The sequence below is a fragment of the Cellulophaga omnivescoria genome (assembly GCF_001999725.1).
In the GTDB taxonomy this organism is placed as follows: Bacteria; Bacteroidota; Bacteroidia; order Flavobacteriales; family Flavobacteriaceae; genus Cellulophaga; species Cellulophaga omnivescoria.
The window spans coordinates 1-115,343 of sequence record NZ_MDDP01000004.1; the positions used below are offsets into that span (position 1 = coordinate 1).

General features: G+C 30.9%; 110 protein-coding genes and 2 pseudogenes (1 of these 112 running past the window's edge). 62 read left to right on the forward strand and 50 right to left on the reverse strand.

Features of this window, described 5'->3' with window-relative positions:
* Window positions 1-230 precede the first annotated feature (230 nt).
* Complete coding sequence (locus BFJ87_RS02365) at window positions 231-1,673, forward strand: T9SS type A sorting domain-containing protein (RefSeq protein WP_171974456.1); 1,443 nt, start codon at window positions 231-233, stop codon at window positions 1,671-1,673.
* A gap of 54 nt (window positions 1,674-1,727) precedes the next feature.
* On the opposite strand, the gene BFJ87_RS02370 is transcribed toward BFJ87_RS02365, so the two are convergent.
* From BFJ87_RS02370 to BFJ87_RS02380, 3 genes are all read right to left on the reverse strand, one after another.
* Window positions 1,728-2,195 (reverse strand): hypothetical protein, encoded by a 468-nt coding sequence (locus tag BFJ87_RS02370; RefSeq protein ID WP_139344201.1) that lies wholly within the window; start codon window positions 2,193-2,195, stop codon window positions 1,728-1,730.
* A gap of 66 nt (window positions 2,196-2,261) precedes the next feature.
* Complete coding sequence (locus BFJ87_RS02375; protein ID WP_077399386.1) at window positions 2,262-2,738, reverse strand: Hsp20/alpha crystallin family protein; 477 nt, start codon at window positions 2,736-2,738, stop codon at window positions 2,262-2,264.
* A gap of 124 nt (window positions 2,739-2,862) precedes the next feature.
* Complete coding sequence (locus BFJ87_RS02380; RefSeq protein ID WP_077399389.1) at window positions 2,863-3,756, reverse strand: AraC family transcriptional regulator; 894 nt, start codon at window positions 3,754-3,756, stop codon at window positions 2,863-2,865.
* A gap of 169 nt (window positions 3,757-3,925) precedes the next feature.
* Here BFJ87_RS02380 and nfsB point away from each other — a divergent pair, with 169 nt between their 5' ends.
* The 11 genes from nfsB to BFJ87_RS02435 all read left to right on the forward strand — a co-directional run bounded on the left by nfsB (window position 3,926) and on the right by BFJ87_RS02435 (window position 14,428).
* On the forward strand, window positions 3,926-4,585 hold the full coding sequence (nfsB, locus tag BFJ87_RS02385; protein ID WP_077399392.1) for an oxygen-insensitive NAD(P)H nitroreductase: 660 nt from the start codon (window positions 3,926-3,928) through the stop codon (window positions 4,583-4,585).
* A gap of 18 nt (window positions 4,586-4,603) precedes the next feature.
* Window positions 4,604-5,617 carry a zinc-binding alcohol dehydrogenase family protein gene (locus BFJ87_RS02390; RefSeq protein ID WP_077399395.1) on the forward strand — a complete coding sequence of 338 codons (1,014 nt, stop codon included), beginning with the start codon at window positions 4,604-4,606 and terminating at the stop codon, window positions 5,615-5,617.
* A 21-nt stretch (window positions 5,618-5,638) separates the two neighbouring features.
* On the forward strand, window positions 5,639-6,478 hold the full coding sequence (locus tag BFJ87_RS02395; protein ID WP_077399398.1) for a DUF4437 domain-containing protein: 840 nt from the start codon (window positions 5,639-5,641) through the stop codon (window positions 6,476-6,478).
* 119 nt (window positions 6,479-6,597) lie between these two features.
* Window positions 6,598-7,464: an AraC family transcriptional regulator gene (locus BFJ87_RS02400; RefSeq protein ID WP_077399401.1), complete on the forward strand. Its 867-nt coding sequence runs from the start codon at window positions 6,598-6,600 to the stop codon at window positions 7,462-7,464.
* Between the two features lie 122 nt (window positions 7,465-7,586).
* Window positions 7,587-8,432, forward strand: coding sequence for an enoyl-CoA hydratase/isomerase family protein (locus tag BFJ87_RS02405; protein WP_077399404.1), 846 nt, complete (start codon window positions 7,587-7,589; stop codon window positions 8,430-8,432).
* A gap of 39 nt (window positions 8,433-8,471) precedes the next feature.
* Entirely contained in the window at window positions 8,472-9,455 is a 984-nt protein-coding gene (locus BFJ87_RS02410) for a zinc-dependent alcohol dehydrogenase family protein (protein WP_077399407.1), read from the forward strand.
* 205 nt (window positions 9,456-9,660) lie between these two features.
* A complete protein-coding gene (locus tag BFJ87_RS02415; protein ID WP_077399410.1) occupies window positions 9,661-10,623 on the forward strand; it encodes a 2OG-Fe(II) oxygenase in 963 nt (320 codons plus the stop codon).
* 94 nt (window positions 10,624-10,717) lie between these two features.
* Complete coding sequence (locus tag BFJ87_RS02420; RefSeq protein WP_077399413.1) at window positions 10,718-11,500, forward strand: SDR family NAD(P)-dependent oxidoreductase; 783 nt, start codon at window positions 10,718-10,720, stop codon at window positions 11,498-11,500.
* Between the two features lie 97 nt (window positions 11,501-11,597).
* On the forward strand, window positions 11,598-12,191 hold the full coding sequence (gene kefF / locus BFJ87_RS02425; RefSeq protein WP_077399416.1) for a glutathione-regulated potassium-efflux system oxidoreductase KefF: 594 nt from the start codon (window positions 11,598-11,600) through the stop codon (window positions 12,189-12,191).
* Window positions 12,192-12,194: 3 nt separating this feature from the next.
* Window positions 12,195-14,093: a monovalent cation:proton antiporter-2 (CPA2) family protein gene (locus BFJ87_RS02430; RefSeq protein WP_077399418.1), complete on the forward strand. Its 1,899-nt coding sequence runs from the start codon at window positions 12,195-12,197 to the stop codon at window positions 14,091-14,093.
* A 2-nt stretch (window positions 14,094-14,095) separates the two neighbouring features.
* Window positions 14,096-14,428, forward strand: a complete 333-nt coding sequence (locus BFJ87_RS02435; protein WP_077399421.1) for a TfoX/Sxy family protein — start codon at window positions 14,096-14,098, stop codon at window positions 14,426-14,428.
* 55 nt (window positions 14,429-14,483) lie between these two features.
* On the opposite strand, the gene BFJ87_RS02440 is transcribed toward BFJ87_RS02435, so the two are convergent.
* On the reverse strand, window positions 14,484-15,962 hold the full coding sequence (locus BFJ87_RS02440; RefSeq protein ID WP_245799574.1) for a glycoside hydrolase family protein: 1,479 nt from the start codon (window positions 15,960-15,962) through the stop codon (window positions 14,484-14,486).
* Between the two features lie 300 nt (window positions 15,963-16,262).
* Here BFJ87_RS02440 and BFJ87_RS02445 point away from each other — a divergent pair, with 300 nt between their 5' ends.
* Complete coding sequence (locus tag BFJ87_RS02445) at window positions 16,263-17,357, forward strand: alkene reductase (protein WP_077399427.1); 1,095 nt, start codon at window positions 16,263-16,265, stop codon at window positions 17,355-17,357.
* A 369-nt stretch (window positions 17,358-17,726) separates the two neighbouring features.
* Here the strand turns inward: BFJ87_RS02445 and BFJ87_RS02450 are convergent, their stop codons facing one another.
* Window positions 17,727-18,452, reverse strand: coding sequence for an NUDIX hydrolase (locus tag BFJ87_RS02450; protein ID WP_077399430.1), 726 nt, complete (start codon window positions 18,450-18,452; stop codon window positions 17,727-17,729).
* Window positions 18,453-18,713: 261 nt separating this feature from the next.
* On the opposite strand from BFJ87_RS02450, the gene BFJ87_RS02455 reads away from it, so the two are divergent.
* The 8 genes from BFJ87_RS02455 (at window position 18,714) to BFJ87_RS02490 (ending at window position 26,806) form a co-directional block, all read left to right on the forward strand.
* Complete coding sequence (locus BFJ87_RS02455) at window positions 18,714-19,544, forward strand: hypothetical protein (protein WP_245799575.1); 831 nt, start codon at window positions 18,714-18,716, stop codon at window positions 19,542-19,544.
* A gap of 21 nt (window positions 19,545-19,565) precedes the next feature.
* The gene (locus BFJ87_RS02460) at window positions 19,566-20,630 is read left to right on the forward strand and encodes a substrate-binding domain-containing protein (protein ID WP_077399436.1); all 1,065 of its coding nucleotides are present in this window, start codon (window positions 19,566-19,568) and stop codon (window positions 20,628-20,630) included.
* Window position 20,631: 1 nt separating this feature from the next.
* On the forward strand, window positions 20,632-22,155 hold the full coding sequence (locus tag BFJ87_RS02465) for a sugar ABC transporter ATP-binding protein (protein ID WP_077399439.1): 1,524 nt from the start codon (window positions 20,632-20,634) through the stop codon (window positions 22,153-22,155).
* 18 nt (window positions 22,156-22,173) lie between these two features.
* On the forward strand, window positions 22,174-23,142 hold the full coding sequence (locus tag BFJ87_RS02470) for an ABC transporter permease (RefSeq protein WP_077399443.1): 969 nt from the start codon (window positions 22,174-22,176) through the stop codon (window positions 23,140-23,142).
* Between the two features lie 10 nt (window positions 23,143-23,152).
* The gene (locus BFJ87_RS02475; RefSeq protein WP_077399446.1) at window positions 23,153-24,649 is read left to right on the forward strand and encodes a mannitol dehydrogenase family protein; all 1,497 of its coding nucleotides are present in this window, start codon (window positions 23,153-23,155) and stop codon (window positions 24,647-24,649) included.
* Window positions 24,650-25,534: a carbohydrate kinase family protein gene (locus BFJ87_RS02480; RefSeq protein ID WP_077399449.1), complete on the forward strand. Its 885-nt coding sequence runs from the start codon at window positions 24,650-24,652 to the stop codon at window positions 25,532-25,534.
* A gap of 149 nt (window positions 25,535-25,683) precedes the next feature.
* Window positions 25,684-26,310, forward strand: a complete 627-nt coding sequence (locus tag BFJ87_RS02485) for a TetR/AcrR family transcriptional regulator (RefSeq protein ID WP_077399452.1) — start codon at window positions 25,684-25,686, stop codon at window positions 26,308-26,310.
* Between the two features lie 10 nt (window positions 26,311-26,320).
* Window positions 26,321-26,806 (forward strand): Mpo1 family 2-hydroxy fatty acid dioxygenase, encoded by a 486-nt coding sequence (locus BFJ87_RS02490; protein ID WP_077399455.1) that lies wholly within the window; start codon window positions 26,321-26,323, stop codon window positions 26,804-26,806.
* 22 nt (window positions 26,807-26,828) lie between these two features.
* On the opposite strand, the gene BFJ87_RS02495 is transcribed toward BFJ87_RS02490, so the two are convergent.
* Genes BFJ87_RS02495 through BFJ87_RS02510 form a run of 4 tightly spaced genes read right to left on the reverse strand, consistent with a single transcriptional unit; the run spans window position 26,829 to window position 31,908 of the window.
* Window positions 26,829-28,217 carry a TolC family protein gene (locus BFJ87_RS02495; RefSeq protein ID WP_077399458.1) on the reverse strand — a complete coding sequence of 463 codons (1,389 nt, stop codon included), beginning with the start codon at window positions 28,215-28,217 and terminating at the stop codon, window positions 26,829-26,831.
* Between the two features lie 3 nt (window positions 28,218-28,220).
* Entirely contained in the window at window positions 28,221-29,567 is a 1,347-nt protein-coding gene (locus BFJ87_RS02500; protein ID WP_077399461.1) for an HlyD family secretion protein, read from the reverse strand.
* 3 nt (window positions 29,568-29,570) lie between these two features.
* Window positions 29,571-31,238 (reverse strand): peptidase domain-containing ABC transporter, encoded by a 1,668-nt coding sequence (locus BFJ87_RS02505; protein ID WP_077399464.1) that lies wholly within the window; start codon window positions 31,236-31,238, stop codon window positions 29,571-29,573.
* The gene (locus BFJ87_RS02510; protein WP_077399467.1) at window positions 31,228-31,908 is read right to left on the reverse strand and encodes a TetR/AcrR family transcriptional regulator; all 681 of its coding nucleotides are present in this window, start codon (window positions 31,906-31,908) and stop codon (window positions 31,228-31,230) included. The genes BFJ87_RS02505 and BFJ87_RS02510 overlap by 11 nt, the downstream gene beginning before the upstream one ends.
* Window positions 31,909-32,272: 364 nt before the next feature.
* On the opposite strand from BFJ87_RS02510, the gene BFJ87_RS16960 reads away from it, so the two are divergent.
* From BFJ87_RS16960 to BFJ87_RS02550, 8 genes are all read left to right on the forward strand, one after another.
* The gene (locus BFJ87_RS16960; RefSeq protein ID WP_077399470.1) at window positions 32,273-33,043 is read left to right on the forward strand and encodes a hypothetical protein; all 771 of its coding nucleotides are present in this window, start codon (window positions 32,273-32,275) and stop codon (window positions 33,041-33,043) included.
* Between the two features lie 245 nt (window positions 33,044-33,288).
* Window positions 33,289-34,626, forward strand: a complete 1,338-nt coding sequence (locus BFJ87_RS02520; protein WP_077399473.1) for a TolC family protein — start codon at window positions 33,289-33,291, stop codon at window positions 34,624-34,626.
* 10 nt (window positions 34,627-34,636) lie between these two features.
* Complete coding sequence (locus BFJ87_RS02525; protein ID WP_077399476.1) at window positions 34,637-35,842, forward strand: efflux RND transporter periplasmic adaptor subunit; 1,206 nt, start codon at window positions 34,637-34,639, stop codon at window positions 35,840-35,842.
* A gap of 5 nt (window positions 35,843-35,847) precedes the next feature.
* Entirely contained in the window at window positions 35,848-36,591 is a 744-nt protein-coding gene (locus BFJ87_RS02530; protein ID WP_077399479.1) for an ABC transporter ATP-binding protein, read from the forward strand.
* A 2-nt stretch (window positions 36,592-36,593) separates the two neighbouring features.
* On the forward strand, window positions 36,594-37,814 hold the full coding sequence (locus tag BFJ87_RS02535) for an ABC transporter permease (RefSeq protein ID WP_077399482.1): 1,221 nt from the start codon (window positions 36,594-36,596) through the stop codon (window positions 37,812-37,814).
* A 70-nt stretch (window positions 37,815-37,884) separates the two neighbouring features.
* Complete coding sequence (locus BFJ87_RS02540; RefSeq protein WP_245799576.1) at window positions 37,885-38,865, forward strand: sensor histidine kinase; 981 nt, start codon at window positions 37,885-37,887, stop codon at window positions 38,863-38,865.
* The gene (locus BFJ87_RS02545) at window positions 38,862-39,590 is read left to right on the forward strand and encodes a LytR/AlgR family response regulator transcription factor (protein ID WP_216352835.1); all 729 of its coding nucleotides are present in this window, start codon (window positions 38,862-38,864) and stop codon (window positions 39,588-39,590) included. The genes BFJ87_RS02540 and BFJ87_RS02545 overlap by 4 nt, the downstream gene beginning before the upstream one ends.
* A gap of 172 nt (window positions 39,591-39,762) precedes the next feature.
* On the forward strand, window positions 39,763-40,353 hold the full coding sequence (locus tag BFJ87_RS02550) for a DUF6515 family protein (protein ID WP_077399488.1): 591 nt from the start codon (window positions 39,763-39,765) through the stop codon (window positions 40,351-40,353).
* Between the two features lie 87 nt (window positions 40,354-40,440).
* Here BFJ87_RS02550 and BFJ87_RS02555 read toward each other — a convergent pair whose 3' ends face one another.
* Entirely contained in the window at window positions 40,441-41,184 is a 744-nt protein-coding gene (locus tag BFJ87_RS02555) for an acyl-CoA desaturase (RefSeq protein WP_077399491.1), read from the reverse strand.
* 81 nt (window positions 41,185-41,265) lie between these two features.
* Window positions 41,266-41,835, reverse strand: a complete 570-nt coding sequence (locus BFJ87_RS02560; RefSeq protein ID WP_077399494.1) for a Crp/Fnr family transcriptional regulator — start codon at window positions 41,833-41,835, stop codon at window positions 41,266-41,268.
* A 306-nt stretch (window positions 41,836-42,141) separates the two neighbouring features.
* Between BFJ87_RS02560 and BFJ87_RS02565 the strand changes: the two genes are divergently transcribed.
* The 4 genes from BFJ87_RS02565 to BFJ87_RS02580 all read left to right on the forward strand — a co-directional run bounded on the left by BFJ87_RS02565 (window position 42,142) and on the right by BFJ87_RS02580 (window position 44,278).
* Complete coding sequence (locus BFJ87_RS02565) at window positions 42,142-42,333, forward strand: cold-shock protein (protein WP_077399497.1); 192 nt, start codon at window positions 42,142-42,144, stop codon at window positions 42,331-42,333.
* Between the two features lie 145 nt (window positions 42,334-42,478).
* Window positions 42,479-42,949, forward strand: a complete 471-nt coding sequence (locus tag BFJ87_RS02570; RefSeq protein WP_077399500.1) for a nucleoside deaminase — start codon at window positions 42,479-42,481, stop codon at window positions 42,947-42,949.
* 152 nt (window positions 42,950-43,101) lie between these two features.
* Window positions 43,102-43,632, forward strand: a complete 531-nt coding sequence (locus BFJ87_RS02575) for a DUF421 domain-containing protein (RefSeq protein ID WP_077399503.1) — start codon at window positions 43,102-43,104, stop codon at window positions 43,630-43,632.
* A gap of 46 nt (window positions 43,633-43,678) precedes the next feature.
* Window positions 43,679-44,278, forward strand: coding sequence for a DUF6642 family protein (locus BFJ87_RS02580; RefSeq protein WP_077400084.1), 600 nt, complete (start codon window positions 43,679-43,681; stop codon window positions 44,276-44,278).
* Window positions 44,279-44,319: 41 nt separating this feature from the next.
* Here the strand turns inward: BFJ87_RS02580 and BFJ87_RS02585 are convergent, their stop codons facing one another.
* Window positions 44,320-45,087 (reverse strand): TIGR03915 family putative DNA repair protein, encoded by a 768-nt coding sequence (locus BFJ87_RS02585; RefSeq protein ID WP_077399506.1) that lies wholly within the window; start codon window positions 45,085-45,087, stop codon window positions 44,320-44,322.
* Between the two features lie 9 nt (window positions 45,088-45,096).
* The gene (locus BFJ87_RS02590; RefSeq protein WP_077399510.1) at window positions 45,097-46,359 is read right to left on the reverse strand and encodes a putative DNA modification/repair radical SAM protein; all 1,263 of its coding nucleotides are present in this window, start codon (window positions 46,357-46,359) and stop codon (window positions 45,097-45,099) included.
* A gap of 135 nt (window positions 46,360-46,494) precedes the next feature.
* On the opposite strand from BFJ87_RS02590, the pseudogene BFJ87_RS17010 reads away from it, so the two are divergent.
* From BFJ87_RS17010 to BFJ87_RS02615, 6 genes and pseudogenes are all read left to right on the forward strand, one after another.
* Window positions 46,495-46,671, forward strand: a pseudogene (locus tag BFJ87_RS17010) (helix-turn-helix transcriptional regulator); the annotation flags it as partial.
* 48 nt (window positions 46,672-46,719) lie between these two features.
* A pseudogene (lexA, locus tag BFJ87_RS17015) lies at window positions 46,720-47,097 on the forward strand (transcriptional repressor LexA); the annotation flags it as partial.
* 288 nt (window positions 47,098-47,385) lie between these two features.
* Window positions 47,386-49,377 (forward strand): ATP-binding protein, encoded by a 1,992-nt coding sequence (locus BFJ87_RS02600; RefSeq protein WP_077399513.1) that lies wholly within the window; start codon window positions 47,386-47,388, stop codon window positions 49,375-49,377.
* A 284-nt stretch (window positions 49,378-49,661) separates the two neighbouring features.
* Window positions 49,662-50,468, forward strand: coding sequence for a DUF3592 domain-containing protein (locus BFJ87_RS02605; RefSeq protein WP_077399517.1), 807 nt, complete (start codon window positions 49,662-49,664; stop codon window positions 50,466-50,468).
* A 179-nt stretch (window positions 50,469-50,647) separates the two neighbouring features.
* Window positions 50,648-51,040 carry a VOC family protein gene (locus BFJ87_RS02610; protein ID WP_075695591.1) on the forward strand — a complete coding sequence of 131 codons (393 nt, stop codon included), beginning with the start codon at window positions 50,648-50,650 and terminating at the stop codon, window positions 51,038-51,040.
* A gap of 115 nt (window positions 51,041-51,155) precedes the next feature.
* Window positions 51,156-51,668 carry a hypothetical protein gene (locus tag BFJ87_RS02615; RefSeq protein ID WP_077399520.1) on the forward strand — a complete coding sequence of 171 codons (513 nt, stop codon included), beginning with the start codon at window positions 51,156-51,158 and terminating at the stop codon, window positions 51,666-51,668.
* Window positions 51,669-51,769: 101 nt separating this feature from the next.
* Here the strand turns inward: BFJ87_RS02615 and BFJ87_RS02620 are convergent, their stop codons facing one another.
* Window positions 51,770-51,922 (reverse strand): YqaE/Pmp3 family membrane protein, encoded by a 153-nt coding sequence (locus BFJ87_RS02620; RefSeq protein ID WP_077399523.1) that lies wholly within the window; start codon window positions 51,920-51,922, stop codon window positions 51,770-51,772.
* 339 nt (window positions 51,923-52,261) lie between these two features.
* On the opposite strand from BFJ87_RS02620, the gene BFJ87_RS02625 reads away from it, so the two are divergent.
* The 5 genes from BFJ87_RS02625 (at window position 52,262) to BFJ87_RS02645 (ending at window position 58,205) form a co-directional block, all read left to right on the forward strand.
* On the forward strand, window positions 52,262-53,692 hold the full coding sequence (locus BFJ87_RS02625; protein ID WP_077399526.1) for a T9SS type A sorting domain-containing protein: 1,431 nt from the start codon (window positions 52,262-52,264) through the stop codon (window positions 53,690-53,692).
* A gap of 428 nt (window positions 53,693-54,120) precedes the next feature.
* On the forward strand, window positions 54,121-54,576 hold the full coding sequence (locus BFJ87_RS02630; RefSeq protein WP_077399529.1) for a hypothetical protein: 456 nt from the start codon (window positions 54,121-54,123) through the stop codon (window positions 54,574-54,576).
* A 5-nt stretch (window positions 54,577-54,581) separates the two neighbouring features.
* Window positions 54,582-54,785: a hypothetical protein gene (locus tag BFJ87_RS02635; RefSeq protein ID WP_077399531.1), complete on the forward strand. Its 204-nt coding sequence runs from the start codon at window positions 54,582-54,584 to the stop codon at window positions 54,783-54,785.
* Window positions 54,760-57,189: a DUF2813 domain-containing protein gene (locus BFJ87_RS02640; RefSeq protein ID WP_171974458.1), complete on the forward strand. Its 2,430-nt coding sequence runs from the start codon at window positions 54,760-54,762 to the stop codon at window positions 57,187-57,189. Before BFJ87_RS02635 ends, BFJ87_RS02640 begins: the two co-directional genes overlap by 26 nt.
* 35 nt (window positions 57,190-57,224) lie before the next feature.
* Window positions 57,225-58,205, forward strand: coding sequence for a hypothetical protein (locus BFJ87_RS02645; protein ID WP_077399537.1), 981 nt, complete (start codon window positions 57,225-57,227; stop codon window positions 58,203-58,205).
* A 293-nt stretch (window positions 58,206-58,498) separates the two neighbouring features.
* On the opposite strand, the gene BFJ87_RS02650 is transcribed toward BFJ87_RS02645, so the two are convergent.
* Together BFJ87_RS02650 and BFJ87_RS02655 are read right to left on the reverse strand one after the other, a co-directional pair.
* Complete coding sequence (locus tag BFJ87_RS02650) at window positions 58,499-59,845, reverse strand: vanadium-dependent haloperoxidase (RefSeq protein WP_077399540.1); 1,347 nt, start codon at window positions 59,843-59,845, stop codon at window positions 58,499-58,501.
* Between the two features lies 1 nt (window position 59,846).
* The gene (locus tag BFJ87_RS02655) at window positions 59,847-63,191 is read right to left on the reverse strand and encodes a VCBS repeat-containing protein (RefSeq protein ID WP_077399543.1); all 3,345 of its coding nucleotides are present in this window, start codon (window positions 63,189-63,191) and stop codon (window positions 59,847-59,849) included.
* Window positions 63,192-63,460: 269 nt separating this feature from the next.
* Here BFJ87_RS02655 and BFJ87_RS02660 point away from each other — a divergent pair, with 269 nt between their 5' ends.
* The 3 genes from BFJ87_RS02660 to BFJ87_RS02670 all read left to right on the forward strand — a co-directional run bounded on the left by BFJ87_RS02660 (window position 63,461) and on the right by BFJ87_RS02670 (window position 64,822).
* Entirely contained in the window at window positions 63,461-63,769 is a 309-nt protein-coding gene (locus BFJ87_RS02660) for a hypothetical protein (protein ID WP_077399546.1), read from the forward strand.
* 246 nt (window positions 63,770-64,015) lie between these two features.
* Window positions 64,016-64,321, forward strand: a complete 306-nt coding sequence (locus BFJ87_RS02665; protein WP_077399549.1) for a hypothetical protein — start codon at window positions 64,016-64,018, stop codon at window positions 64,319-64,321.
* Window positions 64,322-64,519: 198 nt separating this feature from the next.
* Window positions 64,520-64,822 carry an HPF/RaiA family ribosome-associated protein gene (locus BFJ87_RS02670; protein ID WP_077399552.1) on the forward strand — a complete coding sequence of 101 codons (303 nt, stop codon included), beginning with the start codon at window positions 64,520-64,522 and terminating at the stop codon, window positions 64,820-64,822.
* Between the two features lie 59 nt (window positions 64,823-64,881).
* Here the strand turns inward: BFJ87_RS02670 and BFJ87_RS02675 are convergent, their stop codons facing one another.
* Entirely contained in the window at window positions 64,882-66,858 is a 1,977-nt protein-coding gene (locus BFJ87_RS02675) for an alpha-ketoacid dehydrogenase subunit alpha/beta (protein WP_077399555.1), read from the reverse strand.
* Between the two features lie 127 nt (window positions 66,859-66,985).
* Between BFJ87_RS02675 and BFJ87_RS02680 the strand changes: the two genes are divergently transcribed.
* The 5 genes from BFJ87_RS02680 to BFJ87_RS02700 all read left to right on the forward strand — a co-directional run bounded on the left by BFJ87_RS02680 (window position 66,986) and on the right by BFJ87_RS02700 (window position 71,113).
* Window positions 66,986-67,936 carry an isopenicillin N synthase family dioxygenase gene (locus tag BFJ87_RS02680; protein ID WP_077399558.1) on the forward strand — a complete coding sequence of 317 codons (951 nt, stop codon included), beginning with the start codon at window positions 66,986-66,988 and terminating at the stop codon, window positions 67,934-67,936.
* A gap of 125 nt (window positions 67,937-68,061) precedes the next feature.
* The gene (locus BFJ87_RS02685; RefSeq protein WP_077399561.1) at window positions 68,062-68,391 is read left to right on the forward strand and encodes a translation initiation factor; all 330 of its coding nucleotides are present in this window, start codon (window positions 68,062-68,064) and stop codon (window positions 68,389-68,391) included.
* A gap of 69 nt (window positions 68,392-68,460) precedes the next feature.
* Window positions 68,461-69,393: a DUF1835 domain-containing protein gene (locus BFJ87_RS02690; RefSeq protein WP_077399565.1), complete on the forward strand. Its 933-nt coding sequence runs from the start codon at window positions 68,461-68,463 to the stop codon at window positions 69,391-69,393.
* Between the two features lies 1 nt (window position 69,394).
* The gene (locus BFJ87_RS02695) at window positions 69,395-70,261 is read left to right on the forward strand and encodes a nucleoside phosphorylase (RefSeq protein WP_077399568.1); all 867 of its coding nucleotides are present in this window, start codon (window positions 69,395-69,397) and stop codon (window positions 70,259-70,261) included.
* 6 nt (window positions 70,262-70,267) lie between these two features.
* Window positions 70,268-71,113: a substrate-binding domain-containing protein gene (locus BFJ87_RS02700; protein WP_077399571.1), complete on the forward strand. Its 846-nt coding sequence runs from the start codon at window positions 70,268-70,270 to the stop codon at window positions 71,111-71,113.
* Window positions 71,114-71,125: 12 nt separating this feature from the next.
* Here BFJ87_RS02700 and BFJ87_RS02705 read toward each other — a convergent pair whose 3' ends face one another.
* Window positions 71,126-71,791, reverse strand: a complete 666-nt coding sequence (locus BFJ87_RS02705; RefSeq protein ID WP_077399575.1) for a uracil-DNA glycosylase — start codon at window positions 71,789-71,791, stop codon at window positions 71,126-71,128.
* A gap of 66 nt (window positions 71,792-71,857) precedes the next feature.
* Here BFJ87_RS02705 and BFJ87_RS02710 point away from each other — a divergent pair, with 66 nt between their 5' ends.
* Together BFJ87_RS02710 and BFJ87_RS02715 are read left to right on the forward strand one after the other, a co-directional pair.
* The gene (locus tag BFJ87_RS02710; protein ID WP_077399578.1) at window positions 71,858-73,354 is read left to right on the forward strand and encodes a YfcC family protein; all 1,497 of its coding nucleotides are present in this window, start codon (window positions 71,858-71,860) and stop codon (window positions 73,352-73,354) included.
* Window positions 73,355-73,437: 83 nt separating this feature from the next.
* Complete coding sequence (locus BFJ87_RS02715; RefSeq protein ID WP_077399581.1) at window positions 73,438-74,769, forward strand: alkaline phosphatase D family protein; 1,332 nt, start codon at window positions 73,438-73,440, stop codon at window positions 74,767-74,769.
* A gap of 155 nt (window positions 74,770-74,924) precedes the next feature.
* On the opposite strand, the gene BFJ87_RS02720 is transcribed toward BFJ87_RS02715, so the two are convergent.
* The 6 genes from BFJ87_RS02720 to BFJ87_RS02745 all read right to left on the reverse strand — a co-directional run bounded on the left by BFJ87_RS02720 (window position 74,925) and on the right by BFJ87_RS02745 (window position 80,554).
* Window positions 74,925-75,536: a DEAD/DEAH box helicase gene (locus tag BFJ87_RS02720; protein WP_077399584.1), complete on the reverse strand. Its 612-nt coding sequence runs from the start codon at window positions 75,534-75,536 to the stop codon at window positions 74,925-74,927.
* Window positions 75,537-75,580: 44 nt separating this feature from the next.
* Window positions 75,581-76,051 carry an OsmC family protein gene (locus BFJ87_RS02725; protein WP_077399587.1) on the reverse strand — a complete coding sequence of 157 codons (471 nt, stop codon included), beginning with the start codon at window positions 76,049-76,051 and terminating at the stop codon, window positions 75,581-75,583.
* A 229-nt stretch (window positions 76,052-76,280) separates the two neighbouring features.
* Window positions 76,281-77,123, reverse strand: a complete 843-nt coding sequence (locus BFJ87_RS02730) for a 1,4-dihydroxy-2-naphthoyl-CoA synthase (RefSeq protein WP_171974459.1) — start codon at window positions 77,121-77,123, stop codon at window positions 76,281-76,283.
* Window positions 77,124-77,134: 11 nt separating this feature from the next.
* The gene (locus BFJ87_RS02735) at window positions 77,135-78,373 is read right to left on the reverse strand and encodes a glycosyltransferase (protein WP_077399590.1); all 1,239 of its coding nucleotides are present in this window, start codon (window positions 78,371-78,373) and stop codon (window positions 77,135-77,137) included.
* A gap of 10 nt (window positions 78,374-78,383) precedes the next feature.
* Window positions 78,384-79,895 (reverse strand): DEAD/DEAH box helicase, encoded by a 1,512-nt coding sequence (locus tag BFJ87_RS02740; protein WP_077399592.1) that lies wholly within the window; start codon window positions 79,893-79,895, stop codon window positions 78,384-78,386.
* 149 nt (window positions 79,896-80,044) lie between these two features.
* The gene (locus BFJ87_RS02745; RefSeq protein ID WP_077399595.1) at window positions 80,045-80,554 is read right to left on the reverse strand and encodes a DUF6155 family protein; all 510 of its coding nucleotides are present in this window, start codon (window positions 80,552-80,554) and stop codon (window positions 80,045-80,047) included.
* Between the two features lie 188 nt (window positions 80,555-80,742).
* Here BFJ87_RS02745 and BFJ87_RS02750 point away from each other — a divergent pair, with 188 nt between their 5' ends.
* Window positions 80,743-81,606 carry a sigma-70 family RNA polymerase sigma factor gene (locus tag BFJ87_RS02750; RefSeq protein ID WP_013622496.1) on the forward strand — a complete coding sequence of 288 codons (864 nt, stop codon included), beginning with the start codon at window positions 80,743-80,745 and terminating at the stop codon, window positions 81,604-81,606.
* Window positions 81,607-82,043: 437 nt separating this feature from the next.
* Here BFJ87_RS02750 and BFJ87_RS02755 read toward each other — a convergent pair whose 3' ends face one another.
* The 7 genes from BFJ87_RS02755 to BFJ87_RS02785 all read right to left on the reverse strand — a co-directional run bounded on the left by BFJ87_RS02755 (window position 82,044) and on the right by BFJ87_RS02785 (window position 91,760).
* Window positions 82,044-83,279, reverse strand: a complete 1,236-nt coding sequence (locus BFJ87_RS02755) for a YaiO family outer membrane beta-barrel protein (protein ID WP_077399598.1) — start codon at window positions 83,277-83,279, stop codon at window positions 82,044-82,046.
* A 30-nt stretch (window positions 83,280-83,309) separates the two neighbouring features.
* Window positions 83,310-85,637: an LTA synthase family protein gene (locus BFJ87_RS02760; RefSeq protein WP_077399601.1), complete on the reverse strand. Its 2,328-nt coding sequence runs from the start codon at window positions 85,635-85,637 to the stop codon at window positions 83,310-83,312.
* Window positions 85,638-87,068: a glycosyltransferase family 2 protein gene (locus BFJ87_RS02765; RefSeq protein WP_077399604.1), complete on the reverse strand. Its 1,431-nt coding sequence runs from the start codon at window positions 87,066-87,068 to the stop codon at window positions 85,638-85,640.
* Window positions 87,069-87,092: 24 nt separating this feature from the next.
* On the reverse strand, window positions 87,093-88,991 hold the full coding sequence (locus tag BFJ87_RS02770; RefSeq protein WP_077399607.1) for a HEAT repeat domain-containing protein: 1,899 nt from the start codon (window positions 88,989-88,991) through the stop codon (window positions 87,093-87,095).
* A 4-nt stretch (window positions 88,992-88,995) separates the two neighbouring features.
* Window positions 88,996-89,370, reverse strand: coding sequence for a response regulator transcription factor (locus BFJ87_RS02775; protein WP_077399610.1), 375 nt, complete (start codon window positions 89,368-89,370; stop codon window positions 88,996-88,998).
* A gap of 9 nt (window positions 89,371-89,379) precedes the next feature.
* Window positions 89,380-91,041: a response regulator gene (locus tag BFJ87_RS02780; RefSeq protein WP_139344203.1), complete on the reverse strand. Its 1,662-nt coding sequence runs from the start codon at window positions 91,039-91,041 to the stop codon at window positions 89,380-89,382.
* Between the two features lie 329 nt (window positions 91,042-91,370).
* Window positions 91,371-91,760 carry an acyl-CoA thioesterase gene (locus BFJ87_RS02785; protein WP_077399616.1) on the reverse strand — a complete coding sequence of 130 codons (390 nt, stop codon included), beginning with the start codon at window positions 91,758-91,760 and terminating at the stop codon, window positions 91,371-91,373.
* Between the two features lie 280 nt (window positions 91,761-92,040).
* On the opposite strand from BFJ87_RS02785, the gene BFJ87_RS02790 reads away from it, so the two are divergent.
* The gene (locus BFJ87_RS02790; protein ID WP_077399618.1) at window positions 92,041-92,448 is read left to right on the forward strand and encodes a glyoxalase; all 408 of its coding nucleotides are present in this window, start codon (window positions 92,041-92,043) and stop codon (window positions 92,446-92,448) included.
* On the opposite strand, the gene BFJ87_RS02795 is transcribed toward BFJ87_RS02790, so the two are convergent.
* The gene (locus tag BFJ87_RS02795) at window positions 92,440-93,120 is read right to left on the reverse strand and encodes a DUF2461 domain-containing protein (protein WP_077399620.1); all 681 of its coding nucleotides are present in this window, start codon (window positions 93,118-93,120) and stop codon (window positions 92,440-92,442) included. The genes BFJ87_RS02790 and BFJ87_RS02795 overlap by 9 nt on opposite strands.
* Before the next feature lie 98 nt (window positions 93,121-93,218).
* Here BFJ87_RS02795 and BFJ87_RS02800 point away from each other — a divergent pair, with 98 nt between their 5' ends.
* Together BFJ87_RS02800 and cysM are read left to right on the forward strand one after the other, a co-directional pair.
* Window positions 93,219-94,013 (forward strand): serine O-acetyltransferase, encoded by a 795-nt coding sequence (locus tag BFJ87_RS02800; RefSeq protein WP_077399623.1) that lies wholly within the window; start codon window positions 93,219-93,221, stop codon window positions 94,011-94,013.
* Window positions 94,003-94,884: a cysteine synthase CysM gene (gene cysM / locus BFJ87_RS02805; protein ID WP_077399626.1), complete on the forward strand. Its 882-nt coding sequence runs from the start codon at window positions 94,003-94,005 to the stop codon at window positions 94,882-94,884. The genes BFJ87_RS02800 and cysM overlap by 11 nt, the downstream gene beginning before the upstream one ends.
* 25 nt (window positions 94,885-94,909) lie before the next feature.
* On the opposite strand, the gene truA is transcribed toward cysM, so the two are convergent.
* Complete coding sequence (truA, locus tag BFJ87_RS02810; protein WP_077400090.1) at window positions 94,910-95,722, reverse strand: tRNA pseudouridine(38-40) synthase TruA; 813 nt, start codon at window positions 95,720-95,722, stop codon at window positions 94,910-94,912.
* Between the two features lie 69 nt (window positions 95,723-95,791).
* Between truA and BFJ87_RS02815 the strand changes: the two genes are divergently transcribed.
* Complete coding sequence (locus tag BFJ87_RS02815) at window positions 95,792-96,232, forward strand: hypothetical protein (RefSeq protein ID WP_077399629.1); 441 nt, start codon at window positions 95,792-95,794, stop codon at window positions 96,230-96,232.
* Window positions 96,233-96,423: 191 nt separating this feature from the next.
* Complete coding sequence (locus BFJ87_RS02820) at window positions 96,424-96,909, forward strand: hypothetical protein (protein ID WP_077399633.1); 486 nt, start codon at window positions 96,424-96,426, stop codon at window positions 96,907-96,909.
* An 84-nt stretch (window positions 96,910-96,993) separates the two neighbouring features.
* Here BFJ87_RS02820 and BFJ87_RS02825 read toward each other — a convergent pair whose 3' ends face one another.
* A complete protein-coding gene (locus BFJ87_RS02825; RefSeq protein ID WP_077399636.1) occupies window positions 96,994-97,875 on the reverse strand; it encodes an anti-sigma factor in 882 nt (293 codons plus the stop codon).
* Between the two features lie 217 nt (window positions 97,876-98,092).
* Here BFJ87_RS02825 and BFJ87_RS02830 point away from each other — a divergent pair, with 217 nt between their 5' ends.
* Entirely contained in the window at window positions 98,093-98,785 is a 693-nt protein-coding gene (locus BFJ87_RS02830; RefSeq protein ID WP_077399639.1) for a response regulator transcription factor, read from the forward strand.
* Between the two features lie 2 nt (window positions 98,786-98,787).
* The gene (locus BFJ87_RS02835) at window positions 98,788-100,275 is read left to right on the forward strand and encodes a sensor histidine kinase (RefSeq protein WP_077399642.1); all 1,488 of its coding nucleotides are present in this window, start codon (window positions 98,788-98,790) and stop codon (window positions 100,273-100,275) included.
* Here BFJ87_RS02835 and hisIE read toward each other — a convergent pair.
* From hisIE to lpxA, 16 genes are all read right to left on the reverse strand, one after another.
* On the reverse strand, window positions 100,272-100,868 hold the full coding sequence (gene hisIE, locus BFJ87_RS02840; RefSeq protein WP_077399645.1) for a bifunctional phosphoribosyl-AMP cyclohydrolase/phosphoribosyl-ATP diphosphatase HisIE: 597 nt from the start codon (window positions 100,866-100,868) through the stop codon (window positions 100,272-100,274). The two genes, BFJ87_RS02835 and hisIE, sit on opposite strands and share 4 nt — an antisense overlap.
* An 11-nt stretch (window positions 100,869-100,879) precedes the next feature.
* Window positions 100,880-101,635, reverse strand: coding sequence for an imidazole glycerol phosphate synthase subunit HisF (gene hisF, locus BFJ87_RS02845; protein ID WP_077399648.1), 756 nt, complete (start codon window positions 101,633-101,635; stop codon window positions 100,880-100,882).
* A gap of 69 nt (window positions 101,636-101,704) precedes the next feature.
* Window positions 101,705-102,433: a 1-(5-phosphoribosyl)-5-[(5-phosphoribosylamino)methylideneamino]imidazole-4-carboxamide isomerase gene (hisA, locus tag BFJ87_RS02850; protein WP_077399651.1), complete on the reverse strand. Its 729-nt coding sequence runs from the start codon at window positions 102,431-102,433 to the stop codon at window positions 101,705-101,707.
* Window positions 102,434-102,559: 126 nt separating this feature from the next.
* Entirely contained in the window at window positions 102,560-103,141 is a 582-nt protein-coding gene (gene hisH / locus BFJ87_RS02855; RefSeq protein ID WP_077399654.1) for an imidazole glycerol phosphate synthase subunit HisH, read from the reverse strand.
* Window positions 103,142-103,166: 25 nt separating this feature from the next.
* On the reverse strand, window positions 103,167-104,300 hold the full coding sequence (gene hisB, locus BFJ87_RS02860) for a bifunctional histidinol-phosphatase/imidazoleglycerol-phosphate dehydratase HisB (protein WP_077399656.1): 1,134 nt from the start codon (window positions 104,298-104,300) through the stop codon (window positions 103,167-103,169).
* A 44-nt stretch (window positions 104,301-104,344) separates the two neighbouring features.
* Entirely contained in the window at window positions 104,345-105,394 is a 1,050-nt protein-coding gene (hisC, locus tag BFJ87_RS02865) for a histidinol-phosphate transaminase (protein WP_077399659.1), read from the reverse strand.
* The gene (gene hisD, locus BFJ87_RS02870; protein WP_077399662.1) at window positions 105,394-106,677 is read right to left on the reverse strand and encodes a histidinol dehydrogenase; all 1,284 of its coding nucleotides are present in this window, start codon (window positions 106,675-106,677) and stop codon (window positions 105,394-105,396) included. The genes hisC and hisD overlap by 1 nt, the downstream gene beginning before the upstream one ends.
* The gene (hisG, locus tag BFJ87_RS02875) at window positions 106,677-107,534 is read right to left on the reverse strand and encodes an ATP phosphoribosyltransferase (RefSeq protein WP_077399665.1); all 858 of its coding nucleotides are present in this window, start codon (window positions 107,532-107,534) and stop codon (window positions 106,677-106,679) included. Before hisG ends, hisD begins: the two co-directional genes overlap by 1 nt.
* Window positions 107,535-107,787: 253 nt before the next feature.
* Window positions 107,788-108,603 (reverse strand): prohibitin family protein, encoded by an 816-nt coding sequence (locus BFJ87_RS02880; protein WP_077399668.1) that lies wholly within the window; start codon window positions 108,601-108,603, stop codon window positions 107,788-107,790.
* 8 nt (window positions 108,604-108,611) lie between these two features.
* Window positions 108,612-110,648, reverse strand: a complete 2,037-nt coding sequence (locus BFJ87_RS02885) for a vWA domain-containing protein (RefSeq protein WP_077399671.1) — start codon at window positions 110,646-110,648, stop codon at window positions 108,612-108,614.
* Between the two features lie 43 nt (window positions 110,649-110,691).
* Window positions 110,692-111,438: a 3-oxoacyl-[acyl-carrier-protein] reductase gene (gene fabG / locus BFJ87_RS02890; RefSeq protein WP_077399674.1), complete on the reverse strand. Its 747-nt coding sequence runs from the start codon at window positions 111,436-111,438 to the stop codon at window positions 110,692-110,694.
* 135 nt (window positions 111,439-111,573) lie between these two features.
* Entirely contained in the window at window positions 111,574-112,026 is a 453-nt protein-coding gene (locus tag BFJ87_RS02895) for a DUF1569 domain-containing protein (protein WP_077399677.1), read from the reverse strand.
* 108 nt (window positions 112,027-112,134) lie between these two features.
* Entirely contained in the window at window positions 112,135-113,007 is an 873-nt protein-coding gene (gene sucD / locus BFJ87_RS02900; RefSeq protein WP_077399679.1) for a succinate--CoA ligase subunit alpha, read from the reverse strand.
* Between the two features lie 70 nt (window positions 113,008-113,077).
* On the reverse strand, window positions 113,078-114,013 hold the full coding sequence (locus tag BFJ87_RS02905; protein WP_077399683.1) for a UDP-3-O-(3-hydroxymyristoyl)glucosamine N-acyltransferase: 936 nt from the start codon (window positions 114,011-114,013) through the stop codon (window positions 113,078-113,080).
* A gap of 46 nt (window positions 114,014-114,059) precedes the next feature.
* Window positions 114,060-114,626 (reverse strand): elongation factor P, encoded by a 567-nt coding sequence (gene efp, locus BFJ87_RS02910; RefSeq protein WP_077399686.1) that lies wholly within the window; start codon window positions 114,624-114,626, stop codon window positions 114,060-114,062.
* Between the two features lie 8 nt (window positions 114,627-114,634).
* Window positions 114,635-115,343: the 3' portion of an acyl-ACP--UDP-N-acetylglucosamine O-acyltransferase gene (gene lpxA / locus BFJ87_RS02915; RefSeq protein ID WP_013622527.1), read on the reverse strand. It continues 77 nt past the right edge of the window; the window shows 709 of its 786 coding nt (coding positions 78-786); the start codon falls outside the window, past its right edge — the gene reads right to left on this strand; the stop codon is at window positions 114,635-114,637.

Consider the following 115,343-nt stretch of genomic DNA (forward strand, 5'->3'; position numbering starts at 1 on the left):
TTATTGTTATAAACTTATTTTTAATATTTATCTAGTATTTACAGTTCATACAAAGCAAAAAGAAATATTTATAGAAGGTAAAAATTATTTGTTGAGTATTTGTCTAGTATATATTTATCATAATTTTCTTGTTAAATAGTAGTTTCGTTATAAATAATTTTAGTCTGTTTCCCCAGGATATGAATTTTTTAGAAGAAAATAATTTAATTAATATTTAAACTACATTTTTTATGAAAAAGATTAACCTACTATCAGTTATTATGTTTCTACAATTGCTATTTGTTAATGCTCAGTACGATTGGGATAACATACCTATACCCGCAAATGCCGGAGCAGGAAAAACGTGGCAATTACAAGTACAAGCCAGTGATGATTTTAACTATCAATTTTCACCAACTAACAACGTAACAGATTTTGGACCAGCTAACAATGCCAAATGGTATAATAAATTTCACAACCAACCTAATGGAACACCAAATAATTGGCCTGGACCTGGACCAACCGTATGGATGCAAAACCACGTTGCTGTTTCTGGAGGTCATTTAAATATTTGGGCATCTAGAATCCCTGGAGCAACTAAGTCTTTTGTTGGCTCTAGCGGAAATTTAATTTCTAGACCAGAAACAAGAGCTGGTTGTATAACTAACAAAACGCGTGTAAAGTTCCCTGTATTTGTAGAAGCTAGTATAAAAGTAATGAACTCTTCATTAGCTTCGGATATTTGGTTGTTAAGCCCAGATGACACACAGGAAATAGACATTATAGAATGTTATGGAGGGCCAGGAGACGACAATAGAAATGGCTTTTTTGCAAATAAAATACACCTTAGTCATCACGTATTTATTAGACCTCCAAATTTTAAAGATTACCAACCAGCAGATCTTAACAGTTGGTGGAAAAAAGATGGAGTATCACAATGGGGTGGTAGAGTAGTAAGAATTGGTGTTAATTGGGTTTCTGCTACAAGATTAGAGTATTATGTAGACGGACAAATGGTTCGTGTTTTAGATGATACTGCAGTACAAACCAGATTAGCAGATGGTACTTGGCAATATACATACCCAGCTGGTGTAACTAGTACTGGTGTTAACGGACAGTTGGTTAGAGAAAATGGATACCAGAAAATGAATATTGCTACTAGTTTAAATGATGCAAAAAACAAGTCTAATATTAGTGTTATAGATCCATTTAATTATTTAAATAACCAGAGAAGATTTACAAAAGAAATGGATATTATTATTAATGTAGAAGATCAAAGTTGGCAAGCAGAGGCTTTTAGGTCATCTACAGACGCAGAGCTAGAAAATTTTGAAAACAATAATTTACTTGTAAATTGGATTAGAGTATATAAGCCAGTAAATGCTCGTAACTTTGTGAATACAGAACTTACAAGTACAGAGATTTCTAATAATTCTGCTAGAGCTTTAACTTCTAATGAAGAAGAAAAGCAAGAGCTAGCAGTATTTCCTATTCCTGCTAAAGACGTTCTAAATATTAGTAGTAAAGACTATGTACAGGCTAAGGTTTATAATTTACAAGGACTAATTGTTTTAAGAAAAGATGTTGCAGATGGTACACTAAATGTTTCTTCTTTAGAAAATGGTATTTATGTACTAGAATTGGCCAAAGCAAATGGTGAGTCTACAAAGCAAAAAATTGTAATATCTAAATAACAATTTTCTTTATTAACTAAAAACCCAAAACATAATTTATGTTTTGGGTTTTATTTATAATTTAGTTTTTTCACTTTCTTTAGGTTCAACTTTAGAAGAATATTTTTTAAAAAATTGCTGCTGTTGTTGTAGCATTCTATTTCTAATTTTATCTAGCTGCATAAAATCTTCTCCAAAATCACTAGAGAAAAAATCATCAGTAAAAAAACTATCCATAAATATAGAGTCTATATGTTGTGGTGTTGGAAAAGAGTGTAAACTAGAGAAAAACTTTGACTTGTAACTGTGTAACAAGCTGTCTTTTTCTAGATCAGATAAGTTATTGTAACCACTGCTAGATGACCAAGAGTAAATACTGTCATACTGTATTAAATTTCCCTTGTCATCATATTGTTTATTAACCGTCCAATCTCCTAAAGGCTTTTTTTCTTCGTTTTTTGGCTTTGTTTCATTTTTATTATTCTGCCCATTGCAACTAATATTTAAAGACACTAATAAAGCCAATGCAATACATTTTTTCATCACTTTTAAAAATTTATTAGACATTAAAGACAACAGGAAGCTAATTTTAGCTCCCTGTTTTTAGTTTTAAGATATAGTTATTGTTCTTGCAGGCTTTTGTTTAGCCTCTTCTTTTTTGGGTAGTGTAATATGCAGAATACCATCAGTATATTTTGCATCTATATTATTATCATTAACAGTTTCTGGCAGCGTAAAAGTTCTTTTAAAAGATGAGTATCCAAACTCCCTACGGGTATATTGTTCGTTATTGGTTTCCTCTTCTTCTTTTATCTGTGCAGAAATAGTTAAAGAATGGTTGTCTATTTCTACCTGAAAGTTAGATTTTTTTAGACCAGGAGCAGCCATAGAAACTAAAAAAGAATCTGCTGTTTCCTTAATATTTACTTTGGGTAAAGTAATACCAGTATTAAAGTTTGATGTAAATACAGTAGGTAAATCTACATTAAACATATCGTCTATTACTCTAGACCAACTAGGAAAATTAATAGGTGAATTTGTGCTTGTTAAACCTCCGTTTTTAGGAACATTAATTAAATTGCTCATAATTACAAAAATTTTAAATTAAACAAAAAATCAAATATTTTATAGGTATGTAATTAACAACAAAAAAAATGCCAATTTTATCAACTGACATTTTAAAATAATCTTAATTTTTTATTCATTATTATTAAGCTCTTGCTGTAGTGCAAAGCCCTCTTTTTAATAACATATATTCTCCGTTATTTTTAAATTCTTTAATAGATGTACCTGCATAACGTTTAAAGGTTTTAGATAGGTGGCTAACATCCGTAAAACCTAATTCATCCGCAATTTGGGTAAGCGTAAAGTCAGAATTTAACAAGCGTATTTCTACCAATTTTAGTTTCGCCTTTATAATATACTCCCTAAGTGACATATTTACTTGTTTTTTAAAATATTCACTAACATAAGTAGGTGACATTATAAAAACATCTGCTAAATTTTCAACTTTTAAAAGTTCTGTTTTATCTATATTTTCATTTATGTAAGTCAACATCTTTGTTATTCTGTCATCAGAGTTATTTTTGGGAACTTCAAAATAAGTACTCTTTTTAATATTACGTATTAATACTTCTAAAACACTCGTCATTAAACTTGTAACCAAGTTTATAGATTCGTTCCCGTAATTCATAGATTCTTGCGTAATCATACCTATTAAGCTTTCTAAATGATTACGATCTATATCATTTTTTATAATTTCTCCTGGCAATTGGTTGTAGTTAGAAAGTATGTATGATGCTTCTTTAAACCACTCATTTCTATCAATAGTCAGTTTGTTAGCATTTTTAAAAAAAGAATCAGTAAATTTTAAAAACACAAATTTTGTAGGTTTAGTTATTGTAAATGAATGACATTTTAAAGGTGGTAATAAAAAAATACTACCTTTTTGGTAATTATGCTCATTATAATTTATGCATTGCGTACCCTCGCCGTTTTTGATTAAAACTAACTCAAAAAAATTATTTTTAACAGGTCTTTGTTTCCATTCTGTTAATTCTAATTCTTGTATTTCAAAAGGTTTGTGTGCTTCTAATACTTGCATAACAGTGTTTATTTTAGTTCAAAATTAGTTAAAATATACTTAAACAGTACAAATAGAGGTATATAAACCTTTATTTGTACATACATCACCTTTTTTTGTACCAATAAAATGCTTGGTTGCACATATATCTTTGTATTAAAATTAAACAACAGATATAAAACACATACAAATGAATTTAAAAGAAATTTTAAACTGGAGATACACAACTAAGGAATATGATGCAACCAAAAAAATATCTGATGCAGATATGGCTGAAATTAAAAACTTGTTGAGAATGAGTCCGTCAAGTGTAAATTTACAACCTTGGCACTTTATAGTTGCTGAAACTACAGAAGGTAAAGCACGTGTTGCAAAAGGAACACAAGGCTTTTTTAGTTTTAACGAACCTAAAGTAACTAATGCTTCAGCTGTAGTTTTATTCTGTGTAAAAACAGATGCAGATGATGCATATTACCAACACATTGCAGATACGGAAGACAAAGACGGAAGATTCCCAAATGACGATGTTAAAAACGGATTTTTAGGTGCTGTAAAAACATTTGCAGGAATTCATAAATACGATTTAAAAGATTTACAACACTGGATGGAAAAGCAAGTATACCTTAACATTGGTAGCTTTTTATTAGGTGTTGCAAGCTTAGGAATTGATGCTACTCCAATGGAAGGAATCGAAGTAAAAGCTTTAGATGAAGAATTCGGATTAAGAGAAAAAGGATACACGTCTTTAGTTGCTGTATCTTTAGGATATCACGCTGAGTCTGATTTCAATTCAACAGAAAAAACACCTAAATCTAGATTAGCAGAAAGCGAAATTTTCACTTTAATATAATTTCAAAACTTTTATCAGATGAAAGCAATAGGATACAAAGAAAATCTTCCGTCAACAGATGTTAATTCGCTTCAAGACATAGAGGTAGAAACGCCTAAAGCAACTGGTAAAGATATTTTAGTTGAAGTAAAAGCCATTTCGGTAAACCCTGTAGATTATAAAATTAGAGCCAATAGACCAGCTCCAGATGGAGAATGGAGTATTATTGGTTGGGATGCCACAGGTATTGTTAAGGAAGTGGGAGAAGATGTATCTCTTTTTAAAGTAGGTGATGAAGTTTGGTATGCCGGTGATTTAAACCGACAAGGTAGTAATGCCCAATATCAGTTGGTTGATGAACGTATTGTAGGTAAAAAACCTGCAAGTTTATCATTTGCAGAAGCCGCTGCCTTACCATTAACTACGCTAACGGCTTACGAAATGCTGTTTCATAGACTAGAGGTTTCTAAAGATGATACCAACAAATCTATTTTGGTTATTGGTGCTGCTGGTGGCGTGGGTTCTATTTTGGTGCAACTGACTAAAATGCTTACAAAATTGAATATTATTGGTACCGCTTCTAGAGAAGAAACAACTTCGTGGTTAAAAGAATTGGGTGCAGATACGGTAATTAATCACAGAAATAAGCTTAGCGAGGAATTTGATAAATATAACTTGCCAGCACCAGAGTATGTGGTGAGTTTAAATGCTACGGAACATCACGTAGATGAAATTGCTAAACTGATTAAACCACAAGGGAAATTCGGATTTATAGATGACCCAACATCGTTAAACGTGATGCCTTTTAAAGGCAAAGCGGTATCTACACACATTGAGTTAATGTTTACGCGCTCTATGTTCCAGACCGATGATATGATAGAACAGCATAACATTTTAAACGAAGTTTCTGAACTTATAGACAACGGAATAGTAAGAACCACTTTGGGAGAAAACTTTGGAACTATAAATGCTAAAAATCTTAGAAAAGCACACGCTTTTTTAGAGACCGGAAAAGCAAAAGGCAAAATTGTTTTAGAAGGATTTCAAGTGTAATTAATAGAAACTGAATATAAAATGAAAAATATATTAATAATTTTAACTGTAGCGGCTGTATTTGCAAGTAACAAGATAACTGCACAAACACCAACAACAGACGACATTAAGTCTGTAAATGAAGTAGTAACCGCAGACAACGTAGAATGGGGTTGGTTAAACCCTTTGCGAGGCGATAAAAGTCCGGCAGCAGGAAAACTTTGGGGAGACAGAACCAAAAACGAACCAGCGGGATTTTTAGTGAAATTCAAAAAAGGATTTTCGTCACCACCACATATTCACAATATAACTTATAGAGGTGTAGTAATTAAAGGATTGTTACATAATGATGATGAAAATGCCGAGAAACAATGGCTACCAGCAGGTTCTTATTGGCAACAACCAGCAGGAGAAGCGCATATTACCGCTGCTGACGGTCAAGAAAATATGGCGTTTTTAGACATTCAAGAAGGTCCGTATTTGGTGAAACCTACATCAGAAGCCTTTGATAATGGCGAAAGACCTGTAAATGTTGATAAAACAAACTTGGTCTGGTTAAATGCTAATGACATCCAATGGGTTGCTCAAAAGAGCAATGTGCAAACTGCTTTTTTATGGGGAAGTCACGAAAAAAATCAGCTACGTGCCGCACTTTTAAAATTGCCAGCTGGTTTTAATGGAAAGATTAAAAACTTAAGTCCTAATTTTAGAGCAGTGGTCATTTCTGGTGAAGTTAAACATCAGTTTTCTAAAAAAGATACTAAAAATAAGTTACAACCTGGTTCTTATTTTGGAGCTAAAAAAAATACAACTTCAATCATTTCTACCGCTAAAGAAACAATTCTTTACGTAAGAAGTAATGGTGAGTTTGAAGTGAAGTAATTGTATTTAATACGAATTAAGAATTTAGAGGCTGTTTTTTTAGTATATTACTTAAAAGACTGTTCCCCAATGAAAAGTCGCTTTAGGGCGACTTTTCTATTAAAAATAAAACCAACAATATGCCACGTACCATAATCGAAAATATCGTAATTCAAGAATACAAAGACCAAACCTTTTTTGAGTTTTGTAAGTATACTACCATCAGGTTTTTTGAGATTGTGTATTTTGAAAAGGGTAGTGGCACCATAAAGATTAATGGGAAAACAGTAAATTATTCGGCTAACAGCATTTTTGTTTTTGTGCCAGATGATATTTATATCGTAAATCCGGAATCGGCAACTACTACCATTGCCATTAAATTCTTGAAAAGCTTTTTTAAGGGAGATGCGCCGCAAAATGCAAATCTTCCGGTGAACGATTGGTTTCGTAAAATTGAAGGGATTCTAAACAGTGAAAGTCATCAATTGCGTGAAATGCGTTTTGAAACCGAATCGGACAAAATACACCTAATATCATTGATAAAAATGGTGGCGGCAGAAAACGATAAAAAGAAATCATACGACCTGTTTATCATTCAAAATTCACTTTCCGTAATTCTTCACCTTATTGCCCGTAACATTCAGTTTTTAAATGCTGATATGAGTGCCAAAATAGTAGAGTCTTCTAAAATTCAGCAAATCATCAACTTTATTCACGCCAATATTTACAATCCAGAATTGCTGACCACCAAAAACTTGGCAGAAGAGTTTCATATGGCGGACAATTACATTAGTGAATATTTTAAAAAACATACTGATGTATCGCTAAAAAAGTACATTCTTAACTACAAATTAAAACTCGTAGAAACCCGATTAAAATATACCGATTTGCAGTTCTCAGAAATTGCAATGGAATTAGGCTTTACAGATTCTAGTCACCTTAACAAGACTTTCCAAAGTTATAAGGGGATGACTATTGGTGCTTATAAGGCAAGTATTTCCCAATAAATTACCATTTACCTCTTTTTTTACTAAAAGCCCTGTGTTTTTTACTTATCCAAAGCTTGAGTGCCTAGGTAACTTTGTCCTGTAATACTAACAGAACAATAATTAACCAAAAACTCAATACTATGGAATACAAGAATTTTCAAACATTTACGGCAGAACAAAAAGAAGGAATTTTAACAGTGACTATCAATTTTGGTCCTGTAAACGTACAAGGGCAAGAAATGCTTGCAGATTTAAGCAGTCTTTGTTTACGATTGGAGCGCGATAGAAGCGTAAAAGTAGTGATTTTTGAATCTTCAAATCCAGATTATTGGGTATGTCATTATGATACCAACTTACTTAGAGATATGTCTATGGAAGCGGTGCCAAGAAACGAAGTACAGTTATTAGACTTACAAGCAATTTTAGAAAGATTAAGCAACGTGCCACAAGCAACTATCGCCAAAATTGAAGGTTTTGCGCGCGGTGGCGGACACGAAATGGCATTGGCACTAGATATGCGTTTTGCAGCAAGAGGTAAAGCCAAGTTTATGCAAATGGAAGTAGGTATGGGCATTTTACCTTGTGGTGGCGGAGCTTCACGTATGGCAAGACAAACAGGATTAGGAAAAGCATTAGAAATAATATTAGGTGCAAGAGATTGGGATGCAGACGAAGCTGAAAAGTTTGGAACTATTAACAAAGCATTAGATGCAGATGAAATAGGACCTTATGTAGATGCTTTGGCGGAACGTATCTCCAAATTTCCGGCAGATTCTATTGCAGCTAGTAAACGTGCAGTTTATGCATCTATAGACTTACCAATTAAAGAGGCTTTAAAGGAAGAAGCCTACCAATTATTTCAGGCGACAAGCAGAACACCAGCCATAAAAAGATTCACCTACGCAGATGAAAATGGCGCTCAGTTTGACCATAACAACCAAAAGAATTGGGAACAAATGGTAATGGATATTCAAGAAGTAAATTAATAAAACAAGAATTATAATTAAATAAAAACAGAGATTGATATGAAAGCAATGCTTATAAACAACTACGGAGAAAACGGAAATTTCGAAGTATCAGAAATTGAAAAACCAGCAGTAAAAGCAAATCACGTATTGGTAAAAATAGCGGCATCTAGTGTAAATACAATTGACACTATGATCAAAAATATGGGAACCGATTTACCATTATCACCAGCTACACCAGCCTTATTAGGTATGGATTTCTCAGGAACTGTAGAATCGGTTGGCGATGGCGTAGAAGGTTTCAAAGTAGGTGATGAAGTATACGGTTGCGCTGGCGGATTAGCCGATTTACCAGGAACCTTAACGGAATATATTGTAGCGGATAGCAACCTTGTAGCGCACAAACCAAAAGGCTTAACTATGCGCGAAACTGCAGCCTTACCATTAGTAGCTATTACAGCTTACGAAGGTTTAACAAGAGCAGGCGTAAAAGCAGGTCAGAAAGTATTGGTACACGGTGGTTCCGGTGGTGTTGGTCATTTAGCGGTGCAGTTGGCAAAGTATTTTGGAGCAGAAGTTTTTGCAACTGGCACTGGTGATAATCAAAAAGCTATTGTTGAAAAATTTGGTGCAACTTTTATCGATTTTAAAACTGAAAAAGTAGCAGATTACACAGCAAAATATACCGATGGTGGTTTTAATGTGGTTTTTGACACTGTTGGTGGTGCAAACCTGACCAATTCTATTGAAGCGGTTGCCTTAAACGGACATATTTCTACTACGGTTTCGTTGTGTGAGTTAGACTTAACCCCATTGCATTTTAAAGGAGCATCATTACACGTGGTATTTATGCTAATACCAATGTTGTACAATTTTAAAAAAGAGGAACACGGTACTATTTTAGAGCGTTTAGCTGAAATTTCTAATGAAGGACATTTAACGCCAATAGTAGATGAAAACAAGTTTTCGTTAGAAGAAGTTGGTGATGCTTACGCACATTTACAAAGCGGAAAAGCTATTGGTAAAATAGTAGTTGAGAACTAAAAACAAATAAGGATTTGCAATGTATCCTTATGGTTGATCAATAGTGTTAAATGCCTCTTTTTAGAGGCATTTTTCATTTAACACATAGCAAAACCTTGTTTTTTACTAAAACCTCCATTTTTACTACCAAAGTCAAACAGGGGTCTGTGCTTAATTTTGTTGTAGATAAAAACAATAGCAGTAGCTATACTTAAAACATATAATTATGAAAACAATAGAACATACAAATGCACTTGCTGAAGCTCGTGCTTTAGAAGTACCATCACGAGAATTATCATTAAGACGCGATCCATCTGTTTCTCAATTTTGGAATGAAAACCGTAAATTGTTAGAAGCTGCTTGGGCAGAATGGGAAATAGAAAACAAAGACGATTTACTAGTTCCTGACGAAACTTTGCTAGACCCGCGTTTACGTAAAGCCATTAAAGACGCTTGGGAAAATCCTGAAAAAGAATCTGCTGTTGCCGATTTATGGGAAGAAGTTATACCTGGTGTTTATGTAGCACAGTTTTTTGATGTAGATCGCTTAGCGGATTTTCGCAACTACTTAGAAGCTGTGGCAAACTCAAGAGTACCAAAACGTGCGCCTTACGGTATACAGTTAAACCGATATGGAATGATGCTAGACCCTCGTTCTGAAGGGCATTTGGCAGCACCTAATTTTCAGGCATTTTATAATGATATGATGGACCGTTTTATGCGTCCTATAGCGCGCTTGTTATTGGGAACTTACGATTATGACAATCAGACTTTTGGATTTTCAATACAGTACAACCCAGATAAGGATAAGGATTTACACGCACATACCGATGCTTCTGCGGCTACCTTGAATATCAACATTAACTTACCGGATGAAAAGTTTACAGGATCCGAGGTCGATTTTTATGATAAAGCTTCAGGAAAAACGGTACAAGCTATTTTTGAGCCAGGAAAAGCCATCATCCATAGAGGGAATGTGCCACACGCAACACACCCAATTACAAGCGGACAACGTAGTAATTTAGTAGTTTGGCTGTACGGTGACCGTATGCAAATACCACGTGGTAGTACTAGCAGTTACGGAAATAGTAGCAGTGACACCATTAAAGATGTTACATTGGAAAGTGTTACCCCTCGCCAACGTTGGAGTTTACCTGATGGTCCTAAGGATACTGTAGCACCATTCTAATTACAGGAAGCGTAGTTTATTATATTAGACAAAAATAAAATTATAAAACTGGCAATAGTTGTATTGCCAGTTTTCATCAACATATAAGAATAAAATGAAACATATATTAATAACAGGAAGCACAGACGGTATAGGTAAATTACTAGCCTTGCGTTTGGCTAAAGAAGGGCACTTTGTAGCCATTCACGGTAGGAGTGATGCTAAATTAGCAGCTACTTTAAAAGAAATAAAACAACAATCTCATAATGAAAATGTTATTGGCTTTTTAGCGGACTTTTCAGACTTAAGTGCGGTAAAAAAAATGGCTGAAGAAGTTGCAGAAAAAATGCCAGTAATTGATGTTTTGGTCAATAATGCAGGCGTTTTAATGACAAACGGTACTAGTGGGACTACAGATATACGGTTTGTGGTAAATTACTTTGCACCTTATGCATTAACTAATGGCATATTAGCAAATTTAAAAGCATCGGACGCACCAAGAATTGTAAATTTAAGTTCCGCCGCGCAATCAACTATAAATATACAAGCGTTAGAAGGCAAAACAGGCTTGGGCGCCAACGAAGCTTATGCGCAAAGCAAACTGGCATTAACAATGTGGAGTTTTTATTTAGCGGAACAAGAACCTTCAATTACAGTAGTGGCGGTAAATCCAGGTTCCTTATTAAATACCAAAATGGCTAAAGAAGCGTATGGACAGCATTGGTCATCAGCAGAAAAAGGGGTTGACATTCTGTACAATTTAAGTATGACAGATTTAGCAAAATCAGGTGAATATTTTGATAATGATAAAGGTTCATATGCCACAGCACACGCAGATGCTTATGACAAAAATAAAATTGAAAAATTAATTGAAGTTACAATGTCTAATTTATTGTAAAATAGTTTATTAATGTTGTTTTTAAAATGAGTTTTTGGTTGATTAAAGCAACTTGAAATTCATTTTTTTGTATCTTATTTTCAACTAAATTCGCAAGATGAAAAAAATATTAGTTTTGTTTTCTCACCCAAACTTTGAAAAGTCTAGAGCAAATTCTATTTTAATAGATAAAATTAAGGATAAAGAAGGAGTAACTTTTCATGATTTGTACGAATGCTATCCGGATTTTAATGTAGATGTAGCGGCAGAAAAAGAACTATTAAATAGTCATGATGTTATTATTTGGCATCATCCTTTGTATTGGTATAGTTGTCCGCCTTTAATGAAACAATGGATGGATATGGTTTTAGAATTTGGATGGGCTTATGGTCCAAATGGCAATGCCTTATATGGCAAAAAGTGTTTAAATGTTATTACTACTGGTGGCACAAGAGCTGTTTATTGTAAAGAAGGCACCAATAGCTTTTCTGTAAATGAATTTTTAAGACCTTTTGAGCAAACTGCAAATTTATGTGGTATGTACTATTATCCGCCATTTACGGTTATGGGAACGCACAAAATTGATGAAGAGTCATTACATAACCACGCTCATAAATACAATAATTTACTAGATTTACTTAAGCAAGACTTGGCATTAGAAGAAATTACTAAGTTTTCATTTATAAATGATATTCCACAATTAAATACATAAGTTATGACGGGTAGTATTCTTTTTGAGGCTATTGTTTTTTTACTAGGAGCAATTATATGCGTTTCTATAGCTAAGCGTTTAGGACTAAGCTCTGTGTTAGGTTATTTATTTGCTGGGGTATTAATAGGTCCTTATGTTTTGGGTTTTATAGGGCAAGAAGGAGAAGACATATTACATTTTGCAGAGTTTGGAGTTGTAATGATGTTGTTTTTAATTGGTTTAGAAATTGAGCCTAAAAACTTCTGGAAAATGAGAAAAACTATAGTAGGTATGGGCGGCTTACAAGTTGCCTGTACAATGCTCATTTCTTATTTTTTATTTTCTCTATTGGGTTTTGAATGGAAAGTAGCACTAACATTTTCAATGGCGGTGGCACTATCTTCTACTGCCATAGCGTTGCAAACTATTAAAGAAAAAGGACTATTAAACACTACGTTTGGCGCTTCATCTTTTTCCATATTGTTGTTTCAGGATATTATAGTAATTTTTATGTTGGGTGCATTGCCCTTACTTGCCAATACATCTAAAACGGCAGTAGAACAAACCTCAGACCACACAAATTTGTTGCAAAATTTACCTTTAGGGCTACAAACGCTAGCAATACTGGGTTCTGTAGTTGTTATAATTATTGCAGGGAAATATTTAATAGTTCCTATGTTGCGTAAAGTAGCCAAAACAGGAGTTAGAGAATTATTAATAGCAGCGGCCTTACTAATTGTATTTGGAATTTCTTTTTTAATGGAATTAGTAGGTCTTAGTCCAGCTTTGGGAGCTTTTTTAGGAGGAGTAGTATTATCTAACAGTGAGTTTAAACACGAGCTAGAAAGCACTTTAGAACCTTTTAAAAATTTACTATTGGGATTGTTTTTTATGGCCGTAGGCGCCTCAATAAATTTTTTAGTTATAGCAAAAAGTCCGTTTACGGTAGGAGGTATTTTATTAGCGGTTATTGTATTAAAAGCCTTGGTTTTATATGTTACAGCAACAGTTTTTAAACTAAAGTTAAATCAGAAATTGCAATTAACCTTTACGTTGTCACAAATTGGAGAATTTGCTTTTGTACTGTTATCTTTTGCATTTTCATTACATATTTTAGAACAAAACCAATTAGATATTATGTTGGTGGTTACTGCATTAACAATGACAGTTACACCAATTATTGGAATGCTTAATGAACGCCTTTTGTTGCCACGTTTAGGAACTAAAGAGTCTATAAAAAGACCAATGGACCATATTGCTAAATCTCAAAAAATAATATTGGTTGGTTTTGGACATTTTGGCAGTACAATAGGTCGCTTTTTGCGAACGCACGGTGTAGAGGCAACCATATTAGACCATGACTCTAACCGTGTAGATTTTTTACGTAAAATGGGTTTTGAAGTTTACTATGGAGACGCTACACGTACAGACTTGTTAGAATCTGCCGGAATTGCAGAAGCAAATATTTTAATATGTGCTATGGATAACCCAGATGTTATTAAAAAATTAGCAAAAACGGTAAAAGAAAATTATCCACAGGTAAAGCTTATGGTCCGCGCTAAAAATAGATATGCAGCTTATGAGTTTTTAAATATGGAAATAGATCATATTTACAGAGAATCTTTAGAAACATCATTAAAATTGGCAAGTGAAGTTCTTAGTCAAATGGGATTTAGGAGGTATACATTGCAAAGACAAATACAAAATTTTATAAAGTATGATGAAGATAGTTTAAGACGCTTGTCTAAAGAAAAGAAAATAGGGGACGATAGTTATATTTTTAAGGCTAGAAAAGAATTAGAACAGCAAGAAAAATTGCTAGAGCAAGACTTTAAAAGAGGTATTGTAGAGTTTGATAATCATTGGGATGCGGAAAAAATAAGAAAATCATTAAATAAAAATGAAATTGTAAAAAATGTATAGTTATGGCTGTTACAGAAAGTTTTTTAACCTATGTATTAGATCAATTAATATGGGATAATATTGTATCAAAAAAAATGTTTGGTGGTGTTGGTCTTTACTACAATGAGTTAATGTTTTGTTTGCTGTATGAAGATGTAGTAGCATTAAAAGTAGATGACACAAACATTAAAAAATATGAAGATATAGGAGAAAAACCTATTAAGGTATTTAAAAGTAAAACATCAATACCATCATACTACACAGTACCATCACATATTTTAGAGGATAAAAAAGAATTTACAGTTTGGGCTAAGGAAGCCTACCAAATACAATTAAACAAAAATAGCATTAGTTAAAAAAAAGCAGCCACTACAAAAGTAATAGCTGCTTAGTTTATAGCATACTTATAAATTAATTACATGAATTTATTGTACCAACTCCTTTGTTACATTTTTTAGCAGTATTGTATTTAACATGTAGTATGTGGCTACTAGGAAAACCTTGTACGTTAGATGTGCTCACATTTACATTGTAATTCCCAAGACTGTTATCTCTTTTTGTATTGTCTATAGTAACGCCTAAAGACGGACCATTAAACTCAAACCCAGATGGTCCTGGCTTACACAATTTAGACCATTCTGGGCAAGGCAAGTATGGTAAAAATGCCTGTTTTAACTTAGCGCCTGTATTTTTATAAACCACTTTTACATTTTTTACAGTTGAGTTAGCAAATTTTCCAGGTTTTATACCGTTAACTGCAGGGTTAGAGTGGTTGTACGCTTTTTCATTAAAATCATTAGCAATTCTAGCTGCCCAAGTTCTTCCGTTATTACGTTTGTATACAACTTCTACAGATCCATTACCTAATATACCTTCAATATAATTTTTATATGCTTCACCACTAGCTCTATTTTGTTTGTCAAAAAGTTCTATAAAACCGTGTTCTACACGTACCGCATAGGCACAACCAATAGCAGTAACACCATCTATAGTTACTTTACCATTTTCCATAAAGTGAGGGGAGAACATAACAGGAGTTAGCCCATTTTTATTTTCAATATTGGTAGCAAATATTTTTCTTACGCCTCCTTTTTTAGCTGTTTTCATTGCAAGGTTATCAGTTTCTAATCTTAAGGTTACACCACCTGTACAACATAAGTTGTTAAATAATATGTTATCTGCTGCATAAGCTTGTATTAAACCGTAACCAGTATGTGCATTGGTTTGGTTTATATTTTCTATTATACCATTATGTGGCCAGGCATTGCCAGCTTTATTTGTAAAGCTTATAAGTATAGATGCAAATACCGTTTTTTCATCTTTAATAGAAAAGTTAGCTATTTTAAAATTATCTACATTACCAACGTCTGCCACAATAATATTTTTAGAAGAGTTACCTCTTACATCAACATTAAATTTACCTCCTTTACCAGTAATACTAACATTTTTTATTTTGTCTTCTGTTTTACTAGCAAAGTCAAAAATTCTATGGTTTTTAGCAGGAGTTAAACCTTTTGTAGGGTAAATTGTTGATCCTTTTTCAATTTGTAGATGTACGTTAGAGCGCATTCTAACCTTATTTAAATAATATTTACCTTTTGGAAGAATGATTACACCACCAGACCCAGAAATGTCTTTTATAGCTTTGTTTAGTTTTTCTGTGTCATCATTAGCATCTTTATTATTAACATTATAGGCAGTTACTAAATTTACTTTATTACGTAATACCGCTGCAGTAGGTGGTTTGTAAAAGTTAGATGCTTGTGCGCTTACCTCTGTAAGTACTTCTGCTTGTTGGGTATTTTCTACTTCTTCAATTTCTTTAGAGCAACTAATAAGCATTGCTGCCATTGTTACTACATACACATGTTTAATTTTTAGTTTCATCATAGTAAAAATTTTAAATTAATATGATGTAATATTAAAAAGTATATTCTTACATTTGTAGATTTATTTTATTGTTAAACAACATTATTTTAACAATTTTTTATCTGTATTCATATTTTTTAAACTCAATTTTTTTGTGATTTATGCAGATTTCTTAGTTGCTAATATGTGTTTAGTGTAAATTTTAACTAAATTTCTAGTGCTAAATTTTGCGTTAAATATATCTTAATTGATGTAGGTCAATGAAATTGATAGCACACTCTTGTAAATTTGTAGTTCACCTTAATTATAAAATTAAATTATATGAGTAATCAAAATTTACTAAAACCATATACAAAAAATATAGAGCTTAAGAACAGAGTAGTAATGGCACCAATGACTCGTAGTCGTGCTACAAATAAAGAAAAGGCTGCTACAGATGAGCTGCAAGGCCTTTATTATGAGCAAAGAGTATCTGCAGGTTTACTAATTACAGAAGGTTCTCAGGTATCAAAAAAAGCAGTAGGTTATATTAATACGCCAGGTATATACTCTGCCGAGCAAGTAGAAGGCTGGAAAAAAGTAACCAAGAGAGTGCATAATAAAGGAGGGAAAATATTTATTCAGCTTTGGCACGTTGGCCGTATGTCTCATCCAGATTTTCATAACGGAGAATTACCATTAGCACCATCTGCTATTAATCCTAATGAAAAATCATATACCGAAGAGGGTTTTAAAGATACTGTTACGCCTAAAGCAATGACACTATCAGATATTAAACAAACTGTACAAGATTTTAAAAATGCTGCTTTAAATGCAGTACAAGCTGGTTTTGATGGTGTAGAGATACATTCATCTAACGGTTATTTGTTTCATCAATTTTTTACAGCAACATCTAATACCAGAACTGATGAGTACGGCGGTAGTATAGAAAATAGAGCTCGTTTTTTCTTTGAAGTGTTAGATGAAATGAAACAAGTAATTCCTCAAGAAAAAATAGGTGTACGTTTTAATCCTTCTTTAAATGGCCTATTTGGTATTACTATGGATGAAGAAACCATACCTACGTTTGAATATATTATAAAAAAATTAAATGATTATAATTTAGCGTATGTTCATCTATCAGAACCTTTTACAGATGTGTCTAATATACCATTTGCGGTTACAGAAATAGCAAAACATTTTAGACCATTGTACAAAGGAACGTTAATGATTAATTCTGGTTTTGATAAAGAATCTGGCAATAAAGTTATAGAAGAAGGTTATGCAGATTTAGTGGCCTATGGTAAACCATATATATCTAACCCAGATTTGGTAGAACGTTTTAGAGACAATGTGGCACTTGCAGAGTGGGATGAAAGTACTTTTTATGTTCCAGGAGAAAAAGGATATACAGATTATGAAAGGGCAACCAAGTAATTTATAAATATTTATAAAAAAGGGATATTACAATTAAGTAATATCCCTTTTTTAGTTTTAATCGTATTACATTAATTTATAGGCGTAAGATAGCCTAGCAGTATTAGACACGCTAAAAAAAATGGTTACAGAATTAAACAGGGTATTTACAGAAAAGCAGCCCCATTACACAGATAGTACAACATTAGCATTACTAAATACCGCATCTTTGTAGTGTAAATAAGATTTTTGATAATAGTAGTTTTTTAGATTGATTGAGATTTAACTACTTGTAGTTGGTAGTTAAATTGGTTAGTAGTTGAGTTAGTTTTAAAAAACCGGTTATTTTTAAATAGCCGGTTTTTTTATGTCTTCATATTTAATAGCTTGTTATATGCTAATTAAATAGTTCTTCTGAAACATTTTATCATAAATATCCTTACTAAACATATACAACTGTGCAGGTTTTTTAGAAACCCCAACCTGCTTTTCATCTAAAGCAATTATATATTTTTTATTAATTAGCTTTCTCCTAAAGTTTCTGTTGTCAATTTCTATACACAAAATAGACTGGTAAAGGTCTTGTACCTCATTTATAGTAAACTTATCTGGTAATAGTTTAAAAATTATAGGTTCGGATAAACACTTTTCTTTTAAATCTTCATAAGCTTCTAAAATAATTTTTTTATGGTCAAAGCCTACATCTGGTAATTTATTTACTGGAAACCATTTAGCATCAATTTTATTAAGATCTATATCATCTGTTTTTAACAAAAAGTAATAAGCAATAGTAACCGTCCGTAAATTAAACTCTTCATTTTTTATCCATATTAGGTCTTTTTCATTCATCAATCTATCTGGATCACCAAAAGCCTTAAATTGTTTTTTGTATTGGTTTTTTAAACCTGTTAATTCTTCTAAAACTCTAGTGGCTGTTTGGTCTAATGTTTCTTCTTCGTATTTATGATATCCTGTTAATACATAATCATTTACAAGTACTTTATTGTTTTTTTCTAAATACCTTTTAATAAGCAAAACATTTAAAGATTTGGTAACGGTATCAAAACCAAAAACAACACAATCTACAGATATATTTAATATTTTTTTCTGTCCCATAGTATAAATCAATCTAAAGAATATAGATAATAGTTAGGCTAATATAAGTATTTTTTATAATTAAACGTAATAATTACGTTATTGTAATTTTCCTTAAAATTTGATGATATGATAAAAATAGGGTAAAATATTACATATAAGTGTTAAATTATTATATTTTAAATACTAATAATTAGGTTTTTAAGTTATTTATTATTTACATTTGAAAAATAAACGTAAAAATGACGTTTATAATTTATTGTAGTTTATATATTATCAATTATGAAAAATAATACGCAATTCTCCTTAAAAAACAGTATTTTCTGTTTTATTATAATTTTTGTATTTGTACTACATACAGGACAGGCACAAAATGATACTTTAGTTAACTACAAACCATTTAATGTAAGTGCACATGTTAAAAATATGCACATATGGCACGGTTTTGTAGTTCATTCTGGAGCTGTATTGGCTACAAGTTTGGAATTTAATTCAAAAAACCAAAAATTTACTTTTGGGTTTTGGGGTGGAGGTAGTTTTGCTACTACAGATGTTACAAATAAAATTACTGGTGATAATGTAAGTGCCTATTACAAGGAGTTGTCTATTTATACTAAGTATCGTTTTTCGGACAAATTTTTTATTGAAGCCGTAACACACAATAACTACACAGGAGTAGAAGAAAGAGGAGACAAATTAAACTATTGGAGTTATGATAAAACTCAAGGATATAATTTTGTGGACCTTAACTTTGGTTATAATGTTACACCAAACACATTACTATACTTAGCAACAATTATAAATGGAGGTTCTGGAGATTATGAAGTTTTAAATGATGGAAGTTTACAAGAGTCATGGACACATTATTTTGAAATTAACAGTAAAATTTGGCAAGATAAAAACTCTAGTTTATCAGTATTTGCAGGAGGAGCTTGGTCTTTTATAACTGATAAAACTTTTTATACAGAAAGTAACGGTAACATTATTAATGTTGGTGCTGCATACAATAAAAATATAGATATAAGTGGATATAAATTACCTGTAGATGTAACTTTAATGTGGAATCCTGAAGCAGAAAAGGCTGTTTTACAGTTAGATATTACCTTATTTTAATAACAACTAAAAACTTAAACTATGAAAACTAAGAAATTAAAAGTAGTATTAAAAAGATTTAGGATACCACTTTTGGTATTTACTTTACTTTTAAATATGGTTGGTTGTGCAGAGGAAATTAAAACAACCAAATCATCTAATGGAAGTGAAGAAGAAACCGGAGAAATATTTAAAAGTGATATTAATTTAACCGGCAAAAAAGTGGGGTATTGTACACCATCTTTAAACGCACCATATTACCAAGCTTTATTACAAAGCATAAAATCTACCGTAGAAAAAAACGGAATGGAGTTTATTTCTGCAGATGGGCAAGATGATATAAATAAGCAAGTAGCTGCTGTAGAAGACTTAATTACTAAGGGTGTAGATGTTTTACTTTTAAACCCTAAAGATCCAGATGCTTTAGTTGGTGTTACTAAAATGGCAAAAAAAGCAGGTATACCTGTGTTTATTATAGATAGTTCTATAAGTCCGGCTGCAGAATACGTTACAACTATACAGTCTAACAACTTAGCTAATGGCGAATTGGCCGGAGAATGGTTGGTTAAAAAAATGGGAAAAACTAAAATGAATATTGCCCTACTAAGCGGTAATGCTGGTAATCCTGTTGGTAAAAAACGTAAACAAGGTTTATTACAGGGTATAACAGAAGAGCAACTAAGAACCCAAGGAAAAATAGATTTAAATGTAAAAACTCAAGCTTATACAGATTGGTCTTATGCAGGAGGTTTAAAAGCTATGGAAGATATTCTAGTGGCTCACCCAGATATTAATGTAGTTATTACAGAGTCTGATGTTTGTGTACTTGGAGCCATAAAAGCTATTGCACAAGCGGGTAAAACGGATGATATTTTAATAGTTGCCGGTGCAGATGGGCAAAAAGAAGCTATTAAATATATTATGGATACAGATTTTTATGGCTGTACAGCTATGAATAGTCCTGTGCAAATTGGTATTAACTCTGTAAAATATGCTATAGAGTATTTAAATGGAAAAAGAGATTTTGATAAAACATCTTTTACAGCTCCATTACTTATTACCAAAGAAAATGCCTCTAAATACTACAATCCTAAAGCATTATTTTAGTATGAAAAAGTCTGACAATGAGTACCGCTTAGTAATGTCCGGAATCTCTAAAAGTTTTGGTAATGTTTCTGTATTAAAAGATGTAAACCTAAAAGTAAAACACGGAGAAATTCATGCGTTATTAGGAGAAAACGGAGCAGGAAAATCTACCTTAATAAAAATACTAAGTGGTGTACACCAAAAAGATACAGGAAAAGTAGTTTTAGATGGTAATGAAATTGCACCAAAAAACACACATGACGGTCAGGTTTTAGGAATAAACGTAGTATACCAAGAACTTTCTTTGGTACAGGATTTATCTGTTGCAGAAAACATTTACTTACATAAACTGGGTGCCACCAAATTTTGGATGAACTGGAAAGAGTTAACCAATAACGCTCAAGAACTTATAGACTCTTTGGGTTTTGAAATTGATGCTTCGGCAAGAGTAAGAGACTTAAGTATAGTGCAAAAACAAGTAGTAGAAATAGCCAAAGCAATATCTGAAGATACTAAAGTTTTAGTATTAGATGAGCCAACAACTGTTTTTGATCCTACAGATATAAAAAAGTTATTTAATAATTTATTTAAACTAAAAGAAAAAGGAATTTCTCTAATATACATTTCTCACCATTTAGATGAAATATTTAAAATAGCAGACACAATTACCGTACTAAGAGACGGTGTAGATACGGGTACTTTGGTTGCAGCAGATACAGACAAAGACAGTGTAATACATTTAATGATAGGGCGAGAGCTAAAAGATTTATATCCTAAAAAGGATAGTAAAATAGGTGAAGAACCTGTTTTTGAAGTAAAAAACTTAACCGCAAAAGATACTATGGTTAACAACGTATCTTTTAGTGTTAAACCTGGAGAAATACTAGGTATTGCAGGTTTGGGAGGTAGTGGAAGAACAGAAACAGCCAAACTAATTTTTGGTGCAGACAAAAAAAAATCTGGTACTTTAATCTTAAACGGAAAAAAAATTGAAACAAATTCTCCTGTAGATGCTGCTGCGCACCAAATAGGCTTTGTATCTGAAGATAGAAAAGAAGAAGGTGTCTTTTTACCGCTATCAATAAGGCGAAATATAAGTGTAACCAATTTTAAATCTATCTCTAGTAAATTAGGTTTTATAAATATAGATAGTGAATATAAAAAGGTATTGGGTTTAATTGATAAATTAAATATAAAAACACCAAACTCCGAGGTTAATGTAAAAAACCTAAGTGGGGGCAATCAGCAAAAAGTAGCACTAGCAAAATGGTTAAGTATAGATAGTAAAGTAATTTTTATAGATGAACCAACAAGAGGTGTAGATGTTGGTGCTAAAATTGAAATTTATAAGCTAATAAATGAAGTAGCTAAAAAAGGAGTAGGTGTAGTTGTTATATCTTCAGATATGCCTGAGATTATGGGAATATCAGACCGTATTTTGGTAATGCACCAGGGTACTATTTATGGCGAACTACAAAAGCATCAATTTTCTGAAGAAAACATATTGCGCTACGCTATAGGAGAACCATTAAAACAAACTAATTAATAATATAAAACCAACATTATGGCTATCACATTAAAAGAACAATTAAGCAGCCCAGGTGGTGTTCTTAAGTTTTTAGTAAAATATAATACAGTATTCATTTTTTTATTATTGGTGTTATTTTCTGCACTAATTTCAGATGTATTTTTTACATCAGTAAACTTATCTAACTTATTAAAACAAGTATCTGGTATAGGAATTATAAGTATTGGTATGCTTATAGTAATTTTAACAGGTGGTATAGACCTTTCTGTAGGCTCTATGGTTGCCCTATTGGCAGTTACTTTTGCCATATTGGTAAACATATTTGCTCTTCCATTAGCAATTTTAATGACACTTGCTATAGGTTTTGGATTAGGTAGCATATCTGGCTATTTAGTTGCTTATCAAAAAATGGCACCCTTTGTAGCTACCTTAGCTTTAATGACCATTGCTCGTGGGTTAGGCTTTATATACTCTAAAGGTTCTCCGGTAACCTTTAAAACTTACGGCGGTTTGTATATGTCTAATTTTGCAAACAATTCTACTTTGGGTATACCTAATATTGCAATCGTCTTTTTTATTATAGTTGCTATTGCAATGGTTATGCTTAGGTATAATGTTTTTGGAAGATTAATTATTGCTATTGGTAGCAATGAAGAGGCATCAAGACTGTCTGGTATTAAAGTAAATAAATATAAATTTTTGGTATACGCAATTTCAGGAGCATTGGCTGCAACAGCAGCAATTATAGTGGCTTCTAGAACAAATTTAGGTTCCCCAAATATGGGAATGTCTTGGGAGTTAGATGCTATAGCTGCTGTGGTTATTGGTGGTGCTAGTTTAAATGGAGGTAAAGGAACAGCTATTAATACATTAATGGGTGTATTAATTTTGGGACTTATAAGTAATATTTTAAACTTACTTAATGTACCATCTTACCCACAACAAGTAGTTAAAGGAGGCATAATCATATTTGCAGTATTGTTACAGAGGTTTGAGCGAAAATAAAAAAATCATTATGGAAAATATAAAATTAAACAACAGTAATCTTTCTAAAATATCAGAAAGAGTTTTGGTTCCTAATTATGATAGAAATGACATAAAAACAGGAATTGTACACGTAGGTATTGGAGGTTTTCATAGAGCTCACCAAGCTTTGTATACAGATTTGTTACTACAAAATAACAACAATAAAGATTGGGGAATTTGTGGTGTTGCATTGTTAGATTTTGATACTAAAATTTACAATACATTAAAAGAACAAGATGGTTTGTATACACTAATTGTTAAAGAGTTAGATGGGACACATACAAAACAAGTTATTGGCTCTATTGTAGACTATTTATTTGCACCAGAAGATCCTACAAAAGTGATTGAAAAAATGGCGCATTCTGATGTAAAAATTATAACACTTACCATTACGGAAGGTGGTTATAATTATAACGAAGTGACAAAGGATTTTAATTTTGAAAATCCGCTTATAGAACACGATTTAAATAACCCACAATCTCCAAAAACAATTTATGGCTACTTAACACAAGCTTTAAAATTAAGAAAAGAAAGAGGTTTAAAAGGATGTACTATACAATCTTGCGATAACATACAAGAAAACGGACATATGATTAAAAATATGCTGTTAAGTTATGTAAAACAAGCGCAACCCAACTTAGTAAATTGGATTAAAAAAAATGTATCCTTTCCAAATGCAATGGTAGACCGCATTACACCTTCAACAACTCAGGATGATATAGATAATTTAAAAAAGTCATCAGGTATAAATGATGCTTGGCCTGTAGTTTGTGAGCCTTTTAAGCAATGGGTTATAGAAGACAATTTTATACAAGGAAGACCTGCTTGGGAAAATGTAGGTGCTCAATTTGTTACAGATGTTGTTCCTTATGAAAAAATGAAATTAAGTTTACTAAACGCTGGTCATTCTGTATTAGGGATATTAGGAGCTTTAATTGGTTATAAAACCATAGACCAGGCTGTGAACAATAAAAACATAAGTACTTTTTTACATTTATATATAAATGTAGAGGTAACACCTACATTAGGAAATTTAGAAGGCTTAGATTTAGATTTATATAAAAAAACACTGCTAGAAAGGTTTGGAAATCCTAATATTAAAGATCAAATAGAGCGTATTTGCTCGGAGAGTTCTTCAAAAATTCCAATATTTATTTTGCCAATAGTAAAAACAAATTTAAAAAGCAATGGCTCTGTAAATTTAGCTGCGTTTGTTATTGCTGCTTGGGCAATTTACAGTCTAGGAAAAAATGAAAAAGGAGAAACTTTAATTATAAAAGATGCTAATAAATTATTATTAGATGTTAAAGCAAATATAGCTTCTAAAAAACCAGCAGCATTTTTAGAATTAGATACTGTTTTTGGAAACCTAAAAAATTCTGACATATTTAAAGAGGCATACCTTAAAGCATACAATAACATTACTAATAATGGAGTAGAAAAATGTTTGGAAGAAATAAATAGTAATAGTTTAAGTCATATATAAATGAAAAAAATTGTATGTTTTGGAGAAGTCCTTTGGGATATTTTTCCTACTCATAAAAAAATTGGTGGCGCGCCTTTAAATGTAGCATTAAGATTAAAATCGTTAAATAATACTGTTGCAATTATTAGTAAAATTGGTGATGATGAAAACGGTGAATTAATCAAAAAATATATTGATGAACAAGGTGTAAATACCAAAAACCTTCAGGTAGATGATGTTTTGCAGACAGGAGAAGTAAAGGTTATGCTTAACTCTAAAGGTTCCGCTACATATGACATACAGTTTCCTAGAGCTTGGGATAGTATAACAGTAACAACCAATACAAAGGAAATTGTTAAAAGTTCTGATGCTTTTATATATGGGAGCTTAGTTGCTAGAGATACAACTTCTAGAGATACATTGTATAGCTTATTAAAGTTGGCCAAGTTTAAAATTTTTGATGTAAACTTAAGAAGTCCTTATTATACAATTGAAGTTTTAAATTATTTAATGAAAGAGGCTAATTTTATTAAATTTAATGACGATGAAATTTTTGAAATAGGAAAAGCATTAAACTCCAAAACAAATTCACTAGAACAAAATATAAAGTTTATTGCGGAGCTAACCCAAACAAAATCTATATGTGTAACAAAAGGTCGTCACGGAGCTATTTTATATTACAATAATATATTTTATTACAATAGTGGTTACCAAATAGAGGTTGTAGATACTGTAGGTGCAGGAGATTCTTTTTTAGCTACGCTAATTAATAAATTATTAAAAGAACGTAACCCACAAAATGCAATAGATTGTGCTTGTGCGGTTGGAGCGTTGGTTGCGGGTAGTGAAGGAGCAAATCCTAAAATTGATCTTGAAGATATTAAAAAGTTTATAAACCCTTACTAATAGTACACCTATTAACTAATTATTAAAAAGAGGCTTTGTGTAGATACAGAGTCTCTTTTTTTTTTTCGTTTTTTTATAATTAGTACATATATACTATTTTTATTTATAAATTAGTATATGTTTACTAATTGTAATTTACCTATTTGCTTATGAAAAATAAAATTAAGAGTAAAGCAATTACTTTATTTAATGCCCATGGTATTGCAAACGTATCTATGAAGCAAGTTGCAGATAGTTTAAAAATGAGTGCGGGTAATTTAGGTTACCATTATAAAAATAAAGCTGCATTATTAGCTGTTATTTATGCAGATATGTACGAAGAAACTTTAGATTATATTCTTCCTGAAAACACCTACATTACGTTATTTCATTTTGAAGAAATGATGCTTAAGTTTGATGATTTACAAAAACGTTACTGTTTCTTTTTTAATGATTTAGTACATATTATTAAAACCTATCCAGCAATTGCCAAAGAGTATGAAGCCTCTAACCTAGTTAGATTTAAAGACGCCAGAAAATTAATAAATTATTATATAGAAACTGAACGATTAGTGCCTGAGAATGATTTTGTAGACTATAACAAAACTATTTACACCATTTGGATGACTAGCACATTTTGGCAATCTCAAAAATTAGCAATACACACAGCTAGTTACACAACTAATAAATGCGGGGCTATAGAAATGCTGTGGAGTATTTTATTGCCATACCTAACAGCAAAAGGCTTAGAAGAATACCAGCAGCTTAGAAAATTTGTAAAATTACCAACCAACTAAATATACAACTATGAGAAAAATTGATACCCTTTTAGCAGAGTACGCAGTAAGCCATCAAACAAAACTAAATATAGCTATACACTACATTTGCGTGCCGCTTATTTTTTTTAGTTTAATTGGTTTATTAGCCAGTATACCTATCCCAAACGTTATTACAAATACATTACCAGTTTTTTTAATGCCTTATGCTCATTTAGGAACTATTGTTCTAATTTTTGGATTGTTTTATTATCTAAAATTATCTAAAACTCTATTTGCAGGAATGTTATTTTTTTCTGTTATAGTACTTTTAGCAATAAATTATGTGTCACTTTTTATAGGAATACCGCTGTGGTTAAGTATGTTAATAATTTTTGTGCTTGCTTGGGTGGGGCAATTTATAGGGCATAACCACGAGGGTAAAAAGCCATCCTTTTTAAAAGATTTACAGTTTTTAATGATTGGTCCGGCTTGGACAATGAGTCATTTATTTGATGCTCTAAATATTAAGTTTTAACGTTTAATAGTGCTAAGTGTTATTAAAGCATTGTAATAACACTTAGCAATTTAGATTTGCTTAAAAACAAATTGTATTCTGTATCTATTTCTTTAAGCTGTGTTTCTATTAGTTTTACTTCTCTATAATTTACAAGAAAAAGCGAACCTTCTCCCAGGTTAAATTTTCTTTCCTCAGTGTAAACTAGTTTTTTATAATCTTTAACCAAATCCATAACTATAGTATGTTGGTTGGTATAAGAATCAATTTCTTGCAAACCACTTTCAATTTTGTTGCTTAAGCTAACCTTGGTGGCCATAATATCAAAATCTATATCTTGTAATTTTACTTTAGTTAATTTTAAATCTGCTCTTTCTTTTCTTAAAAATAAAGGAAAACTAATAACTAAACCTGTTTTATAGTTAGCGGAATTAAAACTATCTATATTTTGATAATCTGAGCTTAAAAAATTATACTGCAAATCTATTTTTGGTAGCAAATTATTGGTTTTATACCTTTTATCTATAGTTAGTATATTTTTCTTAATTTGTAATTCTCTTAATTTAGGATGATTTTCTACTAACTCTTCAGTGGTATTAAGCAATGAACTGTTTAAAACGGTGTTTATGCTGTTAATTGTTGTAGTATCTGGCGTTATAGCATTTGTTATCTCTAATGGGACATTGTTTTGTAGCCATAAAAAGTTAGACACTTCTAGTTTAGACTTTATGTACCCAATTCTTGCTTTTTCAATATCTAATAATCTGTTTTTATAGTTAATGCTAGCTTCTAAAGTGTCTACTGCAGGTTTATCTCCAGCAAAAAAGCTCTTTTTTACATTAAGTAATCTAATTTCTGCATTTTTTAAATAAGCAGTGTAAACAAGTTTAGCCTTGTAATTTTTTAACCAATTAAAATATGCCTCTGTAGCATCAAATAAAAAGTCGTTTACTACTAATTTTTGTTTAGCAGCAGCTTGTTGGGTGTATAGTTTAGCTTGCTTTAAGGTTGCCATTCTTTTATTGGTAAGTAGGCCCTTAGCTAAAGACACAGAAACTCCAGCGCTGTATAAACCATCTTCTGGTGTATTGTATTCTGGGTTTAAGTAAACCCCTTCATTATTCTCATAATTAGCTTTAAGTTCTACACCATACCAGGTCGGAATTTTAAAAGCAGCATTCAATTTATCATAATAGTTAGTGCCTTTAAATTCTTTATTGGCATAATCTACTTCTATCTTAGGATCAAAAGCACCTCTAGATTTTAGCAACTTAGCTTCACTATCCGTAGTAATTAAGTGAGCTTGTTTAACTATTGGATGGTACTTTTTTACGTAACCTAAGTATTCTTCTAAACTTAATATACTATCTGTTTCTTGTGCCTGTAGGGTAAGGCAAAGCAAGGAACAGAATAGAATTATATAATTTCTCATTGCTTATTTTTTATCAGAAGTTGGTGTTTTTGGAGTGTAATAATTGGGCGGAAAACTATTTATTTGTCTCCATATTTCAAACCAAATAGGCACATTTTCTAGTAAGGCAATTGTTTTGGCTCCAGAGCCAACGCGTATAGCCTCTGGCCAAGGTATTTCATTTTCATTAGGCTTAAGTAAAACTCTGTATTTACCATTGGTACTAATAAAATTTTCTATAGCTACTATTTTTGCGCCATATGTACCATAAGATACGTTAGGCCAACCGCTAAATATTATTGCAGGCCACCCATCAAACTGTACCCGCACGTCTTCACCAATATGTATTAGTGGTAAATCTATTGGGTTTACAAACATTTCTACGGCCAAATCATAATTAGCAGGCATAATATGTACCAGTGGTTCACCTTCTTTAAATGTTTCTCCTATACCTGCTTTAATGGTTTTGTTAATGTAACCAGCTTGTGGTGCGGTTATAAATAGTAAACTAGTTCTTTTTTTATAATTGGCTAAGCTTGTTTCTAATTTAGATACCTGAGCTTCAGTATCTAAACCACTAGATTCTGCTGTATACAAACTGCTTTGTGCCTTGGCAATTTTGTCTGCATAGGTGGCAGCTAACGTTGAAATAGCAAGTTTACTATTAATTAAATCTTGTCTGGTACTTAATAATTTATTTTGCTGCGAGGTAAGTTTTGCGTTAATTTCTTGCAGTTTAGATTGTTTTTCTTCTACATCTTTAACTGCTTTAATTCCTTCTGCCTGTAATGCAATAGCACGTTCATACTGCGTTTTTGCAATATTGGCATTAATTTTTAAAGCTTCTAAATCTATGCTGTCACTGGTAACTTTTAGTGCGGTTTGGGCAACTTTGTTTTTTGCTTGCTCTAATTTTAAGACACGTTCTTGCTGCAAAGCTGCTATTTGGTTTTTTAAGGCATCGGTTTTGTTTTTATAGGCTATTACAGAAGATGACTTTGCGTTTAATTGGTCATTAGTTCTTTGAGCAAGGTTCTCATCAAAATAATCGCTTTTCACCTCAGAAATACGTAAAATAGTGTCTCCTTTTTTAACAAAATTACCTTCTTGTACATACCACTGTTCTACACGGCCAGGTATTTGTGATTGTAATGTTTGTGGCCGTTGGTTTGGTTTAAGCGTAGTAACATTACCTTGACTTGTAATATTTTGCGTCCACGGTAAAAACAATACTAAAACTAAAAATATACTAAATATTTTTAAAAATGTTTTAAAGCCTTTGTGGTACTCCTTGTTAAATATTTCTTTACCAGATCTGTAATTAGATAAGTCTACATATTGAGATACCTTGTTTTTAGATATATTTAGCATAGCTTATGATTTAGAAGAGATTATAACACCATTTTTTAGTGTTATTTTCTTATTACATTTTTGTTCCCAACTTTTATTATTACTAACAATAATTAAACTCCAAGGGTGAGTTTTTAGTGATAAATAGTCTATGATTAAATTTGCTTCTTGTTCTTCAAATAAATCTAAAGGATTTTCTAAAATTAGTACTTTAGGCTGTTTTACAATTGCCCTAGCTAAAACTAGCTTTTTAGTAGTGGTGTAGGCTATTTGTTTACCTTCTGGTATTAAAATAGTGTTTAAACCTAAGGTTTGTTGCTTTAAAAAGTCTATTAGGCCTAAATGCTGAAAGGTAGTGTATATTGCCTCGTCACTTATTTCTTCATTCCCAAAGGTTACATTTTCTCTTATACTTCCTTCAAAAGTAGTTTCCTCAAACAAAGACATTCCTAAATTTGCTCTGTAGTTATTAATAAATAACCCACTTATTGCAAGGTCATTTACGTGTAAATAACCGCTTGTAGGTAATACAACACCAGCCATTAGTTGTAATAATGTAGACTTACCAGAACCACTTTCTCCGGTAACTAAAACCCTATCTTTAGGATTTACAGTAAAAGAAATGTCTTTTAATATTGTTTTATTTTTATCTGGTATGGTGTAAGATATATTATTAAGTTCTAAAGTTAAATCGTCTTTTTCATTAATTGATTCTCCGGTTTGTGGCTCTATAGGCTTATCTACAATTTGCCCTAATTTCTCTATAGAAGTTAGTACATCATAAAAAGACTCTAACCCTAATATTAGTTTTTCTACAGAGTTAATTACTAGTAGAATAATAATTTCAGCAGCCACAAACTGACCAATATTCATACGCTGGTCTAGTACTAAAAATCCGCCTATAGAAAGTAAACCAGCAGTTACAATAACCTTAAATCCCACCATTTGTAAAAATTGAACTTTTAAAATAGAGAAGTGACTTTCTCTAGATTTTAAGTATTTATCTACTAAATAATCTGTTTTTTCTAAAGCTAAAGACGTTTTTCCAGATAGTTTAAAGCTAATTACAGATCTGGATATTTCTTGTAGCCAGTGAGCAACTCTATATTTATTTTTAGATTCGTTTAAACTGGTATCTAATCCTTTTTGTGAAGTGTATTTAAAAACAACGTATGCCAACAGAACCAACAATATTCCAAACAAAATAAAAAATGGGTGGTAAAAAGATAGCAAGAGTAAGGCAAAAACTATTTGCAATAGGGCAGAAGGTACATCTATTAAAATTTTTGATAAACCCTTTTGTATAGTTAAGGTATCAAAAAACCTATTTGCTAATTCTGGAAAGTGTAAATTTCTTAATTCTACCATTTTTATTTTTGGAAAACGATAACTAAGCTCAAAAGAAGCACGTGTAAAAATACGCTGTTGTATGGTTTCAATAATTCTTATTTGCATAAGTTTTAATACTCCAGAAAAAGCAACACCAATGGTAACTAATATAATTAATACTATCCAAGAAGCAGATACTTGTGCACCTTGCAACAGGTTTATAATAGTTTGTATACCAATAGGTAAACTTAGTGCTACAATCCCTTCAAAAACAGCATAGTAGCCAATTTGTAATATATCTTTACGCTCTAACTGCAATAGCCCTAAAAATCGTTTCCAAGGTGTTAAAGTTTTATTTGGCATTTGCTAATGTTTTAAAAGTTAAATCTGTATAGAAATCTGTAGGTGTTGTTTTGCTATTACAACTTGTAATAGACTTAAAATGTAGTTTTAAAAAATGCTGATGTAAAGCACCCTCTAATAAATTACTGGCAAAACTTAAGGCGTATTTATATTTAGGGTTATAATCTGTAATCATTTCTGCAATACGCTGCACTGTGCGCTTGTAAGGCGTAAAAAAACCTTCTTTATTATCTTGGTCTACACCTTTTGTGTAGTAAGATTTAGAGTTTTCATTAATAATAATGGTATATAACAACTCTTCATTAATATGGCTGTAATTATTGTCTTGTTCTGTAGTTTTAGTAACAACCTCCACAGCTTTTTTTAATTTTTCTTTGGCATTTGTAATACTGTAGGTTTCAATTACCAACTGGTATTCTATCCATCCCCAATACCAAGCGGTTAGGTACATTAATAGTTTGTGTTTGCTCTCAAAATATCTATAAATAGAACTTTCATTAGAACCAATACTATTTCCTAGTTTTTTAAATGTAAAATCTTCAAAACCAATTTCTTCTAAAAGTATAATACTGTGTTCAATAATTTTTTTACCTAATGTAGATGACTCTGGGTCTTTTAAATAAATTCCTTCTGGTATTTCTATTTTAATATTTGATAGTAATTTTTTCATAACTAAAACTATTAAATGCAAATATAATAGTATTACTATTAAAAAAGAAACTAAAGCTATTGTGGGGCATTAAATTAACGTAGTAAAATTAGCGAAACATTAGTAAAAAAAGGACTTTACGGTGTTAATTAAATATATGTTAAATGTTATATATGTTTATTTTATAACAAAAATTATATGCCTTAGAATATCGCTATTCGCATTTCAAAAATATTTTACACAACCACTAAATAAGAATAGCTAAGAAACTTATAAAATAAGGTGTTTTACAGAAAACCTAATGGTGTTTACAGATAGTTGCTTTTTTACATAGTTAGTATGCATAGATTTGAGCAAAAGTCATAATACATTAATTTATAAAAATATGAGACTAAAACTAACAACTATACTTTTTTTAATCTGCGGTCTTCTTTTGGCTCAGGATAAAGAAACGTTTACAGGTAGTGAACATAATGTAGAATATAAAGCAATTTTTGATGGTAAAGATGTGTATCTCACTTTACGTACAGAGTTTAAGGAAACTATGCTATCTATGTTGCACCGCGGGTACACAATTTATTTTGATACCAAAGGAAAGAAAAAGAAGAATGTAAGCATACAGTATCCGTTAAAAACCGAACGTCCAGGAAAAGGAGCTAGGCCAGAAAGAGATGAGCGTAAAGAAAACAGAGAGAATAGCGAGCAAAAAGGCCCAGATATTGCAAAAATGATAGAAAACTTGCCTAAAAAAGCAAATTATTCCTATTTTGATTCTTCTGAAGATTTTAATTTGGATATGAATAATTTGGGTATTGTAATGAATTACAACTATTATAATACTAAAGAAAAAGGGGCTGTTTTGGAGTATCATTTAAAAGTACCAGCATCTAAAATATCCTCAGAAACTGGCAATCTCTCTAAACTGTCTATAGGAATTGTATCTACCAAACAAGAACAAAAAAACAACCAACAAAAACCTAATATTAGTATGGGAGGTAGGCAAGGTGGCGGTGGCCAAGGCGGACCTCCTGGTGGTGGCAGATCTGGTGGTGCAGGAAGAGGAATTAGCGGAGGAAGACCACCGCAAGCAGACACAAATTCACAAGTAGAGAAAATAGATTTTTGGTTTAAATTATATCCAAAAAAGAAAAAATAAAGGAAGAAGCACTAGCCAGTATAATTTTTTAGTTTCTTTTCACTAAACCGATTACGTTGTGGTAATCGGTTTTTTTGTGTTTTGTTGTAACCTAGCGCAACCCGTTTATATTTTTAGTTTAAAAGTAAAAAAAGTGGTAGATAAAATATAGCTTTTAGTATATGCAATACCCTTAAACATCTATTATTGTTTAATAGGATATAAGATAATTTCACCTTTACAGTGTAAATTAAAAACACCTAATAATGAAACGTTATCTTATAATAGCAAGTTTACTTATTGTACAGCTCTCCTTTGCACAGGAAAATGTAAGTAAAACTACAGCAACAAAAAATGTATGGTCTTTACAAGATTGTATTGCGTACGCCCTAGAGAATAATATAACTGTAAAAGATGCATCGCTAAATAAAAGTTTGGCAGAAGTAAATTACAGCAAATCTAAGTCTAGTAGATTACCTAATTTGTTTGGTAATGCATCTCAAAGTTTTTCTAATGGTAATACCATAGATCCAATAACAAGTAATTATGTTACAGACCAAATACACAGTACAAATGTGGGTATTAATACATCAGTTACTTTATTTCAGGGAAATCAAATTACTAATGAAATAAAACAAAATAAATTATTGCTAGAGCAAAGTATTTTTGAAGAGGAAGTAGAAAAAAATAACATTGTTTTAAATATTTTAGAAACCTACTTACAAACACTTTTTAGCAAAGAAAATATTGCTATTGCAGAAAGTAATTTAGAGGTTTCAGAGAAAGAGGTTAAAAGAGCAAAAGCACGTTTAGATGCAGGTTCTATTGCCTTAACAGATTATACAGAAGCTCAAAGCCAAGCTGCTACTAACAAATACAATTTAATTACTGCTAAAAATGATTACCAACAATATATAATAGCACTAAAGCAGTTGTTAGAGTTGCCTCCATTACAAAATATTGAAATTGAAGATGTAACCAATAATTTAGATTTTATTAATCTAGAATTAAATAAAGAAGCTGTTTATACAAAAGCACTAGATATTTTACCAGAAATAGAAGCTAGCAATTTAAATATAGCAGCAAATAAAAAAGAATTAGACATTGCTAAAGGTGGTTATTTGCCAACCTTGGCATTAACCGGTAGTGTTGGCAGTGGTTATACTAGTATAAACAGCAATACTTTTTCAGATCAGTTTGATGTAAATTTTAATCAAAAACTAGGGTTAACACTAAGTATTCCAATATTTAACAGAAACCAAACTAAAGCAGCTGTACAAACAGCCACTTTAAATATAGAAAAAGCAGAAATACAAAAGCAAAACGCAGAAAAAGAACTGTATAAAAAAGTAGAAACAGCATACCAAAACGCCTTGTCTGTCCAAGAGCAAGTAATAGCTTCAGAGACATCTAAAATAGCTGCAGAAGAGTCTTTTAAACTTGCTCAAAAAAAGTATGAGTTAGGAGACTTAAGCACTACAGATTTGGTAATAAGTCAAAACACATACACCAATGCGCAACAAAATTACTTGCAAGCAAAATACTTAAATATTTTATACCATCAATTACTACAATTTTACCAAGGAAACGATATAAAACTTTAATTAAAATACAATGAAAACAAAAAACAAAATAGTAATAGCAAGCATTACAGTACTAGTAATTGCTTTGGTAGGATATTCATTTATTACTAATGAAGATAATACAATAATACAAGCACAAACAGTTACGGCAAAAAAAGCTAATGTAGCAACAATTGTTACAGCAACCGGAACTATAGAACCAATTACACAAGTAGAAGTAGGTACGCAGGTATCCGGTGTTGTAGAAAAAATATATGTAGACTATAACAGTGTTGTAACCGAAGGGCAATTAATAGCAGAATTAGACAAAACTAATTTAAATGCTGCAAAAATTCAGGCTCAGGCTGCTTATGATAATGCGGTAAGTCAAAAAAATTATACTAAAACTATTTATGACAGGCAAAAAACATTGTTTGAAAATAAAGTCATTAGTAAATCAGATTTTGATGAAGCTTCGTACAATTATGAAACAGCCAAAGGTACAGTTACACAACGTTTTTCTGATTTACAATCTGCACGCACCAATTTAGGATATGCAAATATTTATTCTCCAATAAACGGTGTTGTATTGTCTAAAGATATAGATGAAGGACAAACTGTTGCCGCAAGTTTAAGTACTCCTACTTTATTTACAATTGCACAAGATTTAAAAGAAATGCAAGTAGAAGCAGATGTAGATGAAGCAGATATAGGGCAAGTTAAAGAAGGCCAACGTGTAACTTTTACCGTAGATGCATATTTGGGAGAAACATTTAGTGGAGAAGTTACTCAGGTGCGTTTAGACCCAACTGTTACTTCAAATGTGGTTACATATACAGTTGTTATTAAGGCAGATAATCAAGATTTAAAATTAAAACCAGGTTTAACTGCAACCATATCTATTTATACATTAGAGTTAAATAATGTGTTAACCGCAGAAGCAAAAGCAATAAACTTTAAACCTACTTTAGAAGATTTAAAAGCTTATAACAAACAACATCAATTACCAGAAAATACTACAAGTAATACTACAGATAAATCTACCCTATGGGTGTTAGAGTCTAACGGTGTTATAACTCCTAAAACAGTTGTATTAGGAGCTAGTGACGGAGTTAATGTACAGTTATTAAGCGGAGTTAATGTAGGAGATAAATTAGTGTATGGTTTAAAAGGTTTTAGTAATACAGATAGCTCTAATCAACCTAAAAGTGAAAGTCCTTTTATGCCAAAAAGACCAGGATCTAATAATAAAAAATAGAAACTATGCGTAAAGAAATTATAAAAATAGAGAATTTAAAGCGACAGTTTACAATGGGATCAGAAACGGTGCATGCATTAAAAGGGATTTCATTTACTATTCATGAGGGCGAGTTTGTAACTATTATGGGGTCTAGTGGTTCTGGTAAAAGTACAATGTTAAATATTTTAGGTTGTTTAGACCAACCAACATCTGGCATATACCAAATAGATGGTGTTAGTGTAAAGGACTTAAACAGAAACCAATTAGCTACTATTAGAAACGAGAAAATTGGTTTTATTTTTCAGTCTTACAACTTATTAGCAAGAACATCTGCTATAGAAAATGTAGAATTACCATTGCTTTACAATAGTAAAGTTTCATCTGAAGAACGTAGAGAAAGAGCTGTAAAAGCATTAGAAATGGTTGGTTTAGGAGAAAGGTTGCATCATACTCCATCACAACTATCAGGAGGGCAGCAACAACGTGTAGCTATAGCAAGGTCTTTAGTAAATAACCCTGTAATGATACTTGCAGATGAGGCTACTGGTAATTTAGATACAAGAACTTCTTATGAAATTATGTCTTTATTTCAGGAATTAAATGACAAAGGTATTACAATAACATTTGTTACTCATGAACCAGACATAGCAACATTTAGCAACAGAACAATTGTGCTAAAAGATGGAGAAATTATGCAAGATTATACAAATTATAAGGTAGAATCTGCAGCAGAGCAATTAGCTAACTTACCTAAAGAAAATAATTAATTATGAGACTATTAAATTTATTTAAAATTGCAACTAAAGCAATTGTACTTAACAAAACAAGAACATTGCTTACTATGTTGGGTATTATAATAGGGGTAGCATCTGTAATTGCAATGTTGGCAATAGGTGAAGGTTCTAAAGAAAGTATACGTACAACTATTTCATCTATGGGTTCTAATATGATAACAATTAGGCCTGGAGCAGATGATAGAGGACCTGCCAGGGGAAGTGGAGGTGATGTACAAACTTTAACACTTAAAAATTATGAAACCATAAAAGAGCAATCTAATTTGTTGAGTTATATAACTCCTGTAGTTAATGGAGGCGGACAAGTTATAAACGGCTCTAATAACTGGCCTTCTAGTATTTATGGCGTTAAACCAGAATATTTAGATATTAAAGTTGTTGGGTTGCAAAGTGGTAGTATGTTTACAGAGGCCGAGGTTAATTCTGCTGCTAAAGTAGCTGTAATTGGTCAAACTGTTGTAGATAATGTTTTTCCAGATGGTCAAGATCCGGTAGGACAAATGATAAGGTTTAATAACATTCCTTTTAAAGTAATTGGCGTATTAGAAGAAAAAGGAGAGAATACTTTTGGTCAAGATCAGGATGATGTGGTAATTGCACCATTTACAACGGTACAAAAAAGAATTTTAGCAATAGATTATCTAAATCAGATAATGGCTTCTGCTGTTAGTGAAGATGATGCGTCTACAGCCGTGGAACAAGTATCAAAAATACTGCGAGAAGAACATAAATTATTAGATAATGAAGAAGATGATTTTACAGTTCGTTCTATGGAAGAATTAATTTCTACTTTTAGTTCTACTAGTGAAATGCTTACAATATTACTTGTTGCAGTGGCTAGTATATCTCTATTAATAGGCGGAATTGGCATTATGAATATTATGTATGTTTCTGTAAAAGAACGTACTAAAGAAATAGGCTTGCGTATGGCTGTTGGTGGTAAAGGTTCAGATATTTTAATGCAATTTTTAATTGAAGCTATTTTAATAAGTATAACTGGTGGTATTTTAGGAGTATTCTTAGGACTTGGAGCAACGTTTTTTATAGAAAATTTCTTAAATTGGCCTACTAGTGTGGCCTTATATTCTATAATAATTTCATTTGCAGTTTGTGCTATAACAGGTATATTTTTTGGATGGTATCCAGCAAGAAAGGCTTCTGCATTAGACCCAATAACCGCTTTACGTTACGAGTAATAAGATTATGTATAAAAATAAAACAATAACAATAGTATCACACGTGCTAGTATGGCTAACATTATTTTGTTTGCCATATTTGCTATCGTATGGACAAGAGCTAGAAATTAATAGAGTAATTGCACATTTTTGGATTCCATTACTCTTTTCTGCTATTATTTTTTACTTAAATTTTTTTGTAATAGTAGACCGTTTTTTGTTTCCTAAAAAAACATTTTTCTTCATCATTTTAAATGCTTTTCTAATTTTCTTTTTTCTTTTTTTAAAGGAAAACATAGAAGATAATTTTTTTCAGGATTTTGTAAAAAACAGAGCAGTTAATACAAATAGGGAAGGACCTCCTTTTAAAATGGTTATTTACATACAATTTTTATCATACTTAGCTCCTTTATTTTTTGCTGTAGCATTAAAGTCTACTAAACAATGGGCAAAAACAGAAGCAGAAAGAAAAGAAGCAACAAATTTTAAACTAAAAACAGAATTACAACATTTGCACTATCAATTGCAACCTCATTTCTTTTTCAATTCTTTAAATAATATTTATTCTTTAGTTGATATATCTCCTAATCAAGCAAAAAAGTCAATACATAGCCTAAGTAAGTTAATGCGGTATATGCTTTATGAAACTAATTTAGAGTTAGTTCCTTTAAGCAAAGAAATAGAATTTCTTAAAAAATATATAGATTTAATGAAGCTAAGGGTGTCCGATAAAACAATTGTTACATATAACTTTCCTGAAAATGAAACTGGTATACAAATAGCCCCATTGTTGTTTATTTCTTTAATAGAAAATGCATTTAAACATGGTGTTTCTGCAACTAAAGAAAGTAGTATAGATATAGGTATGAGTTGTACAAATGGTGTTGTTGTATTTACTGTAAAAAACAATAACTTTCCTAAAAAAACAGATGACAAAAGTGGTTCTGGAATTGGTTTAAAAAATTTAGAGAAAAGACTAACTCTTTTATACCCTAATAAGTTTAACTTTAATAGTTCTTTACAAGGAGAAAGCTTTATAGTTTCTTTAAAAATTGATACTTCTAAAAAATGAGCAATATAAAAATTACGTGTGTTATTGTAGATGATGAACCTATGGCTCTAAATTTAGTAGAGAGCTATGTAAATAAAACACCTTTTTTAAGTTTAAAAGCCAAATGTAATAGCGCTATAGAGGCCATGGAGTTTATTAAAGAACAGCCAGTAGATTTATTGTTTTTAGACATACAAATGCCAGATTTATCTGGGATAGAATTTTCTAAAATGTTACCTAAAAATACACGTGTAGTTTTTACTACCGCTTTTGACCAATATGCGCTAGAAGGTTTTAAAGTAGAAGCTTTAGATTATTTATTGAAACCTTTTGATTATGCAGAGTTTTTAGTTGCAGCTAATAAGGCAAGTACTTGGTTTTCATTAATAAAAGAAAAAAAACAATCTAATGTATCTAATCAAAAAGAGTTTCTTTTTGTAAAGTCCGAATACAAACAATTGCGCATAAAACTAGCAGATGTGTTGTATTTTGAAGGATTAAAAGATTACATAAAAATTTGGTTAAAAAATAATCCTAAACCCATTTTAACTCTTATGAGTTTAAAATCGTTAGAAGAGGAGTTGCCAGAAACTAATTTTATGCGTGTACACCGTTCTTTTATTGTTTCTTTAAAGAACATAGATGTTATAGAACGTAGTCAAATTATTATTAACGACCAACGTATAACAGTGTCTGAGCAATATAAACCACGTTTTTTGGAATTTATAACTAACAACTCACTTTAATTATTATCATTTTAACTTTAAGTTCTTCTATGTAATTTACCTATTGGTAGATACAATTAAGGCAGTTATCTATTTGCCTTTTTAAACGTATTTTTTGGTTATACTTTTAAACTATTAATAAGAAAAATGGTCTTATTAACAAGCAAAGTATAATATTAAAAATGTATTAGTTATGAAAACATTAGTTAAAAAATACATCATACCAGTAACACTTTTAGTAGCATTAACAACTCAGGTTTCTGCACAAAGAAAGCGTACTGCAAATGAAAAAACAGTAGTAAAAACAACAACCACAAGAACAACAGTAAGTAAAAGAGTGCCTAGCACTAAAGTAACTTATAAAACGCCTAAAAAGAAAATTGTTTCTGTAAGAACGGTGCCTAATAAAACTGTGGTTAAGCACAAAGGTGTTAACTATTATTACGCTAACAACAAGTTTTACACACAATCTAGAGGTAGGTATATAGCAATTGCACCCAAGGTAGGATTTAGAATTAATGTTTTACCAACAAATTATAAAAGGGTACGTTTTAACAACCGTAATTATTATAATGTGCAAGGGATATTTTATGTGCAAATAAATAACCAATATGAGGTTGTAGATCCAGAAGTAGGTACTATTGTATATGAGCTACCTAGTAATTATGAAAAGGTAACTATAGACGGACAAACTTATTTTGAATTTGCAAATGTATTGTATGAAAAAGTACAAGTAAATGGTACCAGAGCTTATGAAGTTGTAGGTATTATAGATATGGATTAAGTTGAGTTAGTTTAGTTTTTTTAAGAAAAAAGAGGATAGTTACATGCTAATTATCCTCTTTTTATATACTATATTTTATTTATAAACTTATTTCTGGGATACTTTTATAGTTCTAAGCTTAATAATACCCAAAGCGTTAAGAATTTTTATAATAACATAAGTAACATCAACCTCATACCATTTTACACCAAAATTAGCTCTACTAGCATATTTATGGTGGTTATTATGGTAGCCTTCACCCATCATTAAAAAATCAAACCTAAAAAGGTTTTTACTGGTGTTTTTCATTTTAAAATTTACGTAACCGTAAATATGACCAAACCAGTTTATAATAACACCGTGTATTGGCGCCATTAAAAACGTAACTGGTAATAAAGCCCACTGCCAAGCGGCTGTTGTAAAGTACACAAAAAATAAAATGTATAATGTAATCCAAAGTAACCTAGAGAATCTAGAGCTTGCAAAAGCATCAAAAGATTTCCACTGTGGTACATTTTTAGTAAAACGTTTGTCTACTGCAATTCGTTCTTTATTAATGTCTTGGTATACGGTTTTTGTACGCCACATCATAGAAAACAAATTATCATCATAAGCAGGGGAGTGCGGATCTTTTTCTGTGTCTGTGTACGCGTGGTGCATACGGTGCATAACACCATAACCATAAGCACTTAAATAACTAGAACCTTGAAAAATCCAGGTTAATACAAAGGTAATACGCTCTGTAGTTTTAGACATTGTAAAAACTTGGTGTGCTGCATAACGGTGTAAAAAGAACGATTGAAAAAATAAACCTCCGTACCACAACACCAAAACAAAAATGACTATTGCCATATAACTTTTTTTTGCAAAGGTAATTTGGACTTTTTCTTAAAACAATGAACCCAAATCAATAAAAAGCCAGTAAATACCAGCTTATAGGCGCTTTCTTATACGGCTTAGAGCCTGTGCTGTAATACCAATGTAAGAACTTATGTACTTAAGCGGAATTACCTTTAAAAGTTCTGGGCGTTCCTTAAATAATTTAAGGTAGCGTTCTTCTGCAGTTAGGTTAAGTAAATTTTGTTCTCTTTTAGACTTTATTAAAAATAAACGTTCTGCAGTTAATCTTCCTATAAAATTGCCAATTTGTGTTTTTGCATATACCTCTTGCAAATCTTCATAAGTTATACTTAATAATGTGGTTTTGGTAAGTGCCTGCAACTGGTATGCAGAGGGTTGCTGCGTTAAAAATGAATCATATGCACTAATAAACTGGTTGTTAAAACTAAAACCAAACGTAATTTCTTTGTCTGGGTTATCTTTTGGTATAAACAAACGCACTACACCAGTTTCTATAAAAGAAATATGTTTTTCTATTTCGTTTATTTTTAAAAAAATATCCTTTTTAGCAATTTCTCTTCGTTGTAATTTAGAGGTAAAAAATGCCCAATCTTCATTAGAAATTGTTGCAATCTGATCTAAATATGTTTTTATCTGCTCCAAACCTTGTTAACTAGTGTTTTAAGTTGGTAAAGATACGTATTACTGGTTTTTTAGCATCAAATTAATTCATATATAACGTATTCAAACTAGTCTTGTATAAATGTGTAGGCTATATGTTTATACGCTAAAACTTAACTTAATTTTATTTGTACTATTGCAGGTGCAATTCAATTAATAATCATTTTAATTAGTACTTTAATTAGTATTTATAAAATATTAATTAATAATAAGTTACAAATTAAGGTGTTGCTAACTTTATTAGGCTTACATTTGCAGAAGTTAATATCAAATTATTACAATATTATTATGAGTAAAGGAACAGTAAAGTTTTTCAACGACACAAAAGGATTCGGATTTATAACTGAAGAAGGAGTAGAGAAAGATCATTTTGTGCACATTTCAGGATTAACAGATGAAATCCGTGAAGGTGACCAAGTTGAATTTGACTTACAAGAAGGAAACAAAGGATTAAATGCAGTAAACGTAAAAGTTATCTAAATATATATTTCAAGTTTTTACAAAAGTCCATCATTAATTTGATGGACTTTTTTTATACCTAAAAATGAGTAATTGCAAGAAATATGAGTTTATTTTAAATTGATTTTTTAAAATGATTTGTATTTTGCCAAAAAATAGAAATAAAATGAGTGACGAAAAGTTTATGCAAGAAGCTGTAAATGCAGCTTTAAAAGGAATGCAAAACAATGAAGGCGGACCATTTGGTTGTGTTATAGTTAAAGACGGTAAAATTGTTGGTAAAGGAAATAATAAAGTAACTTCTACCAACGACCCAACTGCACATGCAGAAGTTACTGCTATAAGAGATGCGTGTAAAAATCTAGACTCTTTTCAGTTAGATGGGTGTATAATTTACACATCTTGTGAGCCTTGTCCTATGTGTTTAGGTGCAATTTACTGGGCAAGACCAGAAAAAGTATACTACGGTAGCAGCCAAGCAGATGCTGCTAATATTGGTTTTGATGATGAATTTATTTACAAAGAAATTCCATTACCGTACAATGAAAGAAGTATACCTTTTGAGCAGTTATCGCCTGAAATAGCGATAAAACCTTTTCAAGAATGGACTAAAAAAGAAGATAAAACAGAGTACTAATTATTAACTACTTAGTTTTAAAGCACTAATTAAACTAGATTATAACTGGTTTGGTTAGTGCTTTTTTTATAAAAACGTTTAGCGTTAACACTAAACCTAATTAAGATAATAGTAGCTAGCTAACAGCCATATTTTTGCTATAAAAAATAAATATGGAAAATTGGTTATTTGCATCGGGCGAAATTTTAGGTAAAGTTGTACTAAGTATTGTAGCAATATTTACCATTATAATAATAATTACAAGAATATCTGGCTTACGTACTTTTGCCAAAATGTCTAGTTTTGACTTTGCTTCTACAATTGCAATAGGTTCTATATTAGCGTCTATTGTTTTAAATTCTAACCAATCTATTACTAAAGGTGCAATAGCTTTAGGTGGTATTATCTTATTTCAATCTGTTTTTTCGTATTGTAAACGCAATTATGAGTGGTTTAATAACTTATTTACCAACAAACCAATGTTATTAATGGAAAACGGAGAATTTATACTTCAAAACCTTAGGAAAACCAATGTAGATCCAAAAGATATTTATGCTAAACTTAGAGAGGCTAATGTAAAAGATAAAAGCGAAATTTTAGCTGTTGTACTAGAAAGTACTGGAGATATATCTGTACTACATAAAAGTAAAGATATAGGTCTTGCAAAAGAAATTTTAACAGGTGTACAAAAACAACAAGACTAAAATATGCGTTACTTTTGTAATTAATAAGCTATATAAAAATTACAATTTGTTAGAAAAAAGGCGACAATTACCAGAACAACAAGAAGCTAATACAGACTATTTTATTTACTGCTTAGAAGGGGTAGAAGATGTAGAGTTAAATACAATTACTACAACACAAAATAAATTAGCAGAATTAACCTCACAGTACGGTGTTGCTAGTATTTACAAAACGTGCGACACTATAGAGGATTTAGAGGCTAGCTTAAATACGTTACTTTTAGATGATCATAATTTTAAAAATTATGAAATTATTTATCTTGTAATTGCTGGGGAGGCAAATAGCATTTGTTTAAATGATTATTACTATAGTTTACAGGAAATAGCAGAAATTTTTGAAGGCAGATTGCAAAACAAAATTCTACACTTTTCTAATGCTAAAGTTTTAGATTTAGATGAAGAAGAAGCACAATATTTTATAGCTATTACTGGGGCAAAAGGCGTATCTGGTTATGGCAATCCTTATAACGGTATATCTAGTGCAGAATTAGACAAAGTTTTTTTTAATTTGTTTAAAGAAGATGACAATATGTTTGATGTTGTAGAAGAACTGCACCAAAGACATTATAAAATGTGTAAACTATTAGATTTTAGGTTATACTACTAACTTAGCTGTAAAAACTACATTTTTTGTGCTAAAATAAATTACTAAATATGTTTCTCGCTTAAGTATTTCCAATATCGCTTAGGCACGTGTTGTATGTGCAGTTTCATATTTTTTCTAGATTCAATGTTTGTACTTTTAAAATAATCGTTCCATAATTGCTGAAACTCTAATTCTACCGCTGCAAATATATCTGCAGAAGTTTTAGTGGGGTCAAAACTAGCATCAAAGTCTAGCTTAATTATATCTACCTTTTCTAAATTATAATACAAACCATATTTACGTTTTAAGTCGTAAATAAGCCATTTTTGGTCTGCATAACGTTTTTCAAAATGCCTTTTTATAAGTGGTAACACATTAAAATCTGGCTCTATGTTAGCAAAATAAACACCATCTTTAGTAAGTTTAAAACGTACAAAAGCTTCCATTCTGTGTTTTTCTCGTCCAACGTTTTTAGTGAGCTTGGCAATCTCTAAAATATGTTTGTTAGTAAAGTCAGACCCAACATTTTTATGAGAAGCAAATACATATACTATTGCATTATATAAAGTATCTTCTACAATGGGTTTTTCACTTAAAAATGCATAATAAAACCGCCTAACTTCATCTGTAGACATTTTCTTTTTTAAGCCCGCCCAAACGCGGTTGGCTTTTTCTTTGCTAGTGTAAACGGTGTCATAAGTGCCAAATAAAGGTTGCAAAAATCGTTGTTCTGTAACAATTTTAACAGTTTTTAATTTTAGCTCAAAGGCGGTAAATACTGCTGTTAAAAACCCATCAAATGTACCGTCATAAATTAGTGTGGTCTCCATAACACAAGTCTATCCAAAAAGATTTAATTGGTTACTAAGCAAATCTGTGTATTTACTTTTAGAATTTTGCAATATTAAACCTTTAATTTTTTCGGCAGTTAAATCTCTAGTTTCAAATTTATTAGAAGCGCAAATTAAAAAGTACTGCGCACGATTTAATGATACACCAATTGCCTTTAAATGCTCCCAATTAAGTTGTCTGTAGCGCCTTGCTTTTAGTATTTTATATACAGATTTCATTCCTAAACCAGGAATTCTTGCCAGCATATGCTTGTCTGCTTTATTTACATCTATAGGAAACTCGTGTAAATTACGTAGTGCCCAACCCAATTTAGGATCAATATCTAAATCTAAATGTTGGTGTTGCTCGTTTAAAATCTCTTCAATGTTAAACCCGTAAAATCTTAGTAACCAGTCTGTTTGGTATAATCTATTTTCGCGTAGCATAGGAACAGGAGTACCAATTTGTGGTAAACGTGTATCATAACTAATTGGCACATAGCCAGAGTAGTATACACGTTTTAAATTAAAATTCTTGTAAAAATAGTTAGAGGTGTACATAATCTGCATATCATTTTCACCACTGGCACCAACAATCATTTGTGTACTTTGCCCACCAGGAGCATATTTTGGTGTACTTTTAATAAGCTTTTTCTCGTTTTTGTACTGTATAATTTCATTTTTAACCTTAATCATAGGTTTAATAAAATCCTCTCTATTTTTATCTGGAGCTAAAAGTTTTAAGCCTTTTTTAGTCGGAATTTCAATATTAACACTAAGTCTATCTGCGTACAAACCAGCCTCACGCATTAGCTCATCACTAGCACCCGGAATAGATTTTAAATGTATGTACCCATTAAAATTCTCCTCTAAACGCAATTTTTTAGCCACAGCAACCAAACGTTCCATAGTATAGTCTGCACTTTTAAAAATACCAGAGCTTAAAAAAAGACCTTCAATATAGTTACGTCTGTAAAAATTTATAGTTAAATCTACCACCTCTTGTACTTTAAAAGCAGCACGTTTAATATCATTGCTTTTACGTGTAACACAGTAAGCACAGTCAAAAATACAATGGTTTGTTAATAGTATTTTTAGGAGAGATACACAACGGCCATCCTCTGTGTAGGTATGGCAAATACCAGAAGCAGACGCATTACCCAATCCTTTATTGGTATTGGTTCTGTTACTGCCGCTAGAGGAGCAAGACACATCGTACTTTGCAGCATCTGCAAGGATGTTAAGTTTTTCTTGTACACGTTGAAAAGACATACCTTAAAATTTGAATTTAGACTGTAAAGATACAATGTAAACTAATAAAAAGCATATTTTGTAATTAATTTATATCTCATTTTATGATATATAAAAGTGTATTTTACTATATTTGACACTGAAAACAATGCAGTTATGAACCGTATTAAGTATGTATTAGAAGACAAAGGAATTAAGCAAACCTGGTTGGCAGAAAAACTAGGCAAAAGCTACAATATGGTAAATTCTTATGTACAAAATAGGAGACAACCTAGTTTAGAGTTACTGTATGAAATTGCACAAATTTTACAAGTAGAAGCCAGAGATTTATTAGATGGTAACCAAGCCGTATTTAATACAACTACAACAGAAACCGATACGGTAAACATACCTTTGGTAGGTTCTGTAGCTTGCGGTTTACCGATATTTGCAGAAGAGCATATAGAGGCACAAATTGCCATATCTACAAAGTTGGTAAAAACGCCTTCAGATTATTTTTTGCTAAGAGCTACAGGAGACTCTATGAACAAGAAAGGAATAAACAGTGGCGATTTACTACTAATTAAACGCCAGCATACGGCAGAAACTGGAGATTTAGTATTGGCCTTGTTAGATGATGAAGCTACCGTTAAAGAATTTAAAAACAACGGTAGCAACCTTGTTTTAAAGCCGCACTCTACAAACCCAAAACACCAACCAATTATTTTAACTACAGATTTTAAAGTACAAGGTATTGTAGCAGATGTTATTAAGGTGTAGTTAAATACATAAGTTTTTTAGTAATTTATTTTGTAAAAAGTAGGAGGTAAGTAGCATTTTCCAAAATCCGTAGTAAGTGTTACCAATAACTAATTTTGTACCATTTATAAATAAATAGTACCCAAGTATACATATCTGTAATTGTGGTAAAAAAAATAGTTTTACATTGTAGGAAAATTTAACAACCAAAACTAACCAAACTACATTAAGAGTGTTAATACACCTGTATTGGCGTAATAAACGTTAGTATTTACGTTTATGTGTAGTTGGCAGTAATACTCAAACCAAATGCAGAAAGAAGCAAAAATTACATCAAAAGGAATTAAAAAAGTTTTAAAAAACTACAATCCAGCTTCTTCATTTGCAGAATATGTTTGGAATGGTTTTGATGCAAAAGCAACTAAGATTGAGATAAACTACGACTCAAACGAATTAGGAAAAATTGACTTTATACAAGTAAAAGATAATGGTACTGGAATTGACCTTGATAATATGGGTTTCAAGTTTGACAACTTCTATGATTCGGAAAAATCTATTCAAATACAATCACCTAAACATTCTTCAATTTTACACGGTAAAAATGGAGTTGGTCGATTAACATTTTTCACTTTTTCAAATGATGCAAAATGGACAACTTATTATGAGAAAAAAGGAATTAAAGGAGGTACAATAAGTATTTCGGCTGAAAATTTAAAAGTTTACGACAAAAGTTTAATTAATTCAGATTCAAAGTTTACTGGTACAACAGTATATTTCACAAACTTACTTATTGGTATAGATTACGCTGAACAAGAGTTGACAGCCTATTTGAAAAAAGAATTTTGCTGGTTTTTAGAGTTAAATAAAGAGTATTCAATTATTATAAATGGAATACCATTAGATTATTCTGATTTAGTAGCTGACAGAGATTTTTTCGAATTAGAAAATAGCAATAGCGTATTTAAAATAAAATATGTTCAATGGACTGAATCATTAAATAAAGAACATTCTAAATTTTATTTTCAAGATTCTAATGGAAAAGAAATTTATAAAAATTTCACTACTCTAAATAAAAAAGGAGATTATTACTATCATAGTATATATATCGAAAGTGATTTCTTCTCACACTTTGATTTTAGCAAAAATGAGGAAAGCAACCAAGTAAGTTTATTTGCAAAAGCAAAATCTTCAACAGAATACAAATACTTAATTAATAAGCTTAATGAATATTTAAAAAGTAAACGTAAACCCTACTTAAGACAATATGCAGAAAGATTAGTATTAGATTACGAATTAGAAGGAATAATACCAAACTACAACAACTCTTGGGAACAAATTAGAAGTAAAGAACTTAAAGACACAATCATTGGTTTATATGAAGTTCAACCTAAAATATTTTCTAATTTAAATTTAGAACAGAAAAAGATATTCGTACAATTTATTGACTTATTACTTGATTCTAATGAAAGGGAAAATATATTCAAGATAATAGAAGGTGTTACTAAGTTAGAACCAGAAGAAAGAGAAGATTTGTCTAATATTTTACACAAGACAAGTTTAAGCAGAGTTATAAATACAATTAAGCTAATTGAGGATAGATACAAAACTTATTACCAATTAAAAGAACTTGTATTTAATGAAGAACTTGGAGCTAAAGAAATACCACATTTACAGGATTTAATTGAAAATCATTACTGGCTTTTCGGAGAAGAATATCATTTAGTTACAGCAGCTGAACCAAAGTTTGAAGAGGCTCTGAAAAGATACATATACAAAACAACGGGAGAAATAACTGACACAAAAATTGACCATATCAATAAGAATAGAGAAATGGATATTTTTGCTTGTAGACAACATCAAAAAGATTCAAAAATAGAAAACATCGTTCTTGAATTAAAACATCCAAAAATCAAATTAGGGGAAAAGGAATATTCTCAAGTAATGAAATACTTAAGTGTAATAAGGTCTAGACAAGAGTTCAATGCACCAAATATGTCTTGGAAATTTTATCTAATAGGTAATAAATTTAATACAAGCCAGTACATCGAAATGCAAATTAAGACTAATAAAAACCACGGAGAAGAATCGTTAGTTTATAATGAGGATGGGAGAATTAAAGTCTACGTTAAAACTTGGAGTCAAATTTGTACAGAATTTGAATTGAGACATAATTTTCTTGACAAGAAATTAAAATTAGAAAGAGAAAAACTTTATGAATTAAGTAAAAATGCAGACGAAATTGTTGAAAAATCGAAAAACAATTCAGCAGTTAGTCAAAAAGAAGTTGAAATTCCGAAATAAGTACTACTGAAAACAAAGTATTGTGGTAAAAAAGAAGTAAAAACTAACTAATTTTTAGCTAAAGTTCTTCTGTAAGAATCATCATATATTAGTTCTGATTTTGCAATAGCAAAGGCTTGTTTTAGTAGTTTATTATACACGGCTATATAAAAAATAGCGGTTTTGGTGGTTAAACGAAAATGATTATTGTAAACTTAAGGTGAGTTATAATCGGAAAACTTAGTGTCTAAACCACGCAAGAAACCATATACAAAGCCGTTAGTAATAAACCTAAAAACAAATAAATGGAAAACAATAAGACAAAAGGTTATTTATTAATTGCTGGAATAATTGCAATTGTTCTAATTCCTATAATCTATATTGTATCTAATAAATTAAAATCGGAAGAATTAATCCAAAAAGGTATCAAAACAGAAGCTACAGTAGTGGGTGTATCAAGGTCACGCAATTTCAAAACCAGTACTTTTAATTACAGCTTAGCATTAAAATATAAGGACGAAAACGGGAATGTATTTGAAGAAACTATACCAGTTAATTATGATAATTTTCGTGGAAAAGGAATCGGACAGAAAATCGAAATACTTTATTTACCCGAAAATCCACAAGAAATAAATTTAGTTGACTACCAGAAACTGTACAATACAGAAGAGCGAGTTTTAGGGCCAAACGATTTATTGGCTTTTTATGAAAACAATAGTCTTGAATCAGTTTACTCAGAATTGAATAAAATAAGTAACGGTTGGTTACTAGACCAAAACGATTCAACACTTTTTATAAATTCAAGAAGAAATAGTTTTATTTACGTAAGAAAAGATTCGATAGCATATTTTACTGGTGTTAAAAATGAGACAGCAGTAAAATCTAAACTTAATTTATACAAAAGAGTCAAATCGGAGGTAATAAAAAGAGCGCCAAAAAATATCAATCCTTTTCAACTGGTAGAGTTACCAAAAAATGACTTCGAAATGCCAATGCCGACAACTTTTTACGAAAAGGATGATTGGAATTTGTATTCTACAACGGTAGTTGATTATTCTAGCAAACCTTGGTTTTCACTAGTTCTCAAAAAGTCTATTGCTAACAATGGGTAAACGTAATGCGGGCTTTGGGCAAAACCGAAAGTTTTAAAGAAGGAAAAGAAAAAGCAACATAAATCCCGAGGAGTTGGAACAATCATAATATTCTACATGTGATTTATTTGCTAAATTAGTTGCTTAAACCACGCAGCTAATCTTATACAAAACCGCTGTGTGTAACCTAATAAAACACTATGGACTTTAAACGAACAGGAATAATATTGTATACTATTGAATATAAAAAATGCGTAGACTTTTATGAAAACATACTTGAATTAAACAAAATGTTTGAAACTGAAAATCTGACGTGTTTTGAATTTGGCAACTCTTATTTGATGGTAGAGTTTGACGATGAATATAACGGAACACAAACTGAATCTGAACGAATTAAGACTTGTTTACGAATGAATGTTTCTAACGTTAAAATCCTTGCGGACAAACTGATTGAAAAAAATATTGAAGTGGACTACCAAGAACACACTTGGGGAACAATTGCGAAATTTTTTGACCCAGACGGAAATTTATGTGCCTTTAAGGACAGTGAAACTTTTGAAAAACAAATTGCAGACGGAATTAAAGTGAACTAAGCAGAAGAAGAAGAGTTAACTAACACTTGTACAAGACTATTTTTATTTACTAAATTAGGAGCGTAAACACTAAAGGTTTAATAAGCAAAACCGTGGTGTATAATTAATTAAAATTATGAAAAACATTATTAAAATTGGAATTACGATTATTGGAATTCTACTCGTAATAAATTTTATTGAAAATTTAGACAGCTTAATATCTGAATATGTCAACTACTTGGAAATGAAAAAAATGGATGGTTACACATATTCAAAACAACCTAAACTACTAGATTTTATTCTTTCATTTATAGGTGTCTTCTTGAAATTAATTTTTGGATTATTTCTGATAATTAAACCATCATTATTTACAAATATATATATTCCTGATAACATTGAGTCTAATGATGAAAAATGGGCTTTAAAGTTAATACTAAGCTTTAAATATTGTTTAGCAATTTATTTAATCGTTTTTGGAATAATTGAAGTGATAGAAGTAATTGTCAGAGAATTTCAATTCACAGAAAAGGCTAGAAACAATTATGAATTTGTTAGGTATAGTTGGACTTCTGTAATACCCAAATGTTTTAGTATTATTATAGGATATATATTATATAAATCATTTAATGAAAAATTATTTTTAAAATAACGATAAACAGTAATGGATTTAAAATTTCTGTACTAATTTAATATAAAGATACACGATTTATTAGAGTATGCATTTTTATTAAAATTAAGCTGCTAACGCATTTAATCATTAACAATAAATGCGTGTATAACTCCTGGTAACCACCCAATAATTGTTAGTATAAGACTAATTAAAAATGTTTTTCCTATTCCGTGTTTCATAAATACAGCTAATGGTGGTAGTATTATATTTAGTATAATTGTTAGTATAGACATATGTAGTTGTTTTAATTATTAAGCAGTTATGTTTATTTGTTTTTATATGTATTTTATGCTAAATTATAAGTATTATGACCAAAGCTTTACCTCAATAAGTCATATTATTAACCTTATCAAGTAATAAGAATTTCTACTTTATTTCATTACTATTTTTTAGTGAAAAATAATAGTGTTGATGTGTGTTCTCTTCATAAGTAGTAAATTATCCAATGCTAATACTATTTTATCCTAGATATTAATTGAGTTATTTTGTAGTGTAATTCTTACTACATTTGATTTTTTAAATGATTATACAATCATCACTAAAAAAATATTTAGTTCTAAAAATCAAAAATTATGAAAACAAAAAAACTACAGTTAAGTTTTATTTTGGTATGTGTTTGCTTGCTAGGCTACAGTCAGCAACCTAACAGACAAACTTCTAATCCTAACGATAATTTTAAATTATTAAACGATTTTTCTGATGAATTTAATTCAGGAAATATTAATTGGAGCAAATGGAGTAAAACAGCTAATTTACCAAGTACTAAAGCCTGGAAATGGAACAACAATGCTAATGCAAAATCTGTAAACTTTAAAGGAGAAAGTGCTGTTGAGTTAACTATGCGTCAGAATGCAAATAATGTTATAGATGGTATTACTTATTTTAAAAGTGGTTGTTTACAATCTATAAAACAGTTGCCTAAAAACTTTGTAGGTTATGTAGAGGCTAGAATTTATGGTGCAGAAATTAATTCTCCAAAAGCTACTGGACTAGACAAGTACAGAGGCGTATGTCCTTCTTTTTGGTTGTACAGTAAGTTTTTTGATAGTAAGCCAATTGGAGAAGCTGTATATACAGAAATTGATGTTGTAGAACTACAACAATTTGATTTTGATCCTAATGGTCCGGCTGGGCACCAACAAGATTTAATAACAGATGCAGAATCTAATCTTCACTTAGTAAAAAAGGCAAGTTTTGGTAGAGATTGGTATAGACCAAAACAACCAAAAGCAAGAGATGCTCAATTAAATAAGTACGAGTTACCAGGCAAATTTGACCCAACCAAAGGTTGGCATACCTACGGTTGTGAAATTACACCTTCTAAATTATATTTTTATGTAGATGGTGTAAGAGTAGGGAAGGCTTTAGATAATACCTATTGGAGTGATAATCCAATGTATGTTATAGCATCATTAGGCTTAAGAGTTCCATTTGTAGAGTTTAAAGGAAATGTATTTGAGCCTGTAAACCCAGAGGTTAATGCTAGAGCAAAAAAGAATATAGATGAAATGCCAGTATCTATGCACGTAGACTATATAAGAGTTTGGAAAAAAGATGGTTCTGGAGGAACTAATAATCCTGTTGGTAACTGTTCAACAGCTCCAACTTGGAAAAAATCAGGAAATTTTACAAAAGGAGACAGAGTAAAGCTTAATAATGCAATTTATGAACTAAAAGCTGGTAATGGTAGTTGTAGACCTGGTGGTGCTTCTAGTTGTTCTAAAAATCAATGGACTAAAATTTCTGATTGTGGTACTAATAGCAGTATTATTAATACTGACTCAGGAACTGTATATCCAAATCCTGCTAATACAATAGTTAATGTTGCTGCTAATAAAGGAGATTTTATTAGAATAATTACTTCTGTAGGCACAGTTGTACGCACTGTAAAAGCTAAAAATAGTACTACAGTAATAGATATTTCTGCATTGCCAGCAGGTTTATATACTGTTACAATTACGGGTAACAACAAAAATGAAACTAAACAATTGCTTATTAATTAATTTAAATTTAATAATAAAAGGCAGAATTAAACTTAGGTTTGATTCTGTTTTTTTTTGGTTTTTAATGAAACAACGTAGGAGGGAAGTGGAACTTTTTTTATGCTACCAATTACGGATTTCCGTAATATATACGTTGTAGGAATTAGTATTTTTAGCGTGATGAAAATATGGTGTTAATAGAACACTTTTTATGCGACGACGTAGGAGGGAAGTGGAATGTGTGTGGAATGGTCTGTTAATGTAAAGAAAAGTTTAGTTTACGATTTTCCTTCACAATAATTCCTACAATATTTTGTAGGTTTAAACTTTCTCTATTAATAATTAATTGTCTTAGCAATATTGATTTATGGCTATATGCTATTAAGCACGATTATATATAAAGAATTGATTTCATAAAACAACAACCAAGTTAAAACTTAGCAGTAATAATGGTCAAAGAAGTAACAATATATTTTGATAAACCAATGGATTTTACTCCTGAAAATATAAGACCATTAAACGGTATTACAGGTTTGTATTTTATATTTAGTAAGTCTATAGATATTAACTATCCATTTGATGTTTCTAAGCTCTTGTACATAGGTATGAGTGAAAAAAAAACGAATAGCATTGGAAGTAGGCTTATTGGTCATTATGATGGTAAGTCTAAAAATGCTGGATTATCTAATTATAGAAAAGCAGAGTCATTACTTTTCACCTATATAAATTTCGAAATGTTAAGAAGTGTTTGGGAGTTCAAAATTGAAGATTTAGAAAGCTATTTTCTTCTCGATTTTGTAGATAAATATGGTGTCTATCCAATTTGTAATAATAAGACGAGTTCTGAGATTTTAAAAAATGAATTAATAACGAGCTTCCGAATTAACTGGGAGTATTTTAAATAAAAACAATGAGCAAAGATGTAAAGTCAGGACAGGAAATATTAGATGATTTCTTTGAGACTATTGAGACTATAGAAGGCGTAGATTCAAAAATATCAAAAATGGTATCAGATTTATATAAAGAAGGTACGCTTACCGAGGCTAAAATAAAAAATGAATTGCAACAACTACGAATTCAAGAAAAGAATGAAGATGAAGCTAAAGCAAATTGATATAAAAGGATTACGTGGGATAAAGGAATCTCTTTCATTGGAACTGAATGGTAAATCTGTAGTTCTTTATGGAGATAATGGCATGGGTAAAAGTAGTATCTCTGATGCAATTGAGTGGTTTTACACAAATAAAGTAGCACACCTTTCAGGTATTGAAATTGATTTAAAAGATGCTCTAAGAAATGCTTCTTTAGATGAAGATTTTGTATCTGAAGCAGCATTGAAATTTCTTAAAAAAAGCGACTTTGATACTGGTAAAATACTTTATAAAAAAAGAGGGAAGTTAGAACATGATTATACTGTCAAATCAGATGAGATACGTGATTATCTAGTTAAGTCTAAAGAAGAGAATTTATTGCTACGCTATAAAAGTTTAAATGACTTTGTGGATATTACTAAAGGCGACAAACTTAAGTATCTATCTGATATAATTGGTTTTTCCGAGGTGACTAAAAAGAAAGAAGTCCTTAGAAAGGCTTTCAATTCTATAAAAACAGAAATAAAAAATCAAAATTTCGAAGGACAAATTAATGGACAAAAAGCCATACTTATAAATAAGATTGGAGCAGCAGTGAGTCAGGAAAAGGACTTCTTTGAAATAATAAAAAAGAAAATAGCTTCACTAAAAAAGAAAATGAAAATTGAAAGCATTGAAGATATCGATGCGCTTTTAAAACACTTGAAATCTGCAACTAATGAAAAGCTATTAAAAGAAAACACCTTTTTAGAAAAAATACAAACAGGTCTAGTAATAGTCCAAAGTGAAGTGGTTTTAATAAATACTCATTTCGACACATATTATGATGAATTCCAAAAAATTGCTGCTGATGTAGAAGGTATATTCAAAATTTTTATTGGTGATCTTTTAAAATCTGGAGATAAGGTAATTAAGAAGTTTCATAAAGAAGAGAGCTGTCCATTATGCTTACAACCAAAAGATAAAGATGAGTTAAGAGCAGAGATTGCCGAACGTTTAAAAGAAATTGAAGAAGCTGAAAAGAAGTTGAAAGCATTTCAAGAAGCTCAAGAATTAATAAAAAGTATAAGCATTGAAAGAATAAAAAGACTTGAATTGCTTTTGTCAGAGCCACTTTTTGAATTTCCAGAAAATGAACAATTAAAGAAAGATTTAGAATCTATAAAAGGAAAAATTAAACTTATGGAGACAGCAAGTTTGGTGAAACCTTCTTCTGGTGATAAAATTCAAGATTCCAAAAATATTGCTTTTAATATTTCAGATTTTCTCTTTCTAGATGGTTTAGCAGCAAGAATTAAGAAATTAAAAGAGACTATAAAAAAGGATAATATTACCGAAATTTACGCAAATATATCGGCTTCTAAGGATGCATTTCTTAAAATTAAAACTTTAGAAAAAGAGAGAAAGGCACTTGAGAAACAGAGCTCTTCATTATTTATTATTTATAATGAATTTATAAAGGTTCAAAAAGAGGGCTTAGAAAATTTTATAGACTCTTTCTCATCTAAAATAAATGAATACTACCAATATATGAATCCTGATGAGCCATTTCAGGAGATTAAGATTGTTACGATGGGAGAAGAAAATGAACTTAATGGTATAACAATTGAATATAAATATAATGGAACTTGGGTTTCGCCTCCTCAAAAATACTTTAGTGAGTCACATCTTAATTGCTTCGGAATATCATTTTTTTTAGCATCAGTAGAAGCTTTTAATGATATCAATGAATTCATAGTTTTAGATGATGTAATATCTAGCTTTGACTCTAATCATAGAAAACGATTTGCCGAGTTATTATTTGAAAAATTTTCTGAGAGACAAATCATTTTGCTAACCCACGAAGAAGAATGGTTTAGAAACTTTGTTAAACCACTTGCTAAGAAAAAAGGCTGGTTAGTAAATGAAATAAAATGGACTGAAGCTAAAGGAACACATTTTGAAGAATCTCAAGGTGATATTAAATCGAGAATCGAGAAAAAACTATCAGAATCTGAAGTTGATGGATTAGGCAATCCAATCAGACAATATCTAGAATCGTTGTTAAAAGAAATTTGTATGAATCTTGATGTTAAAGTTAGTTTTAGACCAAACGAAATAAATGAAAAGAGAATGCCAGATGAATTAATTAATGAGTTAAAATCAAGAATTAAGTCTAAAAGCAAAGATTTGAAAGAACATTATCCAACTATAGAAAGAGTTGCAAACTCATCTATTTTGGGGAATTTACTTTCTCACGATAATCCATTTAATCCAAAAATTGGTGACTTAAAGGCTTTTTGGGCAGATATTCAAGATATGGAAAAGATATTCTATTGTCAAGAAGACAAATGTACAAAACCACAAGTATCATGGAGAAACGTAGATACTGTTGAAAAAAAGATAAGATGTGGAGGCTGTGGAAAGACTAAATATGATTGGAAATAGTAATTTTTTGCAAAACAATATGAAAACAAATATCAATGAGTAAAAAACTTATATCTAGAACTAAACTATTTGATAAATTCTCAAAGCAACTTCATTTACTGAAGGAAAACGGATTGATTGATATTGAGTTAAAGTATGACGAAACTTATATATGTCCTTTATGCCTTGAGCAATTCCAAAGAGTTGATTTAATTTCTGATACTAATAAAAATTTTTTAACTGAAGAAGACGCTCCTCCTGAAAAACTGGGTGGCTCCAGAATTGCTTTAACTTGTAAGGATTGTAATTCTAAAGCAGGATATCAAATCGACAACCACTTAATAAATCGAATTAGAGAAAATGACGACAGGAAATTTTATAAAGGTTCTAAACAATATGGGAACTTAGAATATAATGGAGAAAGAGTAACCGCTGAAATAACGTCAAATGGTGATGGAACTTTAACAGTACTTCATCGAACAAAAAAAAACAACCCAAATATATTAGACAAGTTTATTTATGGTATAAAAAATAAAACTATAGGTCCAATATTAAACCTTGAACCTAAAAAATATAAAATAGATTCAGAGAGAGTTAATCTAGCTTTATTAAAGACTAATTACATTATTAATTTTGCGAAATTTGGTTATATTTTTCTTTTGGATAAACATTATGATTCTATAAGAACTCAGATTGAAAATATGGATGAGGGGTATGATGGACAGATTTTTTTAAAAGACCAATTTCCAAAAAACAAAGAAGGAATATATTATGTTTTAAATCCAGGAGCAAAATCAACTTTTAGTATTTTCTCATTGAAAACAGAATATTCAGAAACCTTAATTGGAGCAATATTACCTTTACCAAATAAAACACCAGAAGAAATTCATTATTCGCTTACTGGTAATGGATACAGTATTGGTGAAAATGGAAAAATAGGAGTTTCATTAGATACTAGTAATTATGATGGAGGTGCAGATTTATTTAACGATTTAAATGAAATAAATAAAATTATTAACTGGAAAAATGCACAATAATGAATTACAGAATACGCAAATTATGAGCAAGTATGTAATTTTTTGTAAATATTGGTTTACTTATAATTTTATAACTTTTTGTGAAAATGTATTTTAGTTTTAGATAACCACTAATTATATCTACAATTTATATTATGCTAACCACGCCACATTTAGCTTTATATATATCATTAATTATGTAAAATATTGTTGAAATGCACTATTTAGCTATTTGTCATAAATTGCACTATAATTTATATTATGTAAAATAGAATCATATAAACCATACTCTATCTACTGTTTTCATATACATTTTAATTTACTAATGTTAGCTTGTTTATAATATATGTGCCAACATTTTTGCCTTGTACAACACCATTATCTATAGCTGCCCTGTAATGTATACCTCCATATAAACGGCTTATGGCAGCTTCATTTGCAGCCGTATTAAAAGATGTAAACTTTCTGCTTGGTAAACCAAATGGCAATTCGGTATCATCTGTAAAACTAAAATTATCTCCAAATAAATGTGTTAATATGGTTGCAGATGCTCCAGAAACTACAGAATGTCCGCTGGTATATTCCGGAAACGGTGGCGTTTGTAATAATGGTGTCCATTCTTTATCTATGGTATTGTTTATTAAAGTTTCTGGTCTAATTAAGTTGCTACGGTATTTTTCATCCCAGCAACTAATAAAAGCATCAAAAATACCAATAGATGTTATGGTATTTGCGTGTACAGCAGCCATAAAGTCTAGCTTTTGCTGTTTGCACGCTATTTTTGTTATTCCTATCCAATGTGCACCTGGCGTAATTTTTTTTGTGGCAATCATTAAATGGCCTTTGCTAGTAGATACATAAGGATTACAATCCCAAAACTTTGCAATTTCTACTTCTTCAGACGTATCACCATTTTTACGAATCTCGTTAGTAACGGTATACACTTCTTGCAATTCTTTATAAAAAGCACTCTCTGGATCTAAAGAAAACTCTGGATGTCTTTTAGGCTTAAATTGTGCAGCAGAATCTAAAACCATTGGTCTAATTTTGTTCCAATGTGGTTCTATACCGTCCATATAAGCTGGTGGTGTTGGTTGCCATCTACCAGGATTATCTGTAGTTACCGTATACCCTTTAAAAGACCTAGTTTCTTTATAATTGTCTTTATGCATCCAATCTTTTATTCGGTTAGCCACTTTTATAGCGTATGTTTTAGAAGCTGTAAACTCCTTTTTGTTAGTGTTTTGCCAACTTGTGTATAAACTATCTGCGAAGGTTGTAACTATCTCATCTTTAAAAATTAGCTCTTTGCTAACATCTATATAAGCTACAAGCGCAGCAACTTTTAGGTTTACATTTTTTGGTGCTTTTGGGAATGGTTGTAAGGATTGTATTTTACCAGAAAGTGAGTTGTATTTGCTGTTGTTTTGTGCAAGTATTTCATAAGCTGCAACATTTGGATACATATATATTCTGCTTGCCACTGGTGGCGAAAATATATCATGAATCATTGTTTCTGTAATTTTATCTACAGCGTTAAAATATGTATCTACAGGTACTTGTAAAGGCTTGTTTTGTTTTGTGCAAGACACTAATAAAACTAAGCTAAACAAAGCTATAATAGCAAATTTAGAATACAAACTATTTTTAAACTGGTACATTTTATTTATTAATATAAAAACTTTTAGCTACAGTATTGTTTTGTGTAGCTATAATTAAACTATTATTTGTTGCTGTTTTAGCTTCAATTATATGATTGGATTGTTCTGGCACATAAAAACCAGATGTACTATTAGGTACAACTGTAAATCCTGTTTTACTACCTTTTAAATAGATACCTTTTATGGCTCCTGTAAAACCGTATACAGTTTCTGAGGTGGTATTATTGCCAACCAAAAGTACATCTAAATATCCATCATTATCTATGTCTTTACTAAGAATTTCATTTATTGGAGCAAGCTGACAAATATTTGGTAGTTTATTAATTTTAAAGGTATTATTGCCCACGTTTTCTAAATAAACACTTGCAAATGTAGTTGCTTTTAAGGTTTCTTCTTCTAGGTTTTTTATTTCTAATAATTCTGTAAAAGACGGATTAGAAAATTCTGCATATGTGCTGTACTTTTGTTTTAAAGCAACTAGTTGTTTTACAATATCATCTCTAGTTTGTACAGGTAACAATACATTGTTTTTATCTGGATCTGTAAAATATTGTGCAACTACAGGATCTATACTACCATTTTTATCAAAATCTTGCTTGTAAACATATACAGGTTTATTTTTTTTAGGAGAAACAAAACTATTTTCTCCTTGGTTGCCAGCAATAAAATCTATATCGCCATCATTATCAAAATCACCGGCTTTAATAGTATTCCACCAACCATATACTTCTGTTGGAGTATTGCTATTGGTTAGCCAATTAGTTAAAGATTTTTCTAAAACCCCATTTTTATTAATAAAAACCGTAATAGGCATCCACTCTCCTACCACAATTAAATCTTGCCAGCCATCATTATTTACATCTTGCCAGGTTGCATCTGTAACCATACCAATACTAGTTAAAGCTTTGTTTTTTATAGGTGTAAACTTGCCCGAGTTGTTTTGTAATAAGCTACTTTTTGGCGTTTTAGGATAACTGCCTGCAACCAATCTACTACCAACAAAAATATCTATATCCCCATCTTTATCATAATCTGCAGCAGCTATACAAGACCCAATATTTGTTACGTTTGGTAAACTATTTTTTGTTAAAGAAAAAGTTCCTTTTCCATCATTAACATAAATCCTGTCTTGTAATAAATTAGAGTTGCTATCAAACTCTACTCCACCACTTGCTACATACAGGTCTAAGTCCTTATCATTATCAATATCTATAAATACAGCGGCTGCATCTTCATATATACTATCTAGCTTTTGTGTAATTTGATAAACACCATCTTTATTTTGAGTCCATATAGTAGATGGTTGGTCTTTACTACCTCCAATAAAAAGTTCGTCTCCTGTTTTTAGGTTTATATCTGCGGCAGCTATACAAGGCCCAAATTTAGAGCACTGATGCATTAATAAGTGCTGAGAAACAAAGTCATTAGTACTATTTTCTTGGTGTTTGTATGGTAAAATTGATGAGTTATTTTTTAGTAATGTAGATTTTAAAACTGGTGCAATATGGTCTGTTTTGGCATCTGTACTATTTAATTCTAAAACAGTATTTACTTTTGGTTGGTATATTTTAGTTAGTTGCTTACTTGGCCATACTATATGTAAAGAGTCTATTATAGTATCTTTTATTCCAAAATGAAGAATAGGTTCTACAGAAGACAAATACCCGCGTGTAACAGACTGGTATTGCGTTTGAATAGTGCCATTAGACCATAATTTTACCTTAGCTCCAATGGCTTTGGTATTTTGTTTGCTGCCTTTTAATTTTACTCTTAAAAACGTGGACTTAGAATTTAATTGCATTGTGTTATTTTGCAAAATAAAAGCCTTTTGGTTTATATTGTTTACAACAACGTCTATATCTCCGTCATTATCTAAATCTGCAAAAGCAGCACCATTGCTAAAAGATTTTTGTATACTACCCCATTCATCACTAACATTTTTAAATTTTAATTTATTAGTGTTTTCATAAAAATAATTAGAAATAAAAACTCCTGGTGCTTTAGAAATTAAGGCAGACAATTCCTTGTTTTTAGCTTGTTCCGACCCAAAAATTGTGCTTTGTTTAGAGTAGTTTATAAAATCTAAATCTGTAATATCTTTTACATAACCATTAGTAATATAAATATCTTTATCGCCATCATTATCAAAATCTACTAGTAAAGGAGACCAACTCCAATCTGTTGCAGCTATACCAGCATAGTTTGCTATTTCGCTAGCCTGCAGTATAGTATTGTTTAATTCACCATTATGTACTTGTAAAGTATTGCGCATAAATTGTGAACTGTAATTATTGCGCTTTGCGGTTAAAAACTTATCATAATTATGAGCACCTAACATACTTTTTTGTCTATTATAACTTTCCGGTAGCATATCTACAACCATAATATCTGGATTGCCAGAATTGTTAATATCGGCAACATCTACTCCCATACCATTAAAACTTTGTACAGCCAATAATTGTTTGTTTGCTTCTATAAAACCTTTGTGTTTTCTTGTAACAGTATCTATACCACTGTTTAAATACAACAAATCTTCAGTTAAAAAATCATTAGACACATAAATATCTGGTAAATTATCGTTATTAAAGTCTTGCACGGCAACACCTAAAGAAAACCCTTGGTGCTTTATTCCTAAACTGTCTGATACATTTGTAAATATTGGATGATTTAAACCAGCAACGGAATCATTACGTAGCAAGTAGTCTGATAAATTCTTAGAGTAATAGTGCTTAGGAACGGGTGAATTTTGAGAAAAACGAGAACTTCCATTGTGAATTATAAATACATCTAAATCACCATCTACATCATAATCTAAAAACACGGCTTGCTGACTGTTATTAGGGTCGTTTAACTGGTAAGCCTCTGCTTCTTCGGTAAAAGTTGGTAGGCCGTTTACATTTAAACCTTTATTAATAAAGAGTAAATTATCGCAATTATTGTTACAATTTGGTCCTCCTACACTTAAATAAATATCATCCCAACCATCTGCATTTATATCTACAATTGTTACTCCGGTAACCCAAACATTGGTCTTAAAATTTGCAGCTTCAGAAATATCTAAAAAACTAAGGTTCCCTTTATTTAAATATATTTTAGAAGATACTTGGTTGGCGGTAAAAACAATATCTTGTAAACCATCATTATTAAAATCACCAATACCAACTCCTCCTCCATTATAGATGTACTGAAAAGTAACAATATTTAAACTATCATTACCAGTAATTGTGTTGTTAAAATCTACTTTAGTTATTGCTGCATCTAAAGAGGTAAACCTTTTGTTGCTTGTGCGCTCATTGCATGAGCTAAAAATTAAAAGGGTAATACAAAATAGTAATACGTATTTCAAAATGGCGGCTTTAATTTATATGAAGCAAGTTATAAAAAAAAGTTTTATAGAAAAGTGAAAATATATAGAGCAAATTTTAGTAGCATAATCATTTATTATAAAATTAAAATCTCTTAAAACACCAGTAAAATATGAAGGTTAAAAATACCTCACTTTCTAAAGAAAAAAACAAGATAAAAAAAGTGAAAATATTTTCATTTTACATTCCAAAACAAGATCCAAGGATTATAACTAAAACGTAAATAGGGTTTAACCTTAAACAAAACACAATGAGAACACTAAGTATTATTTTATTTGCTTTAGCTACAGCTGTTACAACATCGTTTACAACAGCATCATTTACGGGAACCTATGATGGTTTTGAAGATGAAATGTATGTGTTTACTACTGATGAAGGACAAACTATGGAGTTTGATGAAGTTAGTCCTGAAACTTTAGAGAAATACGACTTATCTGATGAGTCTTTTCAAGGTAAAACTTTTAAAGTAACCTACCAAACTGTTACTTATACTGATGATGAAACTGAAGAAGAAGAAATTAAAAACATTTTAACTGACTTAAAATTATTAGAAGAGTAACATAACCAACAAAAAGCGTTACTAATGTGTAACGCTTTTTACTATTAATTGTAAATAATACAAGTTTTAACATATTTTCTTGAGATATTTCTAATATTCTGATTTATAGTCGATTAATAATATTAAATATGTTAAATATGTAACAATTAATAGCTAAAAATGTAATAAAAATTTTTTTTATAACATCTAAACCCATTTATGGAGCGTAGATATAACAGTTATTAACCCTAAATAAATTTGAACACTATGAAAACTTTATCAATTGTATTATTTGCTTTAGCTACGGCTGTAACAACTTTAGTATCAACAGAAAGCGTAACGGCTACGTATGACGGTTTTGAAAATGAAACTTATCAATTTTCTGACGAAGATGGAGCTACTTTAGAATTTCAAGGATTGAGTTCTGAAGCATTAGGTAAGTACGACTTAACTGATGAGTCTTTTAAAGGCAAGACATTTATAATTACCTATGAGTCTGAAACAGTTGTAGACGATGAAACTGAAGAAGAAATAACAACAAATATTATTACAGACTTAGAATTACAAGAATAATTGCTTAAACCTGTTAATTTATTAAAAGCGTAGCTATTTTAGCTACGCTTTTTTTATTATTAGTAATAATGCAAACTATTAATTTTTAATACCTTAAATTAAACTTTAAATACTAATTATTAACTTTAATATAATATTAGGTTTAAACATTTGATTTTTTAGTGTACTATATGTATCTTCAAATAAAATACTAGACCTATGAACATAAACTTTCACTACGATGGGGTTACAGCAAGTAACCGTTTAGAAATATTTGCCGCAAAAAAAATTGATAAACTTTTAAATAAGTATGACTTTATTGTGAGTGCAGACATTTTCTTTAAAAAAGAAAATACAACTTCTCCTGAAAAAGGTAAAGTAATTGGTGTTAGGTTAAGCGCACCTGGCCCTAGATTATTTTCAGAATCTAGTGAAGCCTCTTATGAAGCAGCTATTACAGCTAGTGTAGACGATTTAAGCAGACAATTAGAAAAAAGAAAAGCTAAAATGAAAACGCATTAATTGTGTGTTTCCATTTTAACTTTTTACAAGTTTAAAATTGTTTAAAAACTGTTAGTGTATTAGTACGCTAACAGTTTTTTTAATTCTTCATTAAACCTGTTTTTAGATTGATAATTATACTCTAAATCTTTAGCAAAAGGAATTGGTGTTTCTAAACTTGCTACACGCTTTACTGGTGCATCTAAACACTCAAAACAATCTTCCATTACCATTGCAGAAATATCACTTGCAATACCTCCAAATAAACTATCTTCTTGTAAAATTATAAGTCGACCTGTTTTTTTTACAGATGCATATATAGTGTCCTTATCCAAAGGAGCTAATGAGCGTAAATCTATAAGATCTGCGCTAATTTCTGGAGTGTTTTCTAAAGACTCTAAAGCCCAATGCACACCTGCCCCATAACTAACAATGGTTACAGATGTACCTTCTTTAATTAGGCTTGCTTTTCCAATTGGTAAAGTATAATAATCTTCTGGAACATCTTGGTAAACGCTCCTGTACAGTGCTTTGTGTTCAAAAAATAAAACAGGGTTTGGATCTTCAATTGCTGTTGCTAACAAACCTTTGGCATCATAAGGAAAAGCTGGGTAAACCACTTTTAAACCCGGTGTTTTTGTAAACCAGGCTTCATTTGTTTGTGAATGAAATGGCCCTGCACCTACACCACCACCACAGGGCATACGTACTACCACATCTGCGTTTTCTGCCCAACGGTAATGAGACTTGGCCAATAAATTTACAATTGGATTAAAACCACTACTAACAAAATCTGCAAATTGCATTTCTACAACAGCTTTGTGCCCGTTAATAGATAAACCCATTGCTGTAGAAACAATAGCAGATTCACAAATTGGTGTGTTACGTACCCGTTCTGTACCAAACTCGGCTACAAAACCCTCTGTAATTTTAAAAACACCACCATATTCTGCAACATCTTGTCCCATTATTACAAGATTTTCAAACTTATCCATAGCTTGTTTTAAGCCTTCAGATATAGCATCAACCAATCTAATATTTTTTATATTAGCTGCAGGCTTAATGGCTTTAAATTCAAATGGTTTATACACATCATTTAATTCGTTTTCTATGGTAGCCGTTATTGCGGGCTCCTCAAACGCAACTTGTAAATTGTCATTAATTTCCGCTTTAAAATCAGCTTTTATACTGGCTATTAAATTATCTGTTAGTACCTCGTTTTTCTTTAAAAAATCTTCATAATTTGTGATAGGGTCTTTTTTAGCCCACTCTTCTAACAAATTATCTGGCACATAAGCAGTACCACTAGCCTCTTCATGACCACGCATTCTAAAAGTTAAAAACTCTATTAAAACAGGTCTAGGGTTTTTTCTAATACTCTCACACAATTTAGTTACTTTGCCGTAAACCTCTAATATATTGTTACCATCTATTTGGTGAGACTCTATACCGTAACCAATACCTTTATCTACAAGATGTTCACAGTAATATTGTTCTTTAGTTGGTGTAGATAAGCCGTAGCCATTATTTTCTATACAAAATAAAACAGGTAATTGCCATACAGCAGCAACGTTTAAAGCTTCGTGAAAATCACCTTCACTTGTTGCACCTTCTCCTGTAAATACAGCTGTAACCTTGCCATTATCCTTTAACTTGTTTGCTAAAGCAATACCGTCTGCAACTCCTAATTGGGGTCCAAGGTGAGATATCATCCCAACAATATTATATTCTTGTGTGCCAAAGTGAAAACTACGGTCTCTACCTTTGGTAAAGCCGTTTGCTTTACCTTGCCACTGAGAAAAAAGTCTGTATAACGGAATATCTCTGGTAGTAAAAACACCCAAATTGCGATGCATTGGAAGAATATATTCATTTTTTTGTAAGGCACTTGTGACACCAACAGCAATGGCCTCCTGACCAATACCACTAAACCACTTAGAAATTTTGCCTTGTCGTAATAAAATAAGCATTTTTTCTTCAATTAAACGCGGCTTTATCATACGTTTGTACAGTAATAACTGCTCTTCTAAAGAAATTGTTTCGTTATTGAATTCCATTTAGCGGAAAATTTTATAAATTGAAAATTAAAAGTAACAAATAAGAAGAGATGTTGTTACAAAAATCAATAATTTATCAGAAAATGTTAGATTATTATTAAATTTGAATATAAAAACATAGTAAACGATGAGTTCTATTCCAAGTGTCAATTTACAGGAATTTTTATCTGACGATAATACACAAAAAGAAAAGTTTATCAAGGAAATTGGTAGTGCTTTTGAGAATATTGGCTTTGTAGCCTTAAGTGGTCACTTTTTATCTGATGAGTTAGTGGCAGATTTATATGAAGAAATTAAAGTCTTTTTTAATCAACCTCAAGAATTAAAAGATAGTTATGAAATTGAAGGTATTGGCGGTCAGCGTGGTTATACCTCTTTTGGTAAAGAACACGCCAAAGGTAAAAAAGAAGGAGATTTAAAAGAGTTTTGGCATTTTGGACAATATGTAGAAAATGATCCTAAGTTAGAAGCAGAATACCCAGACAATGTAATTGTAAAAGAACAACCAAAATTTAATGCTGTTGGTAAAGAAACATTTAAAATGTTAGAGAAAACAGCTAAATATGTGCTTAGAGCACTTGCTTTACACTTAAATTTAGAAGAAACGTATTTTGATGATTACATTAAAAACGGTAATTCTATTTTAAGACCTATACACTACCCGCCTATTAAAGATGAACCTAAAAATGCTGTACGTGCAGCAGCCCACGGAGATATAAACCTTATTACATTGTTAATGGGTGCACATGGTAAAGGGTTACAGGTTAAAAACCACAATGGAGAATGGGTAGATGCAATTGCACGCCCAGACCAACTTATGATAAATGTTGGTGATATGTTGTCTAGATTAACAAATAACAAACTAAAATCTACCATACACCAAGTTGTTAACCCACCACGCGAGCTTTGGGGAACTTCTCGTTATTCTATTCCGTTTTTTATGCACCCAGTTAGTGAAATGCCACTAAATTGCTTAGATAACTGTGTAGATGAAAACAACCCAAAGCAGTTTGAAGATATTACTGCTGGTGAATTTCTTCACGAAAGATTAATAGAATTAGGACTTATTAAGGAGTAATAATTTTTATAAGACGTAAATAAAAACAACTAAATATTGGCATTTAAAATTCCAGTATTTGGTTGTTTTTTCTTTTTTATATTGATAAAACACCTAAATAAAGCATTAAACCAATATTTAATACAATGGATTTACAAGACCAGTTAAAAAACCTTTTTCCAGATCATAAACCAACTGAAGATGTAGAAAAAAAAGCACCAAAAAGTGATATTTGGATGCAAGAAGACCCTATAATTTGTAAGTACGAGAAAAGAAAAGGAAAGCCAATAACTATACTAGAAGGATATACCGGTGCCGATGCAGATTTTAAATTATTAGCTAAAGAATTAAAGCAAAAACTTAGTGTTGGTGGTAGTTTTAAAAATGATAGTATTATTATTCAGGGTGACTATAGAGATCAGATAATGAGCATATTAAAAGAGAAAGGTTTTAACGTAAAACGCGTTGGCGGTTAAAATTGTTAATTTTTTTTTGATTATTTAGATAAAAATGTAATTTTAAGAGTTCAAATCTAGAATACTACTATGAGTTCTACCTTACACATAACCAACGGAGGAAACTTTACAGATAGATTGAAAAACTTACCTATAAAAGGAGACATTATTACTTGGAATGAGATGTTATGCGAAGGCAAAACATTAAACAATGTGGGTAGTGAGAACTTCTGGAAAACTAGGTTTGATTTTTTAAGCAAAAACTATAAAGTTACAAAAGCAAAGTTTATAGATCTTACCCTAAAGGAATACAGGTCTTTATGCAACCATAAAAAAGAAGATAAAATTATTTTATGGTTTGAGTATGACTTGTTTTGCCAAATTAATATGCTTGCTGTAGTAAGTTGGCTAAAAATGCACCGTAGATATGCAGAAATATCTATTGTTTGTAGTGGTAAAATTGAAGGAGAAACAAAACTTTTTAGCTTATCTGAGTTAACTGATGATCAACTGCTAAACCATTATGAAGAACGTACTTTTTTACGACAGGATGATATAGAGTATGCAGATTATATTTGGCAGTTATATTGTAGTGATAACCCTATACGATTAGAAAACTTAACTGATTTTGATAAATATAGATTTCCGTATCTAGAAAAAGCTATAGAATTACATTTACAACGTTTTCCATCAATTAAAAATGGTTTAAATGCTGTAGAAAATAATCTGCTAAAATTGGCATCAGACCAAAAGCCAAAAACTAAAAATGATTTTGTTAAAAATTTACTTTTAGCAGATAATAGTTATGGGTTTGGTGATATACAATATCAAAAAATAATTACTTCTTTAAAACCTTTATTTGGTTCTTTTAATCCTGTTAAATTAACAAAAAAAGGAAAAGAAATACTAGAACAACAAACAAGTTATTACTCTTGTATACAAGATAATGACATTTATTTGGGAGGTGCATTAAAATACAACTTTTTGTACAATACCAATACAGACAGAATTCTTAAATTATAATATGCAATTAAGTCCATCGGAGTTAATACTAAATGCTGACAATAGCATTTATCACCTTAATATATTACCAGAAGATATAGCTACTACCATAATTACAGTTGGTGACCCTGACAGAGTTGGTGAAGTGTCTAAATATTTTGATACTATTGAACTAAAAAAAGGAAAAAGAGAGTTTATAACGCACACCGGTACATTAAAAGGAAAACGTATTTCTGTTATATCAACAGGTATTGGTACAGATAATATAGATATTGTTTTAAACGAATTAGACGCTTTAGTAAACATAGATTTTGCTACAAGAACTATTAAAGAAAAGAAAACAACTTTAGATATTATTAGAATTGGTACATCTGGTGCAATACAAGCAGATATTCCTATAAATTCTTTTTTACTAAGTGAATATGCTATTGGTTTAGATAGCTTGTTACAATTTTATGATAGTAAACACGTACAGCATTCAGAAATTCAAGATGCTTTTGTTGCACATACAAATTGGGCAAAAGATAAATCTACGCCTTATGTGGTTACTTGTAGCGCAGAATTGGCAGATATAATATACTCAGATAAACTTGTAAAAGGTTTTACTGCTACAAATGTTGGTTTTTATGGTCCTCAAGGGAGAATTTTACGCTTAAATACTCAGGATAATCAGTTAAACAACAAAATAGCATCGTTTAAACATAATAGTTTAAAAGTTACCAATTTAGAAATGGAGACAGCTGGTATTTATGGTTTAGCAAAATTACTTGGTCATAATGCATTATCATTAAATGCTATTTTGGCTAATAGAGCTAACGGAGAGTTTTCTGTAACACCTACAGAAACCGTAGAAGAATTAATAAAATATACACTTAACAAGCTAACATAACTTTTTTTGAAAACAGTTAAAATAATTGGAGTTCCGGAGCATTTTAATTTACCTTGGCATTTAGCCATAGAAGAAAATGCATTTAAAGACCGAGGTATTAATTTAGAATGGACAGACATTCCTGAAGGTACAGGAAGAATGTGCCAAATGCTTGCTGATAATGAAACAGATATAGCTATTATACTTACAGAAGGTTTAGTAAAGAGTATTACTGCAGGTACAAAAGCTAAAATAGTACAAGAATACATTGCAACACCTTTATTATGGGGAATTCATGTTGGCGCAAATAGTAAATACCAGACTATAGATGATCTTATAAATACCAAAGCAGCAATTAGTAGGTTTGGTAGTGGTAGTCATTTAATGGCGTATGTAAATGCGCAAAATGAAGGTTGGGACACCAGCAAATTACAGTTTGAGATTATTAATAACTTAGATGGTGCTGTAGAAGGATTAACAAATGGTACTGCAGATTATTTTATGTGGGAACATTTTACCACAAAACCTTTGGTAGATAATGGAACTTTTAGGAGAGTGGCAGACTGCCCTACTCCTTGGCCTTGTTTTGTAATTGCTGCAACAGATAGTTTTATTGCAAACAATTCTGGAACACTACAACATATTTTAGAAGTTATTAATATGTATACTGAAGAATTTAAAACCATACCAAGTATAGACCGTACACTTGCAAATAGGTACGAGCAACAATTGGGAGACATACAAGAATGGTTGTCTAAAACACGTTGGAGCCAGTCACAACTAAACACAAAAACCTTAGAAAAAGTACAAGACACGTTGCTTTCTTTAGATTTAATAGATAAGAAACTAGACAGTAGTTCTATTTTACTATAATAATTAGCTCAATTACCATTCTATCTGTGCCTTTCCACTATCTTTTAGAATGGTATTTGCAGCACTAAAGTGTTTGTTACCAAACCAATATCCTCTGTTTGCACTTAATGGTGATGGATGTCCGCTTGTTAAAATATAATGTTTATTTGTATCAATTAATTTCGATTTCTTTTTGGCATAACCACCCCAAAGTAAAAAAATTACACCTTCTTTTTCTTCAGATATTCTTTTTATAATAGTATCTGTAAACGTTTCCCATCCCTTTTTTTGATGACTACCTGCTTCGTGTGCTCTAACAGTTAATGTTGCGTTTAATAACAAAACTCCCTGTTCGGCCCATCGTTCTAAATTACCACTTATAGGATATGTAATGTTTAAATCGGTCTCTAACTCTTTAAAAATATTTATTAGTGACGGCGGATGTTTAATACCGTCTTTCACAGAAAAACACAATCCGTTTGCTTGGTGTGGCCCGTGATAAGGATCCTGGCCAATAATTACCACTTTAGTGTTAGACAAAGAACAATGGTTAAAAGCTGCAAAAATTTCTTTTGTAGCAGGGTAACATATAGTTGTTTTATATTCTTTAGTTACAAAAGAACTTAATTCTTTAAAATATTCTTTTTCAAACTCTGGTAAAATAATATGACTCCAACTATCTGGTATACTTGCTTTCATTCTTTATCAAAACTAATTAATCCACTAAAATAATATTATCTTTAAACCCTTGAAAAAATATACGCATTGAAAAAATTAAAATTCCCTTCTGCACAAGCAATTTTATTAGTAATAGCAGCGCTTGTAGCTGTTTTAACTTACTTGGTCCCTGCTGGTAAGTATAATACATTAACCTATAATGAAGCAGACAATACTTTTACCATAAATAGTGGAAATGAATCTTCTACAGTATCCGCAACGCAAGAAACGTTAACTACATTGCAAATAAACATTCCGTTACAAAAATTTAAAAACGGAGATATTAGAAAGCCTATTGGTATACCGGATACATATAAAGAAATTGATGCACAGCCACAAGGTGTAGCTTCATTTTTAAAATCACCCATTAAAGGAATTATTGATGCGGCAGATATTATTTTTTTAGTATTAATTATTGGTGGTTTAATTGCTATTATGAATTTAACTGGTGCTTTTGATGCTGGAATTGCTTGGTTGGCAAAAAAATTACAAGGAAAAGAATACATTTTAATAATTTTAGTAACCTGCTTAATTGCTTTAGGCGGAACAACTTTTGGTTTAGAAGAAGAAACAATAGCCTTCTACCCTATTTTAATTCCTATATTTTTAGCGGCTAAATATGATGCATTGGTTGCATTGGCATCTATATATATTGGGTCTTGTATAGGGACTTTGGCTTCTACTATAAATCCGTTTAGTGTTATTATAGCATCTAATGCTGCTGGCATAAACTGGACCTCTGGTATAGATGGTAGAATTATTACACTGGTACTAGGTTTAATAATTTGTATTGCATACATAATTAGATATGCGCAACGTATAAAAAAAGACCCTACCAAATCTATTATTTACGACCAAAAAGCAGAAATTGAACAATTATTTGGATCAGACACTAGTAAAACTAACTTAAAGTTAACAGCAAGACTGCGTTTAATATTACTTGTATTTACCGCTTGTTTTGTTGTAATGGTTTATGGAGTATCTAGTTTAGATTGGTGGTTTGTAGAAATGACAACGGTATTTTTAGTAGGTTCTATTATTATTGGTGTTATTGCAAAAATTAAAGAAGCACAGTTTATAGATACTTTTGTAAAAGGAGCCGGAGAATTACTAGGCGTAGCTTTTATTATAGGTATTGCTAAAGGTGTAACGGTTTTAATGCAAGATGGTGCAATTGGAGATACATTATTGTACTACGCATCTAGTGTTACTAGTGGTATGGAAAAAGGAATTTTTATTAACTCGGTAATGTTAGTCTATAGCGGACTTTCATTTTTTATACCTTCTACATCTGGTATGGCTGTTTTAAGTATGCCAATTATGTCTCCATTAGCAGATACAGCTGGCATTGGCAGAGAAATAATTGTAAATGCTTACTTATATGGTATGGGATTATTTAAATTTATAAATCCTACTGGATTAATACTTGCTTCTTTAGCAATTGTAAAGGTTGGTTACAATAAATGGTTAAAATTTGTATGGCCTTTGGTTGCCATTTTAACTGTCTTTTTAATGATAGTGCTTACGGTATCTGTTTATATTTAATGTTCTAGTTTATGGACATTTAAAGTTTAATTAATAATGGTAATCTTTTTTTAATCTACATTTACTATTAATTTTTTTTAAAAATGAGAAAGTATCTGCTTTTATTTTTACTGTGTATAACTAATTTATATTCTGTTGTTTCGCAAGATTTGTTGCAATCTGGCCCTATGGTTGGCTATTCTACAATGAAAGAAGTGTTACTTTGGGTACAAACCACTAAAGCAGCAGAGGTACATTTTGTTTATTACGAGAAAGGAAATGCTAAACAAAGATTTACAACACAAAAGTATACTACAGAAGTCAATACTGGTTTTGTAGCTAAACTAATAGCAGATAAGGTTTTACCTGGTAAAAAATACGTGTATGAGCTGTTTGTAAATGGAAGAAAGATACAAAAAGATTACGCTATGGAGTTTGAGTCTCAACAACTATGGCAATGGAGAACAGACCCGCCAGAAGTTAACTTTGCTATTGGTAGCTGTAATTATGTAAATGAAGTGGAGTTTGATAGACCAGGAAAACCATATGGTAGCGATTTTGATATTTTTACAGCTATTCATAAAAAAAATCCAAACTTTATGCTTTGGTTGGGAGATAATACATACTTAAGAGAGCCAGATTGGGACTCTAGAACAGGTATATTTCATAGATACACACACACAAGGTCTTTACCAGAACTTCAGCCGTTGTTAGCTTCTACACACAATTATGCTATTTGGGACGATCATGATTATGGTCTAGATAACTCAAACAGTAGTTTTCCTTTAAAAGAAACTTCATCAGAAATTTTTAAACTATTTTGGGGTAATCCTAATTATGATGTTATTGATAAAGGTGGTATTACAGGTTCTTTTACATGGGCAGATTTAGAGTTCTTTTTATTAGATAATCGCTACTACAGAACTGCTAATACTAATTACACTACAGAAAGACAAATACTTGGTAAAACACAAATAGACTGGCTTATAAACGCCTTAACTACTAGTGATGCTCCTTTTAAGTTTGTTGTTATTGGCGGACAAGTAGTAAGTTCTGAAGCGATGTATGAAAACCACGCTACTTTCCCTAAAGAACGTAATTACTTAATTGAAAAAATACGTGAAGCAAAAATTGAAGGTGTTGTTTTTTTAGATGGAGACAGGCACCATACTGTATTAAGTCGTATGCAAGAAAATGATAACGTATATCCATTATATGACCTAACTTGTTCTTCATTAACAGCTGGCGCTAATACTAACAAAGAGCCTTTAAATGCTTACAAAATTGATGATACCATTGTTGGCCAACATAACTTTGGAATTTTAAATGTAAAAGGTCCACGTAAAGAACGTGAGCTTACTATTTCTATTTTTAATAAAGATGGTGAAGAGTTATGGACTAAAAAAATTAATGAGAAAGATTTAAAGTATAACTAAAAAGCAATTGCTTTTTGGTTATACTTTTATAGTATGTAATAGCTTCATTATAGTTCTAAAATACTTTCGTAGGTCGGACTAAAATTAAACTTCTCGTTTTTAATTAGAAAAGTGATACATTTTTATTTTTAAAAGTAACAGTTGCAAATAGAAAATTACAACTTCACAATCTGTGCAGATGCCATAAATGAGTCTTGCATACGTTGCATACGGTCATCAAACTTAGTTCCAAAAACCAAATACTGACACTTGTTTATGCTTTCTGGTGTTCTAATTACCTCAGAAAACAGTTGTGGTTTAATTAAAAACTCAGCATCGTCTACAATAAACAATTGTAGCACGTTTAAGTTTATACCGTTAGTATAAAATATTTTATTTAACCTTTTAGGAGTGGCAATTACAATGTCTACACCATCATAAATATCATCCCTTTGGTCGTCTATATTTTGCTCCTCATAAGCACAGTACGTACGTATAGACATCCTAAATGTAAACTTATCAAACTCTTGCTTAAGTTCTAATGCAGCCTGTTTATCCTTAACAAAAATTAATGCTCTTGGCGCGTCTTCAAACTCTTCACATTTTAATTTTTGCAATGTGCTAATAACCAAAGCTGTTGTTTTACCAGATCCTTTAGGAGCTAAACCAAATATACTTGCACCACCCTTAATTTTTGAGAGTACTTTAGACTGAAACGGTGTTGGTTCAGTTATTTTTAAACGTTCTAGAGCTTCTTTTAATTCTGGATGTATTTTTTTAAACGACATCTTATATTTTTTTGTAGTTGTATAGTATTTACTAAGTAACCAATTTATGAAACAGTTATATTTGGTTTGTGGTCTATTTTAAAATTACATGAATTTGCTATAAAACACATTTTATTAGCTTGTTTATGTAATTCATTTGCTTTTTCTAACATTTTAGGATCTGTAATTATAACTTTTGGTTGTAAAGTTACCCCGGTAAATTTTCCGCTTCCATCTTCAGTTTCTTCCATAGTGCCAATAGCATTATCTACATAAGAATTTACCACAATTTTATGTACAGAGCATAAATGTAAATACCATAGCATATGACAAGAGGATAAGGAAGATAAAAAAAGGTCTTCAGGATTATATTTTGTTTTATCACCTAAAAATGAGGGATCTGATGACCCTTTAATTTCACCGTATTTGTGATTTGCTGTTATTGTATGGTTTCTATTATAAGATGTATAGTTTTGGGTACCATTACCCTCATTACCCGTCCACGCTACTGTTATCTCGTAATTGTGTTTTTTCATTCTTATAACTACTTATTAGCTGCTATTTTATACCACACACCATAATTGCAAAGGTACACAACAATAACTATTAGGTTAACAACATACATTTTATTTTATTACAAACCTTGTATACTTTAGCAGTGTAATTAAAGAGTATATAATTTTTCATTTTCATATAGTGTTCTCGTAAAAAGAGTCTTGTTTTTGCCAACAAGACTCTTTTTCATTTAAAACACTTATACCTTAATTAAGGAATCCACTTATTTTCACCAAAGTTTGGCTTACGTTTTTCTAAAAAGGCATTACGACCTTCTTTAGCTTCTTCTGTCATATACGCCAATCTAGTTGCTTCACCTGCAAAAACTTGCTGCCCTACCATACCATCATCTGTTAAGTTCATTGCAAACTTTAGCATTTTTATAGATGTTGGCGATTTTTCTAGTATTTCTTGTGCCCACTCATATGCAGTATCTTCTAACTCATCGTGTGGTATAACAGCATTAACCATTCCCATTTCATAAGCATCTTGAGCAGAGTAATTACGACCTAAAAAGAAAATTTCTCTAGCTTTTTTCTGTCCAACCATTTTAGCTAAATACGCAGAACCATAACCTCCATCAAAACTAGTAACATCTGCATCTGTTTGCTTAAATATTGCGTGTTCTTTACTTGCCAAAGTTAAATCGCACACTACATGCAAACTATGGCCACCACCAACAGCCCAACCAGGAACAACGGCAATTACCACTTTGGTCATAAAACGTATTAAACGCTGAACTTCTAAAATATTTAACCTATGCATACCATCTTCACCAACATACCCTTGGTGACCTCTGGCTTTTTGGTCTCCACCACTACAAAAAGAGTATACACCATCTTTACTAGAAGGCCCTTCTGCAGATAACAAAACAACACCTATAGATGTGTCTTCTTGCGCATCATAAAATGCTTTGTACAGCTCACTTGTAGTTTTTGGTCTAAACGCATTACGTACATCTGGTCTGTTAAACGCTATACGCGCTACACCATTGCACTTTTTATACGTAATATCTTCAAACTCCTGAGCAACTTTCCACTCAATATTTTTCATTTGTATAAATTTTAGGCTTCGTTTTTCTTTTCTTTTTCTGCTATCCATTTAGATAAGTATTTTGTACTCATCATACTATGGTGCTGTAGTAAACTACCAATAAAATTGGCGTTTCTATGCTTTTTTATATCTTTTTGCAAAGTACTAATTTTATTAGATAATTTATCCTCTAATTTAGATTTAGCATAATACGTATTTAGAATTTGTTTTCCGTTTTTTTGAGCTTGCAACCATTTAGTTTCATTGGTATACAAGCTTATAGCAGATGCAACAAAACTGTTAACTGTTGTTGATATATCTCCACCCCAAGGTAAAATACCTTGCATACCCTCTGCTCCTATTTGTGTGGTTACACTAGGTGTTCCGTTACGCATAGCATCTATTAATTTACCTTTTATACCTGCTCCAAAACGCAAGGGAGCTAAATTTACTTTAGTTTGTTGCATAATTTGGTCTACATCTTTTCCCCAACCGTGAACTAAAAACCCGGTTTTAGGGTTATGTTTTTCTGTAATTTGCTGCGGTAAATAAGCGCCATATATGTGTAGGTTTACTTCTGGTAACTCTTTACGTATTAGCGGCCAAATTTCTTTATGTAACCACAACGCAGCATCTACATTAGGCTTGTGTTTACCATTACCAATGCAAACAAAATCTTTTCTGTTTTTAAACAGCGGAAAATTAGTACTTGTACTTGTGTTTAACATAAACGGAATATGTAAAAGTAAAGAACTATCAATTTTAAAAGTATTTATTAGTAACTGCTCTTCAAACATAGAAATTATTAATGAAAAGTCGCATCTGTAAATACTTGCAATTTCTCTCTTTGTAATCTCTAATTCTTTTAAAGCTTCTTCATTAGGTTGTAATTTTCCTTTTTTAAACGCTTCTTCTCTAGCTTTACGTAAAAAATGAAGATCTTCTGTATCTAAAATTCGCAATGCATTTGGTACAACTTGTGCTACGCGCCATCCAAATTGTTCTTCAGTTAAAAATCGATCAAAAACAACAATATCTGGATTTAGTTTTGCTATAAAACTATTAAAGCTATCACTATTTAATTTTATTTCCTGTTCTAGCACTCCTAAAGATGAAAAATCTACAGAGTACAAAGATTTTGCCGCTGTACTAGCAAATGTTACGGTATAGTTTTGCTTTTTAAAAAAGTTTATTAGCTGTAAAATTCTGCCACCTGCCGCAGTGGTGGTGGGCTCTGGCCACACAAAACCAATAAATAAAACATTTTTCACGCTAAAAGATTTACATTTTAGATGAAAATTTTTGAGAAATACTTAATCGTAATTTACGCTCATAATCCTCCTCTAACCACTCTTTATAATTTTTAGTATTATTCATTATACAGTAAGAATATTGCCTAACACGGTACTGTATTTCTTCTTTAAGCTTCTTAGCCAAAATACGTGCATCAAAAACATCTTCACTATTTTCTACACATATTTTTGCGTGTTGCTCTATACTTTTTTCCAACACCGATTTAGACTTTAACCCTTTAGCAAAAGCAGCCTTATATTCGGCTTTAATATCAAAAAATATATTTTCTGATTTAGAAAACTCATCTCGTAAAGCTTGAGGCATTTCATAAACAAAATCGCGTTCTATTTCTTCATCATTCTTAATGTTTTCTAAGAAAAAGTCAGGAAAATGAAAGATTTCTTGCCAATCTATAGGTTCACTCCACAACCCAAATCTTTTGGTATTGTTACCTAAATCTATAACGGTAAACTCATCTTTAGTATCAGTCACACGAGAACCACGCCCTATCATTTGAAAATATAACGTTAAAGACCTTGTTGCTCTATTTAAAATAATAGTTTCTACTGTAGGTTCATCAAAACCAGTAGTTAGTATACTTACAGATGTTAAAATAGCGTCTGGTGTTATAGAAAACCACTCTAAAATTTCTTTACGTTCTGCAGCAGAATTTTTATTATCTAAATGACGTATGTTGTAACCTGCTTTTTTAAAGGTTTCATATACGTAGTATGATGTGCTAATACCGTTATTAAATATTAACGTTTTTGTACCTTTAGCCAACTCCTCGTAAGAAGATAGCAACTTGCTTTGCATAGTTTGGTTACTATACAACTCATCTGAAGATTTTACTGTATAATCTCCATTAATACCTAATTTTAGTGTTTTTAAACCAACATCATAACTATATTGGTTAGCTCTAGATAAAAAGTTACGTTTAATTAAAGATTGTATAGATTCGCCAATGATTAACTTTTTATAATTGTCTTTCATTGGTAGCTTAATATTAGAACTAAGCGGTGTTGCCGTTACACCAAGTATAGATGAATCTTTAAAGTATTTAAATAACTTACGAAAAGAGTTGTAATGTGCTTCATCTATAATTACAAGCCCTATGTCTTTTAGCTCTACATTTTCTTCTTGTAGTCTGTTATTTAAGGTTTCTACCATAGCTACAAAGCACATATAGCTATTTTGGTCATTTAAATCTTTAACACTACTATTTATAACTTTGTTATGTACGCCAAAACTATTAAGCATTTTAGACGTTTGTGCACTTAGCTCTATTCTGTGAGTTAGCACTACAACTTTTTTATTTTTTTGAGCTATGTATCTACGGGCAATTTCAGAAAAAACTACTGTTTTTCCACCACCTGTTGGCAATTGATACAACAAATTTGTTCCAGCAGGATTTTCATCAAAATAGGTGAATATTTTGTTTAAATCCTCTAGTTGGTAGTCGTATAATGTTTTTTCTGTAGTTGTTTTCTGTTCTTCCAAATTGGATAACCTATTTTGTAATTAATCGTAGAAAAACGATGTATTAAAGTTTAAAAATAAACCTTGCTAAATTAGGCGATTTTTGTGCTTTTAGAAAACATTAGAGCATAAAACTGATAAAAAATGTAGATAAATACGCTGGTTACTGTTTAATCTATTGCATCTAACGCCTTAGAAAAACCGTCTTTAAATAACCAATTATTATCTTGTGTATGATTGTAAATAACTAAAATACGTTCTTTAAATTCTGGTAGTATTGCATTAACTGCAATGTATTGTATGGCTTGCTCAAAAGAGTTAAGCATACTTTTATAAAAAGCCTCTGGTACATTTTTGTTAACAGAAAACTCCTGTGCAATCTCTAAATTATACAACATTACATCTGCAACTAACGGAGCGTCTACACCTAGCAGTAAAAAGTTTTTAATATATTTTTGAGCAACAGATCTGCGCGCTCTTGGTCTTTTTCTTTTTACCGGAAAATACTCATTTGCTATTTTTAACTTAGCTTCTTGTACTAATTTTTCTTCCTTAGGATTAAAAACAAAACTATAATAAGCTTTTACTGCAGGAAATTTTTCATAAAGCCCTAATAGCTGCTCTTCTAGTTCGTTTTTTTTTAATTCTGATAAATATTTTTTTAAAGCTCGTTTACTCATACAAAAATCTATAAGCCCGAAAGTTACCAAATAAAATAAACCTGAAGTAATTTATTTATATGGTCCTAATTTACAAAAAGTAAGTTTTTTATTAATAAGTAATGTATAAACATTGTGTTAAATGTTTGGAAAATAACATTTTAAAATGTATACTGTACTTTTAAACTTTAAATTAACAGAACAGATATATGAGGCAACTAAAGATCATCAAACAGGTAACCAACAGAGAATCAAAATCACTAGATAAATACCTGCAAGATATCAGCAAAATAGATCTAATTACTGCCAATGAAGAAGTAGAGTTAGCTCAAAAAATACGTGCAGGAGACGAAGCTGCATTAGAAAAATTAACAAACGCAAATTTAAGATTTGTTGTTTCTGTTGCTAAACAATATCAAAATCAAGGTTTAAAATTACCAGATTTAATTAACGAAGGCAATGTAGGTTTAGTTAAAGCCGCTAAAAGATTTGATGAAACTAGAGGTTTTAAGTTTATTTCTTATGCTGTTTGGTGGATTAGACAGTCTATTTTACAAGCCTTAGCAGAACAGTCTAGAATTGTACGTTTACCATTAAACAAAATTGGTTCTATTAATAAAATTAAGAAAGCTTTTTCTTATTTAGAGCAAACACATGAAAGACCACCTTCTGCAGAAGAAATTGCAAAAGAGTTAGAATTATCTGTTAGTGAGGTAAAACAGTCTATGAAAAACTCTGGAAGACATGTATCTATGGATGCACCTTTTAAAGAAGGTGAAGATTCTAACTTATATGATGTTATTAAATACGGGGAATCTCCAAACCCAGATGAAAAATTAATGCATCAATCTTTAAATACAGAAATAAATAGAGCATTAGAAACATTATCACCTAGAGAAGCAGATGTTGTAAAACTATATTACGGTATTGGTGATAAGCACTCTATGACTTTAGAAGAAATTGGTCAGATTTTTGACCTAACACGCGAGCGCGTTAGGCAAATTAGAGAAAAGGCCATACGTAAGCTAAAACACAACTCTAGAAGCAAAATATTAAAAACATATTTAGGTTAATTTTTACTTTAAATAAAAAAAAGAGCAACTAATTATAGTTGCTCTTTTTTTTATGCTTTTTAATAAAGTAATTATGTTACTAAGAATAATTTAGCTTGGTAATATTTACTTCAGATAGAATTTCATTTAGGCTCTCTACAAATGATAAGTAAGCCGAGTTGTTTTGGTGTGCCATAACAAAAGATTTTGGGGTTTATTAAATATTAAAATAACAACTACATTTATATGTAATCTAATTCTACTAATTCATTTAGACTTAAAATTTCGTTTAAATCATGTAAGAAGTTAAGGTATTCTTCTCCGTAAGTATCGTATAACATAATAAGTAGGTTATTTGGGTTTCTAATCTGGTCTAAAACTACAGAAACACTTTTGTTGTTACAATAAAATGTGGTGAACTTATTATTTTTTGTTGTGAAAAGCTATCTTTAATATTGTTACCAATTAAATTGATATTTTACCCTTCCGGTTACTGCTAAATAAAACTCATTAGGTGTAAAAATTAACTCTTGTCTTGTAACACCTAATGTTGCTGCAAGTATATTTTTAGTGTTTTTTACAGTAAAGTTATATGTAAACGCAGCTTCTTGTGACTCCAAATAAAATATAGACTCTGATAGTAAAACATTATTCTCTGTTAATTGTGTAGTTTCTGGTGAAAAACCAAAGCCAAACTGAAAGTCCAAATAGTTATATTTATCTTTTAAATACCTGCGTGCAGTAAAACTGTTAGAAAAACTAATTGTACTATTATTTGCAGGATTAATATAAGGTCTCCATGACAAATAGTAGTTACCAGGGTACCAACTTAAAGAACCTGTAAATACGGTTGCATTTTTACTGTTATATGATAGATACCTAGCTCCTACTGATATTTCTAAGGATTTTGGTAACGATCTGTATAGCTCACCTCCTATTCTGTGGCTCGGAAAAATTTCTGAGTCTGAATATGCATAACTGGCATATGCATACATTTTAGTACCAAGTTTAGGGTAGGCATCTAACTGATACTGTATACCATTTGTATTAAACCTATTACTATAATTAATTGTTGGAATAATATCGCCAAATTTTGTTGTACGCTTATAAGCAATACTAACAGCAGACATTGTGTTATAGACTTTATTAAATGATTGAGCTTCTGTTGTGAGTAAAATTGCATTTTTTAAATCTGAATTTACCACCACAGTGGTATCTATAACCATAGTAGATTGGCTAACTTTAGATTCTGCCTTATTTAATTCTAAAATTGCATTATTTTTTAATTCTAATAACTCAGTATTATTTTTTAATGTTACTAATCCTTTATTTGCTAAACCAAGTGCTGTATTATAGTTTTTGGCATACAACTCATTCTTTATAGCTGCTATCCAAACTTCTAAATTACTTTTATCTCTAGTTATTATATTATTATAGTGTAACCTGGCTTTGCTATACTGAGCATCCCAAGTTAATGTTTTTGCTAATAAATTTTCTACATCTGTGTAGTTAGGGTATTTAGATAAAATATGTTTTAACGTATCTCTGGCTTGTTTTCTTTTATTAGCAAAAGCCAAATCTCGTGCAACTAAAAAAGAAGCATCTGGATTTCCCATATATGTAGTGTTTTGACTATTACCCGTGGTAATAACCAAAAATGTAAATACTAATAATATGTATATAGAAAATTTCATTACAAAATACTGTAGGTATAGGTATAACGGTTATTTTTTTAGTTCTGTATGTGCCCTTTTTAATTTTATAGATAAGTTTGGTGTATTTACTCCATTTTTAAGCATAATAGACTCTAAATCTATACTCTTAATATTTTGGTTAGACCAAAAATAAACATCTAGTAATGCACTATAGGAGTCATCATATGTAGGATTTGAAGAAATACACTTTAAAAGAATTTGTTCTGCAACATCATAATTTTTGTTCCATGAATTAATTCTCCCTTTTAAAATTTTAGCATCTATGTGACTAGGAATTTCATACAGAATATAGTTGCATAAACGCAGAGCATTTTCTGTATCTCTATTAAATGCCATTTTTTGAGCAGTTTTATAAGCACTGTCAAAACTTTGTCCGTTTAAAACACTATTAATCCAAATTTTATCTTCCTCAGAAAATTGTGTGTTTTCTATTTTAAAAATTGCAGTATGTGCTGGAATTAATTTGTTATATCTAGTTACATAGGAATTTATAGACCTATAATTAACTAATAAATTATAAACACTATCGTTTGTACTTTGTATTAAATTAAGTTTGTCATCAACCTTATAAATGGTACCCGAAGAATAAAAGTGATTATTATGTAAAAAATCTTCAATTTGATTTTTATCGCGCATTATAGCAATATTTCTGTTTGCCAAAAAATTAGAACTAAAAGGTAAATTATTACCCAACCATGCCACTTTTTTTGGCACACTAATATTATAGCCGTCTGCCAATAAATTAATAAATGACGGTACAATATCTAAATGAGAAGTTACAGCTTTTAATGTTTTTGGAGCTTTTAGCATTGGGCTAAACACTAGTAGTGGAACATTATATTTTTTTAATGCGTTAGTAGCAGGTAAATTCACCAATCTGTGAGTTCCCGTAATTACAAAAATAGTATTTTGGTATTCTTTTTTGTTTTTATAAGACTGAAAAAAGTACTTTAAAGAAGTATCTGTGTATAACATACAAGCCAAAATTTCTTTTGATTTGTTTAATTGATTTTTAATTGTTTTAGATGCTTTAGAACTTTTTATTATACTTTTTACATTTTTTAAGTAAACCGTATTATTTGGTATTATAAAAGGTTCTTGTAAAGATGCTGTTGTGTACACATCAAATTTAGGTTTGTGAGCATTCCTTGGTGTATTTAAACTTTTTTTAAACAGTTCTTTGTCTGGGTAACCTAATGACTGCCCAGAACTATTTACTGGTGTAAGCTTGTAGTTTAAGCCAAAATAGCTGCGGTCTATAAGTAAATCTACTTTTTCATGATAAACAAAATTATCTACATTATTAAAAGAACTATTTGACCCTTGTAAATATGCTGTACTATAACCGTTATTTTTTAATATACTAAACAAGGTTGCTCTGTTAACTTGTTGGGTTACCTCCATAAAACCTTTTTTACCGTGTGGTAAAGAACCTACTACCGCGGGTAATGCTCCAAATTGTTTTCCGGTTGTAGCAAAACAATTTTGCCAATAAAGAGATTTTTGTGCTAAAGAATCTAAAAAAGGCATAAAATTACCATACTTGGAATTTTTGTCTATAAAATCTGCTCCTAGCCCATTTACCATTACAAATACTATGTTTGGTTTACTTGCTAATAAATTAAAGTGATTATTAAAAGTGTTATTAATTTTATAGTCATTTAACAATGGATAAGGTGGGTTGTTTGGATTATCTAAATAAGTATCGTCTTCTAAAAAATTTTGATATAAATTAACTATTAAAAATTGTGTTTTATTTTGGTTTATTGGCTGACCAGAAACAAATAATGAAGCCACAAAAATGGTGAGTAAAAAAAAGGTAAAAGGAAACATTTTATTTACATAATGATAGTACTTAGAGGTAATTAAATATGTGCCATAAAACAAAAATATTAAAATGGTTACAAGTAAAATAAAAAGAAAAGGAACCACTATGTTTGTTGTAATAGCAGATTTAAAATCTACATAATTATAATCTAAAATGTTTGCTCCTAAGGGCACATATGCTCTTGTAAAATATAAGATTAAAAAACACTCTGTTGCTAGTAAAACAAAAAGCACGAAAAAAGTGAATTTATAACCTCTTCCGTATTTAGATTTTTCTAAAAAATAATAAGGTATTACTAGCAAAAAACCAACAAATGCTGCAAAACCTATGTGGTGAGTAATATTTAACAAATAGCTAACACTAAATATGGTATTTATAATGCCTTTGTTAAACAAAACAATGTATTGGTATAACGATAAAATTACCAATACTAAAGCAAATGATATTAACAACCTTGTATAATGTTTTAAGGTTAAATCTGTGCTTGTATGTGGTACCGTAACACTCATTTATGTTGCTTTACTAAATCCTTTACGAGTTATAGTTCCCCAACCAGATTTTATTTTAAATAGTTTTTTATAGTTGCCTCTTACAGCAGAAAATGTTACCAACGGATGAAATACAAAAGGCTCTAAAATTGCAAACAACATTAAAACTAAAATGTCTTTTGTTTTGTATTGATTGTATGCATATACTTCCCAAAATATTGCAAAAAATGAGAACATAACTGAAAACGAGAAAACTGCTGCCGTTATAGCTATAAAAAATTGAAAGTTTAATATGCCTAAATAATAGAATAGAATTATTGATAAAAATCCGAAAAACTCTAACAACGGTGCTAACCACTCATAAAAAAACCAATATGGGTAACTTAACATACCTAACCTACCATATTTAGGGTTAAAAAACATATCCTTATGTTTTGTTAAGGTTTCTAAATTACCTCTAGACCACCTATCTCTTTGGTTTATAAATATTTTAACCTCCTCAGGAACCTCTGTCCAACATAAAGGATCAGGAATATATTCTACTGTATATGGTAAGTCCCTTTCATGCATATACCTACGCATTCTAAAAACAATTTCCATATCTTCTCCTACCGTATTAGTGTCATAGCCGCCAGCAGCTAATGCAATTTCACGATCAAAAAAACCAAATGCGCCAGAAATAATTAGCAAACTATCTATACTACCCCAAGCCATACGCCCTAAAATAAAAGATCTAGTATATTCTAACAATTGAAACTTGGCCAACCAATTTTTTGGTAAACGTACTTCTTCTAGCTCACCACCATCTATAATACAGGAATTAGCTACACGTATAACACCACCAACTGCAATAACTCTTTTTCCTGATCTTTGAAAAAAAGATTTTACTACATGTAAAAGAGCATCAGGCAGCAATAAACAGTCTACATCTATACAGCCAACATACCTGTTATTAGATAGTTGCATACCAGTATTTAACGCGTCAGATTTACCTCCGTTTTCTTTATCTATTACCGTAAGTTTATGAAATGCCTTTTGTTTAGACTTGTATATGCCTCTTATGGGTTTAGACTGCCAATTAGGATCTATTTTTTGCTCTATTTTCACAAGGTCATAAGCGGCAATCATTTTCTCTAGTGTATCATCTTTACTTCCATCATTAACCACCATAACCTCATAATCTACATAGTTTAATGATAAAAGAGACCTCACATTTTCTACAATATTCATACCCTCATTGTAAGCTGGTGCTATTATAGTAATACTGGGCGCTAGCGGAGATGCCATTACCTTAGATAGGTCTCCAAAACTATTTTTTCTTCTGTAGTGTAAGGTATGTTTAGTTGCCAAGTACCCCATTACCGTGTAACCAGAAAATAAGACTATGGTAAACATTAAAAATATAATGTTTATATAATCTACTATAATGGTAAAAAAATCGCTCTGAAACATATGTGGCCAAGTTTTGGCTTAGGTTTAGTTGCAGTTATCTTTATAAAACTCTTCAGATAAAATAAAATTGATATCAAAAAAGCCAAAAACATCTTCTTCTGTTTTTTCTTCTTCTTCCTCTAAAAAGCACAACTCTAAAGGTTTTAACTCTTTAACTAAAGTTGGTTTAATTGGTGTAATAGTTTTTGTAGTATTCGTGTAACGGGCGTTTAGCTCTTCTTGTAAATTTGGATTCTTGTTTATTAGTTTTGATGTAGCATTTTCTTCTAAAGCATCTTGCTCTGCTATTACAGACAATCTATTTTCTATAATAATTTTTACACTTGCAGCTTTCTTGCTAATTTCTATTTCTGGCGCATTTAATAAACTTAATACAAATTGTAGCTCCTTTTCATCGCCTAATGCTCCTATTTCATCAAGTAGAATAAGCTTTGCTTCGGTATCGCATCCATCATACAAGCTTTTAAAAACAGAGTCTGGCAGAGCCTCTTTGGAATTATTAATTAAATTTTCAGGTTCTTTTTTACTTGTGCTGCTAGACTCAGAAACATTAAAATAAACGGTATTTGGTGCTTCTTTTGGTGTTTCTTTTTTAGTTTCTAAAAATTTTATAAACTCTAAATGCTTATCATCATCTATAGGTGCTACCTCTGTAACCACATCTATAGTATCATCTATAGTAAACGTTAAAAGATCTGTCTCCGCTATATCATTAACAATTGGTACATTATCTGTGTCATCTGTTAACTGATCTATTGCAGAAGTTAAATCTTTTTCAATCTCGGTTCTTGGTGTTACTGTAACTTCAAGCGGATTTAATGGCTTTTTATCTTCTTTTTGGATTAAAACGGCACTAATATCTTCTAACCCTTCTATTTCTAAATGATTTTCTGGTAATAAACTGTTAATAGCAACTAATGCTTTGTTTTTAACAGCAAAAACTTCTTTACGATTTTCTATAGTATTTAAAAATTGTACATCCTCTGCAAATCCTAAGCTTTCTAAAGCTTCAATAATAAGTAATTTAGTATCGTTTGTACTTGTATTAAAAATCTTTTTTAAAGATTCTCTAGCCTCTACCACATTAAACTCACTAACACACTGTATAGCTACTTGCCTAATTTGGCTGTTTTTATGTCTAATTAATTGAACAATAGAAGAATTAGCGTCACTTTGATCATAATGCTTAACTAAGCGCAAAGCAAAAAGAACAGTATCTACATTTTTAGAAAATAGCCAATTTTTAAAACTAGGCGGATTGTAGTTTTTTTTATTTTGAAGTATTTCTAACAATTTAAGCTGTTGCCATTCTGATATTTTATGCTGAGTTGTGTCTAAAAAATAGTTAATACCCTCATCTTTTAATGACACAATAGCAATAACAGATTGTTTACGAATTACACCTCTACTCCCATTTACAAATTTTGTTATTTTGTTATAAGAGTCTGTAACCTTCATTTGCGTTAACTCTACAATACCTTGTGATATAGTGTGCCAACGCCAACTTTTAAGCTTTTCTAACGCATCATTATCTAAACCAAGATCTTTGTATAATTTGTGAAGAGATTTTAAGGTTTCTCCAGATAAATCTTGACTAAGTTCTACCAATACTTCTGCCAAAATTTTTCTGTTTCGCTTATTTTTAAGCATTTGCCTTATTTTAATCTTTAGGCATACATAATTATTTTTATCTTCAAGTGAAGCCGTTTTTTCATCAAAAAATAGAAATTCACTCACTATTGGACCTAGTTCTCTTTTCTTAATTTTATTACGTTTAACACCTAATGTAATATTGCTTTTTGCATAAAAAGTAATTCCTATGTATAGCAATGCAACAATTGCAAATACAATAGCTAATACCCACAAAAAGTTAACACCAATTTTTGGTGCTATACTTGTAAATATGTGGTTTAGTATTATCATTTTTTTATACAGGAACGTTTTTTAATACCCTTGCTACACGTATTAACAACTCTGGCGGACTAACAGGTTTTGACAAAAAGTCGTTTGCGCCCATTTCAAAAGCATTTAAAACGTTTTCTTCATTGCCTGCTGAGGATATTATAATTATTGGTAATGATGAATTTAAAGTATTTCTAACATAGTCTATTAGTTCTATACCAGACATATATGGCATCATAATATCACTTATAATTAAATCTGGCGTGTTTTCTACTAAATATTCTTTTACTTGCTTACCATTAATTACAACGTCTACAATGTAACCGCTTTTAGTTAACCTATATTTTAATAGTGAAGAAAGTAATTCATCATCCTCCGCCAACAGTAATCTCTTCTCCATAATATAATTTTATGCTTCTTCTGCTAATCTCAATAATTCGTCATCTAATTGTTGTTCTATAACCGGGTATTCATCTATAAAACAATTGTAAAGAAAATTTAAGTGCTTTACATCTACATCATCTTTAATTGCATTTTCCATTTGTAAAACGCTTTCAAATAAAGCATCAGTTTTCATCATTTTTAAACCTGCTTTAATTTTGTGTGTAGCAAATTTTAAGGCCTCAAAATCTTCATTTTTAATATGTACAATTGACTTTCCTATAAATTCTAAAGCATTATTTTTAAATAATTTAACTAATTCCTGAAGCATTCCTAAATCTCCCATACACTCATTTAAAACAGGTGTTAGGTTTAATTTACGGGTATCTCCATGATCATTAATATGATTACTTGTTAATGTTTCCATATTTGCATTTTTTTGTAATTGCTCCAATAAAGTGTTTAGTAACTCCTCAGAGGTGTAGGGTTTTAATAAAAAATTGGTAAAATTTGAGGTATTAAATTCTTTGCTATTTTGTATATCATCATCGGCAGTAACAGCAATTATTGGGGTATTACTAATTCTTGCGTTTGTATGAGATTTTATTATTTCTGCTATTTCATCACCATTTTTTTCTGGCATTCTCATATCCATTAAAATGATGTCTATAATGTTGTTTTCTAAAATTTCTAATCCGGTACTACAGTTATCTGTTACAAAAGAGGTGCACTGCCATTTGTCTAACTTAAATTCTAGTAATTTTTGGTTTAGTTTATTATCTTCAAAAACTAATACATTAATACCGCTAACACTAGCAATATTAGTTGCTGTAAGCGGTTTTAAAGGCTTTTTAAATGGAATTGTAAATGTAAAAGTGGTACCCACAGATTCTCTGTTAGAAACGTAAATTGTACCATTAAGAGATTCTATTAACTCTTTAGCTACATTTAAGCCTAATCCTAATTTAGAATTATCTTGTCTATAAATATCAAAAATTTCTAATGCTTTTTTATCAGTTATAGTGCCATTGGTATCGTTAACATTAAATTCTAAAATTACATTGTCTGTATAGTTTTCTTTTACTGATGCTGTAACTAAAATTTCTCCCTTAGCTGTAGACTGTATACTATTACCCACAATGTTTAAGAGTATTTGTGATAATTTAGATGGGTCTCCTATTAATTGTTTTGGTATATCAGAATCTATTTTTTTATTTAAAACAAGGTTGTCTGTAGTAATTAATGTATTGCATAAAAACAATACATCATTAACTACATTTTTAAATTTAATAGGTATGCTTAAATTTTCATTTATATCATTGCTAGTAGTGTACCCTATTAAATCTTCAGAAACGTTTAACATAGTGCTAGATGTTACCTGTATGTCTTTTACAATTTTCTCCTGTTCCATAGTTAAATTACTTTTTAATAGTTTTTCAGTGTTGTTTAAAATACCGTGTAATGGTTTCTTAATTTCACTGTTTGCACGCGTAATTAATTTATCTTTAAACGAGTTGTTTTCTGATGAAAAAGTTGCTTTAACATTACTTTTGTGAACTAAAAGTTTTTTAAAGTTATTTAAAACACCCCTAAGTGCATCTGCTTGTTTTACAGACAATTCGTTAAAAGAAAAACTATCAAGTTTTTCCTGCAAATTGGATAATGAAGTATGTAGGTCTTTCAATTTCAATTTGGGCGAAATTTATGTTGTTAAGTATTAAATTAGACACGTAATCAATTTATTACATTGTAAATCTCAATATTTAACAGAGTCCTACCAATTAAATGTTATATAGGTGCCTTATTATGTTGTGAAACCTCTTTATTTGTAAGTTTATTAGTAACAGAATGTTACAATTAGCCGTTTTTATTGACCTTTTAACCCTATTTCAATACTAAAACCCAAAATCAAATTAAAACTAAAAAATAGTTTTTTTATAAATATTTAATTTTTAAGTGAATACAAAAAAAAAGTCTTAGCTATTAACTAAGACTTTTTAAAATTTATGTTTTTAGGTATTATTTGGCTAACCTGTCTCTTACATATTCAATTTTGGTTTTTCCGTGTGGTTTAGGTTTTCCATCTTCATCTAAATTAACCATAATAATATTATCTACAGTTAATATTGTTTCTCTAGTCATTTTATTACGTACTTCGCAATTTAATGTTAAAGATGATACTCCAAATTTTATAACCTCTATACCAATTTCTACAATATCACCTTCCTTTGCAGAGCTCATAAAATTAATCTCAGACATATATTTGGTAACCACCTTTTTATTCTCTAGCTGTATAATTGTATATAAAGCAGCTTCTTCATCTACCCACGCTAAAACTTTACCTCCAAAAAGTGTTTTGTTTGCATTTAAATCTCCTGGTTTTACCCATTTTCTACTGTGAAATCTCATAATGTACCAATTTAGATTACAAAATTAGGTATTAAAATAAGTACAGGCTATTATCTAACAAAGTTTTAGGAATTTTTAAATTAGAGTCAACTTTTTTGGTTAAACTGTTAATAAAACAAGCAGATAATAATGTTGATACTAATTATACTAGATCTTTTTTATTTTTAATTATTACAACCTATTTATTTAAATGTTAAATGTTTATAACCCCGTTAAAAACTATACTTAAGTATATGTCAAAATAATAGTTAGTTATTGTACCTTTAGTAAAACGCTAGTTATGAACCAAAGATCTACAGATCTCTTGCGCATTAGGCCAGAGATAAAAGCTACTAAAATAGTAGACGGAATTAGTAATGACGAACTTTTTCAGAACAAAACAATTAGACCTATTCTTAAATTACAAAACGATTTAATTTTAGTTGTTTTTAAAAACTACATTAAAAAACACAAAAACAAATTTTACAACTTAACTCTAGAAAAGAGACTTGAGTATATTGAAAACGCCATACAAAGAGACATTAAATTTAGAAATGCACTAAAAGGCATTATTATAGGGCAATTTACTGTAGAAGAGTATGAAGCTTATACACTAAACTCATCTGCACTTAATAAACGTATGATGTCTATGGCTATTACTAGGCTAAAAGACCAATTACAGTATTTTAATGAGCCCGTTTTAGTCTAAAATTGACTCACCATTTAAATTAGTAGTTAATACATCGCTCATTAAATCAAAAAAAGGTCTAATAGCGGCAAATAGCTCGTTTATGGTATCTAAAAAGTTAGCAGACAATACTTCTTTATCTGTAAATTCTCTGGTAAAGATGTATTGTTTTTTGCGTAACAAGTCTATATCATTATGAGCAATATCAAAACCCTTTGGGGCTCTTTTTAACTCTTCTCCTTTAAGTTCTCCCCAAGCATCTTTAAAGGTCTTATTATTAATAATATCTCTAAATTCTTGCGCGTCTAACTCAATTTCTTTTCTAATTCTAAATAAATCTTCTTTATTAGGAGCCCAAAAACCAGTAGCAACAAAACTATTACCTGGTTCTATATGCACATAATACCCACCACGCAAACGTGCTCCTGCCCTAGTAAAAGAACCTGCTAAATGTACTTTGTAAGGTGTTTTATTTTTAGAAAAACGTACATCTCTGTAAATTCTAAAAACTTTAGATTTTTCAATATCATCATGTTCATTTAGCTTTTCACCAAGTAAGGTAATAAACTCTTTAAACGCATTTTCTTCAACTTTAAATTCTTCTTTATGCTCTAAAAACCATTCTCTTGTATTGTTTTCTTTTAGCTTATTTAAAAAACCAAAGGTATTTTTAGAGATTACATCATTTTTCATAAAAATCTTACTAATCTATTATTTATGCTAAAGTTAACTGTTTTTAAAAGTTTTTTTACCTAAATATTGGTTAATTTTGATAGTTGAATACGTTACATATGACACTAGAATCTGTAATTAAAGAAATAGAGTTGCATAAAAAGCAGCCTAATTTAAACTTTAGTTTAAAAGAAAAAACAGAAGTTTTTACCCAAAAGCTTTTTTATACCTTGTTTGATACCCAAACACCAGTTGCTAAAAATTTAGAAGAGTTAGAGCTTCAGTTTGATGAACTTGTGAATCTTGCTTGCTGGAAACTAGAAAAACCTTGTAAAAAAATTTGGGAGAAATACGTTGTTACCTTACCTACTATATTAGAAAAACTGAATTTAGATGCAGAAGCTATTGTAAACTGCGACCCTGCGTCTTTGTCTATAGAAGAAGTCTATATGGCATACCCCGGATTTTATGCTATTGCCATATACAGATTGGCACATGAATTACACGCCATTGGGTTTCCGTTAGTACCACGTTTAATGACCGAGTATGCGCACAGGCTAACCGGTGTAGATATAAATCCTGGTGCTAAAATAGGAAATTCGTTTTTTATAGACCACGCCACTGGTGTAGTTATAGGAGAAACTGCCATTATAGAAGATCATGTAAAAATATACCAAGGTGTAACTTTAGGAGCACTATTTGTTGCTAAAAACCTAAAGCAAACAAAAAGGCACCCTACTATAAAAAATAATGTTACCATATATGCAAATGCTACTATTTTAGGCGGCGATACTGTAATAGGAGAAAATACTATAATTGGAGGTAATGCTTGGGTTACAAGTTCTATACCTGCCAACTCAAAAGTGTTTCATAAAACAGAAATTAAAATAAAAACCACACAAAATGTCCAATAGTATACTAGATTTAATAGGTAATACACCTATGGTAGAGTCTAAAGTTTTAAATACAAACCCTAACGTTAGACTTTTATTTAAGTTAGAAGGAAATAACCCTGGTGGTAGTGTAAAAGACAGGGCTGCATATAATATGATTAAAAGCGCACTGGACAGAGGTGATATAAATAAAAATACCAAACTTGTAGAGGCAACAAGCGGTAATACTGGTATAGCATTAGCAATGATTGCTGGTATTTTTAATTTAGACATAGAAATTGTTTTATCTGAAGGATCTACTAAAGAGCGTATACAAACTATGCGTGCGTATGGTGCTAAAGTAACTTTAACGCCTGAAAACAAAGGTATTTTGGGGGCCAGGGACTATGCAGATGAGCAAGTAAAAAAAGGCGCTGTTATGTTAAATCAGTTTGGGAATAATGACAATTGGAAAGCTCATTATAAAAGTACAGGACCAGAAATTTGGAAAGATACAAATAATGAAATTACACATTTTGTGTCTGCTATGGGTACAACAGGTACAATTATGGGTACATCTACCTATTTAAAAGAACAAAATAATAGCATACAAATTGTTGGTGTGCAACCAAAAGAAGGAGCAAAAATTCCAGGAATTCGTAAATGGCCACAAGAATATTTGCCTAAAATATTTGATGCTTCTAAGGTTGATAAAATTATAGATGTGAGCCAAGAAGAGGCAGAACAAACTACACTTTTATTGGCTAAAAAAGAAGGCATATTTGCAGGTGTTAGTAGTGGTGGCGCTGCTTTTGCTGCTATAAAACTAGCCAGTACATTAGATAGTGGCACTATAGTATCTATAGTTTGTGATAGAGGTGACAGGTACCTATCATCTGGTTTATTTGGATAAAAATTAAGATGATGCTTACTGTGTACTAAGCATCATCTTTAAAATCTAAACTATGTAGCATTAAACCAGAACCCGGAGCTACAAATGTAAATTTAACCGTACTATTTGGCTTAAGAGCTTCTTCAATATCAGAAATACTTACTTCTCCTTTTCCTAGTTGTATTAATGCTCCCATAAGCATACGTACTTGGTAACGCATAAATCCTTCTCCTTTTATATGAAAGGCGTAAGATTTTTCAGGGAAAAAATTAGCTTTTAAAATGGTATTTTCTCTAATTTCGGCAGAGTTTACACTTCGTATAAACTTTCCGTTTTCTTTAGGTTTAGCTGTAAAGCTTTTAAAATTGTGGGTACCAACAAACAAACTTGTCGCTTTTTTCATTAAATCTAAGTCTAAACTATCTTGTATGTTTGCCATAAATGGCGCTGCATACGGATGATTTTTATCGCCAAAAGAAAACAAATACACATACTCTTTTTCTTTGCTATGCTGAATTATATTAAACTTTTCCTTTACGTGCTTTACAGCTACTATTTTAATATCTGAAGGCAAATTTTTATTAAAATCTTTTAAAAAAAAATCTAAATCATGTAACGGTTCACCATCTAAAAAAAGCTCAAAAGCAGCATCTAAAGCAGATACTTTAGCATCTGTACGGCCAGCTCCTAAAATTTTATACTTTCGATCTGGAAGTATAAATTTTAGCGTTTTAGTAAGCATACCTTCTATGGTTTTATATCCGGGCTGCTTTTGCCATCCACTAAATCTATAGCCTAAAAACTGTAATCTAATTAAATAATATTGCTTATTTTTTTTCACGGCAGTAAAAGTATGCATAAATGAAAACATTAAAAAACAACTTATTTTTTGTATTTTACAATTAATTAATAAACAAAACCAACCAAAATGACAAACAAACAAACCGTTAATAAAGTACCTAACTGGTTCTGGATTATTGCTGTTATAGCTTTAATTTGGAATTGTATGGGAGTTATGGCGTACATAACCGAAGCTTATATGTCTGATGAAATTTTCTCATCATTCACAAAAGAAGTGCAAGAACTTTATAAAAAAAGACCATCATGGGTCACAGGCGCATACGCCATAGCTGTTTTTGGCGGCGTTTTGGCTAGTATGCTACTTCTAATACGAAAAAAAGCAGCTAAAACTGTATTTTTAATTTCTTTAGCAGGAGTTGTTGCTCAAAATGTGTATACTTTTTTTATGAGCAACACGCTTAAAGTATTGGGCACTTCATCTATATATTTCCCTATAGTAATTATAATAATTTCAGTTTTACTTTTTTTATTTTCTAATTACGCTAGTAAAAGAGGCTGGCTATCTTAGTTTTTTACAAAGGGATTTGTTTTTTGCATTTATACATATAATCTATACAAGATTACCTTTTATCTATGCCTATACACTTACCCTTATATTTTAGTGTTTAACCGATTATATTTAACTTAATTTAACATATGATATAATTTTGTGTTAGATTAAACATAGAGCCCCCCAGCTTTTTATACTCTAATTATTATATGAAAATACCATCTATAAAAATTTCATGGAAGTTATCTGTCCTTATTTCTGTACTATTACTAATAATTGTTTCCTTTTCTAATTTTTACGGTCTATTAACAGACAAGTTTCACTTTAACAAAGCAGGTAGTTACTTTTTTATATTGTTAGCTACAGTACATATAATATACTTGTATGCTTTTTGGTTTAAACTTACAGAAAATGAATATCCAGACAAGGAAATGAGAAACTTAGAATATGGTTTTTACCTCATATTTGCTTATTATGTATACAAAATGGTAGATATTGCTAGCATAGTTTTTGGATACAGCACATATAACGATCTCATTTTACCAGATCATTTTTTACCTATAGGAATTGCAATTGTACTTGCTTATTTAGGTTTGTGTTTAATTACACTAAAAATATTCTCTATTCGTAAAAATAAAATAGGAAGCTATATTACAGATTGTTACGAGGAGGAAGACTTAGATACATGGCCTTAAAAACCATATTAAAACCAAAAAAAAACAAACAGAAACAAAATAGCCTCTAGTTAACTAGAGGCTATTTTTATTGACTAAAACAAATTATCTTTTAACCCAACCCGTTGGAAAAGAATCACTGTTTAAACTTAAATTATGTGTTGTTGGTGCAGTTTCTTGTCCAGATACACCTACTAATGGTTTAAGTAAAAATGGAGCAGGACTATTATCTGGAGATGGCTCTACAGAAATAACAACTGTTTTACCTCTAACATCTAAAGGAAAAGTAAATCCTGTTGGTGCATTATTAAAAAAATCTTCACCAGGAATTGGAGGTCCTGGATTAGCTCCACTAAAAGGATTACCAGAATCTTCTGCTTGTACAGTAGGATCCATAAATGTACCAGTTGTAATTGGTCCGTCTTCACCTACTACCCAACCTTCATAAACCCAACCTTCTGGTAAAACAGGTAATTCTAAACCTGTAGCTTGTGGCGCTCCTGGTATACCAAACCAAATACCATATTGGTCGTTCCCATTATTCATACCATCATCTTCATCTGTTGGTGTTCTTAAAAAGAATTCTCCGCTAGCACCAGTAAAATCACCAACTAAATCTGTTATACTTACAGTTGCAGTTTCAGCTGCAAAAGCTCCAGAAAGCAACTTTGTTGTTGCAGGTGCTGGGTCGTTATCAACTGCTGGTTCTATAGATAATACATAAGCTGTTGCTTGATCTAATGTTTCAGCATCTACACTAAAAGAGGTTTTAGAAGGGTTTCCGTTACTATCTACAGTAAATACACCTGTAGATACCGGAGCTCCATTTACAATTATCCATCCTTCATAAACATAATCGGCACCTAGGTCTTCTAAACCTTCAATACCCATAGTTAAATTTTTAGTTTGCGGCTCGTTTGTGTCATCATCCTTATCACAACTTACTACAAGAGCTGTTGCCATAAATAATAAAAGTAATTTTTTCATTTTTAGAGTTTTTAAGATTATGACACAAATTAACGGGTTGTTTTTAACGATGAAATCACAAAAAAGTAAACTTTACATCCAATTTTGTAAGGTATTTGTGATAACTTCTACCTTTTATTACTATAAATGCTTCAAAAGCCTTAATTTCATTAACAAATTAAACTTTTTGACTTTGTGATAGCTTTGTGATATATATTAACTTTTTTGCATCCATATTATGAAACAGATACTTATTATAGAAGACGATCCAGAAATTATACAATTACTGGAAATACATTTAACAGATATGGTGTATACCACAACTAAAGCTATGGACGGTGAAACTGGTTTAAGTTTAGCTTTAGAAAACGACTATGACCTTATTTTATTAGACCTAACCCTACCAATAATGGACGGAATTGAGGTTTGTAAAAAATTAAGAGCCAAAAAAAATACACCAGTTATAATGCTCACTGCCAAATCTGAAGAAATAGATCGTGTGTTAGGTTTAGAAATTGGCGCAGATGACTATTTAACCAAACCTTTTAGTATCAGAGAACTTTTAGCACGTATAAAGGCTGTTTTACGTAGATCTGATACTCCTAAAATTGAAGAAAACAACTCTAGTACCTTATCTTTTGATGGTTTATATATTGATATAGATAAACGTAAGGTATTGCTTAATAAACAAAAAATAGACTTATCTCCAAAAGAGTTTGAGCTCTTAGTATTAATGGCCTCTAACCCTGGTAGAAACTATTCTAGGACAGAATTACTTAATATAATTTGGGGTTATAATTTTGAGGGATATGAACACACTGTAAATTCACATATTAACAGACTACGCGCAAAAATAGAATCTAATATGGCACAACCAAAGTATATACTTACTAGTTGGGGAGTTGGTTATAAATTTAACGAAGAAATTTAATTATGGGAGCATCAAAAAAAGTATTAGGAACCAAGCTTATAAAAAAATTATGGCTAGCCTTTATTTTTATTATATTATTAATGGGTGCTTGTTATATACTAATAACCGGGTATTTTGCTAATAAATACAATGAAGCCACAACACAAAAAGTTAATGCAAAGGTTGCAAACCACTTAATAGAGGAAAAATTTCAGAATGCATCTCCTTTTTTAGAAGATGGGAGCGTAAATAAGCCCTTGTTTGGAGATTTAATGCATGACATGATGGCGGTTAACCGTAGTATAGAAGTGTATTTACTAGACAATGCAGGTTCTGTACTTTATTCTGTTGTTTTAAAACATGATGCTAACGAACCTATAAAACACGTTTCTCTTGCCCCAATAAAAGAGTTTATTAAAACAGACGGACAAAAGTATATTTTAGGTGACGATCCTAGAAATACTGAAGAGAAAAAAATATTTTCTGCTGCTCCTTACAAGAGCGGAGATAAAGAAGGATACATTTATATAATTTTAGCTGGACAAGAATTTGAAGCGATAAGTAATAGCCTGCTATCTCAATATTTTATGAAGTTGGGTATTGGCGCTACCCTGCTAACTATGTTATTTGCAGCATTATTAGGATTGTTAAGTATTTGGTTTTTAACTAAAAACTTACGAGTAATGATTAGTACTGTAAATAAATTTCAGGAAGGAGACCGTACTGCGCGTATAAAAAACCCAGAAAAGTCTGATATTGAAGTCTTTGCTAACTCTTTTAATGATATGGCAGATACTATTGTTAGTAATATTGATAAAATACAATCTGTAGATACATTACGTAGAGAGTTAATAGCAAATGTATCTCATGATTTAAGAACACCACTAGCCATATTAAAGGGCTATGTTGAAACGCTCCAAATTAAAAAAGATACACTTACAGAAGAGCAAAAAGATGAATATTTACAAATTACCCATAATAATATAGACCGTTTATCAAACTTAATAAATCAATTATTTGAGTATTCTAAATTAGAGTCCGAACAAGTTACCCCAGTAAAAGAACCATTTTCTATAACGGAGCTATCCTATGACTTAATAGAAAAATTTAAAGTAATAGCAGAACAAAAGCAAATTACCTTACATATGGATGCTTCTAATGAAAACAACTTTGTGTATGCAGATGTTAGTATGGTAGAACGTGCTTTACAAAATCTTTTAGAAAACGCTATTAAATATACAGAACCAAACGGAAAAGTAACACTAGCTATTAAAAAACAAGCTAAAAAAGTAGAAATTAATATTACAGATACTGGTGCCGGAATACCAATTAATGAGCAACCTTATATTTTTGACAGATACAAGCAGCTAGACAAGTCTGAAAAGAAAAGAGGTGCTGGCTTAGGTTTAGCCATAGTAAAGAAAATAATGGAAATGCATGACACCACTATAACTGTACTTAGCAAACCTAAAGAAGGCAGCACCTTTAGTTTTACATTACCTGTGCACTAATGTCTGTTTTTAAGTACGGTAACAATATCGTTTAATTTAAAGCCTTTTGCTTGTAACAAAATTAAATAATGAAACAATAGATCTGCACTTTCTTCTTTAAACAAGTGGTCGTCATTATCTTTTGCTTCTATTACTACTTCAACAGCTTCTTCACCAACTTTTTGGGCAACTTTGTTAATTCCTTTTCTGTAAAGAGATGCAACATAGCTGTCCTTATTGTCTGGGTTATCTTTGCGGTCTGTTATAATTGCTTCTAGTTCCGTTAAAAAACCATAGCTATTATTGTTTTCTTCTTTCCAACACGTATCTGTACCAGTGTGGCAAGTTGGCCCTACTGGGTTTACAGTAATAAGTAATGAGTCATTATCACAATCAACCTTCATAGCTACTAAATTCAAAAAGTTACCACTTTCTTCACCTTTTGTCCATAAACGGTTTTTACTTCTACTATAAAACGTTACCTTTTTTGTTTGGTTAGTTTTATCTACCGCTTCTTGGTTCATATAACCAAGCATTAAAACTGTTTTAGTAGCAGCGTCTTGTACTATTGCAGGTACTAAACCATCTGTACTTTTTGTAAAATCTATTGTCATTTTATATAGTATTATAATCTAACCGGTATACCGTTAGTTTTTAATTCTTCTTTCAAATCTCTAATTTCTATTTCTTTAAAATGAAAAACGCTTGCTGCCAATGCTGCATCTGCTTTACCATCTTTAAAAGTATCTGTAAAATGCTGAATAGAACCTGCGCCACCTGAAGCTATAATTGGAATATTTAGCTCGGTTGATAATTTAGCTAAAGCTTCATTAGCAAAACCATCTTTGGTACCGTCATTGTCCATAGACGTAAACAAAATTTCTCCTGCTCCTCTTTTTTCAACTTCTTTTGCCCAATCAAACAAGTTTAATTCTGTAGGTACTTTACCACCAACCAAATGAACAACCCAGTTGCCATCTATATTTTTAGCATCTATGGCAACAACCACACACTGCGATCCAAATTTGGCTGCTAAGTCGTTTATTAATTGTGGGTTTTTAACTGCAGATGAATTTATAGATACTTTATCTGCACCATTTTGAAGTAATATATCTACGTCTTCTATAGATGAAATACCACCACCAACAGTAAAAGGAATATTAACTTTTTCTGCAACTCGTAATACTAAGTCTGCTAATGTTTTTCTACGTTCTTCTGTTGCAGATATATCTAAAAAAACAAGTTCGTCTGCTCCTGTTTGTGCATAAATTTCTGCCAATTCTACTGGGTCGCCAGCATCTCGCAAATCTACAAAATTGACTCCCTTTACGGTGCGTCCGTTTTTAATATCTAAGCAAGGAATTATTCTTTTTGTTAACATATTATTTATGGATCATATAAAGAGAAAAGAAATAGACTTCTATTTTCCTGTACTCTCTAATCTAAATTTTTATTTATTTAATATAAAATCTTCTAATTGCTTCATAGAAATTCTATTTTCATAAATAGCTTTACCTATTATAGTTCCTTCACAACCAATTTCGGCTAGTTTGGGTAGCTCATCAAAAGTAGAAATTCCTCCACTTGCTATAAGTTTTAAACCTTTTTCTGATGATTGCAAAATTTTAGAATACAAATTAAAAGAAGGTCCTTCTAACATACCATCTTTACTAATATCTGTGCAAATAACATAGCATACCCCTTGTTTTTGATATGCTTGTATAAATGGCACTAATTCTTCTTTAGACTCTTCTAACCAACCAGAAACAGCTACTTTTTCATCCTTGGCATCTGCTCCTAAAATAATTTTATCTGCACCAAATTTTTCAAGCCAAGAAGAAAACACTTCTCTATCTTTAACAGCAATACTACCACCAGTTATTTGGTTAGCACCACTTTCAAAAGCTATTCGTAAATCATCGTCCGACTTTAATCCGCCACCAAAATCTATTTTTAGGCTTGTTTTAGACGCTATTTCCTCTAAAACTTTGTGATTTACAATGTGTTTAGACTTTGCTCCGTCTAAATCTACTAAATGTAAATACTCTATACCGTGAGCCTCAAACTCTTTAGCAACTTCTAAAGGATTTTCGTTATATATTTTTTTTGTGTTGTAATCTCCTTTAGACAAGCGTACACATTTGCCATCTATAATATCTATTGCTGGTATTATTCTCATTTTTGTTTTTTTAAAAGAAAGTATTAAATTTTAAGAACAAAGTCTTAAGTTTTTAATACTAATTTATAATAGTAAGCCTTTATATTTAAAGGAATAGAAACACTTACTTAAGACTTAATTAAACTTCTACATTTCAAGAAAATTTCTTAAAATCTGCTCTCCTACTTCACTGCTCTTTTCTGGGTGAAATTGAGTTCCATAAAAATTATTTTTTTGTAATGCTGCACTGTAATCTACATCATAATTAGATTTTGCAATGGTTTCGTTAGTAACTGGAGCATAAAAACTATGAACCATATAAATATGAGATTTTTCTTTTACTTTATTAAAAAGATTTGTTGTTAAGTTTGATATCTCATTCCATCCAATTTGTGGCACTTTTACCTTGTTTGAAAACTTTACAACATCAACATTAAAAATCCCCAAGCCTTTTGTTTCTCCTTCTTCAGATGCGTTGCACATTAACTGCATACCCAAACAAATACCCAAAACAGGTTGTTTTAATGTAGGGATTAAAGTATCTAAACCACTAGCACGTAACTTACTCATTGCACTACTAGCCTCACCTACACCAGGAAAAATAACTTTATCCGCAGCTAAAATTTCATTTACGTCATCTGTTAAGACAGCCTCAAAACCAAGTCGTTTTATAGCAAACTTAATGCTCTGTATATTTCCTGCTCCGTAATTTATAATTACTATTTTCATTTTAAACTTTAAGTATTATCACTATTTACAGCATTCCCTTTGTACTAGGTAAAACCATTTTTTCTACATCTCTTTTTACCGCCATTTTTATAGCCTTTGCAAATGCTTTAAAAATAGCTTCAATTTTATGATGTTCATTTACACCTTCTGCTTTAACATTTAAGTTAGCTTTTGCTCCATCTGAAAATGATTTAAAAAAGTGTAAAAACATTTCTGTAGGCATATCGCCCACCATTTCTCGTTTAAAATCGGCTTCCCATACCAACCAGTTTCTACCTCCAAAATCAATTGCTACTTGTGCTAAACAATCATCCATTGGCAAACAAAAACCATAACGTTCTATGCCAAGTTTTGTTCCTAAAGCCTTAGCAAACACTTCTCCTAATGCAATAGCTGTATCTTCTATAGTGTGATGCTCATCAACCTCTAAATCACCGTTTACCTTAATTTCTAAATCCATTTGACCGTGACGAGCCAATTGGTCTAACATATGATCAAAGAAAGACAATCCTGTTTTTATATCGCTTTTACCCGTACCATCTAAATTTACATTAATGTAAATATCGGTTTCATTTGTTTTACGTGTAACTTCAGAAACTCTATCTTTTAGTTTTAAGAACTCGTATATTTTCTCCCAGTCGTTGCTTTCTAAGGCTATAACATCGTTTAATTCTTCTCTTTTTACTGTAATTTCTCCAGTACCAAGATTGGTTTCATCATTAATAAAAATACCTTTAGAACCTAGGTTTTTAGCAAGTTCTATATCTGTTAATCTGTCGCCAATAACAAAAGAATTTGCTAAATCATATTCTGCAGAAAAATATTCGGTTAATAAGCCTGTTCCAGGTTTACGAGTATTGGCATTTTCGTGAGGAAAAGTTCTATCTAAAAACACCTTATCAAAAACTACACCTTCGTTCTCAAAAGACTTTAAAATAAAGTTGTGTACTGGCCAAAATGTATCTTCAGGAAAAACATCTGTACCTAAGCCATCTTGATTGGTAATCATTACCAACTCATAATCTAGTTCTTTTGCAATTTTACCCAAAAAAGTAAATGCTTTAGGGTAAAAAACCATTTTTTCAAATGCATCTATTTGCTCATCTACGGTTTCTTTAATTATGGTTCCGTCTCTATCTATAAATAATACTTTTTTCATCTTCAATAGTTCGTTATAATTCAATTTTTAAAAAAGAATTACGGTTAGTTATTAATTTGGTTTAGTGCGCTTATTAATGTGTTGTTTTCTTCTCTAGTACCTACAGTAAAACGTAATGTATTTTTACATAATGGCTGCGTGGTTCTGTTGCGTATTACAATACCTTTATCTAGTAATTGATTGTACCTTTTTGTAGCATCATCTACTTTTACTAAAATAAAATTAGCATCAGACGTATAAACTTTTTCTACAAAATTTACTTCAAGTAATACTTTAGATAAAATGTCTTTTTCTGTCATTATTTCAGAAACTTCCTGCTTTACAGTATCTACATCTAAAACACGCTCTTTTGCTCGTTGTTGTGTTAATTCGTTTACGTTATAAGGTGGTTTTATTTTATTTAAAACTGTTATAATTTCCTTTGATGCAATACAAATTCCCAATCTTACACCTGCTAACCCATACGCTTTAGACAGTGTTTGTGTTACTATTAAATTAGGGTAATTATTTAACTGAGAAACCCAACTTTCTTGTGATGAAAAATCGATATAAGCTTCATCTACAACTACCAAACCTTTAAAATTTTCTAATAACTGATGCATTTTTTCTGTAGCGAAACTATTACCAGTTGGATTGTTTGGTGAACATAAAAATAAAATTTTACTGTTTTTATCTGCTGTACTTAAAATTTCATCAACATTAGGCTCAAAATTGGTTGTAAGTAACACCTCTCTATTCTCTATGTTGTTAATAGCAGATAATACCTTGTACATACCGTAAGTTGGTGGTAAGGTTATAATATTATCTTCTTTTGGCTCACAAAATGCTCTATATATTAAGTCTAAAACTTCATCACTACCATTACCTAAAAGCAAGTTTTCTGACTTTATACCTTTTTGTTCTGCTAAAATAGATTTTAAACTACGTTGTTGTGGATCTGGATATCTATTTACACCGTTTTGGTATGGATTTTCATTTGCATCTAAAAAAATCATTTCAGTACCATCAGAAACATATTCATCTCTAGCTGAAGAATACGGACTAAGTCCTTTTACATTCTCTCTAGTTAATTTATCTAAGTTAAAATCTTTCATTATTTTAAACTCTTTAAACGTAATGTAACTGCATTTTTGTGAGCTTGTAAGCCTTCTGCATCTGCCATTAACTCTATAGCTTCACCTATTTCTTGTATACCTTGTTCAGATATTTTTTGAAACGTAATACTCTTAGTAAAACTATCTAAATTTACACCACTGTATTGTTTTGCATAACCGTTTGTTGGTAAAGTGTGATTAGTTCCCGAGGCATAATCACCTGCACTCTCTGGCGTATAATTACCAATAAATACAGACCCAGCATTTTCAATTGTGTTTAATACATAGTCCTCATTTTGTACACAAACAATAAAGTGCTCTGGAGCATACTCATTAATTAATTGCATTGCTGTTTCTAATGTTTCTATATATATCAGCTTGCTATTTGCTATGGCCTTAGTTGCTATTTCTACACGTGGTAAAACTGCTAATTGCTGTTCTAACTCAGTTTCTACATCGGTAATCATCTTTTTTGATGTAGATACCAATATTACTTGACTATCTGTACCGTGTTCTGCCTGACTTAATAAGTCTGATGCTACAAATGCTGCATTTGCCGTATTATCTGCTAACACTAACAATTCACTAGGTCCTGCTGGCATATCTATAGCTACACCATATTTGGTTGCTATTTGTTTAGCTACGGTAACAAATTGGTTACCTGGACCAAATATTTTATATACTTGTGGTATTGTTTGTGTACCAAACGTCATAGCTGCAATAGCTTGTATACCACCAACTTTATATATTTTAGTTACACCGCATAAATTTGCTGCATACAAAATAGCGGGATTTATTTTTCCCTCTTTATTAGGCGGAGAGCACAATACAATTTCTTTACAACCAGCTATGTTAGCTGGAATTGCTAACATTAGTATTGTAGAAAATAGCGGTGCTGTACCACCCGGAATATATAAACCTACTTTTTGAATAGGTCTTTTTTCTTGCCAACAATTTACTCCGTTTGCTGTTTGTACTGTAATTTTTTCAGTTTTTTGTGCTGTATGAAAAGCTTCAATATTGCTTTTTGCTAATTGTATTGCTTTTTTTAGTTCTTCTGATACTAATTCTTCTGATTCAACCAATTCTTCGTTACTAACAATTGTAGATTGTAAAGAAACACCATCAAACTTAGAAGTATACTTATTTACAGCTGTATCACCATCAGTTCTAACCTCATTAAAAACAGAAACCACAGTGTCTTCAATATCTGCTACAGTCTGTGTTGGCCTCTCTAAAACTTGTCTCCAATTTGCAACAGCTGGATTATTAATCTTATTCATTACAATACCATTTTTTCAATTGGACAAACCAAAATGCCTTCTGCACCTTCATTTTTCAATTCCTGAATTACTTCCCAGAACTTATCTTTATTTATAACTGTATGTACAGAACTCCACCCTTCTTCCGCTAATGGCAACACAGTAGGGCTACGCATTCCTGGTAATAATGATATAATTGTATCTAATTTTTCATTTGGTGCATTTAACAGCACATATTTAGATTGTCTAGCTCTTAAAACAGATTCTATTCTAAATTCTAATTGAGCTAATATCTCTTTACGTTCTTCTGTAATTTTTGGTGAAACAGCTAAAACAGCTTCACTGGTTAACATTACTTCTACCTCTTTAAGGTTATTTTTAAATAATGTACTACCACTAGATACAATATCACAAATACCGTCTGCCAAACCAATATTTGGTGCAATTTCTACGGAACCATTAATAATGTGTAAATCTGCCGTAACACCTTTAGATGCTAAATAGTTTTTTACTGTATTTGGGTATGATGTTGCAATACGTTTACCCTGAAAATCTTGTACAGATGTATATTTAAAAGATTTAGGTACTGCTAACGATACTTTACATTTAGAAAATCCTAATCTTTCTGAAAATGTAATGTCTTCTCCTTTTTCTATTAACACATTTTCTCCTATTATAGCAATATCTACTACTCCGTCTCTCAAGTACTGAGGAATATCACCATTTCTAAGGTAAAAAACTTCCATAGGGAAATTTCTTGAAGATGCTTTTAGCTGATCTTTACCATTGTCTATTGATATTCCACAATCTTTTAAAATAGCTATGGAATCTTCATTTAAACGTCCGCTTTTCTGAATTGCAATTCTAATTTTAGTCATTCTTTTTTTAGTATGTGTTTAAGAAATCAAAATGGATAAAAACAAAAAACCCGCTTGATTTCTCAAACGGGTTAGATATATGTTTAAACACGGCAAAACACTTCTAGCTCGCTTGATAGCAAGGTGTAAAGTGATGATGATGTGTGTTTTTATTTCTCATTATGCTGTAAAAGTAAAACTTATTTCTTTTATAAAAAAGAGATTTTTAAATTTTAGTTGACTCTTGATAATTTCTTAACAAATGATTGTAAATTTATTGGTTTCCTAAAATTAATGGTAAACCAGAGTCTCCACTACCAATTACAATTACTTTAGCGTTTGGAGATTCAGACAATTTTATAGTAGCATCTATACCTTTGTCTTGCAAAATTTTATCTGTTAACGATGCACTTAATATTTTGTTTGCATTTGCTTTACCTTGTGCTTCAATAGTTACTTTTTCTGCCTCTTTTTTAGCTGTAACTAATCTAAATTCATATTCTAAAGATTCTTGTTCTTGTTTTAATTTACGCTCTATGGCATCTTTAATTGTTGGCGGCAATGTTACATCACGCACTAAAATTTCATTTAGTTGTATGTATTCTCCATCAACAATTTTCTTTGTTTCATCAAAAATTTCTTGTTGTATGGCATCTCTTTTACTAGAATATAACTGCTCTGGAGTATAGCGACCAACAACAGAACGAGCTGCAGATCTAATAGTAGGTAGTAAAACTCTTTGTATATAATCCTCACCTTTTTCTTGGTGTAACTTTCCTAATTCATTACGTTTTGGCTGAAACCAAGCTGAAGCTTCTAGTTTTATATCTAAACCATTACTAGAAAGTACATTCATTTTTTCTAAAACCTCTTGTTGGCGTATTTCATAAATATAAACTTTATTCCAAGGTGCAACAACATGAAATCCTTCTCCCATTGGTGGTTCATCTGTAACTACGCCCTCTCCTAATGTCTCATATAAAACACCCGCGTGACCAGAGTCTATTGTAACAGCAGATTTAGATATAATAACTATAATTAATATAATAACAAATAATACTGGTAATGCAATTTTTGGTAATCTTTCCATAGTAGTTTTTAAGTTAATCCGTTGTATTTTCTAAGAAACCATTCTATTATAAACACCAATAAAATAAAGCCTAGTAGAAATTTAAATTCTACCAAAGATACAATATTTTCCTTGCTCCTTTGTGTAGGTTTTAGGGTTTGTTTACTTAGCAGATCTTGTTTTAAACCATTTACATTATTAACGTAAAATAGGTTTGTGTTTGTGCTGTTAGCAACCCTTTGCAACTTTTTATAATTGCTAGATGTAAATTGTTGCTCTGCATTGTAATTTAAGATGGTAAACATACCAGATTTTGTGTTTTTAGTATGTAATACCGTAGCTGTAAATGTATAATCACCGGCAGGCAAACTACTTAAGTCAGCTTTATAAGTAAATCCATTTAAAAGCATTGGAATTTCTTTGTAAATAGATTTTTCTTTATTCTTTATTTTTAAAACTACTGTAGCATTTGCATTAAACTCAAAAGCATCATCAAAAACTGATGCATTAATAACTGCCTCTCTACTACCTAAATACACTTGCTTATAATCTAACGTAAAGCTATTTTTAGAATTGCTAGAAGCTAAATACAATATTATTTTACCTATAAATTCATCAAAAGACTTAAAATCTTTTTCATTTCTAAAGGTTTGCATTCTCCATTTCCATATATCTTCTCCAAATAAAAAAGCCTGTTTTGTTTTATCAAACTCCGAAACAGCCAATAAAGGAGATTCTATTGTAACGCCTCTTATTGTTGTTTTTAATATTGTTAAGCTTTCGTCTTGCGGAAAAACAGGACTAACATTACTCTGTAAAGGAGGAAAATTGGTAGTTAAAAACTCAGAAACATCAAACTTAGAAAAAGACGAATTTAGCTTGGGAAATACTTCTTGCGCAGGAAAACCATCTTCAAAAATGTAAGTGTTTTGCACAGTATTTAAAAAATCCCAATCTGTTTGCAAACCTGTTATGTAAAACGAATTTTTGTTAGAGTTAGTAGCATAATCTATTGCATTTTTAAAAGAACTATTGGGCTGATAAAAAATAAAAACATCAGTGTTTTGCCACAAATTCTTATCGCTTTTGGGCGCTAAAATTGTTACATTACGTTGTTCATTACTTTCTATTGCTTTTTTAAGAGTTCCTAAATCTGGATGTTCTATAGCAGATACTATAGCTATATTTGTTTTTTCATCTATTACCTCTAATGCAACTGTCTTTGTATTGTTTTTTGTATTTTTCTCATTGGTTAATTCTCCTATAGCTACCTTAAGCTTTTTTACACCAATAGTCTTAGCATCTATATTAGCTGTTATGGTTTTACTGTTTTCTAATGCGCTAAAAGTCACATTTTTTGTAAATACAGTTTTACCATTTTCTTTAATAGTTATTAGTTTAGTTACGGGTGTTTTTCCTGTATAGGAAGCATTCACTTCTACAGGGTATTTGTTATTTAAAAAAGCAAAGTTATTTTTATTTACCTGGTCTATTTTAATGTCTGTATATGTTGTTGTATCACCTACAACTACCGGGTAAATTGGTGTTTTATTGTTTAATGATAAAAACTCATAATCTTCTCCTAGCGTTTGATTACCATCAGTTAATAATACAATAGCAGTATTGATATTGCGGTAAATTTCTGAAGTTGCTTGCAAAGCCTCACCAATATTTGTGTTTTGCTCTGTAAATGTCACAGAATCTTTTATTGTATTTAAATTGTATCCAAAGGTGTATGAGTCTATTGTAAATTTATCATTTACTTCACTATCATTAGTAAGGTTTTTAAGAAAATCTGTTACTTTTTGCGTTGATTTACTATTTTTTATAGACGCAGAATTATCTGTTAAAATAACAAGTCTAGTTTTCTCTACAGTATAGGTAGTTTTGGTAATTTTTGGATTAATAAGCATTAATAACACTCCAAAAACACCAAAAAAACGTAAAAAGGAGAGTAAAACAATAAGTTTGCCTCTCCTTTTAGTTTTGTAATAGTTTTGAAACAGGACTATAAGCAGCGAAAATATTGCTGCTAAAATTACCCACAGTACAGTTGTAATTTGCATGTATTAAATGTCTCTGTTTTTCAATATAAAATTTAGTATTCTATTAAGTTAACATTCCGCCATCTACATTAAGTACTTGGCCAGTAACGTAAGCAGACATATCTGATGCAAAAAACAAACATGCGTTTGCTACATCATCAGGAGATCCTCCTCTTTTTAAAGGAATTCCGTCTCTCCATCCTTGAACAACTTTTTCATCTAACTTATCTGTCATTTCAGTTTCTATAAAGCCAGGTGCAATTGCATTACATCTAATGTTTCTAGAACCTAACTCTAATGCAACAGACTTTGTAAAACCAATCATTCCGGCTTTAGATGCTGCATAATTAGTTTGTCCTGCATTACCTTTAACACCAACAACACTACTCATATTTACAATAGAACCCTTACGTTGCTTTAAAAAAGTACGTTGTACTGCTTTTGTCATGTTAAAAACAGATTTTAAGTTAATTTCAATTACAGCATCAAAATCATCTTCTCCCATACGCATTAACAAATTATCTTTAGTAATACCTGCGTTGTTAATTAACACATCTATACCACCAAAATCTTCTAATACGTTTGCTACCAATTCTTCTGCTTGCGAAAAACTTGCCGCGTTACTTTTATATGCTTTAGCTTTTACGCCTTTAGCCGTTAACTCTTTTTCTAATTCTAAGGCAGGAGCTTCACTAGAGCTGTATGTAAAGGCTACATTTGCGCCATTATCTGCAAACACCTTTGCTATTCCCATACCAATACCTCTACTAGCACCAGTAATAATTACGTTTTTTCCTTCTAACAATTTCATCTAATAAAATTTTGCGTTGTTGCAAGTCAAATATAGCGTATGTTTTAGACCTTTAAAAGGTATACTTCTTTTTTTTAATATTGATATTATAAATCTTTACAACTATTATTTATGAATGTAAAAAAACACACTATTTTATACTCCAAACTGCGTTAAGTGATGATCTAAATGTTTAGAAAACATCATATTCCATTCCTTACTAGATAGTTTTCCAAATGAATGTGACTCTTTATTATTAAAATATGTTTCTCCTAGTTTTTGAGTTTTATCTAAATATGATAATAATCTATTTTTTTCTTCTTCAAAATTTTTACTCTCTGTAATTATAAATTCTGGTGCAGTTCTACTATTTTTCTTATACGGTTTAGGACCTACAACTGCATTTTTTACAAATGTTTTTAATAAAAACTTTTTAAAAGAATTTGGTTTTGGGTGTTTATCTTCAAACGTCATTTCGTAGGCTACATTACAATGAGCTAACATTTGAGAAATTTCCATTTTCCCCCATAGGGCCTTTGTTTGCGGATTTAATTTAGCTAATCTTTTTTTTGTAAAGTTTAAATCTTCTTGTAAAAACAAATTTTTCATAACAAAATTGGTTGTGGTTAATACAACTAATGTACATTAATTTAAAGCACAAAAAAAGCGTTTACTAATTTTGTAAACGCTTTTATATATGTAATAAAGATTAAAGGATTAACCCATAACTTCTTTTACTTTTTTACCTATTTCAGCAGGAGAATCTACAACGTGAATACCACAATCTTTCATAATTGCTTTTTTAGCTTGTGCAGTATCATCACTACCACCAACTATAGCACCTGCATGACCCATTGTTCTACCAGCAGGAGCAGTTTCACCAGCTATAAAACCAACAATTGGTTTTTTACTACCACTTTCTTTATACCACTTAGCAGCATCAGCCTCTAATTGTCCTCCTATTTCACCAATCATAACTACACATTCCGTAGCAGGATCGTTAATTAAAAGTTCTACAGCTTCTTTAGTCGTTGTTCCAATAATTGGATCACCACCAATACCAATTGCTGTAGTAATACCTAAACCTTGACGTACAACTTGGTCTGCAGCCTCATACGTTAATGTACCTGACTTAGAAACAATACCTACAGTACCACTTTTAAATACAAAACCAGGCATAATACCTACTTTAGCTTCTCCTGGAGTAATAACACCTGGACAGTTAGGACCTATTAAACGACAATCTTTATCTTTAATATAATCTGAAGCTTTAACCATGTCAGCAACAGGGATACCCTCTGTAATAGTAATAATTACTTTGATACCAGCGTTAGCAGCTTCCATAATTGCATCGGCAGCAAATGCTGGCGGTACAAAAATAATAGTTGTATCTGCACCTACTTTTTCAACAGCTTCTAAAACTGTGTTAAAAACTGGTCTTCCTAAATGCTCTTGACCACCTTTACCTGGTGTTACACCACCAACAACGTTGGTTCCGTATTCAATCATTTGTTCAGCGTGAAAAGTACCTTCACTACCTGTAAACCCTTGTACAATTATTTTGGAATCTTTATTTACTAAAACACTCATTATATCGTTTGTTATTTTTTTCGCTTCACAAAAATATAGCTTTGTTGGCGATTATTAAAGTATTCTTTGTTTATTTATTTTTAATATTTTGTAAAATAGATGGTATTTTTTTAACGTTAGCCAATTGTCTCAGTTTTTCTCTGGATTCTTCAATTGGAGTACCAAAATAACTTTTGCCACCTACAATAGACTTTGTAACACCTGTTTGCCCCATTACAACTGCTTTTTTACCAATTGTAATACCACTTGTTGTACCAACTTGACCCCAAAGTGTAACTTCATCTTCTATAATAACACAACCGGCAATACCTGTTTGCGATGCAATTAAACATTTTTTACCAATTACAGTATCATGACCAACATGTACTTGGTTGTCTAATTTAGAACCTTGACCAATAGTTGTGTCTCCTGTGACACCCTTATCTATTGTACAAAGTGCTCCTATATCTACATTATCCTCTATTACAACTCTTCCGCCAGATAGTAATTTATCAAAACCTTCTGGTCTGTTTTTGTAATAAAATGCATCTGCACCTAAAACAGATCCTGCATGTATAGTTACATTATCACCTAAAACACAGTTATCATAAATTGAAACATTGGAATGAATTACACAATTTTTACCAATAACAACATTATTACCTACAAAGGCATTGGGCTGTATTACCGTATTCTCCCCTATTTTTGCTGTTTCTGAAACCGTAGAAACCGATTTTAAAAAAGGCTTAAAATACGTTGTAAGCTTATTAAAATCTCTAAAAGGATCGTCTGATAGTAACAAAGCCTTACCCTCAGGACAAGCTACCTCCTTATTTATTAAAATAATAGTAGCTTTAGATTGTAAAGCCTTGTCATAGTACTTTGGGTGATCTACAAAAACAATATCACCTTTGGTAACTACGTGAATCTCGTTCATTCCTAAAACAGAAAAACTATCATCACCAACATATTTACAGTTTATAATAGCTGCAATTTGCTTTAAAGTATGTGGAATAGGAAATTTCAAATGTTTATTATACCTAATGTTTATATTTTACAGAAAAATTAAAGACTTACTCTTTTACACGCTCCATATAAGAGCCTTTTTCTGTATCTACTTTTATTTTATCTCCTTCATTTATAAAAAGAGGAACGTTAACTTCTGCTCCTGTTTCTACTTTTGCCGGCTTAGTAGCGTTTGTTGCTGTATTACCCTTTACTCCTGGTTCTGTATATGTAACTTCTAAAATAACACTAGCAGGCATATCAACAGATAAAGGTAAACTATCTTCTGTATTAAATAAAATAGTAACTACTTCTCCTTCTTTTAACAAACCTGGAGCATCTAAACTATTTTCTTCTAATGTAATTTGATTATAATCATCTGTATTCATAAAATGATACGTAGTACCTTCTGCATACAAAAACTGATAAGAACGTGTTTCTACACGCACATCATCAATCTTATGGCCTGCAGAAAACGTATTATCAATAACCTTACCTGTGGTTACACTTTTTAATTTTGTTCTTACAAAAGCTGGTCCTTTACCAGGTTTTACGTGTAAAAATTCTACAATTTTAAAAATATCATGATTGTATCTTATACACAATCCTTTTCTAATGTCTGATGTTGATGCCATACTTTTATTTAATTTGAACTAAAATAGCCTTTCATAATTCCTCTTTGAGAATCTCTAATAAACTGAAGAATTTCGTCGCGCTCTGGAGTTGCTTCCATTTCTGCTTCAATAATTTCTACAGCCTGACTATTGTTATAATTTTTCTGATATAATATTCGGTAAATATTCTGTACTTCTCTAATTTTTTCTGAAGAAATACCTCTTCTACGCAAACCTACAGAGTTTATACCTACATAAGATAATGGTTCTCTGGCAGCTTTTACATAAGGTGGCACATCTTTACGTACTAAAGAACCACCTGTAACAAAAGCGTGGTTACCTATAGATACAAACTGGTGAACAGCTACTAAGCCTGCCAAAACTACATTATCTCCTACAGTTACGTGACCTGCTAAGGTAGAATTGTTAGAAAAAATACAATTATCTCCCACAAAACAATCATGAGCAACATGACAATACGCCATTATTAAACAATTTTTTCCAATTTTGGTTTTTTGCCTGTCCGATGTACCTCTGTTTATAGTAGCACATTCTCTTATAGTGGTGTTATCTCCTATCTCTACAATAGTTTCTTCACCTGCATATTTTAAATCTTGTGGAGTTGCAGATATTATGGCTCCAGGAAAAATGTTGCAATTTTTACCTATTCTTGCGCCTTCCATAATAGTTACGTTAGAACCTATCCAGGTTCCCTCGCCTATTACTACATTATTATGT

Excerpts from the sequence above, each read along its gene's own strand:
- BFJ87_RS02365 (WP_171974456.1), top strand. The coding sequence starts at position 231 with ATGAAAAAGATTAACCTACTATCAGTTATTATGTTTCTACAATTGCTA.
- BFJ87_RS02370 (WP_139344201.1), bottom strand. The coding sequence starts at position 2,195 with ATGAAAAAATGTATTGCATTGGCTTTATTAGTGTCTTTAAATATTAGT.
- BFJ87_RS02375 (WP_077399386.1), bottom strand. The coding sequence starts at position 2,738 with ATGAGCAATTTAATTAATGTTCCTAAAAACGGAGGTTTAACAAGCACA.
- BFJ87_RS02380 (WP_077399389.1), bottom strand. The coding sequence starts at position 3,756 with ATGCAAGTATTAGAAGCACACAAACCTTTTGAAATACAAGAATTAGAA.
- nfsB (WP_077399392.1), top strand. The coding sequence starts at position 3,926 with ATGAATTTAAAAGAAATTTTAAACTGGAGATACACAACTAAGGAATAT.
- BFJ87_RS02390 (WP_077399395.1), top strand. The coding sequence starts at position 4,604 with ATGAAAGCAATAGGATACAAAGAAAATCTTCCGTCAACAGATGTTAAT.
- BFJ87_RS02395 (WP_077399398.1), top strand. The coding sequence starts at position 5,639 with ATGAAAAATATATTAATAATTTTAACTGTAGCGGCTGTATTTGCAAGT.
- BFJ87_RS02400 (WP_077399401.1), top strand. The coding sequence starts at position 6,598 with ATGCCACGTACCATAATCGAAAATATCGTAATTCAAGAATACAAAGAC.
- BFJ87_RS02405 (WP_077399404.1), top strand. The coding sequence starts at position 7,587 with ATGGAATACAAGAATTTTCAAACATTTACGGCAGAACAAAAAGAAGGA.
- BFJ87_RS02410 (WP_077399407.1), top strand. The coding sequence starts at position 8,472 with ATGAAAGCAATGCTTATAAACAACTACGGAGAAAACGGAAATTTCGAA.
- BFJ87_RS02415 (WP_077399410.1), top strand. The coding sequence starts at position 9,661 with ATGAAAACAATAGAACATACAAATGCACTTGCTGAAGCTCGTGCTTTA.
- BFJ87_RS02420 (WP_077399413.1), top strand. The coding sequence starts at position 10,718 with ATGAAACATATATTAATAACAGGAAGCACAGACGGTATAGGTAAATTA.
- kefF (WP_077399416.1), top strand. The coding sequence starts at position 11,598 with ATGAAAAAAATATTAGTTTTGTTTTCTCACCCAAACTTTGAAAAGTCT.
- BFJ87_RS02430 (WP_077399418.1), top strand. The coding sequence starts at position 12,195 with ATGACGGGTAGTATTCTTTTTGAGGCTATTGTTTTTTTACTAGGAGCA.
- BFJ87_RS02435 (WP_077399421.1), top strand. The coding sequence starts at position 14,096 with ATGGCTGTTACAGAAAGTTTTTTAACCTATGTATTAGATCAATTAATA.
- BFJ87_RS02440 (WP_245799574.1), bottom strand. The coding sequence starts at position 15,962 with ATGATGAAACTAAAAATTAAACATGTGTATGTAGTAACAATGGCAGCA.
- BFJ87_RS02445 (WP_077399427.1), top strand. The coding sequence starts at position 16,263 with ATGAGTAATCAAAATTTACTAAAACCATATACAAAAAATATAGAGCTT.
- BFJ87_RS02450 (WP_077399430.1), bottom strand. The coding sequence starts at position 18,452 with ATGGGACAGAAAAAAATATTAAATATATCTGTAGATTGTGTTGTTTTT.
- BFJ87_RS02455 (WP_245799575.1), top strand. The coding sequence starts at position 18,714 with ATGAAAAATAATACGCAATTCTCCTTAAAAAACAGTATTTTCTGTTTT.
- BFJ87_RS02460 (WP_077399436.1), top strand. The coding sequence starts at position 19,566 with ATGAAAACTAAGAAATTAAAAGTAGTATTAAAAAGATTTAGGATACCA.
- BFJ87_RS02465 (WP_077399439.1), top strand. The coding sequence starts at position 20,632 with ATGAAAAAGTCTGACAATGAGTACCGCTTAGTAATGTCCGGAATCTCT.
- BFJ87_RS02470 (WP_077399443.1), top strand. The coding sequence starts at position 22,174 with ATGGCTATCACATTAAAAGAACAATTAAGCAGCCCAGGTGGTGTTCTT.
- BFJ87_RS02475 (WP_077399446.1), top strand. The coding sequence starts at position 23,153 with ATGGAAAATATAAAATTAAACAACAGTAATCTTTCTAAAATATCAGAA.
- BFJ87_RS02480 (WP_077399449.1), top strand. The coding sequence starts at position 24,650 with ATGAAAAAAATTGTATGTTTTGGAGAAGTCCTTTGGGATATTTTTCCT.
- BFJ87_RS02485 (WP_077399452.1), top strand. The coding sequence starts at position 25,684 with ATGAAAAATAAAATTAAGAGTAAAGCAATTACTTTATTTAATGCCCAT.
- BFJ87_RS02490 (WP_077399455.1), top strand. The coding sequence starts at position 26,321 with ATGAGAAAAATTGATACCCTTTTAGCAGAGTACGCAGTAAGCCATCAA.
- BFJ87_RS02495 (WP_077399458.1), bottom strand. The coding sequence starts at position 28,217 with ATGAGAAATTATATAATTCTATTCTGTTCCTTGCTTTGCCTTACCCTA.
- BFJ87_RS02500 (WP_077399461.1), bottom strand. The coding sequence starts at position 29,567 with ATGCTAAATATATCTAAAAACAAGGTATCTCAATATGTAGACTTATCT.
- BFJ87_RS02505 (WP_077399464.1), bottom strand. The coding sequence starts at position 31,238 with ATGCCAAATAAAACTTTAACACCTTGGAAACGATTTTTAGGGCTATTG.
- BFJ87_RS02510 (WP_077399467.1), bottom strand. The coding sequence starts at position 31,908 with ATGAAAAAATTACTATCAAATATTAAAATAGAAATACCAGAAGGAATT.
- BFJ87_RS16960 (WP_077399470.1), top strand. The coding sequence starts at position 32,273 with ATGAGACTAAAACTAACAACTATACTTTTTTTAATCTGCGGTCTTCTT.
- BFJ87_RS02520 (WP_077399473.1), top strand. The coding sequence starts at position 33,289 with ATGAAACGTTATCTTATAATAGCAAGTTTACTTATTGTACAGCTCTCC.
- BFJ87_RS02525 (WP_077399476.1), top strand. The coding sequence starts at position 34,637 with ATGAAAACAAAAAACAAAATAGTAATAGCAAGCATTACAGTACTAGTA.
- BFJ87_RS02530 (WP_077399479.1), top strand. The coding sequence starts at position 35,848 with ATGCGTAAAGAAATTATAAAAATAGAGAATTTAAAGCGACAGTTTACA.
- BFJ87_RS02535 (WP_077399482.1), top strand. The coding sequence starts at position 36,594 with ATGAGACTATTAAATTTATTTAAAATTGCAACTAAAGCAATTGTACTT.
- BFJ87_RS02545 (WP_216352835.1), top strand. The coding sequence starts at position 38,862 with ATGAGCAATATAAAAATTACGTGTGTTATTGTAGATGATGAACCTATG.
- BFJ87_RS02550 (WP_077399488.1), top strand. The coding sequence starts at position 39,763 with ATGAAAACATTAGTTAAAAAATACATCATACCAGTAACACTTTTAGTA.
- BFJ87_RS02555 (WP_077399491.1), bottom strand. The coding sequence starts at position 41,184 with ATGGCAATAGTCATTTTTGTTTTGGTGTTGTGGTACGGAGGTTTATTT.
- BFJ87_RS02565 (WP_077399497.1), top strand. The coding sequence starts at position 42,142 with ATGAGTAAAGGAACAGTAAAGTTTTTCAACGACACAAAAGGATTCGGA.
- BFJ87_RS02570 (WP_077399500.1), top strand. The coding sequence starts at position 42,479 with ATGAGTGACGAAAAGTTTATGCAAGAAGCTGTAAATGCAGCTTTAAAA.
- BFJ87_RS02575 (WP_077399503.1), top strand. The coding sequence starts at position 43,102 with ATGGAAAATTGGTTATTTGCATCGGGCGAAATTTTAGGTAAAGTTGTA.
- BFJ87_RS02585 (WP_077399506.1), bottom strand. The coding sequence starts at position 45,087 with ATGGAGACCACACTAATTTATGACGGTACATTTGATGGGTTTTTAACA.
- BFJ87_RS02590 (WP_077399510.1), bottom strand. The coding sequence starts at position 46,359 with ATGTCTTTTCAACGTGTACAAGAAAAACTTAACATCCTTGCAGATGCT.
- BFJ87_RS02600 (WP_077399513.1), top strand. The coding sequence starts at position 47,386 with ATGCAGAAAGAAGCAAAAATTACATCAAAAGGAATTAAAAAAGTTTTA.
- BFJ87_RS02605 (WP_077399517.1), top strand. The coding sequence starts at position 49,662 with ATGGAAAACAATAAGACAAAAGGTTATTTATTAATTGCTGGAATAATT.
- BFJ87_RS02610 (WP_075695591.1), top strand. The coding sequence starts at position 50,648 with ATGGACTTTAAACGAACAGGAATAATATTGTATACTATTGAATATAAA.
- BFJ87_RS02615 (WP_077399520.1), top strand. The coding sequence starts at position 51,156 with ATGAAAAACATTATTAAAATTGGAATTACGATTATTGGAATTCTACTC.
- BFJ87_RS02620 (WP_077399523.1), bottom strand. The coding sequence starts at position 51,922 with ATGTCTATACTAACAATTATACTAAATATAATACTACCACCATTAGCT.
- BFJ87_RS02625 (WP_077399526.1), top strand. The coding sequence starts at position 52,262 with ATGAAAACAAAAAAACTACAGTTAAGTTTTATTTTGGTATGTGTTTGC.
- BFJ87_RS02630 (WP_077399529.1), top strand. The coding sequence starts at position 54,121 with ATGGTCAAAGAAGTAACAATATATTTTGATAAACCAATGGATTTTACT.
- BFJ87_RS02635 (WP_077399531.1), top strand. The coding sequence starts at position 54,582 with ATGAGCAAAGATGTAAAGTCAGGACAGGAAATATTAGATGATTTCTTT.
- BFJ87_RS02640 (WP_171974458.1), top strand. The coding sequence starts at position 54,760 with ATGAAGATGAAGCTAAAGCAAATTGATATAAAAGGATTACGTGGGATA.
- BFJ87_RS02645 (WP_077399537.1), top strand. The coding sequence starts at position 57,225 with ATGAGTAAAAAACTTATATCTAGAACTAAACTATTTGATAAATTCTCA.
- BFJ87_RS02650 (WP_077399540.1), bottom strand. The coding sequence starts at position 59,845 with ATGTACCAGTTTAAAAATAGTTTGTATTCTAAATTTGCTATTATAGCT.
- BFJ87_RS02660 (WP_077399546.1), top strand. The coding sequence starts at position 63,461 with ATGAGAACACTAAGTATTATTTTATTTGCTTTAGCTACAGCTGTTACA.
- BFJ87_RS02665 (WP_077399549.1), top strand. The coding sequence starts at position 64,016 with ATGAAAACTTTATCAATTGTATTATTTGCTTTAGCTACGGCTGTAACA.
- BFJ87_RS02670 (WP_077399552.1), top strand. The coding sequence starts at position 64,520 with ATGAACATAAACTTTCACTACGATGGGGTTACAGCAAGTAACCGTTTA.
- BFJ87_RS02675 (WP_077399555.1), bottom strand. The coding sequence starts at position 66,858 with ATGGAATTCAATAACGAAACAATTTCTTTAGAAGAGCAGTTATTACTG.
- BFJ87_RS02680 (WP_077399558.1), top strand. The coding sequence starts at position 66,986 with ATGAGTTCTATTCCAAGTGTCAATTTACAGGAATTTTTATCTGACGAT.
- BFJ87_RS02685 (WP_077399561.1), top strand. The coding sequence starts at position 68,062 with ATGGATTTACAAGACCAGTTAAAAAACCTTTTTCCAGATCATAAACCA.
- BFJ87_RS02690 (WP_077399565.1), top strand. The coding sequence starts at position 68,461 with ATGAGTTCTACCTTACACATAACCAACGGAGGAAACTTTACAGATAGA.
- BFJ87_RS02695 (WP_077399568.1), top strand. The coding sequence starts at position 69,395 with ATGCAATTAAGTCCATCGGAGTTAATACTAAATGCTGACAATAGCATT.
- BFJ87_RS02705 (WP_077399575.1), bottom strand. The coding sequence starts at position 71,791 with ATGAAAGCAAGTATACCAGATAGTTGGAGTCATATTATTTTACCAGAG.
- BFJ87_RS02715 (WP_077399581.1), top strand. The coding sequence starts at position 73,438 with ATGAGAAAGTATCTGCTTTTATTTTTACTGTGTATAACTAATTTATAT.
- BFJ87_RS02720 (WP_077399584.1), bottom strand. The coding sequence starts at position 75,536 with ATGTCGTTTAAAAAAATACATCCAGAATTAAAAGAAGCTCTAGAACGT.
- BFJ87_RS02725 (WP_077399587.1), bottom strand. The coding sequence starts at position 76,051 with ATGAAAAAACACAATTACGAGATAACAGTAGCGTGGACGGGTAATGAG.
- BFJ87_RS02730 (WP_171974459.1), bottom strand. The coding sequence starts at position 77,123 with ATGAAAAATATTGAGTGGAAAGTTGCTCAGGAGTTTGAAGATATTACG.
- BFJ87_RS02745 (WP_077399595.1), bottom strand. The coding sequence starts at position 80,554 with ATGAGTAAACGAGCTTTAAAAAAATATTTATCAGAATTAAAAAAAAAC.
- BFJ87_RS02750 (WP_013622496.1), top strand. The coding sequence starts at position 80,743 with ATGAGGCAACTAAAGATCATCAAACAGGTAACCAACAGAGAATCAAAA.
- BFJ87_RS02755 (WP_077399598.1), bottom strand. The coding sequence starts at position 83,279 with ATGAAATTTTCTATATACATATTATTAGTATTTACATTTTTGGTTATT.
- BFJ87_RS02760 (WP_077399601.1), bottom strand. The coding sequence starts at position 85,637 with ATGAGTGTTACGGTACCACATACAAGCACAGATTTAACCTTAAAACAT.
- BFJ87_RS02765 (WP_077399604.1), bottom strand. The coding sequence starts at position 87,068 with ATGTTTCAGAGCGATTTTTTTACCATTATAGTAGATTATATAAACATT.
- BFJ87_RS02770 (WP_077399607.1), bottom strand. The coding sequence starts at position 88,991 with ATGATAATACTAAACCACATATTTACAAGTATAGCACCAAAAATTGGT.
- BFJ87_RS02775 (WP_077399610.1), bottom strand. The coding sequence starts at position 89,370 with ATGGAGAAGAGATTACTGTTGGCGGAGGATGATGAATTACTTTCTTCA.
- BFJ87_RS02785 (WP_077399616.1), bottom strand. The coding sequence starts at position 91,760 with ATGAGATTTCACAGTAGAAAATGGGTAAAACCAGGAGATTTAAATGCA.
- BFJ87_RS02790 (WP_077399618.1), top strand. The coding sequence starts at position 92,041 with ATGAACCAAAGATCTACAGATCTCTTGCGCATTAGGCCAGAGATAAAA.
- BFJ87_RS02795 (WP_077399620.1), bottom strand. The coding sequence starts at position 93,120 with ATGAAAAATGATGTAATCTCTAAAAATACCTTTGGTTTTTTAAATAAG.
- BFJ87_RS02800 (WP_077399623.1), top strand. The coding sequence starts at position 93,219 with ATGACACTAGAATCTGTAATTAAAGAAATAGAGTTGCATAAAAAGCAG.
- cysM (WP_077399626.1), top strand. The coding sequence starts at position 94,003 with ATGTCCAATAGTATACTAGATTTAATAGGTAATACACCTATGGTAGAG.
- truA (WP_077400090.1), bottom strand. The coding sequence starts at position 95,722 with ATGCATACTTTTACTGCCGTGAAAAAAAATAAGCAATATTATTTAATT.
- BFJ87_RS02815 (WP_077399629.1), top strand. The coding sequence starts at position 95,792 with ATGACAAACAAACAAACCGTTAATAAAGTACCTAACTGGTTCTGGATT.
- BFJ87_RS02820 (WP_077399633.1), top strand. The coding sequence starts at position 96,424 with ATGAAAATACCATCTATAAAAATTTCATGGAAGTTATCTGTCCTTATT.
- BFJ87_RS02825 (WP_077399636.1), bottom strand. The coding sequence starts at position 97,875 with ATGAAAAAATTACTTTTATTATTTATGGCAACAGCTCTTGTAGTAAGT.
- BFJ87_RS02830 (WP_077399639.1), top strand. The coding sequence starts at position 98,093 with ATGAAACAGATACTTATTATAGAAGACGATCCAGAAATTATACAATTA.
- BFJ87_RS02835 (WP_077399642.1), top strand. The coding sequence starts at position 98,788 with ATGGGAGCATCAAAAAAAGTATTAGGAACCAAGCTTATAAAAAAATTA.
- hisIE (WP_077399645.1), bottom strand. The coding sequence starts at position 100,868 with ATGACAATAGATTTTACAAAAAGTACAGATGGTTTAGTACCTGCAATA.
- hisF (WP_077399648.1), bottom strand. The coding sequence starts at position 101,635 with ATGTTAACAAAAAGAATAATTCCTTGCTTAGATATTAAAAACGGACGC.
- hisA (WP_077399651.1), bottom strand. The coding sequence starts at position 102,433 with ATGAGAATAATACCAGCAATAGATATTATAGATGGCAAATGTGTACGC.
- hisH (WP_077399654.1), bottom strand. The coding sequence starts at position 103,141 with ATGAAAATAGTAATTATAAATTACGGAGCAGGAAATATACAGAGCATT.
- hisB (WP_077399656.1), bottom strand. The coding sequence starts at position 104,300 with ATGAAAAAAGTATTATTTATAGATAGAGACGGAACCATAATTAAAGAA.
- hisC (WP_077399659.1), bottom strand. The coding sequence starts at position 105,394 with ATGAAAGATTTTAACTTAGATAAATTAACTAGAGAGAATGTAAAAGGA.
- hisD (WP_077399662.1), bottom strand. The coding sequence starts at position 106,677 with ATGAATAAGATTAATAATCCAGCTGTTGCAAATTGGAGACAAGTTTTA.
- hisG (WP_077399665.1), bottom strand. The coding sequence starts at position 107,534 with ATGACTAAAATTAGAATTGCAATTCAGAAAAGCGGACGTTTAAATGAA.
- BFJ87_RS02880 (WP_077399668.1), bottom strand. The coding sequence starts at position 108,603 with ATGGAAAGATTACCAAAAATTGCATTACCAGTATTATTTGTTATTATA.
- BFJ87_RS02885 (WP_077399671.1), bottom strand. The coding sequence starts at position 110,648 with ATGCAAATTACAACTGTACTGTGGGTAATTTTAGCAGCAATATTTTCG.
- fabG (WP_077399674.1), bottom strand. The coding sequence starts at position 111,438 with ATGAAATTGTTAGAAGGAAAAAACGTAATTATTACTGGTGCTAGTAGA.
- BFJ87_RS02895 (WP_077399677.1), bottom strand. The coding sequence starts at position 112,026 with ATGAAAAATTTGTTTTTACAAGAAGATTTAAACTTTACAAAAAAAAGA.
- sucD (WP_077399679.1), bottom strand. The coding sequence starts at position 113,007 with ATGAGTGTTTTAGTAAATAAAGATTCCAAAATAATTGTACAAGGGTTT.
- efp (WP_077399686.1), bottom strand. The coding sequence starts at position 114,626 with ATGGCATCAACATCAGACATTAGAAAAGGATTGTGTATAAGATACAAT.